The organism is Desulfuromonas versatilis, from assembly GCF_019704135.1.
Lineage (GTDB): Bacteria > Desulfobacterota > Desulfuromonadia > Desulfuromonadales > NIT-T3 > Desulfuromonas_A > Desulfuromonas_A versatilis.
Window position 1 is genome coordinate 684,441 of record NZ_AP024355.1, and the last position, 114,046, is coordinate 798,486.

The 114,046-nt window shown below is 64.1% G+C and carries 94 protein-coding genes, 1 tRNA gene and 2 pseudogenes (2 of these 97 only partly in view); 35 read left to right on the plus strand and 62 right to left on the minus strand.

The genetic code is table 11. The annotated features are described in order from the left end of the window. From DESUT3_RS03015 to DESUT3_RS03040, 6 genes are all read right to left on the minus strand, one after another. A protein-coding gene (locus tag DESUT3_RS03015) for a (Fe-S)-binding protein (protein WP_225911605.1) crosses the window boundary here: on the minus strand, positions 1–467 show its beginning. 844 nt of this gene lie to the left of the window's left edge; the window shows 467 of its 1,311 coding nt (coding positions 1–467); the start codon lies at positions 465–467; its stop codon lies beyond the left edge, outside the window. Further along, entirely contained in the window at positions 454–1,887 is a 1,434-nt protein-coding gene (locus DESUT3_RS03020; RefSeq protein WP_221250995.1) for an FAD-binding oxidoreductase, read from the minus strand. The genes DESUT3_RS03015 and DESUT3_RS03020 overlap by 14 nt, the downstream gene beginning before the upstream one ends. A 166-nt stretch (positions 1,888–2,053) precedes the next feature. Continuing rightward, the gene (locus DESUT3_RS03025) at positions 2,054–2,563 is read right to left on the minus strand and encodes a universal stress protein (RefSeq protein WP_221250996.1); all 510 of its coding nucleotides are present in this window, start codon (positions 2,561–2,563) and stop codon (positions 2,054–2,056) included. Positions 2,564–2,610: 47 nt separating this feature from the next. Further along, the gene (locus tag DESUT3_RS03030) at positions 2,611–3,951 is read right to left on the minus strand and encodes a TRAP transporter large permease (protein WP_221250997.1); all 1,341 of its coding nucleotides are present in this window, start codon (positions 3,949–3,951) and stop codon (positions 2,611–2,613) included. Positions 3,952–3,990: 39 nt separating this feature from the next. Beyond that, entirely contained in the window at positions 3,991–4,482 is a 492-nt protein-coding gene (locus DESUT3_RS03035) for a TRAP transporter small permease subunit (protein WP_221250998.1), read from the minus strand. Between the two features lie 92 nt (positions 4,483–4,574). Continuing rightward, entirely contained in the window at positions 4,575–5,732 is a 1,158-nt protein-coding gene (locus tag DESUT3_RS03040) for a TRAP transporter substrate-binding protein (protein WP_221250999.1), read from the minus strand. Between the two features lie 435 nt (positions 5,733–6,167). On the opposite strand from DESUT3_RS03040, the gene DESUT3_RS03045 reads away from it, so the two are divergent. Then, a complete protein-coding gene (locus tag DESUT3_RS03045) occupies positions 6,168–6,731 on the plus strand; it encodes a LutC/YkgG family protein (RefSeq protein ID WP_221251000.1) in 564 nt (187 codons plus the stop codon). 70 nt (positions 6,732–6,801) lie between these two features. Further along, the gene (gene ldhH, locus DESUT3_RS03050) at positions 6,802–8,952 is read left to right on the plus strand and encodes an L-lactate dehydrogenase (quinone) large subunit LdhH (RefSeq protein WP_221251001.1); all 2,151 of its coding nucleotides are present in this window, start codon (positions 6,802–6,804) and stop codon (positions 8,950–8,952) included. 227 nt (positions 8,953–9,179) lie between these two features. Here ldhH and DESUT3_RS03055 read toward each other — a convergent pair whose 3' ends face one another. From DESUT3_RS03055 to plsY, 3 genes are all read right to left on the minus strand, one after another. Next, a complete protein-coding gene (locus tag DESUT3_RS03055; RefSeq protein ID WP_221251002.1) occupies positions 9,180–11,120 on the minus strand; it encodes a response regulator in 1,941 nt (646 codons plus the stop codon). 41 nt (positions 11,121–11,161) lie between these two features. Beyond that, positions 11,162–12,163: an endolytic transglycosylase MltG gene (gene mltG, locus DESUT3_RS03060; RefSeq protein WP_221251003.1), complete on the minus strand. Its 1,002-nt coding sequence runs from the start codon at positions 12,161–12,163 to the stop codon at positions 11,162–11,164. A 96-nt stretch (positions 12,164–12,259) separates the two neighbouring features. Then, a complete protein-coding gene (gene plsY, locus DESUT3_RS03065; RefSeq protein ID WP_221251004.1) occupies positions 12,260–12,850 on the minus strand; it encodes a glycerol-3-phosphate 1-O-acyltransferase PlsY in 591 nt (196 codons plus the stop codon). A 411-nt stretch (positions 12,851–13,261) separates the two neighbouring features. Here plsY and DESUT3_RS03070 point away from each other — a divergent pair, with 411 nt between their 5' ends. The 3 genes from DESUT3_RS03070 (at position 13,262) to rbr (ending at position 16,838) form a co-directional block, all read left to right on the plus strand. Next, positions 13,262–13,699 carry a Fur family transcriptional regulator gene (locus DESUT3_RS03070; RefSeq protein WP_221251005.1) on the plus strand — a complete coding sequence of 146 codons (438 nt, stop codon included), beginning with the start codon at positions 13,262–13,264 and terminating at the stop codon, positions 13,697–13,699. 256 nt (positions 13,700–13,955) lie between these two features. Next, positions 13,956–16,151, plus strand: a complete 2,196-nt coding sequence (katG, locus tag DESUT3_RS03075; RefSeq protein ID WP_221251006.1) for a catalase/peroxidase HPI — start codon at positions 13,956–13,958, stop codon at positions 16,149–16,151. Between the two features lie 111 nt (positions 16,152–16,262). Next, the gene (gene rbr, locus DESUT3_RS03080) at positions 16,263–16,838 is read left to right on the plus strand and encodes a rubrerythrin (RefSeq protein ID WP_221251007.1); all 576 of its coding nucleotides are present in this window, start codon (positions 16,263–16,265) and stop codon (positions 16,836–16,838) included. A 142-nt stretch (positions 16,839–16,980) separates the two neighbouring features. On the opposite strand, the gene DESUT3_RS03085 is transcribed toward rbr, so the two are convergent. Then, positions 16,981–17,634, minus strand: a complete 654-nt coding sequence (locus tag DESUT3_RS03085; RefSeq protein WP_221251008.1) for a heterodisulfide reductase-related iron-sulfur binding cluster — start codon at positions 17,632–17,634, stop codon at positions 16,981–16,983. Positions 17,635–18,121: 487 nt separating this feature from the next. On the opposite strand from DESUT3_RS03085, the gene DESUT3_RS03090 reads away from it, so the two are divergent. After that, the gene (locus DESUT3_RS03090; protein WP_221251009.1) at positions 18,122–19,462 is read left to right on the plus strand and encodes a Na+/H+ antiporter NhaC family protein; all 1,341 of its coding nucleotides are present in this window, start codon (positions 18,122–18,124) and stop codon (positions 19,460–19,462) included. 104 nt (positions 19,463–19,566) lie between these two features. On the opposite strand, the gene DESUT3_RS03095 is transcribed toward DESUT3_RS03090, so the two are convergent. Further along, entirely contained in the window at positions 19,567–20,334 is a 768-nt protein-coding gene (locus DESUT3_RS03095) for an endonuclease/exonuclease/phosphatase family protein (protein ID WP_221251010.1), read from the minus strand. 133 nt (positions 20,335–20,467) lie between these two features. Further along, on the minus strand, positions 20,468–21,841 hold the full coding sequence (locus DESUT3_RS03100; protein ID WP_221251011.1) for a tetrathionate reductase family octaheme c-type cytochrome: 1,374 nt from the start codon (positions 21,839–21,841) through the stop codon (positions 20,468–20,470). A 424-nt stretch (positions 21,842–22,265) separates the two neighbouring features. Between DESUT3_RS03100 and DESUT3_RS03105 the strand changes: the two genes are divergently transcribed. The 4 genes from DESUT3_RS03105 (at position 22,266) to DESUT3_RS21090 (ending at position 25,194) form a co-directional block, all read left to right on the plus strand. After that, on the plus strand, positions 22,266–23,651 hold the full coding sequence (locus tag DESUT3_RS03105) for a hypothetical protein (protein ID WP_221251012.1): 1,386 nt from the start codon (positions 22,266–22,268) through the stop codon (positions 23,649–23,651). Positions 23,652–23,789: 138 nt separating this feature from the next. Continuing rightward, positions 23,790–24,407, plus strand: a complete 618-nt coding sequence (locus tag DESUT3_RS03110) for a LysE family translocator (protein WP_225911679.1) — start codon at positions 23,790–23,792, stop codon at positions 24,405–24,407. A 333-nt stretch (positions 24,408–24,740) separates the two neighbouring features. Next, positions 24,741–24,944 (plus strand): cold-shock protein, encoded by a 204-nt coding sequence (locus tag DESUT3_RS03115; protein ID WP_221251014.1) that lies wholly within the window; start codon positions 24,741–24,743, stop codon positions 24,942–24,944. Between the two features lie 124 nt (positions 24,945–25,068). Next, complete coding sequence (locus DESUT3_RS21090; RefSeq protein ID WP_264082185.1) at positions 25,069–25,194, plus strand: hypothetical protein; 126 nt, start codon at positions 25,069–25,071, stop codon at positions 25,192–25,194. Between the two features lie 160 nt (positions 25,195–25,354). Here DESUT3_RS21090 and DESUT3_RS03120 read toward each other — a convergent pair whose 3' ends face one another. From DESUT3_RS03120 to DESUT3_RS03155, 8 genes are all read right to left on the minus strand, one after another. Next, a complete protein-coding gene (locus tag DESUT3_RS03120; RefSeq protein ID WP_318835976.1) occupies positions 25,355–26,116 on the minus strand; it encodes an amino acid ABC transporter ATP-binding protein in 762 nt (253 codons plus the stop codon). A gap of 20 nt (positions 26,117–26,136) precedes the next feature. Continuing rightward, positions 26,137–26,793 carry an amino acid ABC transporter permease gene (locus DESUT3_RS03125; protein WP_221251015.1) on the minus strand — a complete coding sequence of 219 codons (657 nt, stop codon included), beginning with the start codon at positions 26,791–26,793 and terminating at the stop codon, positions 26,137–26,139. Between the two features lie 83 nt (positions 26,794–26,876). Beyond that, entirely contained in the window at positions 26,877–27,644 is a 768-nt protein-coding gene (locus DESUT3_RS03130; protein ID WP_221251016.1) for an ABC transporter substrate-binding protein, read from the minus strand. Positions 27,645–27,841: 197 nt separating this feature from the next. Beyond that, the gene (locus DESUT3_RS03135) at positions 27,842–29,044 is read right to left on the minus strand and encodes an acetyl-CoA C-acetyltransferase (protein WP_221251017.1); all 1,203 of its coding nucleotides are present in this window, start codon (positions 29,042–29,044) and stop codon (positions 27,842–27,844) included. A 31-nt stretch (positions 29,045–29,075) separates the two neighbouring features. Continuing rightward, the gene (locus tag DESUT3_RS03140; RefSeq protein WP_221251018.1) at positions 29,076–30,344 is read right to left on the minus strand and encodes an ArgE/DapE family deacylase; all 1,269 of its coding nucleotides are present in this window, start codon (positions 30,342–30,344) and stop codon (positions 29,076–29,078) included. 26 nt (positions 30,345–30,370) lie between these two features. Beyond that, entirely contained in the window at positions 30,371–31,021 is a 651-nt protein-coding gene (locus tag DESUT3_RS03145; protein WP_221251019.1) for a 3-oxoacid CoA-transferase subunit B, read from the minus strand. Further along, positions 31,011–31,706, minus strand: a complete 696-nt coding sequence (locus DESUT3_RS03150; protein ID WP_221251020.1) for a CoA transferase subunit A — start codon at positions 31,704–31,706, stop codon at positions 31,011–31,013. Before DESUT3_RS03150 ends, DESUT3_RS03145 begins: the two co-directional genes overlap by 11 nt. Before the next feature lie 30 nt (positions 31,707–31,736). Then, entirely contained in the window at positions 31,737–33,095 is a 1,359-nt protein-coding gene (locus DESUT3_RS03155) for an aminotransferase family protein (protein ID WP_221251021.1), read from the minus strand. A 334-nt stretch (positions 33,096–33,429) separates the two neighbouring features. Between DESUT3_RS03155 and DESUT3_RS03160 the strand changes: the two genes are divergently transcribed. Then, positions 33,430–34,206: an IclR family transcriptional regulator gene (locus DESUT3_RS03160; RefSeq protein WP_221251022.1), complete on the plus strand. Its 777-nt coding sequence runs from the start codon at positions 33,430–33,432 to the stop codon at positions 34,204–34,206. A 215-nt stretch (positions 34,207–34,421) separates the two neighbouring features. Here the strand turns inward: DESUT3_RS03160 and DESUT3_RS03165 are convergent, their stop codons facing one another. The 7 genes from DESUT3_RS03165 to DESUT3_RS03195 form a co-directional block, all read right to left on the minus strand. Next, complete coding sequence (locus DESUT3_RS03165; protein WP_221251023.1) at positions 34,422–35,459, minus strand: zinc metalloprotease HtpX; 1,038 nt, start codon at positions 35,457–35,459, stop codon at positions 34,422–34,424. Between the two features lie 629 nt (positions 35,460–36,088). After that, positions 36,089–36,165 (minus strand) — tRNA-Pro (locus DESUT3_RS03170). Between the two features lie 165 nt (positions 36,166–36,330). Next, positions 36,331–37,005 (minus strand): ABC transporter ATP-binding protein, encoded by a 675-nt coding sequence (locus DESUT3_RS03175; protein WP_221251024.1) that lies wholly within the window; start codon positions 37,003–37,005, stop codon positions 36,331–36,333. After that, positions 36,998–38,161 carry an ABC transporter permease gene (locus DESUT3_RS03180; RefSeq protein ID WP_221251025.1) on the minus strand — a complete coding sequence of 388 codons (1,164 nt, stop codon included), beginning with the start codon at positions 38,159–38,161 and terminating at the stop codon, positions 36,998–37,000. The genes DESUT3_RS03175 and DESUT3_RS03180 overlap by 8 nt, the downstream gene beginning before the upstream one ends. A 3-nt stretch (positions 38,162–38,164) precedes the next feature. Then, the gene (locus DESUT3_RS03185) at positions 38,165–38,551 is read right to left on the minus strand and encodes a hypothetical protein (RefSeq protein ID WP_221251026.1); all 387 of its coding nucleotides are present in this window, start codon (positions 38,549–38,551) and stop codon (positions 38,165–38,167) included. 131 nt (positions 38,552–38,682) lie between these two features. Next, positions 38,683–38,988, minus strand: coding sequence for a hypothetical protein (locus DESUT3_RS03190; protein WP_221251027.1), 306 nt, complete (start codon positions 38,986–38,988; stop codon positions 38,683–38,685). 122 nt (positions 38,989–39,110) lie between these two features. After that, positions 39,111–41,057 carry a RecQ family ATP-dependent DNA helicase gene (locus DESUT3_RS03195; RefSeq protein WP_221251028.1) on the minus strand — a complete coding sequence of 649 codons (1,947 nt, stop codon included), beginning with the start codon at positions 41,055–41,057 and terminating at the stop codon, positions 39,111–39,113. Positions 41,058–41,359: 302 nt separating this feature from the next. Here DESUT3_RS03195 and DESUT3_RS03200 point away from each other — a divergent pair, with 302 nt between their 5' ends. Genes DESUT3_RS03200 through DESUT3_RS03210 form a run of 3 tightly spaced genes read left to right on the plus strand, consistent with a single transcriptional unit; the run spans position 41,360 to position 46,120 of the window. After that, positions 41,360–42,649, plus strand: a complete 1,290-nt coding sequence (locus DESUT3_RS03200; protein ID WP_221251029.1) for a hypothetical protein — start codon at positions 41,360–41,362, stop codon at positions 42,647–42,649. Then, positions 42,646–43,323 carry a hypothetical protein gene (locus DESUT3_RS03205; RefSeq protein ID WP_221251030.1) on the plus strand — a complete coding sequence of 226 codons (678 nt, stop codon included), beginning with the start codon at positions 42,646–42,648 and terminating at the stop codon, positions 43,321–43,323. Before DESUT3_RS03200 ends, DESUT3_RS03205 begins: the two co-directional genes overlap by 4 nt. Then, positions 43,316–46,120 carry an ATP-binding protein gene (locus tag DESUT3_RS03210; RefSeq protein ID WP_221251031.1) on the plus strand — a complete coding sequence of 935 codons (2,805 nt, stop codon included), beginning with the start codon at positions 43,316–43,318 and terminating at the stop codon, positions 46,118–46,120. The genes DESUT3_RS03205 and DESUT3_RS03210 overlap by 8 nt, the downstream gene beginning before the upstream one ends. Before the next feature lie 138 nt (positions 46,121–46,258). Here the strand turns inward: DESUT3_RS03210 and DESUT3_RS03215 are convergent, their stop codons facing one another. Beyond that, positions 46,259–47,278, minus strand: a complete 1,020-nt coding sequence (locus DESUT3_RS03215; protein ID WP_221251032.1) for an acyltransferase family protein — start codon at positions 47,276–47,278, stop codon at positions 46,259–46,261. Positions 47,279–47,692: 414 nt separating this feature from the next. Between DESUT3_RS03215 and gdhA the strand changes: the two genes are divergently transcribed. Beyond that, positions 47,693–49,042: an NADP-specific glutamate dehydrogenase gene (gdhA, locus tag DESUT3_RS03220; protein ID WP_221251033.1), complete on the plus strand. Its 1,350-nt coding sequence runs from the start codon at positions 47,693–47,695 to the stop codon at positions 49,040–49,042. Positions 49,043–49,119: 77 nt separating this feature from the next. Here gdhA and DESUT3_RS03225 read toward each other — a convergent pair whose 3' ends face one another. After that, entirely contained in the window at positions 49,120–51,711 is a 2,592-nt protein-coding gene (locus DESUT3_RS03225) for a PEP/pyruvate-binding domain-containing protein (RefSeq protein ID WP_221251034.1), read from the minus strand. A 293-nt stretch (positions 51,712–52,004) separates the two neighbouring features. Here DESUT3_RS03225 and DESUT3_RS03230 point away from each other — a divergent pair, with 293 nt between their 5' ends. After that, positions 52,005–52,241, plus strand: a complete 237-nt coding sequence (locus tag DESUT3_RS03230) for a thioredoxin domain-containing protein (RefSeq protein ID WP_221251035.1) — start codon at positions 52,005–52,007, stop codon at positions 52,239–52,241. A gap of 12 nt (positions 52,242–52,253) precedes the next feature. Continuing rightward, positions 52,254–52,643 (plus strand): annotated as a pseudogene (locus DESUT3_RS03235) (redoxin domain-containing protein); the annotation flags it as partial. A 104-nt stretch (positions 52,644–52,747) separates the two neighbouring features. Here DESUT3_RS03235 and lspA read toward each other — a convergent pair. The 4 genes from lspA to nhaA form a co-directional block, all read right to left on the minus strand. Further along, entirely contained in the window at positions 52,748–53,236 is a 489-nt protein-coding gene (lspA, locus tag DESUT3_RS03240; protein WP_221251037.1) for a signal peptidase II, read from the minus strand. Positions 53,237–53,331: 95 nt separating this feature from the next. Then, positions 53,332–56,109, minus strand: coding sequence for an isoleucine--tRNA ligase (gene ileS / locus DESUT3_RS03245; protein WP_221251038.1), 2,778 nt, complete (start codon positions 56,107–56,109; stop codon positions 53,332–53,334). A 192-nt stretch (positions 56,110–56,301) separates the two neighbouring features. Then, positions 56,302–56,481: a ribbon-helix-helix protein, CopG family gene (locus DESUT3_RS03250; RefSeq protein WP_221251039.1), complete on the minus strand. Its 180-nt coding sequence runs from the start codon at positions 56,479–56,481 to the stop codon at positions 56,302–56,304. A 299-nt stretch (positions 56,482–56,780) separates the two neighbouring features. Then, positions 56,781–58,106, minus strand: coding sequence for a Na+/H+ antiporter NhaA (nhaA, locus tag DESUT3_RS03255; protein WP_221251040.1), 1,326 nt, complete (start codon positions 58,104–58,106; stop codon positions 56,781–56,783). A gap of 221 nt (positions 58,107–58,327) precedes the next feature. Here nhaA and DESUT3_RS03260 point away from each other — a divergent pair, with 221 nt between their 5' ends. From DESUT3_RS03260 to DESUT3_RS03300, 8 genes and pseudogenes are all read left to right on the plus strand, one after another. Then, positions 58,328–58,789, plus strand: a complete 462-nt coding sequence (locus DESUT3_RS03260; RefSeq protein WP_221251041.1) for a Na+/H+ antiporter subunit E — start codon at positions 58,328–58,330, stop codon at positions 58,787–58,789. Between the two features lie 25 nt (positions 58,790–58,814). Beyond that, complete coding sequence (locus tag DESUT3_RS03265; protein WP_221251042.1) at positions 58,815–59,105, plus strand: monovalent cation/H+ antiporter complex subunit F; 291 nt, start codon at positions 58,815–58,817, stop codon at positions 59,103–59,105. Continuing rightward, positions 59,092–59,394 (plus strand): monovalent cation/H(+) antiporter subunit G, encoded by a 303-nt coding sequence (mnhG, locus tag DESUT3_RS03270; protein ID WP_404827024.1) that lies wholly within the window; start codon positions 59,092–59,094, stop codon positions 59,392–59,394. Before DESUT3_RS03265 ends, mnhG begins: the two co-directional genes overlap by 14 nt. After that, a pseudogene (locus DESUT3_RS03280) lies at positions 59,391–60,384 on the plus strand (hydrogenase subunit MbhD domain-containing protein). The gene mnhG and the pseudogene DESUT3_RS03280 overlap by 4 nt, the downstream one beginning before the upstream one ends. Further along, a complete protein-coding gene (locus DESUT3_RS03285) occupies positions 60,381–60,701 on the plus strand; it encodes an NADH-quinone oxidoreductase subunit K (RefSeq protein WP_221251046.1) in 321 nt (106 codons plus the stop codon). The pseudogene DESUT3_RS03280 and the gene DESUT3_RS03285 overlap by 4 nt, the downstream one beginning before the upstream one ends. Continuing rightward, positions 60,698–62,176: a complex I subunit 5 family protein gene (locus DESUT3_RS03290; protein ID WP_221251047.1), complete on the plus strand. Its 1,479-nt coding sequence runs from the start codon at positions 60,698–60,700 to the stop codon at positions 62,174–62,176. Before DESUT3_RS03285 ends, DESUT3_RS03290 begins: the two co-directional genes overlap by 4 nt. Beyond that, the gene (locus tag DESUT3_RS03295) at positions 62,173–63,669 is read left to right on the plus strand and encodes a complex I subunit 5 family protein (protein WP_221251048.1); all 1,497 of its coding nucleotides are present in this window, start codon (positions 62,173–62,175) and stop codon (positions 63,667–63,669) included. Before DESUT3_RS03290 ends, DESUT3_RS03295 begins: the two co-directional genes overlap by 4 nt. After that, positions 63,666–65,435 (plus strand): proton-conducting transporter transmembrane domain-containing protein, encoded by a 1,770-nt coding sequence (locus DESUT3_RS03300; protein ID WP_221251049.1) that lies wholly within the window; start codon positions 63,666–63,668, stop codon positions 65,433–65,435. The genes DESUT3_RS03295 and DESUT3_RS03300 overlap by 4 nt, the downstream gene beginning before the upstream one ends. Positions 65,436–65,481: 46 nt before the next feature. Here DESUT3_RS03300 and DESUT3_RS03305 read toward each other — a convergent pair whose 3' ends face one another. The 3 genes from DESUT3_RS03305 to DESUT3_RS03315 all read right to left on the minus strand — a co-directional run bounded on the left by DESUT3_RS03305 (position 65,482) and on the right by DESUT3_RS03315 (position 70,911). Further along, positions 65,482–67,152 (minus strand): cation:proton antiporter, encoded by a 1,671-nt coding sequence (locus DESUT3_RS03305; protein WP_221251050.1) that lies wholly within the window; start codon positions 67,150–67,152, stop codon positions 65,482–65,484. A 29-nt stretch (positions 67,153–67,181) separates the two neighbouring features. Then, complete coding sequence (locus DESUT3_RS03310; RefSeq protein ID WP_221251051.1) at positions 67,182–68,087, minus strand: universal stress protein; 906 nt, start codon at positions 68,085–68,087, stop codon at positions 67,182–67,184. A 97-nt stretch (positions 68,088–68,184) separates the two neighbouring features. Further along, complete coding sequence (locus DESUT3_RS03315; RefSeq protein WP_221251052.1) at positions 68,185–70,911, minus strand: cation-transporting P-type ATPase; 2,727 nt, start codon at positions 70,909–70,911, stop codon at positions 68,185–68,187. 114 nt (positions 70,912–71,025) lie between these two features. On the opposite strand from DESUT3_RS03315, the gene DESUT3_RS03320 reads away from it, so the two are divergent. Then, on the plus strand, positions 71,026–72,204 hold the full coding sequence (locus DESUT3_RS03320; RefSeq protein ID WP_221251053.1) for an acyl-CoA dehydrogenase family protein: 1,179 nt from the start codon (positions 71,026–71,028) through the stop codon (positions 72,202–72,204). Positions 72,205–72,388: 184 nt separating this feature from the next. Next, on the plus strand, positions 72,389–73,558 hold the full coding sequence (locus tag DESUT3_RS03325; RefSeq protein ID WP_221251054.1) for a porin family protein: 1,170 nt from the start codon (positions 72,389–72,391) through the stop codon (positions 73,556–73,558). Positions 73,559–73,630: 72 nt separating this feature from the next. Here the strand turns inward: DESUT3_RS03325 and DESUT3_RS03330 are convergent, their stop codons facing one another. Beyond that, the gene (locus DESUT3_RS03330) at positions 73,631–74,356 is read right to left on the minus strand and encodes an endonuclease III domain-containing protein (RefSeq protein ID WP_221251055.1); all 726 of its coding nucleotides are present in this window, start codon (positions 74,354–74,356) and stop codon (positions 73,631–73,633) included. 125 nt (positions 74,357–74,481) lie between these two features. Next, a complete protein-coding gene (locus tag DESUT3_RS03335; protein ID WP_221251056.1) occupies positions 74,482–75,567 on the minus strand; it encodes a glycosyltransferase family protein in 1,086 nt (361 codons plus the stop codon). A 148-nt stretch (positions 75,568–75,715) separates the two neighbouring features. Between DESUT3_RS03335 and DESUT3_RS03340 the strand changes: the two genes are divergently transcribed. The 3 genes from DESUT3_RS03340 to DESUT3_RS03350 all read left to right on the plus strand — a co-directional run bounded on the left by DESUT3_RS03340 (position 75,716) and on the right by DESUT3_RS03350 (position 78,561). Then, positions 75,716–76,015, plus strand: a complete 300-nt coding sequence (locus DESUT3_RS03340; protein ID WP_221251057.1) for a DUF2325 domain-containing protein — start codon at positions 75,716–75,718, stop codon at positions 76,013–76,015. A gap of 284 nt (positions 76,016–76,299) precedes the next feature. After that, the gene (hcp, locus tag DESUT3_RS03345) at positions 76,300–77,934 is read left to right on the plus strand and encodes a hydroxylamine reductase (protein ID WP_221252449.1); all 1,635 of its coding nucleotides are present in this window, start codon (positions 76,300–76,302) and stop codon (positions 77,932–77,934) included. A 174-nt stretch (positions 77,935–78,108) separates the two neighbouring features. Beyond that, positions 78,109–78,561, plus strand: a complete 453-nt coding sequence (locus DESUT3_RS03350) for a VOC family protein (protein WP_221251058.1) — start codon at positions 78,109–78,111, stop codon at positions 78,559–78,561. 160 nt (positions 78,562–78,721) lie between these two features. Here the strand turns inward: DESUT3_RS03350 and DESUT3_RS03355 are convergent, their stop codons facing one another. From DESUT3_RS03355 to DESUT3_RS03440, 18 genes are all read right to left on the minus strand, one after another. After that, positions 78,722–80,209, minus strand: a complete 1,488-nt coding sequence (locus tag DESUT3_RS03355) for a PAS domain-containing sensor histidine kinase (protein ID WP_221251059.1) — start codon at positions 80,207–80,209, stop codon at positions 78,722–78,724. Between the two features lie 80 nt (positions 80,210–80,289). Beyond that, the gene (locus DESUT3_RS03360) at positions 80,290–81,036 is read right to left on the minus strand and encodes a ComF family protein (RefSeq protein WP_221251060.1); all 747 of its coding nucleotides are present in this window, start codon (positions 81,034–81,036) and stop codon (positions 80,290–80,292) included. Between the two features lie 205 nt (positions 81,037–81,241). Next, positions 81,242–82,789: a 2,3-bisphosphoglycerate-independent phosphoglycerate mutase gene (gene gpmI / locus DESUT3_RS03365; protein WP_221251061.1), complete on the minus strand. Its 1,548-nt coding sequence runs from the start codon at positions 82,787–82,789 to the stop codon at positions 81,242–81,244. Beyond that, complete coding sequence (locus DESUT3_RS03370) at positions 82,786–84,159, minus strand: lipopolysaccharide assembly protein LapA domain-containing protein (RefSeq protein WP_221251062.1); 1,374 nt, start codon at positions 84,157–84,159, stop codon at positions 82,786–82,788. The genes gpmI and DESUT3_RS03370 overlap by 4 nt, the downstream gene beginning before the upstream one ends. A 127-nt stretch (positions 84,160–84,286) precedes the next feature. After that, entirely contained in the window at positions 84,287–84,640 is a 354-nt protein-coding gene (locus DESUT3_RS03375) for a TraR/DksA family transcriptional regulator (protein ID WP_225911606.1), read from the minus strand. A 35-nt stretch (positions 84,641–84,675) separates the two neighbouring features. Continuing rightward, positions 84,676–85,152, minus strand: coding sequence for a 23S rRNA (pseudouridine(1915)-N(3))-methyltransferase RlmH (locus DESUT3_RS03380; RefSeq protein ID WP_221251063.1), 477 nt, complete (start codon positions 85,150–85,152; stop codon positions 84,676–84,678). Then, entirely contained in the window at positions 85,149–85,529 is a 381-nt protein-coding gene (gene rsfS, locus DESUT3_RS03385; RefSeq protein WP_221251064.1) for a ribosome silencing factor, read from the minus strand. The genes DESUT3_RS03380 and rsfS overlap by 4 nt, the downstream gene beginning before the upstream one ends. A 7-nt stretch (positions 85,530–85,536) precedes the next feature. Next, entirely contained in the window at positions 85,537–86,190 is a 654-nt protein-coding gene (gene nadD / locus DESUT3_RS03390; RefSeq protein ID WP_221251065.1) for a nicotinate-nucleotide adenylyltransferase, read from the minus strand. A gap of 72 nt (positions 86,191–86,262) precedes the next feature. Continuing rightward, positions 86,263–87,519: a glutamate-5-semialdehyde dehydrogenase gene (locus DESUT3_RS03395; RefSeq protein ID WP_221251066.1), complete on the minus strand. Its 1,257-nt coding sequence runs from the start codon at positions 87,517–87,519 to the stop codon at positions 86,263–86,265. Between the two features lie 69 nt (positions 87,520–87,588). Then, positions 87,589–88,710 (minus strand): glutamate 5-kinase, encoded by a 1,122-nt coding sequence (proB, locus tag DESUT3_RS03400; protein WP_221251067.1) that lies wholly within the window; start codon positions 88,708–88,710, stop codon positions 87,589–87,591. A gap of 74 nt (positions 88,711–88,784) precedes the next feature. Further along, entirely contained in the window at positions 88,785–89,837 is a 1,053-nt protein-coding gene (gene obgE / locus DESUT3_RS03405) for a GTPase ObgE (RefSeq protein ID WP_221251068.1), read from the minus strand. A 154-nt stretch (positions 89,838–89,991) separates the two neighbouring features. Then, on the minus strand, positions 89,992–90,246 hold the full coding sequence (gene rpmA, locus DESUT3_RS03410; RefSeq protein ID WP_221251069.1) for a 50S ribosomal protein L27: 255 nt from the start codon (positions 90,244–90,246) through the stop codon (positions 89,992–89,994). A gap of 11 nt (positions 90,247–90,257) precedes the next feature. Then, positions 90,258–90,566: a 50S ribosomal protein L21 gene (gene rplU / locus DESUT3_RS03415; RefSeq protein ID WP_221251070.1), complete on the minus strand. Its 309-nt coding sequence runs from the start codon at positions 90,564–90,566 to the stop codon at positions 90,258–90,260. 119 nt (positions 90,567–90,685) lie between these two features. Further along, positions 90,686–92,470, minus strand: a complete 1,785-nt coding sequence (locus DESUT3_RS03420; RefSeq protein ID WP_221251071.1) for a thrombospondin type 3 repeat-containing protein — start codon at positions 92,468–92,470, stop codon at positions 90,686–90,688. Positions 92,471–92,549: 79 nt separating this feature from the next. After that, positions 92,550–93,977 carry a multicopper oxidase domain-containing protein gene (locus DESUT3_RS03425; protein WP_221251072.1) on the minus strand — a complete coding sequence of 476 codons (1,428 nt, stop codon included), beginning with the start codon at positions 93,975–93,977 and terminating at the stop codon, positions 92,550–92,552. Between the two features lie 37 nt (positions 93,978–94,014). Further along, the gene (locus DESUT3_RS03430; RefSeq protein ID WP_221251073.1) at positions 94,015–95,598 is read right to left on the minus strand and encodes a multicopper oxidase domain-containing protein; all 1,584 of its coding nucleotides are present in this window, start codon (positions 95,596–95,598) and stop codon (positions 94,015–94,017) included. A gap of 376 nt (positions 95,599–95,974) precedes the next feature. Beyond that, positions 95,975–97,486 (minus strand): Rne/Rng family ribonuclease, encoded by a 1,512-nt coding sequence (locus tag DESUT3_RS03435; RefSeq protein WP_221251074.1) that lies wholly within the window; start codon positions 97,484–97,486, stop codon positions 95,975–95,977. A gap of 60 nt (positions 97,487–97,546) precedes the next feature. After that, positions 97,547–100,042: a TIGR03960 family B12-binding radical SAM protein gene (locus DESUT3_RS03440; protein WP_221251075.1), complete on the minus strand. Its 2,496-nt coding sequence runs from the start codon at positions 100,040–100,042 to the stop codon at positions 97,547–97,549. Between the two features lie 220 nt (positions 100,043–100,262). On the opposite strand from DESUT3_RS03440, the gene DESUT3_RS03445 reads away from it, so the two are divergent. Together DESUT3_RS03445 and DESUT3_RS03450 are read left to right on the plus strand one after the other, a co-directional pair. Continuing rightward, complete coding sequence (locus tag DESUT3_RS03445; RefSeq protein ID WP_221251076.1) at positions 100,263–100,985, plus strand: PHP domain-containing protein; 723 nt, start codon at positions 100,263–100,265, stop codon at positions 100,983–100,985. A gap of 226 nt (positions 100,986–101,211) precedes the next feature. Continuing rightward, the gene (locus tag DESUT3_RS03450) at positions 101,212–101,835 is read left to right on the plus strand and encodes a carbonic anhydrase (protein ID WP_221251077.1); all 624 of its coding nucleotides are present in this window, start codon (positions 101,212–101,214) and stop codon (positions 101,833–101,835) included. Positions 101,836–101,985: 150 nt separating this feature from the next. On the opposite strand, the gene DESUT3_RS03455 is transcribed toward DESUT3_RS03450, so the two are convergent. From DESUT3_RS03455 to DESUT3_RS03470, 4 genes are all read right to left on the minus strand, one after another. Continuing rightward, on the minus strand, positions 101,986–105,366 hold the full coding sequence (locus tag DESUT3_RS03455) for an acyl-[ACP]--phospholipid O-acyltransferase (protein ID WP_221251078.1): 3,381 nt from the start codon (positions 105,364–105,366) through the stop codon (positions 101,986–101,988). Positions 105,367–105,643: 277 nt separating this feature from the next. Then, positions 105,644–106,777, minus strand: a complete 1,134-nt coding sequence (locus DESUT3_RS03460) for an amidohydrolase family protein (RefSeq protein ID WP_221251079.1) — start codon at positions 106,775–106,777, stop codon at positions 105,644–105,646. Between the two features lie 179 nt (positions 106,778–106,956). Beyond that, a complete protein-coding gene (gene rrtA / locus DESUT3_RS03465; protein WP_221251080.1) occupies positions 106,957–107,547 on the minus strand; it encodes a rhombosortase in 591 nt (196 codons plus the stop codon). 355 nt (positions 107,548–107,902) lie between these two features. Then, positions 107,903–109,963, minus strand: a complete 2,061-nt coding sequence (locus tag DESUT3_RS03470; RefSeq protein WP_221251081.1) for a VIT domain-containing protein — start codon at positions 109,961–109,963, stop codon at positions 107,903–107,905. A gap of 179 nt (positions 109,964–110,142) precedes the next feature. Here DESUT3_RS03470 and DESUT3_RS03475 point away from each other — a divergent pair, with 179 nt between their 5' ends. After that, a complete protein-coding gene (locus tag DESUT3_RS03475) occupies positions 110,143–111,624 on the plus strand; it encodes a sigma 54-interacting transcriptional regulator (protein ID WP_221251082.1) in 1,482 nt (493 codons plus the stop codon). Positions 111,625–111,630: 6 nt separating this feature from the next. Here the strand turns inward: DESUT3_RS03475 and DESUT3_RS03480 are convergent, their stop codons facing one another. Continuing rightward, positions 111,631–112,059 (minus strand): macro domain-containing protein, encoded by a 429-nt coding sequence (locus DESUT3_RS03480; RefSeq protein ID WP_221251083.1) that lies wholly within the window; start codon positions 112,057–112,059, stop codon positions 111,631–111,633. Positions 112,060–112,161: 102 nt separating this feature from the next. Then, on the minus strand, positions 112,162–112,467 hold the full coding sequence (locus DESUT3_RS03485; RefSeq protein ID WP_221251084.1) for a J domain-containing protein: 306 nt from the start codon (positions 112,465–112,467) through the stop codon (positions 112,162–112,164). A 275-nt stretch (positions 112,468–112,742) separates the two neighbouring features. Between DESUT3_RS03485 and DESUT3_RS03490 the strand changes: the two genes are divergently transcribed. Then, on the plus strand, positions 112,743–112,919 hold the full coding sequence (locus tag DESUT3_RS03490; RefSeq protein ID WP_221251085.1) for a hypothetical protein: 177 nt from the start codon (positions 112,743–112,745) through the stop codon (positions 112,917–112,919). 185 nt (positions 112,920–113,104) lie between these two features. Further along, positions 113,105–114,046, plus strand: the 5' portion of a protein-coding gene (locus DESUT3_RS03495; protein WP_221252451.1) for a branched-chain amino acid aminotransferase. It continues 123 nt past the right edge of the window; 942 of the gene's 1,065 nt are visible here — the first part of the coding sequence; its start codon is at positions 113,105–113,107; the stop codon falls past the right edge of the window.

Here is a 114,046-nt window from a genome sequence, read left to right on the forward strand (position 1 = left end):
TTGCTGTGGCGCACCAGCCACTGGATGCCGAGCCGCTGGTAGAGGCGGGTCGGGAGCATGGAGGTCTCGAGCTTCTCCGGCGAGGGGAGCATCTTCTGCAGGATGAACTCGCGGAAGGCCTTGCCGGCGGTGCCCAGCGGGTAGAAGGCGTGGGACTGGCTGCGGCAGATCTCCATCACCTCGCCGGCGCGCACCCCGGAAGGGCAGGCGGTGGTGCAGGCGCGGCAGTCGAGGCAGAAGAAGGATTCTTCCTTGACCGCCTGGGTGAATTCGAGTTTCTGCTCGGCCACCGCCCGGGCCAGGGCGACCCGGCCACGGGGGCTGGAGCGCTCGCGCCCGGTCAGGGCGTAGGTCGGGCAGGTCGGCAGGCAGAAGCCGCAGCGCATGCACTGCAGCACGTCGTCGTAGTGGGGTGCGTCCTGGGGCTTGAAATTGCCCTTGAGATCTTTATCGTCAGTGCGAGACACGGAAACCCTCCTCCACGTGGGGCTTGCTGCAGGGGTCGCCCTCGTCGAAGATCTTGCCGGGGTTGAGCAGCCCCTTGGGGTCGAAGGACTGCTTGATGCGCTTCATGACCGCCACGCCGCCGGGGCCGATCTGCCGGGCCAGGTACTCCTTCTTGGCCAGGCCGATGCCATGTTCGCCGGAGACGGTGCCGCCCCAGGCGAGAACTTTTTCGTAGAGCTCGTTGTAGAAGGCGTGGGCCCGCTGCATCTCGTCCGCGTTGCGCTCGTCGCAGAGCACCGTGGGGTGCAGGTTGCCGTCGCCGGCGTGGCCGAAGGTGCCGACCTTGAGCTGGTACTTCTCGGTCAGCCGCTCGATCTCGTCGAAGGTGTCGGCGAGCCGCGAGCGAGGCACCGTGGCGTCTTCGAGCAGGGTGGTGGGCGAGACCCGGGCCAACGCCGAGAGGGCGGTGCGCCGGGCGGCGGCGAGGCTGGCGGCCTCTTCGGCGGTCTTGGCCACGTGGACTTCGGCGGCGTTGACCTCGCGCAGGATCTTCTCCACCGCTTCGGCCTCCTCGGCGACCATCGCCGGGTGACCGTCGACCTCGATCAGCAGCAGCGCCGCCATCTGCCGGGGCAGGCCGATCTTGACGTAATCCTCGACGCAGTTGATGGTCGCCTTGTCCATGATCTCCATGGTCGAAGGGATGATCTTGGCGGCGATGATCTTCGAGACCGCCTCGCCGGCGGTGCGCATGTCGTTGAAGTAGGCGAGGAAGGTGCGCTTGTCCTTCGGCGGCGGGATCAGCTTGACGGTGATCTCGGTGATGATGCCGAGGGTTCCCTCGCTGCCGCAGAGCAGGTCCTTGAAGTTGTAGCCGGCCACGTCCTTGACGCTCTTGCCGCCGGTGGTGAGGATGCTGCCGTCGGGCAGCACGCACTTGAGGGCCATGACGTAGTCGCGGGTGACGCCGTACTTGAGGCCGCGCAGGCCGCCGGCGTTCTCCATGACGTTGCCGCCCAGGGTCGAGATCTTTTGCGAACCGGGGTCGGGCGGGTAGAACAGTCCCTTGGCGGCCACCGCGTTGAACAGGTCGAGGGTGACCACCCCGGCCTCGACGGTGGCGGTGAGGTTCTCTTCGTCGATCTCGAGGATGCGGTTCATGCGGGTCAGGCAGATCACCATCCCCCCCTGGACCGGCACGCTGCCGCCGGAGAGGCCGGTCCCCGAGCCCCGGGGAACGATGGGCAGACCCTCGCGCTGGGCGATCTCCATGGCGGCCAGCACCTGCTCGGTGCTGGTCGGGTAGACCACCACCTCGGGCAGATGGTGCACGCCTGGGGTCGAATCGTAGCCGAGGACCAGCAGGTCTTCCTTCTCGTACAGCACGTTCTGAGCGCCGAGCTTTTCCTTCAGATGTTCTATCGCGGTTGTTGAAATCATCGAAACCTCGCTTGGATTAAAATCTCACTATGCCGGTTATCTTTGCGGTCGCCAGGTGTTTACGGGCGGTCGCGGGGATGTCGGTTCGTTCCGGGCAGGCGATGGCTGGAGGTGGGAAGCCCGGCGGCAGGAGCGGCCTTGGGGGCCGCTCCTGCGTCGAGGGTACCTAGAAACCTTCTTCGTGAAAGCCTTCGGGGATGCGTACCAGCAGCACGGGGGTGGTGGAGCTGTGGATGACCTTCTGGGCCGTGTTGCCGAGCAGCGCCTCGCCGAGGCGGGTGTGGCGGTGGGTGCCCATGACGATCAAATCGGCCTTGAGCCGCTTGGCCTCTTCGAGGATAACCAGGGGCGGGTGCCCTTCGTCGACCAGGATGTCGGTAACCCGGCTGCGTCCCTCGGGGTCGTTGCACAGCTCTTTCTCGCAGAGCAGTTCGAGGCGCTTGACGATATCCCCTTTAACTCTTTCCTGAGCCTGCTTGTGCATCTGTTCCGACTTCTCGTGAGTGATGTGCAGCTCGACCAGGCTCTGGCCGAAGGGGCTCAGCGGCTCCATGGCATGCACGATGGCGATTTTGGCCTGGTGGGCCTGCGCCAGGCTCAGGGCATAGCGAAACACGTGGGGAGCACCCTCGCCGAGGCCGGTGGTATACAGGATGGTGTTGATTTTAGGTAGCATCGCTTTTCTCCGCCCGAGTTAACAGGGTTGCTTGTTCCCGCGTCCGTTCAGCCGCCGAAGAAGACCGACGGCAACCAGGTGATCAGCTCCGGGAAGACGATCATCAGCACCAGGCCGACGACCTGGATCCCGACAAAGGGCAGAATCCCCTTGTAGATGTCGCCCATGGTGTATTCCGGCGGCGCCACCCCTTTGAAGTAGAACAGGGCGTAACCAAAGGGGGGCGTCAGGAACGAGGTCTGCAGGTTGATACAGACCAGCATGGCGAACCACAGCGGGTTGAAGTCGAGGTCCATGGCGATGGGGGTGAAGATCGGCACCACCACCAGCAGGATGGCGGCCCAGTCGATGAACATCCCCAGGAAAAAGACCACCGCCATCATGATCGCCAGCACCACGTAGGGGCTCACGTCCATGCCGAGCAGGGCGTCGGAGACCACGTCGCCGCCCCCCATGCTCAAGAATACCACGCTGAACAGTTTGCCGCCCACGAACAGGGCCATGATCATCGCGGTGGTGCGGGCGGTGGAAACGGAGGCCTGCTTGATGACCTCCCAGTTGAGCTTGCGGTTGAACAGGGCCAGGATCATGGCGCCGACGCCGCCCAGGGCGGCCGCCTCGGTGGGGGTGGCGACCCCGGCGAGGATGGTCCCCATGACGATCAGGATCAAGCTGAAGGGGGGCACGAAGCTCTTCATGGTCATGGAGATCTTCTGCGCCGCGGTGGCGGTGCGCTCCTCCGGGGGGATCGGCGGGCCCAGGTCGGGGTTGATGGCGCAGCGTACCCCGACGTAGAGCAGGTAGAGCAGCGAGAGGATCAGGCCGGGGAGGATCGCAGCGGCGAACAGGTTGCCGACCGAGGTCTCCTTGAGGCCGGTCAGGCCGCCGTAGACGACCAGCATGATGGAGGGCGGAATCAAAATCCCCAGGGTCCCCGAGGAGCAGATGATGCCGGCCGACATGCCGCGGTCGTAGCCGCGGCGCAGCAGTGCGGGGCCGGCCATCAGGCCCATGGCGACCACCGAGGCGCCGATGATGCCGGTGGTAGCGGCGAAGACCGTCGAAACCACGATGACCGCTAGACCCAGACCGCCGCGCAGGCCGCCGAGCACGATGTAGAGCGCGTCGAACAGCCCCTCGGAAACCTTGGAACGGTCGAGGATCTGGGCCATGAAGATGAACAGCGGCACTGCCACAAGCGTATAGTTGAGAAAAATCCCCCAGGCGTTGTTGACGAACAGGTCGAGCAGCGCGGGGACGTTGAATCCATTGTCAATCAAGCCGTACAGGGTGGCCACGCTGGCCAGGGTCACTGCCAGGGGGTGGCCCAGGGCAATGGCGCCCACGAGGGTGGCGAACATGAGAATTGTCAGTATTTCAGGGCTCATTGGCTAAAGTCTCCAGGGTCGGACAGGGTCTGATCTTGTTTAGCTGCGCAGGCTGCGGAAGTCGTGAATCAGTTTGGCCACACCCTGGAGGAAGAACAGGACGAAGCCGATGGCCATGATGGTCTTGTACGGATAGATCGCGGGAGCCCAGGAGCTCGAGGCCAGTTCCGACGCCTGCCAGGAGGTGGCGGCGTAAATCACCGCCCAGACGGCGAGCAGACCGATGGTCGGGATGAACAGAACCAGGTTGGCGATGATGCGCAGGATGGTCCGGGGCCTGGCCGGCAGCCTGGCCTCGAAGATGTCGATGGAGACATGGCCGTCGTACTTGTGCGCATAGCCCAGGGTCAGCATGTAGTGCATGCCGTAGATGAAGGTGGTCATTTCGAAAGCCCAGGCGGTCGGCGCGTTGAAGCCGTAGCGCATCATGACCTCGAAACCCACTACCCCGACCATGGGCAGGATGAGAAAGGCGGAGATGAAACCGATTTTCTCGTTCAGGGCGTCCAGCGCCCGCTCGATGATGAGCATGGGGTACCTCTCGATTCGGTGTGACGTGCGGTGTCCCGGAGATCCGGGGAAACAGGCGGCGGGGGCCGTTGGGGCCCCCGCCGGCTTATGATTTACTGCATGCGCTTGCCGTTGATGAAGTCGTCGATCGGCCAGGGGGTCAGGCCGCCGCGGATTTCACGCCACTCGGCGAAATCCTTCTTGAACTGCTCCTGGGAGTCGAGGGTCTTCTTCACGTCGGGGTGCTTGGACTTGAGGTCCTCGAGGTACTCCTTGGTGCGCTTGGCGAAGGAGGTGATGGCATCGTCGTCCATGCGCACGAACTCGACCTTCTCCTTGAACAGCTTGATCGCCTCGATGTTCAGGTTCTCCTGCCAGGCGCTGGACCAGAGCTGGGTCTCCTTGGCGGCGATGTCGATGATCCACTTCAGGTCGGCCGGCAGCTCGTTGTAAGCGTCCTTGTTGATGAAGATGGCGCACTGCACCGAAGGCTGGTGCACGCCGGGCTCGATGACGTATTTGGTGATCTCGTCAAAACCCATGGGGTAGTTCATGGCCGGGGAGCTGAACTCGGCCGCGTCGATGACGCCGCGCTCCAGGGCCAGGTAGACCTCGCCGCCGGGCAGCGGGGTGACGCTGGCGCCGAGGCTGTTCATGATGTCCATGTACCAGCCCGGGGTACGCACGCGCATCCCTTTGAAGTCGGCCATGGTGGTGGCCTTTTTGTTGGAGAAGAAGCCCATCTCCTGGCCGCCGTTGCCGCCGGGGAGGGCGTAGAGGTTGTAACGCCCGTAGAGTTCCTGCATCTGCTCGAGGCCGCCGCGCTCATAGAGCCAGATGTTGTAGCCCTCGGTGTCGAGGCCGAAGGGGACCGAAGCAAAGGAAACGAAGTTTTCGTTCTTGCCCTTCCAGTAGCCGGGCCAGTCGTGGCCGATCTGCGCCGAACCCTTGCTTACCGCGTCGAAGCTCTCCATGGCTCCGACCAGTTCGCCGGCAGAGAAGAGTTTGATTTCAAGGCGGCCGCCCGAGGCGAGCTCCACCGAGTCCGCAAAGTGCTGGGCCATGTCGTAGAACAGCAGCCCCTTGGACCAGGGCATGACCATCTTCCAGCGGAATTTCTTGTCCGAGGTCTTGATGGTCCGCAGTTCTTTCTGGACCGCCTCATGGCGTTTGTCGGCGCCGAACTTCTCGCGCTTGGCGGCGAAGGCGTTGGGCGCGAGCAGCAGCGAAACCGCGACCAGCAGGCCGACCAGGGATCTGAACCTTTTCATCAGACTTCCTCCTATGCGATGGGTTAACAGATTGAGCCGGCGACATTGCCGGCCTCATGGCGTTTTACCCCTGCCAACAAGTCTATGGTCGGCAGGCTGGAATTCAAGCTCGTTAGGTAGAATAAAAGGGCACTTGCGGCCGCAGATCGGCATTTTTCTGGTCTGCATATTTAATGGTAATACCATTGCACTTTAGGTGGAGGCATGGGGAAAGTCAAGGGAAAAAACAAATATCGTTTGAATTTGATCGGTCGCAGTTTTCAGGATGTTGCGGTGCGTACTGGTAATTCACGGTTTTGATGGTATTACGATATTTATTTCCAGCTTTGAAAGGGGCCGGATGGGGCGGATTTAGCCTTGACAGGTTCACGGAGTGTCTTTTAGGATGCCTCTTGAGCTAGACTGGTAAGACCATTTAACGCCGAGGTGTTCATCATGTCAGGAAACGAGTTGATCGAAGGATTCATGGAGGCGGCCCGGCGCGTCGGCGCGGCTGTGGAACGTTGTCCGGACCTGGCTGCCGCGGTCGATTACGTCCGCAGAAACGCCGGGGGGACTCTGCTCCTGCCGACTTTCGCCAGCGGCGAGCGACTCGGGATCGCCGAGCGCTTGCGTGAGGCCGGAGTGGAAGTGCTGGATGCCGATTTCCGCCAGCATGCGCCGAAGGCGGCAGCCGGGCTGACCGGCGCCAACTTCGCCATCGCCGACACCGGCAGCGTGGTCCTGGAGAGCACCCCCGAGCCGATCCGTCTCGCCACCACGCTGCCCGAACGGCATTTTGTTCTGGTCGATGCCGGCAAGGTGGTGGCCAACGGCCTGGAGGCGGCGCCGATCCTGCGCCAGTTTCACCAGAGCCAGCCACGCAACTACCTCGCCTACATCACCGGCCCAAGCCGCACCGCCGACATCGAGCGGGTTCTGACCATCGGCGTGCACGGCCCGAAGGAACTGCATGTCCTGGTTCTCGAGGGGATTTCGGACGATTACTTGGAGATGTAAGCCTTTATCCGACCGATCAGTCTGATCTGACCGATCCGTCAGATTCGTTCGCGATAGCGAGAGGAATACCATGAACAAAGAACGTACCCGCCAATACAAACAGCGCATCGACGCGGCACTGGCCCAGCCCAAGTTGTCCGAGGCCCTGCACAAGTTCGGCGACGCTTACCTGATCTCCAGGCAGAACGCCTTTGCCGGCCTCGATTTCGAGGCGCTGCGCGGCGAGATCGCCGAGATGAAGGACCAGGTCCGGGAAAACCGTCAGGAGCTGCTCGAACAGTTCACCCGCAACGCCGAGGCCGCCGGAGCCAAGGTCTTTTTCGCCAGGACCGCCGAGGAGGCCAACGCCTACATCGCCGAGCTGGCCCGCGAGAAAGGGGTGACGGCGGTGGCCAAGAGCAAGAGCATGGCCAGCGAGGAGACCCATCTCAACCATGCCCTTGAACATGTCGGCGCCAAGGCCGTCGAGACCGACCTGGGCGAGTGGATCATCCAACTCGCCGGCCAGCGCCCCAGCCACATGGTCATGCCGGCGATCCACATGTTCAAGGAAGAGGTCGCCGAGCTGTTCGGCAAGGTCACCGGCAAGCAGGAGCCGGCGGAGATCGCCCACCTGGTCCAGGTGGCCCGCGAGCAGCTGCGCCAGGCCTATTTCGATGCCGGGATGGGAATTACCGGGGCCAACATCGCGGTCGCCGAGACCGGCGGCATCGCCCTGGTGACCAACGAGGGCAACGCCCGGCTGGCCAGCACCCTGCCGAAGATCCACGTCGCCCTGGTGGGGATCGAGAAGCTGGTGCCGACCCTGGAGGACGCCGCCAAGGTGGTGCGCATCCTGCCCAAGAACGCCACCGGGCAGCTGCTCACCTCCTACGTCACCTGGATCCGCGGCGCCGTCCCCTGCGGCGAGGAGCAGAAGGAGCTGCACATCGTGCTGCTCGACAACGGCCGCAGCGCCCTGGCCGAGTCGCCCCACTGCAAGGACGCCATGCGCTGCGTGCGCTGCGGCGCCTGCGCCAACGTCTGCCCGGTCTACCAGACCGTCGGCGGGCATGTCTTCGGCCACATCTACATCGGCGCCATCGGCATCATCCTGACCGCCTTCTTCCACGGCCTGGACAAGGCCGCCGAGATCGTGCGCGCCTGCATCGGTTGCCGCGCCTGCGTGGCGATCTGCCCGAGCAAGATCGACCTCGAGGGGATCATCCTGCACCTGCGCTCGGTGGTCGGCGACGAGGAAGGGATCGGCACCGCCAAGTCCATCGTCTTCAAAAAGGTCATGCGCAACCGCAAGCTGTTCCACTCGCTGGTGCGCGCCGGCAGCCTGCTGCAGAAGCCGGTCAGCAAAGGCGAGCGCACCATCCGCCACCTGCCGGCCTACTTCTCCTCCTTCACCGAGTGGCGCACCCTGCCGACCATCGCCGAAAAGCCGCTGCGCGACCAGTTCGACAGCGTGGCGAAAAAGCTCGACAAGCCCCGCTACCGGGTGGCCATGTTCGGCGGCTGCGCCAACGACTTCATCTATCCGGAGATGGGCGTTTCGCTCATCAAGGTGCTCAACCACCTCGGCGTCGAGGTCTACTACCCCCAGGAGCAGAACTGCTGCGGTATCCCCGCCCTCTACTCGGGCGACCGGGAGACCGCCGTGGAACTGGCCGAGCAGAACGTCAAGGCGATGCTCGCGGAAAACCCCGACTACATCGTCACCACCTGCCCGACCTGCACCATGGCCCTGAAGCGCGACTTCGTGGAGCACCTGCAGGACAACCCGGTCTGGGCGCAGAAGGCCGAGGAACTCTCCGCGAAGACCATGGACGTCTCGGCGTTCATCGTCAACGTGCTGGGCGAGGCCGCGGCCTTCCAGGGCAAGGCGGCGGCGGAGAAGGTCACCTACCACGACTCCTGCCACCTGCGCCGCGGCGCCGGGGTCTGGCAGGAACCGCGAGAGCTGCTCACCACCTCGGGCAAGGAGCTGGTGGAGATGGCCCATGCCGACCGCTGTTGCGGCTTCGGCGGTTCCTACTCCTTCACCAGCCACCCCAACATCTCCAAGCAGATCACCCGCGACAAGGTGGAGGACATCGAGAAGACCGGCGCCGCCACCGTCGCCATGGACTGCCCCGGGTGCCTGATCATGCTGCGCGGCGCCCTCGAGAAGCGGGGCCTGCCGGTGCGCGCCGCCCACACCGTGGAGCTGCTCGCCGAGGCCCTCGAAAAGTAAATCTCTCCAACCCCTCAAGGGGTTTTCTCTCTCGCCCCGGCCTTTGGCCGGGGCATTTTTTTGTTTTTTCGGATTAATTATCGATCTTCGGTGGATGGTTCCTCCCCCTTCAAGGGGGAGGTCTGGAGGGGGATGGGGTTGATTTGCGACCTGCCCCTGCAGGGCCCATCCCCACCCCGGCCCTCCCCTTGAAGGGGAGGGAGATGGCGTAGTCGTCCTGGAATGCTTCAGCTGAAGATGCGCCGGAACAGCCCCTTTTTTTGTTGTTCGCGCTTCTCCTGCAGCAGCCGCAGCCCCTTGCGGGCCATGCTGAGGCGGGCGTCGAGCTTGAGAGCCTTACTGAACTCGGCCTCGGCGAGGTTGTCCTGGCCGGCCTCGAGCAGCATCCAGCCCTTGAAGGCGAACCCCTTGCCGGTGCGTTCCAGGGTCAGGGCGCTGTTGAGCAGTTGGCGGCTCTTTTCCAGCACGGCTCGGCTGGCTGCGTTTTTCGGGTTGCGGTAAATCGCCCAGGCCAGGTGCGCCAGGTAATCCCCGTTGCCCGGGGCGATGTTGCAGGCATCCTGCAGGGCCTTCTCGGCATTGTCCCACTCCTCCATCTCGATGAACACCTTGCCCGACTGGGCCTGCACCTGGGCCTGGAAGCGCTCGTCCCCCTTCTGCCCCAGGCCGATGCGGTCACTGCCCAGCAGCTCGTCGTAGCGCTCCTTCTTGACCACGTCGGAGAGGGTGTTGTAGGCGGTGCTGACCGTGGCGAGGATGTCCTCGACCAGGCGGCCGTCGACCCCGGAGAGGCGCATCATGGTGTCGGGGCCGAACTGGCGGGTGAAGGCGAAATAGCGCTCCTTGAGCATCTCGAAGGAGAACTTCGCCTGGTTCATGCCGAAGATCTCGTAATAATTCTTCCCCTTGAGACCCTGGAATACCCGGCGGATTTCCGCGGACTCCCCCTGGTCGCCCCCGCCGGCTGGCAGGGGCGAGGCCTCGGGGACCAGCGGCGCCTCGGCGGCGGTCTCGACCAGATCGGAAAAGCTCTCCAGGGGCTCGGCCGGCGGCGTGTTGGCATCCTCCTCGATGGCGTTGAACTGGGTCCGCTGGGGGAAGTCGGGCTGCGGCTGGGCCGCGGCCGGTTGTTCGGAGAGGGCCAGCATCCCCAGGGCATGGAGGGTCTGCGCCAGGGGCAGATGGGCGGTCTTCATCTCCAGGCATTCCATCAGCTGGCGGTTGCCGTCGAAGCGTTTCAGCAGGTGTTTGTCCGGGGCGGGCAGGCTCAGAAAGTTGATGAATCGGTGGTAGTTGGCGCCGGTGGCTGCATAGCGGTTGAGGTGGTTCTGCAGCAGGGCCTGGCAGGCGGGGTGGGTGGGATGTTTCAGATACCCCTGGTAGAGCAACTGGGGGAGATTGATGGTCACCGGCTGCGCGGCCTCGAAGGCGGCGCAGGGTTTTTCCGTCGCCGTCATGGGGCCCCGGGCGAAGCCCTGGAGCAACTCGCCGGACAGATAATCGAGCTTGGCCTGCACCATTTCCGGGTAGTCGAGGCAGCCCATATGCACCACGGCCTCGCAACGGGACTGGCCCGGCCCGCTGTAGTAGGCGTACTCCGCGTCGGAGAGCAGCTGGCGACTTCGCAGGTATTGGCCGAAATCCCCGTACCGGAACCCGGGGACCAGCGCCACCGGCGCGCCGTCGAGAAAATAGACGGACCTCTCGCTTCTGCCGTCGCTGAGCTGCAGTTCCCCGGAAAAGCGGGCGAGAAAGGCCCGGACCAGGTGTCTGTCGATGGTTTCCGCGGTGGGGGCGGCGGTCTTGAGGGCCCTGTGTACCTCATCGAGCAGGGCCGCCGCGCGAAACGGTTTTTCGAGGTAGGCGCTGGCGCCGAGGGCTTTGGCCGCCCTGGCGTACTTGTCGCCCTTGTAGATGCCGGTGATGACGATGACCGGCAGGTCCTGGTGGCGCAGGTCCTGGCGGAGCTTTCTCAACAGTTCGATGCCGTGCAGCCCGGGGAGCTTGAGATCCAGGACCAGCAGGTCCGGTGGGGTTGCCAGCACGCTGTTCATGGCCTTGACGCCGTCGTCGACCCGTTCGGTGGCCAACCCCTGGCGGCGCAGCAGTGTCTCCAGTGCAACGGCGATGCTGTCGTTGTCCTCGGCGATCAGTATCCTGGGCTTCATGGGCTCACCGTAATTGGCCTTGCGGGCAGTTGAAAAGCCTCTCAGCGGCGCAGTTGATAGCGCCTTACGTTGCGGTTGTGCTCCTCCAGGGTCGCAGCAAAAACGTGGGTGCCGTCGCCGCGGGCCACAAAATACAGATGGGGTGAATCGGCCGGGAAGGCGGCCGCCCTCAGGGCGTCCTCCCCCGGGCTGGCAATGGGGGTCGGCGGCAGCCCTTTCATCCGGTAGGTGTTGTATGGCGTCGGGGTCTCGAGGTGCTTCCGGGTCAGGTTGCCGTCGAAATTCTCGATGCCGTAGATCACCGTCGGGTCGGCCTGCAGCATCATCCCCCGTTTCAGGCGGTTGTGAAACACCGCGGAGATCACCGGCATTTCCGCCAGGTTGCCGGCCTCTTTCTGGATGATCGAGGCGAGGGTCACCAGCTGCTGCAGAGTAAAGCCCCGCTTGCGGGCCGCCTCGATCAGCTCCTGTCCGGTGCGCTGCTGGAACTGGCTCACCATGAGTTCGACCAGCCGCTTCTGGGAAATGCCGGCCACCACCGTGTAGGTCTCCGGGAACAGGTAGCCTTCCAGGGTCGGCGAGGCGATGCCCAGCCCGGCGATGAACTCGGGGTCGCCGGTGAGTTTGAGAAACTCTGCGCTGGTGCCGAACCCTTCGGCTTCGAGGCGCTGGGCGATCTCCCGCAGGGCCATCCCTTCGATGATGGTGATCTGCCGGCGGATCACGTCGCCGGCGATCAGCCGGTCGAGCACCTGGCCGGGCGTGGCCGGGGCGCTGAATGCATAGTCGCCGGCCTTGATTCTGCCGGCATCGCCCCTAAGGCGGGCCAGCAGGGTGAAGCGCTTTGCGCTGGCGATCACCCCTTCGTCTTTCAAGATTCCTGCCACTTTGGCAAATGAGGTGCCCGAGGCGATGGTGACGGTCCGGGCCTGGGGTGGTGCGATGGGCTGAAACAGGAAGGATCCGAACCAAACCGCCGGAATGATTAGGATAAACGAAGTGGCCGCGAGAACGGCCCGGGTAATGGTATGGCGACGGGTCATGGCAGGCCGGGCCGCGGAAAGGCAGGGTTCAAGTCAAAAAGCCGGACTATGTTAGAAAGATTCGATGAGAGATGTCAAGCGTGAGTTGGTCCGGGATCAGGCCTTGAAACGGCTTTCCGTGCCGTTTTTGAGACGCTCGATGTTGGCGCGGTGGCGGAAAATGACCAGGGCGCTGATCGCCATTGTGGCCAGAAAAAGAGGCAAGGAGCGGTTCACGGCGAGCACCAGGAAGGGGATGGCCCCGGCTGCGCAGATGGATGCCAGCGAGACGTAGCGCCACTGCCAGAGGATGGCTGCGAACAGGGCGAAGGCCCCCAGAACCGCCAGGGGCGAGAGGACCAGGTAGATCCCCAGGGCGGTCGCCACCCCCTTGCCGCCCTTGAAGCCGAGGTAGACCGGGTAGCAGTGGCCGAGAAAGGCGGCCAGGGCGACCAGGCCGAGTTGCAGGTCGGGGTAGCGCAGCACGGCCGCGGCGTAGAGAACGGGAATCACGCCCTTGAGGGCGTCGCCTACCAGGGTGAGAATCCCCAGCCGACGACCGGCGACCCGGTAGACGTTGGTCGCCCCGATATTGCCGCTGCCCGACTGGCGTACGTCGCCGACCCCGGCCAGGCGGGTGAGCAGGACCCCGGTGGGAATGGCGCCGATGAGGTAGGCGGCGATAAGGGCAGTGGCGAGTCCGAGCATGAATTCCCCCAAAAGCAGCAAAGCGGCCGCAGCCGCTTCGATTCCCCTGAAAATACAAACACCTTTCTAGCATGGCTGCTGCAGGAAAGCAAGATTTTTCCCCCTTGAGCGGACCCCGGCGTCGGGGGCAGGGGGTTTCGCTGAGCGGATCGTTGAAACAAAGGGCGAAGCCGCGCTTGACTGGGTGGATTTGTCTGGTATTTTCCTCAATAAGAATGATTACGATTGTCTTTCGACTCGAATTCGTGATTCCGGGACGGGAAAACCTGTAAGTGCCTGGCCAGAAAAAGTGATCCAAAAGATTCTTGGGCGACCCTATGGGTCGCCGATGAATTTTTGATGACTCAGGAAGGTCGATGAATCGCACTTATCGCCCAGTCGGAACTCACGAGCCAGGTGCAAATGCCGACCATGGATCAACCCAGGCTTGAAAATCTGCTCACAAGCTTTACCGAAGCCTGTCGCCAGGCCGGCCTTAAGCTGACGCATCAACGCCTGGAAATTTTCCGCGAGCTGGCGGTTGCGGTGGATCACCCCACCGCGGAAACCCTGCACCAGAGGCTGTTGCAGCGCATCTCCACGCTCTCGCTGGACACCGTTTACCGGACCCTGGCCACCTTTTGCGAATACAACCTGGTGCAGAAGGTCGAGACGGTGGAGAGCCAGGCCCGTTTCGAAGTGGTCCACAGCCGGCACCACCACCTGATCTGCAAACACTGCCGGGAAATCATCGATTTCGACTGGCCGTTCTTCGACACGGCCGGCCTGCCCGAGGCGATCCGCGGCTGGGGCAAGGTCGACAGTCGCCACGTGGTGGTCTACGGGGTCTGCGACAAGTGCCTGAAATAGAAACGGACCGGGTGGGGTTTTTTTTTTCAGCCGGACGTCACGAATAGTTCCTAGGTAGGATAGTTAATTAATCGTTCGACCCAGATCCCCGGCATCCCTCCCCGCCCCCCGCTGCCAGCCGGAGCCGGCCGCGAGGCAGGGAGCATAAATGTCGCGAACCGCAGGTCGCGGCGCAAACAGAAACCAAGCCATCGGTGTGAGGCCAGCCCCCTGGCAGCACGGTGCAAATGTTCATCCGACGAAAGGAGACAACTTCATGAGTGACGCTAACAAGTGCCCGGTAACAGGCAGCTCAGGCAAACAGACAGCTGGCGGTGGCAGATCCAACCGAGACTGGTGGCCGAACCAGTTGAACCTCCAGATTCTGCACCAGCACTCCTCACGCTCCAACCCGATGGGCGAGTCGTTCAACTATGCAGAGGAGTTCAAGAAACTCGACCTGAAGGCGCTGAAGCAGGACCTCTATGTGCTGATGACCGACTCGCAGGACTGGTGGCCCGCCGACTACGGCCACTACGGGGGCCTCTTCATCCGCATGGCCTGGCACAGCGCCGGCTCCTACCGCACCGCCGACGGCCGCGGCGGGGCCGCCACGGGAGCGCAGCGCTTCGCGCCCCTCAACAGCTGGCCGGACAACGCCAACCTCGACAAGGCGCGGCGGCTGCTGTGGCCGATCAAAAAGAAATACGGCCGGAAAATCTCCTGGGCCGACCTGATGATCCTCGCCGGCAACTGCGCCCTGGAGTCGATGGGCTTCAAAACCTTCGGCTTCGGCGGCGGCCGCGAAGACGTCTGGGAGGCGCCGGAGGACATCTACTGGGGATCCGAGACCGAGTGGCTCGGCGACCAGCGCTACAGCGGCAATCGGCAGCTCGATAGGCCCCTCGCCGCCGTGCAGATGGGCCTGATCTACGTCAACCCGGAAGGGCCCAACGGCAACCCGGATCCCGTCGCCTCGGGGCGCGACGTGCGCGAGACCTTCGGGCGAATGGCGATGAACGACGAGGAGACCGTCGCCCTGGTCGCGGGTGGCCACACCTTCGGCAAATGCCACGGTGCCGGCGATGCGGCCCTGGTCGGCCCCGAGCCCGAGGCCGCCCCCATCGAAGAGCAGGGGCTCGGCTGGAAGAGCGGCTTCGGCAGCGGCAAGGCCGGGGATGCGATCACCAGCGGCATCGAGGGGGCCTGGAAGCCGAACCCGACCCAGTTCGACATGGGCTACCTGAAGGTGCTGTTCAAATACGAGTGGGAAAAGGTCAAGAGCCCCGCCGGGGCCTATCAGTGGCTGGCCAAGGACGTGGAGGAAGAGGATCTGGTGGTCGACGCCTTTGATCCGAGCAAAAAGCACCGGCCGATGATGACCACCGCCGACCTCTCGCTGCGCTTCGACCCGATCTACGAGCCGATCGCGCGGCGCTACCTGGCCAACCCCGAGCTATTCGCCGACGCCTTCGCCCGCGCCTGGTTCAAGCTGACTCACCGCGACATGGGCCCGCGCGCCCGCTACCTCGGCCCCGAGGTCCCTGCCGAAGAGCTCATCTGGCAGGACCCGGTCCCCGCGGTCACCCATAAGCTGATCGACGCAAAGGACATCGCCGCCCTCAAGGCCAAGCTCCTCGCTTCGGGCCTCTCCGTCTCCCAGCTGGTCTCGACGGCCTGGGCCTCGGCCGCCAGCTTCCGCGGCTCGGACAAGCGCGGCGGTGCCAACGGGGCGCGCATCCGTCTCGCCCCGCAGAAGGACTGGGCAGTGAACCAGCCGGCCCAACTGCAGACGGTGCTGCAGGCCCTGGAAAAAATCCAGCGGGAGTTCAACGGCGCCCAGACCGGCGGCAAGGCGGTTTCGCTGGCCGACCTGATCGTGCTCGGCGGCTGCGCGGCTGTGGAGCAGGCGGCGAAGAAAGCCGGCCACAATGTGACCGTCCCCTTCACCCCCGGGCGCGCCGATGCCTCCCAGGAGCAGACCGACGTGGAGGCGTTCGCCCCCCTCCAGCCGGAGGCCGACGGGTTCCGCAACTACCTCAAAAAGCAGTACGCCGTAGCGGCGGAGCATCTGCTGGTGGACCGGGCACAGCTGCTCACCCTGACCGCTCCCGAAATGACGGTGCTGGTCGGCGGCCTGCGGGTCCTGGGGGCCAACGTCGGAGGGGCCCCCCACGGCGTCTTCACCAAGCGGCCGGAGACCCTCAGCAACGACTTCTTCGTCAATCTGCTCGACATGGGCACCGCCTGGACCCCGGCCGCGGGGGGCGACGGGGTGTTCGAGGGGCGGGATCGCAAAACCGGCGCCGTCAAGTGGACCGGTACCCGCGTCGACCTCGCCTTCGGTTCGAACTCCCAGCTCCGCGCCCTCGCCGAAGTCTATGGCTGCGCGGACTCCCAGGAGAAGTTTTTGCACGACTTTGTCGCGGCCTGGGACAAGGTCATGAACCTCGACCGTTTCGACCTCGCCTGATTTTCTCTGCCGGGGCGGGCAAGCCCCGCCCCGGCGTTTCCCGTCAACCCCTGGGGGCGGGCGCCATGGCGCCGGCCCTCATCACCATCATTCGCAAGGAGAAGGACTGCAATGCCCAGCATCAAAGGAACCGAGACCGAAAAGAACCTGCTGAAATCGTTCGCCGGCGAAAGTCAGGCCCGCACCCGCTACACCTATTTCGCCGCCGTCGCGAAAAAGGAAGGCTACGTGCAGATCTCCGATATCTTCGAGGAGACTGCCAACCAGGAGAAGGAGCACGCCAAGCGTTTCTTCAAGTTCCTCGAGGGGGGAGATCTGGAAATTACCGCCTGCTTCCCGGCGGGCAGGATGGGTACCACGGCCGAGAATCTGCTGGCCGCGGCGATGGGCGAGAACGAGGAGCACAGCGAACTGTATCCGGCTTTCGCTGCCAAGGCCCGCGAAGAAGGGTTCGGTGAGATCGCCCAGGTCTGGACGGCGATCTCGGTGGCGGAAAAGCAGCACGAGAAACGCTATCGCGACCTGTTGGCCAATCTCGAAAATGGGCAGGTATTCACCCGCGAGGAAATTGTGACCTGGCGCTGCCGCAACTGCGGCTACCTGCACATCGGCCAGCAAGCCCCGGAGAAGTGTCTCGCCTGCATCCATCCCAAGGCCCATTTCGAGCTGCTCGGCGAGAACTGGTAGGCTGCCGGCGAAGCCGGACTTCAGGGCCTTTTATCCCCGAAAATGCACAGGGCGCCGGATCGGTTGAAGCGATCCGGCGCCCTTGTCGTTGCAGGGGGGGAAGCGGAAGCCCGGGCAGAACTTTCTGGCGGCCGTCGGGCCCTCAGTGGGCCTCGATGAAAGCCTCCAGCTCGGCGTGCCACTGGTCCGGCTCGAAGGTGCCGGGGTGGGTCGTTTCGCCGAACAGCAGGTCGACCAGGTAGCGGGGCTGTTTGCCGCCGATGTGCATCGCCTTGATGCAGGAGACGCAGTAGACGACCACCTCGTCCACGGGCATTTCCGCGGCCCGCCGGCGCATCTGCTCCTTGACCTGCTCCACCGGCAGGGTGCCGTAGTAACTGTCGCCGCAGCAGGTCGAGCGGGTCCCGCTGCGCTCCGGCTCGACCAGTTCGATGTTCATCCTCTGCAGCAGAGTGCGGATGGCCCGATGCACTCGCTGCTGGTCGCGGGTGGGGCAGGCGTCGAGGATGGCCATCCGGCGCTGCCGGTAGTCGGGGAAGGGGAAGCTTTCGCTCGCCGCCAGCAGTTCCCAGAAGGAGACCGTGGAAATCCCCTCGTAAAGCTGCCGGTAGCGCCGGTCGCAACCGGCGCAGGTGTTGATGATCCGGGTCCCTGCCGGCAGCCCCGGCTGGTGCCGGCAGCAGGTCCGGTGCTCCTGGAGTTCGGGAAAGTCCTGTTTCAGCAACTCGAGCATCCGTCGTGCCAGTTCCGGCTTGTAGATCAGCAGGGCACAGCCGGGGGCGAAAGCCATATCCATGAAAAGGCTCCTTGAAAGGGGAAGACCGCTCCGGTGGTTTAGGGGACATCTGCACGTCATGTCGGCTCGGGCGGAAGGTATCACTCCCTAATCGGTGCGCCAACCCGATTCTTGCGGAGGTAAGTTTTTTTCGAATTCGTATTTCGTGCAGGGTAATCCTTCTACCCCCCCCGTTGGGAGGAGTGCCAGGGGGAGGGGAACTGCCGGGCCCACCGGGGCCTGGCGCAGTCAGGTGAACATCCGAGCGGCTTTTTCTCTTCGCTCTGCAATGGAGTTCGATTGTCGGCCGGCTTGATTTCGCCGGTTGCGGCCCTTCTGGCGCGGTTTGAAAAAATGCTAGGATGAAAAGGCCCCGCTTGCTGGCCTAAGATATGGATCATTGGCCTTTTTTTTCTTGTCCAGGTTTCCATGTTGGGCTAGTATTCGCCCCTTTTCCGGTAGCCAAGTAAAGAACCCGGATAACGCAACAAGAAAGGCACCTTCGCCCATGAGAAATAATCCCGGGTCCATGGACCAATCGCTGCCCAGCGCCCTGGCGCTGCTTCCGTTGCTTCTCTTTCTCGCCATTTTCCTCGGCAGCGGTATCTACTACCACCTGCAGGGGACCGAATTTGCCTTTTACCAGATTCAGGCCCCAGTGGCCGCCCTGCCTGCCCTGGTGCTGGCCTTTGCGCTTTCCCGCCGCTCGCTGCACGACAGTGTCGAAACCTTTCTGCGCGGAGCCGGCCATGAAACCATCATGGCCATGTGCATGATCTACCTGCTGGCGGGCGCTTTCAGCGCGGTAGCCGGCGCTACCGGAGGAGTCGAGGCCACCGTCGCCCTGGCGCTGCGGGTGATCCCCGAGAGCCTGCTGCTGCCCGGCCTGTTTCTGGTCGGCGCGTTCATCTCCACCGCCATGGGCACCTCCATGGGGACCATCGCTGCGCTGGCACCCATTGCCCTGGGAGTCGCGGAAACCGCGGGACTTTCCCTGCCCCTGGCGGCGGGGACCGTGCTCGGCGGCGCCATGTTCGGGGACAATCTTTCCATAATCTCCGACACCACCATCGCCGCCACGCGCTCCCAAGGCTGCCGCATGCGCGACAAGTTCGCCGTCAACTTTTTCATCGCACTGCCCGCCGCGGTGGTTGTGCTGCTCACCCTCTGGCTTTTCTCCGGGGGCTCGGAGATCCCGGAGATGGAGACCCTGCAGCCCCTCAAGGTGCTCCCCTATGTCGTTATTTTGATCATGGCCCTCGCCGGCTTTAACGTCTTTGCGGTGCTGCCGGCCGGTATCCTGCTCGCCGGTCTGATCGGCATGCTGACCGTCGACGGCTACGGCATCACCAGCCTGGCCGGGGATATCTGGACCGGTTTCACCAAAATGCAGGAGATCTTCATCCTCTCCCTCATGATCGGCGGTCTCGGTGCCCTGATGAAGGAGCAGGGCGGGCTCGCTTTCCTGGTCCATAAGGTCGAGGCTGTTATCCGCCGCTGCTCCCGCGGGGGCGACAACCGGGCCATCGCGGAAGGGGGGATCGCCGGAGTCGTTGCCCTGACCAATCTCTGCACCGCCAACAACACCGTGGCGATCATCGTCAGCGGCGACGTGGCCCGCGACCTCGCCAGGCGCAATGGGGTTTCCCCGCGCCACGCCGCCAGCACCCTCGACATCTTTGCCTGCGTCATCCAGGGGGTGATCCCCTACGGTGCCCAGATCCTGCTGGTTTCTTCGGTCATGGAGCTCAGCCCCCTGCAGGTCATGGGCAAGGTCTATTACTGTTTCCTGCTCGCCCTGGCCGGGGTGGTTGCGATCATGGTCAGGGCAGCCCGCGCCCGCGCCTGAGGCGGTCGCTGGACGCTTTCGGCGAGCAGTTGCCGGGGAGCCGATGGCGCGTTACGATTTCGTGCGGGTGGAATAAGTGGAGCGGCGGGTCCGGCTTCTCCCTGTCAGGCGGCGGAACCCCTTTTCCTTCCGAAGCGTGGCCACCTGCGTTTTTCCCTGCCGACCTCGACGTCCAGGTCGACCACCAGGGGCAGGTGGTCCGAGTAGAGTACCTGCGGTACCTGGATGTCGCGGACGCTGATCCCCCTGCTGTAGAGGACGAAATCCAGGTGCCGCTGGGGCCTGTGGCTCGGAAAGGTCGGCAGCCGCCGATGGTTGGCGTTCTGCAGGCCGCTGGCGGCGAGAAACAGCTCGATCTCCTCCTCGCCCCAGAGCGCGTTGAAGTCCCCGGCCACCAGGTGGGGCTTCCTGGTCTTCTTCACCAGGTTGTACAGGGCGCCGAGCTGCTGGTGGCGCACTCGGGAGCCGAGCGCCAGATGCACCAGGAAGACCACCACGTGGTCGAGTTCGAGCTCGAGAACCAGCCGTTTCATCCCCTGCTCGAAGAAATGGAAGGTCGTCCCGCGGATCTTGTCCCGGGCCAGAAACGCGTTGCCCTGTTTGCTCAGCACCGGGATGTTGCGCCACAACGAGGCCTCGCCGTACTTGACCGAATGGGCATGGTAGTGCCCCAGCTCTTGCGCGATCAACTCAGCCTGGTTTTTCCCGCCGCTCCGGTACGATCCCTGGTCCACCTCGATCAGCCCCACCAGGTCGGGTTCCTGTTCGCGCAGAAACGAGGTGATCCGCCCCAGGTTCTTGCGCGAGGGGCGGAAATAGTCGTGCGCCCTGCGCCCCGTTGCGTAGCGGATGTTGTAGAGGATAAATCGCATCGTAGCTCCTGAAATGCAATTAAAGCCTTGTATCGGCCATGACGCAAGGGGGGCCTGGTCCCCGGCGGGCGCCGGCAACGAAAAAGCCCCCGGGATGTCCCGGAGGCTTTTCGGCAGTAACTGCCAAGTTGGGTCAATGGCTGCGGGCCCAGTCCGGGTTGCTCATGGGGTCTCCGGGGTAGCCGAGTTTTTGCCAGTCCAGGCGGCCGTTGTCACCATGGCAGTCCAGGCAGCCCAACGCCTGCTGCTTGGGGACCACCATGTGGTTGATGCGCCAGTGCATCTCCGTCTCGACGAACCCGTACTCGCCGCTGTAAGGCAGCCCGGCAGCCTTGCTGCCGAGGCGGGCCGCCTTGTCCCAATCGAAATCGACCCAGTAGCCGCCGTCGTTGGCTACCTTGGCGGTGATCAGGTTCTTGAAGCGGGTGTCGTAGATCTGCTTGCCGCGCATGACCTTGAAGGGGTGGATCCGGGCCTCCTGGTCGCCCCGGTCTCCCAGGGGATAGGCCAGCCGCACCACCTGCTCCGGGTCGATCTGCTCGCCCCTCTGGTAGCCCTCGGCGGTACCATTATACCAGTGGTATTCGGGAACCACGTTCTTGGCGTACTTCATCTCGCCCTTCTTCTTCACGTAGGTATGATGCCCGTACTCGTCCTTTTCGTCGAACTGGCGCTCTTCGCCGGCCTTGGACCAGTCCCACCAGATCTTGGTGGCCAGGTTGGTGGCAAAGGTCGGAATGTGGCAGGTCTGGCAGGCGACGCTATCGAGATGGGCGTTGATGCGACTCTGGGAGTGGATCTCGCCCTCGTGGCAACCGGTGCAGGCGATGTGCAGGCGGCCTCCCGGTGAAACACCGAGGGAGTTGCCGGAAATCTGGTGATTATTCGTGGCGTGGCAATCGACGCAGGCGAAATCGTTGCCCTCGACGTTCATGTGGACGTCGGTGTTGCGGTCCGGATAGGCCATGGAGGAGTCGAGATCGCCGTGCTTGACGGCGTCGCCGCCGCCGCCGTAAAAGTGGCACTGGCCGCAGTTGTCGCGGTTGGGCCTGCCGACATTGGCCGCCACGTACAGCAGGTCCACCTTCTCGATCGGGTAGCCGGCCAGGTTGGTCCCCTTGACGTAGGTGCCCGTGGTGTCGTGGCAGACCAGGCAATCGACGTTCTCGGGGTTCTTGAAGTCGTAGCTGTCGACATCGGTCAGGCCGTAGCCGGCGTGGCACTTGGCGCAGAACTGCTCGTTGCCGGCCACCGAGGTGCAATAGTTGTTGAGGGCGTTCTTTTTGCCGCGCTCTACCTGCTTGCCGTCGACCTCCTGCACAAGGCCCCAGTTCCAGTGCGAGGTCTTCATGAAATCCCTGGCTTCCGACTCGTGGCACTGGAGGCATTGGCGGGTGACCTCCTGGGGCTCGGCAATCGGTCCCTTGATCCGGTCCTGGTGGCTGGCGGCCAGCGCCGGCCCGGCTATCAGGACTGCCAACAGCGAAACAATCTGCAGATACTTCATCTCCCTGGTCCTTTCTTTCATCTTAGGTTGCTGCCCGGAAGGGCAGCGGTGGCAGTTGGTGAAACATGATTTAACAATTTAAATATTCGGAATTCTACATATATAAAAATTTTCCGTCAAGGTAAAAACTTCTTATTAGGATATGTGGCTGGCCCCCGCGGGCTGCGGCGTCACCCTGCCGCCTGCCGCAACGGCACTTTAGGCGGCCTTTGCGGCAAGGGAATTAAAACCTAGCCATGAGCGGGTTGGTGCGTGGCGCCGAATCGACTGGCTGCGGAAACCGGGAAATCGAAAGTCCGGGTGAAGGGATGGAAGTAAATCGATGGTTGTGAATTTTCCTCCTTGATAGGTCGAACAATGTGAGTAGTATTTAATAATGTTCCCATCCAGGGGTTAGAGATGACCATACGCAAGGAGGAGACTGATGATGACATTCAGGGGAGGGCTGGCTGGTTTGCTGATCGTGGGTATAAGCGCAGCTCTGCTGCAGGCGGGCTGCGGGGGTGGAGGCGGCAGTGACGGCCCCGTCGGCGACCCGGGGGCCGATCCGCCGCCGGCCGAGGTGACCGAGGCGGGCAGGGTCGTGCAGGGACCGGTGGCCGGGGCCCTGGTGTTTGCGGACCTCAACGGCAACCTGGTTGCCGATGGCGATGAGCCGTCGGCCGAAACCGACGCTGACGGCGGTTTTGAACTTACGGTCCGGAACCAGTCCCGGCGGTTGGTCAGCCGGGGCGGGTACGACACCCTGAGGGGCAGGGCGGCCTACGAGGTGCTGGCCCCCGGAGGGGCGGCCAATATCACCCCCCTGACCACTCTGGTGGCCCTGGCCGATCACCCCGATGAGCTGAAGGCGCGCCTCGCCCTCCTGTTGCCCGGGGAAGACTACGATACCGACCTTTCGCAGCCGCAGGGAGCCTCCCGGGAGCTGTTCAAGCTCGCCAAGGGGGCCGAGTTGCTGATCGAACTGTTCGACGGGCTGGGGATCGTGCAGGATGCCCAGCATCGCCTGCTGTTTCGCCTGCTCGGCGGGCAGGTTGCGGGGCTCGACCCCGTGTTTCTGAATTTTGACCCGGCCCTGGTCGATGCCCTGGGTGAGGCTGCCGCCCTGGGTTGCCGGCAGGTCGCCGGGGTCGGCTTCACCTGTGAAGACCCTGCCGGCATGAAAACTGCCGTGGTGCAGGCGGCCCAGGCGCTGCTGGAGCGGATCGCCGCTCTCCCCTCGCCGGTCAGCGAGGAGGCGGTGGAGACGGCGCTGGTTGGGCTGGCCAGGGATCCGGCGCCTCTGCTGAACTGTGTACGCACCGGTTTCGTGGAATTGCAGCAGGTGCTGGTCGACGGCCAGGAGATTTCCAGCGGCGCTGCCGTCCCGGCCGATTTTGCGTCCATGGAAATCCTCTTCCGGGGGCATAACGACTTCGGCGTAGAGAAGTCTTACCCCGGCGCCACCGTGACCCTGATCATCGATGCCCGGCAGAGCAGACGCCAAGCGCTCATCGAGGCCAAGGGCGTCAAGTTGACCCTGAGCCCCGACGGGACGCCCAACATGGTGCTGGATGCCGGGGGCCAGGTCACCCTCAAGGGTCGCACCGCCGAGGGCATCACCATCAGCGGCGGCGGCGTGGCGGTACCGGGGACGCTGCTGCTGCAGGATGGCCGGATGCTGCTCGACCGGGAGCAGCTGGAAAAGGCCGTGAAGGCCAGGTTCGGAATCCTCCCCTCCAACCTGCTGGTCCCCGGTGAGTACGTGGTGCAGATGCGGGTCAAAGGGCTGCCGCTGGCCGACTGGGCCTTTACGATCAGGGTGATTTGAGCTTGGGGCTTGACCTGCGGCGGCCGGGCGGGTACCGTGCTCCATCCATAAAAGTACAGCCCCGGCCAGGGTCCATCGACGCTGCCGGGGGTGGATCATGGCCCGAGCAACCCTTTGCGGAGTCCTGTCGTGGAACTGATGGCCATCCTGCTGGCCGTTGCCGGCCTCTGGGCGGTGGCGGTGGTTACCCCCGGCCCCAACGCCCTGGTCGTGGCGCGCATCGCCATGGCCGAAACCTTCGCCGGCGCCTGGTTCGCCACCCTGGGGATCTGCAGCGGCACAATCTGCTGGGGGGCGGCCGGTTTTTTCGGCATCAGCCTGCTGTTCACCTGCGCTCCCTGGCTGTATCTGGGGCTGAAGGTCTGCGGCGGCGCCTATCTGGTTTTTCTCGGCATCAGATCCCTGGCCGCAGCCCGCCGCGGCTGCGCCCAACTGGATGGAGAGAGCCTCCGCCGGCGGACCGCCCCCGGCGACGCCTGGAGGCTCGGCCTGGTCACCAACCTCACCAACCCCAAGACGGCCGCCTTCGTCGGCAGCCTGTTCGCCGCCTCGCTGCCGCCCGACCCTCCGCTCTGGGTCGGCCTGCTCTGCATAGGCCTGATGGCGGCGATCTCCCTGGCCTGGTATTCTCTGCTCGCCTGGCTGCTCTCGGGCCGCCGCTGCGCTACCGCCTATGCCCGCGGCCGGCACTGGATCGAACGCTGCGCGGGGCTCATCTTCATCGCCTTCGGCCTGCGCCTGGCGAGCGGCCGCTGAAGCGGGTTACGCAACAGACCCACTTCCCGGCCGGGAGGCGGGGCTGATTTTTTTTGCAGGTGGATCTGATTTGCAGGTTTACCCCTGGGGGTCTGGTGAAAGACGCTGAATTCAATTTTCTTTTTTTCAGGTTTTAAGCACTTGCTTTTTAAAACGCACCCATGCTAGGATCATTTCACTTGAGTAAGTTTGTGCAGGTTTTCGCAACCTACCATTTTGGCAAAGTGTCAAAATGGACCTAAACACGCAGACCCACTTGGGCTGTGTGTTTTTCTTTTTTGGGGTTGAAATTTGCACAACAAAAAGGCCCCATGGGGGGCGATGGAGAAAAAGATGGCAGAAGGTACCGTAAAGTGGTTTAACGACGCAAAGGGTTTTGGTTTCATCGAGCAGGACAATGGGCCCGACGTTTTCGTTCATTTTTCCCAGATTCAGGGCGACGGCTTTAAATCTCTCGCCGAGGGCGACCGGGTGTCTTTTGATGTCACCCAGGGCCAGAAGGGCCCCCAGTCGTCCAATGTTCGCCGACTGAAGTAAGCTTTACCCCAGCCAATCCAAAGAGCCTCACGGATTTTCGTGGGGCTTTTTTTCTATCTGCAGTTTGCGGAAATACGCTCTCAGCCCGAGAGCTGGTGGAAAAAACACCTGAAAGGACAACCTTATGGCGAAAAAGCCAAACTACAGCTGGGAAAAGCGCCAGAAGGAACTTGCCAAAAAAGCTAAAAAGGAAGAGAAAATTAAACGCAAAGAGGCCGAGAAGGTCCAGGGCAGCTCCGAAGAGGAATAGCTACCCGGCCCCGCGGACGCTGGGAGGTGGGCCAGTTGTTTTTTCGATGAAAAAACATGGGCTGGGGCGGGAGTGTTTGAGCCTTGGGCCCCCTGCCCCTCATGTTAGTGCGCTAGAAATACTCCTCTTCGGAACCCCCTTTTTTTTTCAGGGGCCAATCTTACTTGAGGACATCGGCGAGAAACCGCTGGGTACGCTCCTCGCGGGGGTTGCGGAAAATCTCTTTCGGCGGCCCCTGCTCCATGATGTGGCCGTCGGCCATGAATACCACCCGGTTGGCCACCCGCTCGGCAAACCCCATCTCGTGGGTCACCACGATCATGGTCATCCCCTCGGCGGCCAGACCCTCCATGACCCGCAGCACCTCCCCCACCAGCTCGGGATCTAGGGCGCTGGTCACCTCGTCGAAAAGCATCACCGAGGGCTTCATCGCCAGCGCCCGGGCGATGGCCACCCGCTGCTGCTGCCCGCCGGATAGCTGCGCCGGGTAGCTGTCGCGCTTCTCCTTCAGTCCCACCTTGTCGAGCAGTTCCAAAGCCTCCACGGTAACCTCTTCGCGTCTTCTGCCCAGCACCTGGGTCGGGGCCTCGAGAATGTTCTCCAGCACCGTTTTGTGCGGGAAGAGGTTGAAGTGCTGAAAAACCATCCCCATGTGGGTCCGGACGCGGTTGAGGTGCTTCTGAAAGGCTCGCGGTGAGAGATCGGTGCGATTGACCCGTTCGCCGTCCACGATGACTTCCCCCCCCGTTGGGCTTTCCAGGTTATTGACGCAGCGCAGCAGGGTGCTCTTGCCCGACCCGCTCGGGCCGATCAGCACCAGGACCTCGCTGCGCGCCACGTCGAGATCGATCCCCTTGAGCACCTGGTTATCCCCGAAGCTCTTGCTCAGGTTGCGCAGGCGGATCATCGGTTCCTTGGTCATCTGCCTCTCCCCCGTATCACTCATGCATGCCCCCAGGTGGTGCGCCGCTCGACCTGACGCAACGCCAGGGAGGCGCAGGTGGTCAGAACTGCGTAAAGGAAAGCCGCCATCAGATACATCTCGAAGGGTTTGAAGGTGGAGCTGATCAGCCGCTGGGCGGTCAGGGTGAGTTCGACCAGGGTGATGGTGGAGACCAGCGACGTGTCCTTGATGAGGATGACGAAATTGTTCCCCAGCGGCGGAATGATCAGCCGCAGCGCCTGCGGCAGGATGATACGGCGCATGGTCAGGGCCTCGCTCATGCCAAGCGAGCGCGCGGCCTCACGCTGCCCTTTGGGCACGGCGAGAATCCCGCCGCGGATCGTCTCGGCATTGTAGGCACCGGTGTTCAGGGCCAGGCCCAGAACCCCGGCCCAGAAGGGACTGAGATCGACCATGAACTGGGGCAGGCCGAAGTAGATGATGAACAGCTGCACCAGCAAGGGGGTCGAACGGATGACCCAGACATAGAAGCGGCCCGGCCAGTGCAGCAGAGGGTTGGCGGAGAGGATGCACAGGGCGGCCACCAGGCCGAATATCAACCCGAGAACGAGGGAGATCACTGAAATCTCGAGGGTCAGCATCGCCCCTTTTACAAGGAAAGGGAAATAGTGGCTAATGACATCCCAGTCGAGCATCTTGAAGTACCCCCTGCGGTTGATTCATGCTTGCGATGACAATCGAGTCAGCCATGGCCGCCTTGGCTTCCGGCCGCGGCGAATCAGCGTGCGTCGATCTTCAGCCACTTCATGCTGATGTCATGGTAGGAGCCGTCGTTCTGCATGGAGGCGAGGGCCTCGTTGATGGCGCTGCGCAGGCCGGGATTGTCCTTGGCGAGCGCGATGCCCATCTTCTCTTCGTACAGCAGGGGACCGGCCAGTTTAATCGGGGCGTTTTTCTCGTCGATCGCCATGGCGCCGACGATGCGGTCGGTGATGAAGCCGTCAATGCGGCCGTTGGCTACTTCAAGGATCATGTCGGGGACACCTTTGTAGGTACGCACATCCACACCGGGCAGATTGGTCCGCACCCACTCTTCAAAAGTGGTACCCAGGGTCACGCCGACTTTTTTCCCGTTGAGCTGCTGCGCCGAATCCACCTCGGATTTTTTGGGCACGAACAGCTGGGCGCCGGAGCGATAGTAGGGGTCGGAAAAATCGATGGCCTTCAGGCGTTCCTCGGTGATCGCCATGCTGCCGCAGATCAGATCGTACTTGGCGGCCAGCAGACCGGCGATGATGCCGTCCCAGGCTGTGGTCAGAGGGGCGGGTTTAACGCCGATGCGGCGGGCGATCTCGCTGCAGAGCTCCACGTCGAAGCCTGCCAGCTCGTTGTTCTCATTGACGAAATTGAAAGGGGGGTATTGCCCGCTCATGGAAAAGCTGATTTCACCCGCCTTGCGGATCTGGTCAAGCTCATCGGCGGCACAGGGGGTGGCGATCATGAAAAACACGGCAACAAACAGGGTGGACACCGCAGCTCTGTACATACCTCGCTCCTTGGCAAAAGGTCACCCCGATCCGGGGTGAGGCGATTTAAAAACCGGGTCCATCGCAAAGCACGCTGAAACCCGATGGCGAACATTCATATTAAAGAGTTGTTTAATGATTTCCACCGGGGCTGCGGGAAAAAGACCTGTTGGCGATGCCCAACTCCCCTTGGAAAGCCTTTGCGGAAAACCCTCGATCAGTTCGTTCTTTCAATAATGGTCGCGATCCCCTGACCGCCGCCGATGCAGGCCGCGGCGCAGCCGAGGCGGGCCCCGTTGCGCTGGAGGGTGCGGGCCAGGGTGCCCACCAGGCGAATGCCGGTGGCCCCGAGGGGGTGGCCGATGGCGATAGCACCACCGTTGACGTTGACCCGCTCGGGGTCAATTTTCAGCTGCCGGATGGCGTTGAGCACGACGATGCTGAAGGCCTCGTTGATCTCCCAGTAATCGATGTCGGCGGCTTCCAGGCCGGCCTTCTTCAGCGCCATACGCACCGCAGGGATGGGGCCTGCTCCCATCAGGGTGGGGTCGACGCCAGCAAAGCCGATGGCGCGGATGGTGGCGAGAGGCTCGAGCTGCCTGCTCTCAGCGCGCGCCCGGGACATCAGCAGCAGGGCGCCGGCCCCGGCGTTCAGGGGCGAGGCATTGCCGGCGGTGATCAGGCCGTCGGGGCGAAAGACCGGGGCCAGTTTGGCCAGATCTTCCGGCTGGGCGTTCTCGCGAACCCCCTGGTCCCGGCAGACGGTCATCACCTCTCCGCTCGCCTGTCGGGCCTCGATCGGCAGAATCTCGTCGGCCAGAAACCCCTCCTGCTGTGCCTTTGCCGCCCGCTGGTGAGAACGGACGGCCCACCGGTCGAGAGCTTCACGACCGAAGCCGCTTTCGCTGCAGAGCTTTTCGGCGGTGAAGCCCATGTGCATGGTGGTTGACATGTCCCAATGGCCGAAGCGCTCCTCCCGGTACAGGCGTGGATTGACGGAAATCGTCCCTTGGTCGAACAGGGTCGGTCCGACGGGGACCCGCCCCATGTGTTCCATGCCGGCGGCCAAAACCAGGTCGGCATAGCCGGCGGCAATCTCCAGAAACCCGGTATGGATCGCCGCCATGCTGGAGCCGCACTGCTGATCGATGAACTTGGCCGGCACCTTGGCCGGCAGATTGGCGAGGAAAACTGGGGTGCGGCCGCCGAAGGTCCACTGCTCGCTCACTCCGAGCGCCGAACCGACGAGAAAGTCGTCCACCTCGCTCCCCTCGATCCCGTGTCGTTGCAGCAACTGCGGAACCACCTCGGCCAGCAGGTCATCGGCACGTAGCGCATGGAACCAGTCCTTGCCCGGGTCTCCGGGCTTGACCTTGGAGCAGGCGGTTCGCAGATACCCGGCAATTACCACATCCTGCATGAGTTATTTCTCCCTCGGTTTCCGTTCCGGTTCATTCCGCCAGGTGGCACCAACGGGCGAGAAACAGCGCATAGGCCCTGGCCACCTGCAGAATGCTGTCGATATTGACCCGCTCGTTGGCGCCATGGATGTTCTCCGCCACCGGTCCGTAGCAGGTCCCCACCCCTTTGCCGAAAAAGTGAAACGCCCGCAGGTCGGTGGTGCAGGTCGAAATGTAGGTCTCGGCATCCTGGCCGATCAGGGAGCGGTGACAGCCATTGAGGGTCGCCAACGCCGGCAGTTCCCGGCTGAGCGTATGCCCCTCGGAGCGGAAGCCGTAGAATTCCACCACGGGCGGATTGTCCGCCAGCCAGGGGTCGCTATGCGCCGCCTCGGCCACCGCGGCCCGGATGCGCTCGCAGACCTCCGGGTAGGGGGTGCCGGGAAAAAAGGAGAGCCGGCCGTGGAATTCGGCGGCGGCCGGGACGGTGGAGGGCCAGTCGCCCCCGTTGAAGATGCCGATGTTCAGGTTGAGCGGATGCTGGATGGCGCGGTAGGCGGCGGGGCGCTCCTCCGCGTTCATCGCCTCCTCCAGGCGGCGCAGGGAGGCAATGATGGGATAGCTCTTTTCAATGGCGTTGGCCCCCGCCGCGGTGGCCTGGACGTGGCAGGAGACCCCGCGCATGCGGACCTTGAACCAGAGTACTCCGACCTGGGCGGTGTAGAGGGTCGGCCCGAAGGGTTCGGGGATGAGGACCGCATCGGCGTCGTAGCCCGCTTCCCGGCAGGCCAGCGCCCCGTTGCCGCAGCACTCCTCCTCGATGACCGCCTCCAGGGTCACCGGCGCGCGCAGGCCGAAACCGGCTCTTTCCACGGCGTGCAGGGCGTAGCTCATGGCTGCCACCCCGCCCTTCATGTCTCCGGCTCCGCGCCCGTACAGCCAGCCGTCACGAATGACGGGCGTAAAGGGGTCGGTCTCCCAGAAGTCCACCGGCGCCGGGCTCACCACGTCCAGATGTCCGTTGAACAGGGCGCTGCGCCCACCCTGGCCATCCGCCGGCCGCGCCGCGACCAGATTGTAGCGTCCCTGGTAGCTCCAGGGGACCGGGGCGAAACCGGGATGCTCGGCGAGAACCGCCGGATCGATGGGCACCCGCTCCGGCGGCAGGCCGAGCCGGACCAGCTCATCTTCCATGACCCGCAGGGCGGACGCCTCGTTCCCCAGGGTGCTGGGTTCGCTCACCAGTCGGGCGGAAAAATCGATGATCTCATCGGCCAGGGCGTCGACGGTCGCCAGGATGCGTTGTTCCGCGGTGGTCATTGGCGTGGCTTGGGCTCCTTCAAAGGTTAAAACCGGGGGATCTCCCCTGCTGCGAAGAGCAGGGGCGCAGCGGTCTTCTCCTGCACTTCACGAAGGCTCGACTCGTGGGCGATCTCCCGCAGCATCAGCCCCTGGGGGGTCACGTCGATCACCGCCAGTTCGGTGATGATGGTTTTCACGCAGGCCCGCGCTGTCAGCGGCAGGGTGCAATGGGCCAGGATCTTGGGCTCCCCTTCCCGGGTGGTGTGAGAGGTGGTGACAATCACCCGCTGCGCCTTCTGGGCCAGTTCCATTCCGCCGCCGATGCCGGGCGCCATCTTCCCCGGGATGATCCAGTTGGCCAGATCGCCATTGGCCGAAACCTCCAGAGCGCCGAGAAAGCTGGTGGTGACCCGCCCCCCGCGGATCAAGGCGAAGGAGAGGGCGCTGTCGAAAAAGGAGGCTCCGGGGGTGAGGGTGACGTAGTTGGCGCCGGCATCGATCAGGTTGCGGTCCTCGGTCCCCCTGGGGCAGCGGGGGCCGATGCCGAGGATGCCGTTTTCCGACTGCACGAAGACCTCGACGCCGCCCGCAAGGTAGTCGAGGATCATGTTCGGGATGCCGATGCCGAGATTGATCACCTGACCCGAATGAATCTCCCGGGCCGCGCGTGCGGCTATCTTTTTTCTATAGGGCATGGTGTGGCAACACTCCATAGTCCGGGGTGAGTTCGTCAAGGGCCAGAATATGATCGACAAAGGCTCCCGGCAGATGGATCCGGTCCGGATCGAGGGTGCCGGTTTCCACCACCTTTTCGGCTTCCACGATAACCGTGGCGGCGGCGGTGGCCATCAGGGGACAGAAGTTTCGCGCGCTCTTGGCAAAAACCAGATTGCCGGCCCGATCGGCAACCGCCGCGTGAATCAGGGTGACGTCGGCGCGCAGAGCCTTCTCCAGAATCGCTTCGCGCCCGTCCAGGTTCACCACCTGGCGACTTTCGCGCAGAATGGTATCGACGCCGATATCGGTCAGAAAGCCGAGCAGGCCGGCTCCCCCGGCCCGGATCTTCTCGGCCAGAATCCCCTGCGGGTAGAGCAGGACCTCGATTTCCCGCCGGTTCATCATCGCCACTGCCGTCGAATTGAGCCCGATATGGGAGGCGATCAGGGTTTGCACCTGGCCGGCCTCGAGCAGTTTGGAGATCCCCATTCCCGGCTCGTTGGCGTCATTTTTGACCAGCGTGAGGTTTTTTGTCCCCTGGCGAAGCAGCAGCTCGATGAGGGTAAAGGGGGTGCCGGGTGCGCCGAATCCGCCGACCATGATGGTTTGGCCGTCGAGTACCCGCCTGAGTGCTTGATCTCCTGCGATGGTTTTGTCAATCATTTTCCCTGGTCCGTTCCGGGCTCGTTTTGCTCATGACCCAAGTGTCGTCGCCGGCAGTTTGGCCTCGGTGCGTTCCAGCGCGCGCTCGAGCAGGGCCAGCAGTTCCTTGATCTCTTTTCTGGTGGAAATCAATGGCGGCGCCACCAGCACGTGATCCCCTTTGAGGCCATTGATCGGTCGCCGCGGGTAGATGATCAGTCCTTCGTCGTAGGCCTCATCGGTCAGCAGAAAGTGAATATTTTGCTCGGCGGGAAACGGTTCGCGGGTTTTGCGCTCCTGAACCAGCTCGATGGCCGTGAGCAGACCCTGGCCGCGCACCTGCCCGATGAATTGAAACCGTTTTTTCAGGCGCTCCAGCCCCGCTTTCAGAAGTTTGCCCATCGCCGCCGCGTTTTCGCTCAACCGGTTTTCGGTGATCACATTGAGCACCTCGAGGCCGACGGCACAGCCCATCGGATTTCCCGCCAGGGTATGCCCGTGGGAAAAGCCGCCGTTGTCCATCATCTCGTCCACGTATTCGGTTCGGGCGGCGATGGCCCCCAGGGGGTAGTATCCCGCCGTGATGCCCTTGGACATCACGACAATATCGGCGTCCACATCCCAGTGCTCGTAGGCAAAGAGTTTTCCGGTGCGCCCGAAACCCGTCATCACCTCGTCGAGGATGAGAAAGATGCCGTATTTCTTGCAGATATGCTCGATCACCCCGAAATAATCCCGGGGCGGGACCACCGCCCCCGTGCTGGCGCCGCCGATTGGCTCGGCGATAAAGCCGGCGATGCTTTCCGGGCCCTGCTCGACGATGGCTCTTTCGAGCGCCCAGGCGCATTCCAGGTTGCACTTGGTTTTTTTGTGATATTGGCATCGGTAGCAATAGGGCGCCGGGATTTTGGGATAAGCCTTCATCATCGGCCGGAAGGGGATTTCGAGAGGGGAATAGGAGGTCAACGCCAGGGCCCCCAGAGTCGAACCATGATAGGAGGGGGTCCGGCTGATGAACTGGTGCCGGGACTTCTGCCCCCGGTTGAAGAAATACTGACGACACAGCTTTATTGCCGACTCCACCGCTTCCGAACCGCTGGAGACGAAAAAGACGCGCTGCAGGTGGGGCGCCAGATACGTTACCAGCTCAGCGGCGTAGCGATGGGCCGGCTCGTTTTCAAACTGCGTCCGGTAGGCGAAGACCGCTTTGCGGGCCTGCTCGGCGAGGCGGTTGGCCACCCGGTTGTTGCCGTGGCCGATATTGCAGTTGACCGCCCCGGAACTGCCGTCGAGATATTTTTTCCCGGTATGATCCCAGATGTAGACGCCCTGGGCCCTTTCGATGAAGGGCATTTGCTTGCGCGACTGGTAGAACAGATAGTCGGTGCTGAAGCTATCGAGGTTCTCCATTGGCAATGCATTTTCTGTCATTTTTTCTGCCCGCGATTGGATTCTCGGATCTGGTCTCCGAGATTTTTGTTGTGTTTTTTTATGGGCGGCCTATATTACGATAATCGTAAATGATTTACGTTTTTATAGGATATGCCCCATCCCTCAGACTGTCAACCAAATTGGCGAAGCCTTACTAAGTTATATTTATGGTAAAAAGAGAAGGTCTTTCCACCTCTTTGATGAATTTTCCCGGCAGCCCACGGGGCTGCTGCAAGGCACAGGACAATAATTAAATGGACGGGGGCCGATGTGGTTTGGTCTCTTGCAAAACCAACAAAAAGGAATTTTCTCCATGGCGAAACGACCGATGGACTATTTTGCGAAGACCCTGGAAAAAGGCATGAGGATTCTAAACCTTTTTGATGAAAAGAATTCAGCTTGGAGCCTGACGGCAGTGGCTGAAAAAATAGGGATGAATCTTACTTCTACGTATAGGTTGGTTAACACATTTATTGAATTGGGATATTTGAATAAAGATTCAAATTCGAAAATATTACGGCTTGGGCCAATGGCGGTTGCTATGGGAAATCGTATTATTCGTGGATTCGACATGCATAGATTGATAGACCCGTTGGTGAATGAAATACAATGTCAATATAATGTCAGTATTGACATTTCGCTATTTCAGTCACATTTTCTGGTTCAGGTGTATAACCGTGAAACACCAAACACATTGGTATATAACCAGGATGTGGTAAGTGATTTTTTATACTGCACAGCATCGGGTAAGGCTGTAATGGCAAGTTTGCCGGATGACGAACTTGAGGAATTGGTCCGCCGACAATCTTTCGAGGCGAGGACTGAAAAAACGATTTCGGGCAAGGAGGAATTATACGAGGACCTGGCTTCGGCCAGGAAAAGAGGCTATGCGACAAACAACGAGGAGTACATCAAGGGCCTGATTGCCATTGCGGCCCCCGTACTTAACCAGAGCACCAAGCGACCGATCGGCGCGGCCTGCTTCACCTCAACGACTCTGGACCAGTCTCTGGCGGAATTTGAAGATAAATATTCAACTGTTTTGCGGGAATTTGCCAATAGGCTCACCGGGGTGATCCCGAATTCGTGATTATCTAAACCCGATTCGCCCTTGAAGGGGGGCAACTGTCAAAGCCGCCAAGGTGTTCCGCTTCCCTGCACCCCGTCTTTGGAGTTCCCCTTTTGGGTGCGTCTTACGCAGCAGCCCCACTTCCCGGCCGGGAAGTGGGGCTGTTTAGTTTTTGTGATGGCGAAAGGTGCCGGGAGTAGCGGTTGGCTCATCAGCCCGGTTGCCTTGTGGCGCATCTACAGGGCTGCCTGGACCCCCTCCAGTGCCTGAATGCGTCTTTCCAGGGATGGGTGAGTTGAAAAAATATCCAGCATGGCCTCGGGTGAACAGATTTTGAAGGCGGCGTACTCGGCCTGGGCCTTGGGGAAGACGATGGGCGCCTGTTCCAGGGATTTGAGAGCGTGAACCATCGAATCCTTGTCCAACAGTTCAGATGCAAGTCGATCCGCCTCGAATTCGCGCTTGCGCGAAAAGGCCTTGACCACCAGGTTGCCCAGAAACATGAAGATGGTAACCACAACGAATTTGATGGCGGAAATGATCAGGAACGTGATCCAGTCCACATCATCGCTGAAAAAGGACAGCCATTTAAACGCTGTCAGGGGGATGGAAACCAACAGAACCAGGGCGTTGACCACCCCTTGAACGATCGACATGGTCAGCATGTCGCCATTAGCTATATGGGCAATCTCGTGGGCTGCCACTGCAGCAATCCCTTTTTCATCCATCTGGGCCAGAAGCGAAGAGCTGAATGCCACCAGGGAGTCGTCCCTCGAGCGTCCGGTCGCAAAGGCATTGAGGTCATCCGCGGCATAAATTCCTACCTCAGGCATCTGGTCGAGGCCTGCCCTCTTGCTCAGCTGGGCGACCAGGTTGTAAAGACTTTCTTCGGACGGGCTCTTGAAGGCTCCTTCTTGAATAATGACTAGTTTATGGGCTTTTTTTGCCAATGGTTTTGAAAAGTAGAGCGAAATGAACGGGACCAGGCAACCGACCGCCAAAAAGAAGGCGTAACCTCCCAACGAAACATCACCCTGAGTGATGACTGCCAGGGAAATGATCACCGCTTCATTGGCCAGGGCAAACCATTTCAAGGTTTTGGCGGTATTGCCGACAATTCCCAGAGACCCCTTGTCGCTAACCTGTTTGGTGTATTCGGAGAAGTTCTTTTCATCATATTGTTGTTGAGCCGAGGCCGGACAACCGCAGTGAGGACATTCACTTGCCTTGCTCGAAATTTCTCCCTCGCATTCTGCGCACATTACGATGGCCATAAAATCCTCCTGTTTTGAAAAAATAGAGCAAGACAGGGAAAGTCCGAGGCTATCCCGGAAAATCCCCCTGTAAAACCCAAGTAGTCAAAAATACAGCCGGTACATTTGGCGACTGCATCAAATGGGCCAAGCATTAGAAATATTTTTAAGCCACAAATTAATGAATTCGTCACCATTGAGGCGGTTTCGTATACAGCTTATTGGCATGGCGCCTGGCTTTTTGACGTAGGAGGGGATGGGGGGAAATTGGGACTAGCGAAGATTACTGGCGTTGCAGAGATAGTTATTGCCTGACACATTCACCCTCCCCGGAGCGTCGCCGGGGTCCCAATTGCCGTAGGGATTTCGTCCACGGACCGGAGCCCACAACGAAAAAGCCCCACCTTCCGTCCGGAGGGTGGGGCTATCTTCTTGATTTCTATCGGAAAAAAGTGGTGGGGCGAGAGGATTTGCCCACTACGGCCTGGACTTCCTGTCCATGCCTGCGTCGGCTCCCCTGCGCTCGCTGCCGCAGCCATCCTTGGCTGCTTTTCCGACATCAAGTCGGCGCTCGCTTCGCTTCAAATCCTCTCCTGGTTCAATAAATCAAAAAGGCACCTCCCCTTGTGGGGAAGTGCCTTTTATGATTATGGTCGGGGCGAGAGGATTTGAACCTCCGACCCCCTGCTCCCGAAGCAGGTGCGCTACCAGGCTGCGCTACGCCCCGACATCTTCTTAGTCTGTGAACAACAGGGGGAGTTTTTATCACTATCGCGGCAAAAAGGCAAGAGGTTTTGCCGGGCCTGGTTAAAAAAGCCCGAGACCGCGGTGAATTGCGGAGGATTGCAGCCGGCGCCCGTTGAACGGGCACCGGCTGCATTGGTGGCTCGGTTCAGGCGCGGATCTGGCCGTCCTGCACCTGGATGACCGCCTGCGCGCGGCGGGCGATGTCGGGGTTGTGGGTGACCACGATCACGGTTTTGCCCTGGCTGTGGAGGTCGAGCAGGATCTGCATGATCTCCTCCTCGGCGGCCGAGTCGAGGTTGCCGGTCGGCTCGTCCATCATCAGGATTTCCGGGTCGTTGGCCAGGGCGCGGGCGATGGCCACCCGCTGCTGCTGGCCCCCGGAGAGCTCGCCGGGGCGCGAGCCAGCCTTTTCCGCCAGCCCGACCAGGGCGAGCAGTTCGCGGGCCCGTTCGGCCTGGCGGCTGGGCGGGGCGCCGGAGAGCATCATCGCGGTCTCCACGTTCTCGGCGGCGCTCAGGCCGCGCAGCAGGTTGAAGAACTGGAAGACGAAGCCGATCTTGCGGCCGCGGAACCTGGCCAGGCCCGCCGAGTCGAGCTTGCCCAGATCGGTGCCGTCGAGGTGGACCGTGCCGCTTGAGGGGCGGTCGAGGGCGCCGAGCAGGTGCATCAGGGTGCTTTTGCCGTGCCCTGAGGGGCCGACGATGGCGGTGAAGGAGCCGCGGGGGATCTCCAGGTCTACCCCGCGCAGGGCGTGGGTGGCGGCGGCGCCGCGGCCGTAGCTCTTGGTCAGTTTTTCGGTGCGGATGATCGAATTACTCATAGCTGATGGCCTCCACCGGTGAGAGTTGCGCCGCCCGCCAGGCCGGGTAGAGCCCGGCGACGATGGCCACGACGGCCGAGAAGGCGATGGAGCCGAGGACGATACTCGGGCTCACCAGGCCGCTGCTCCCCGAGCCCTTGACGAAGGCGGTGAAGTGGTTGGAGCTGATCTGCGGCGCGGCCAGCACCGAGAAGAGCAGTCCGCCCACCACCCCGGCCACCCCGCCGAGCAGGCCGTAGAGCCCCGACTCGAGCAGGAAGATGGAGAAGATGGTGCGGCGCCTCGCCCCCAGGGCCTGGAGGATGCCGATCTCGCGCTTGCGCTCGTAGGTGGCGGTCATCATGGTGTTGATGATGCCGAAGGCCGCCGCCAGCACCGCCACCGCGGCGATCAGCTGCAGGGTGACGTTGACCGTGCCGACGATGGAGAGCACCGACTTGAGCATCTGCTTGTCGGTGATCACCCCGAGGCTGGTGGCCTCGTTGATCTGCTGGGCGTAGAGCTCGAGGCGGTCGAGGTCGGCGACCCGCACCGCCACGTAGGAGACGGTCCCCTTGGTGGCGTAGAGGCGCTGCGCCAGCGGCAGGGGCAGAAACAGGGTGACGTCGTCCTTGCCGCCGGTCTCCTTGAGCACGCCGCGCACGGTCTGCTCTTCGCCGCGCACCCGCACCTGCGAGCCGGGCTGGAGCTTGAACTGTTCGGCGGCCACCGCGCCGACCACCAGCCCGTCCTGGTCGCCATCGGCGAAGTAGCTCCCCTGGCCGATCTCCCAGCGCTTGAAGGCGAGGGTCTCGGCGGGCAGAATTCCCATGACCGACACCGGGCGGTTGTCGAGGGCGGTGCGCTCGCTCAGAAAGGGGATGGCGGTGACCCCCTCGATGGCGCGGATCTGTTCCACCTCTTCGCCGGTGATGGTGTTGGGCAGCTGCTCCCCGGTGAGGATGGAGACCTGCTCATAGGCGCAGGAGCCCTTGGGGGTGACCACCAGGTTGGCGCCGAGGGCGGCCGACTCCCGCTGGATTTCGCTTTTCAGGCTGCCGCCCAGGGAGAGGAAGGTGACGAAGGAGGCGATGCCGATGCCGATGCCAAGCAGGGTGAAGACGAAGCGCCCCCGCCGGCTGGAGATGTTGCGCATGACGAGTTTGGAGAGGGTCATCGATTACCCTCCCAGGTTGTGGTTGCGCAGCACCTTGATGGTCTCGGCGGAAAACACGTAGCCGCCGGCGGCCTGGACGAAGGAGCCGGAAATCCGCACCTCGTCGCCGAGCTTCGGCAGCAGGCCCGCGGTGCGCACCGGGATCAGCAGCTTGTTGCAGTTGGGGGTGGTGCACTGCAGCTCCTTGATGTCCATTACCCCGAACAGGCTCGGGTCCTGGGGGGCGAAGCCGGCGGTGATGCCGGTCACCGTGATGGTCCCGGCAAAGGCGCCGGGATCCCCGGCGACATCGTTGACGTTGAGGGCGGTAGCTTCGCCGGGGCCTTTGAGGGCGAAGCCGATGGCGACACACAGAAGCAGAATTACCCCTACCAGAATGGGCTTTTTCATAGTGAACTCCCTTGCGGTTGGACAGGTGAAATTATCTCCTCACCGCGCGCTGAGCCAGGGCCGTAGGCATACGCCGCCCTGACTGGCTCTGCGGGCAAGAATCGCTGGATCCTGAGAATGTGAGGTGGAACTCAGATGGGTTCTGGTGGGTATTCGATGGCAGGGGAGAACTCGGCGCCGGCTAAAAACCGCGGCGCGGCGCTGAACGAGGGGACTTCGTCAAAGCTGGACGAAATCTGCAGCGCCGGGGGCTGGTCGAAGGGGAGGCAGCCAAAGCAGCTGCAGTCGGCGGCCGAACAAGGGGCTGGCTGGCTGCTCTCCTCCTCACCAGCCCGGTCGCAGCAGGCGTCGACGACCGGTTCGCTCAGCAACGCCGAGGCGGTGGTGGCGAGTCCGGTCAGGACTGTGAAGGTGCACAGCAGGATGAGGAGGGCCAAGGCCCTTGGCCAAATTGAAAGCATAGTATTAAAAATACGGGAAGCCGCCTAGTCGTGTCAAGGGGGACTGGGCGGGGACGCTGTTGGTGGCAGGCCGGTTGCCCGCTCTTGGGCCGCCACCCTCAAGGACGGACCTCGGCTCCAGCCTGGCACTGCTCGATCAGGCCCAGGACCTGCTGGAACGGGAACACCCCCAGGGCGCCGAAATCGGGGTGACGGCTGAGGCGGGCGCGGCTGGCGGCGGGGCTGGTGAGGCCGCAGAGAAACCGGGCCAGCTGGCGCGGGTGGGCCAGCGCTGCCTGGTTTTCGGCGCGCACCCGCCGAGCGATTGCGGCCTCGCTCGGCCCCGGTTCGAGGGGCGCGGTGCGCGGCAAGTCTCGCTTCTGCCCCCCGCGGCAGCGGCTGCAGTCGCCACAGTCGTCCTCCACCGCTTCGCCGAAATAACGCAGCAGCGTTCCGCTCAGGCAGCCGCGCTGCTCGGCGTAGGCGAGCACTCCGCGCAGTCGCTCGATGTCCTTGGTCTCCCGGCGGGCGAAGGTTTCCTGCAGTCCGGCGATCAAGCTGGCCGGGTCGGCCCCCGCTTCCCGTAGGCGGTAGCCGTGGCGCAGGCCTGTGGCCTGCACCGTCAGGTCCCCCCGCTCTTCGAGAAAGCCGATAGCGGCGGTCACCCGCTGGCGGCTCTGGCCCAGGGCGGCGGCGCTTTCGGCCGGGTTGAGCTGATGCCAGACGCGCCCCTTGCGGGCGGTGGCGAACAGCTCCTGCAGAAAGGCGCTGCGCTGCGGGTCGAAGTCGGCGCAGATCTGCTCCGCCGGGCGTTTGAACTGGACCTTGTAGCTGTCGTAGAAGGGGCCGGTGGCCTGGAGTATCCCCTTGAGCTCCAGGTAGGTAAAGACCGTGGCGATCACCAGGGGGCGGATGTCGAAAAGACCGGCCAGCTCGATATGCGAGACATCGAAGCTCGCCCCCTGGTCGAGCAGGTGCCGCACCAGCCTTTCGAGGGCTTCGGGGGTGGGGGTGTCGCCGTAACTGAAATTGGCCAGCACCGTCAGGTCGTCGGCGCAGGCCAGGATCTCGCAGTGGGCGTCGCCCCCGTCGCGGCCGGCGCGCCCGATCTCCTGCATGTAGTTCTCCAGCGTTTTTGGCAAGTTGTAGTGGTAGATGGCGCGAATGTCGGCCTTGTCGATCCCCATGCCGAAGGCGATGGTGGCGACCACCACGCCGGCGGCGCCGGCCATGAAGGCCTCCTGCACGGCGCTGCGCTCATCGTTCTGCATCCCGGCATGGTAGGCCCGAACCGGTATCCCCTGGGCATCCAGAAATGCAGCAACCTGTTCGGCGGTTTTCTGCAGGGTGACATAGACGATGGTCGGCCCGGCCGGCCGTTCGCGCAGCCGCTGCAATAGCAGCTCGCGGCGCTGCGGGGCCGGGCAGGGGGTGACGGCGAGGTGCAGGTTGGGTCGGTGGAAGCTGGCGCGGACCTGATCGGCCTCGGCGATACCGAAGGCGCGGCGGATATCGGCGGCGACCTCCGGGGTGGCCGTGGCGGTCAGGGCCAGCACCCGGCCGACCCGCAGCTGCTCGGCGAGCCGGGCGATCTTCAGGTACTCGGGGCGGAAATTGTGCCCCCATTCCGAGATACAATGGGCCTCGTCGATGGCCAGCAGATCAATGGGGCGGCCGCGCAGCCGCCCCAGAAACCGCTCGTTGGCCAGCCGTTCAGGCGCGATGTAGAGCAGTTTCAGGCTGCCGTCGGCCAGTTGCCGGTAGATGGCCTGGGCTTCGGCCGGGCCGATGCTGGAGTCGAGGCGGGCGGCCGGGAGGCCGCGCTGGCGCAGGGCGTCGACCTGGTCCTTCATCAGGGCGATCAGCGGCGAGATGACCAGGGTCAGCCCGTCGAGCAGCAGGGCGGGAAGCTGGTAGCAGAGGCTCTTGCCGCCGCCGGTGGGGAAGATCGCCAGCGCCGAGCGTCCGGCGAGCAGGCCGTTGATGACCGCCTCCTGCCCGGGGCGGAAGGCGGAAAAGTCGAAGTTCTCCTGCAGGCAGCGGTGGATGGCTGAATCAGGGGGCATCGGCACTCCCTCATGCATATCGATGGGTGTAGGGGGCCCCTTTTTAGGGTGTCCGGGGTTCATTGCGAGAAAGCAAGTTTCGCAAAATCGACCCAGGAGGGCAAGGGGCAATCCGTATTTTCTTGGGTTTTTCCAATCAAGGCTCTTGATTAGTATTTCCCGGGAGTTGCCTGGGGTTGCAAAAGAGTAATGACGAAATTGGCGGCATGGTGTAATTTAACCCCTCTTGGTAGCAGAGCCTGCAGCCCTTGCCGGGCGGCAGACCGACACGTTGGTTTTTTCTGAAAAGTATCTTTATTTCAATGGATAACGATTCCACCGAAACCCTGCTGAAGGATTTCTTCCGCCCTGGCGCGCTCATCGAAGACCTGCCGGCGCTGTTCCCGTTGCTGCGCGCCCGCGACGCCCTCTCGGCGTTCATCGCCCTGTTCCGCGGCGGCGACGAGGAGGTGCTGATCCGCCTGCTGGTGCTGCGCGAGATCGGCCACCGCGGCGAAAAACCGACCTGGAGCCCCCAGGAGCTGCGCAGCCACTTCGCCTACCTCGACGAGGTCAAGCTGCAGACCGTGCTGCACCGCCTGCGCGACAAGGACCTGCTGGTCTGGGACGCCGAGGCCTCCCACTACCAGATCAGCCCCCACGGGCGCATGGCCCTGTCGGCCCTGGCGATCCTGCTCAAGTTCGACGTCGACGAAGGGGGCGAGATCGGCTATATCACCTCGCAGTTGGCCGCCAGCCAGGCCCTCGGCCGGGTCGCCGACGAAGACCTGCAGCACCTGCTCTCGCGGCTTAACGAGTTGGAGGACGAGTTCAGCCGCGCGGTCCTCTCCGGCTCGGAACACCGCATCCGCGGCGCCGAGAAAAAGCTCAACTCGGTCCTGGCCTGGGTCGGGAAGGGGACCGAGATCCTGCGGGTGATCGCCGCCGACCCCGACCTCGACCCCGCCACCCACCGGGTGGCGCAGAAGATCGGCCAGGTGCAGAGCCGCATGCTGCGCATGAGCTCGGTCTTCCAGCGCACCCTCAACCAGCTCGAAAGCCAGAAGGTCCACCTCGGCCAGAGCGGCCTTTCCTCTTCGGACATCAACCGCTGGCTGCGCCTGCAGAACGTGGAGTCGCTCTGCGGCCTGCTCGGCGAGAGCCTCGCCGCCGCGCCGCGCAGCGGCTTTCTGCTCGGGGATATCGCCATGGACGTGGCCGAGTTCGAGCTGGTCGACCGGATCCGCGCCGCGGCCGCCGACGCCACCCTGCCACCGGCCCAGGAGGCCCCGGCCGCCGCGGCCATGCCCGTCGAGGAGATCGACCTGGTGGCCCTCGGCGCCTTCGTCCGCGACCTGACCAGCATCGCCGCCGCGGCGCCCCTCGATGAGGCGGTGCCGGCGGAGGATTTCGCCACCACCTCCTACCGGATGTCGCTGGTGGCGCTGCTCGGCGACCCCGAGTCCGAGGCCCTGGAGGGGGGCGTGGTCGACCTGGCCCGGCTGCCGCTGGCCCTGCGCCTGACCGGTGAGGAGGTCATGGTCGGCCGCTGCGAGGTCGAGCGGATGAGCGCCGGGCGCCTGGAACGCACCGATGAAAGTACGGAGGAATGATGGATAAGGAAGTACGCACCCTGGTGGCCCGCCTGCTGGCCCACCAGCACCTGCCGCGCCAGGACCGGCTGGTGAAAAAGGCGCTCACCGACGAGCTGTTCCGCAGCGAGCTCGAAGGGCGCCTGCAGGCCTGCGGCCTGCGCCTGCTCGACAACCCCTACGCCGAGCACGTCACCCTGGCCCTGGCCCGGGACATGGAGCAGCCGGTGATGGGCGAGCAGGAGAGCTGGGTCTCCAACACGATGAATCTGGACCGCAGCGCCCTGGCGCTGCTGGTGGTGCTCTGGGCCCTGATCATCCTGCCCAAGCGCCAGCGCCAGATCGAGCGCAAGGAGCTCGACGACCCCTCGCAGACCGAGATGTTCGCCGAAGAGAAGCGCCTGCCCACCGGGCGCAGCGTCTCGGCGCCGGTCAGCCGCAAGGCGCTGATCGCCGACTTCGGCGAGCGGCTCGGGCGGGCGACCAAGATCAAGATGAACCTCGGAACCCTGGCCCGCTACGGCTTCATCATCCAGCGCCAGGAGGAGATCTACGAGGGGCCCCTGCTCGATCTGCTCTTCGACTACAATCAGCTGGCCGGCCGGGTGCTCGACGGCGCGCTCAGCGATCTGCTCGGCAAGCACCTCGGCGAGGTTCTGGCCGCCCGCGAGGCGGAGGAGGAAGAGGATGTTTAGGTTCCAGAAGCTCGAGGTGGTGCACTGGGATTTCTGGGAACGCTTCTCGCTGCCGCTCGACGCCGACGTCATCACCATCGTCGGCCCCAACGGTTCGGGCAAGACCACCCTGCTCGACGCCCTGCGCACCCTGCTGTGTATCGACTGCTCCTCGGGGCGCGACTACAAGCGCTACCTGCGGCGCAACGAGCGCCCCTTCGCCTGGCTGCGCGCGGTGGTCGACAACCAGCGCCAGGACAGCGGCTACCGCCCCTTCTTCCCGCTGCTCAGCGAGACGGTGACCCTGGCCTGCCAGATCCGCAAGAAGGGCGGCGATTGGCAGCGCCAGTACGTGATCGCCGAGGGGGACACCCCCATCGAGGCGCTGGAGGAGCAGGGGAGCTGGCTGGGGGTGCGCGACTACCGCCAGCGCCTGCAGAACGCCGGGCTGACCCAGGCGATCCGCCACGTGCTGGCCCTGGAGCAGGGGGATACGGACAAGCTCTGCGAGTACAGCCCGCGCCAGCTGCTCGAGCTGGTGTTCAGCGTGTTCGGCGACCAGGAGGTGCTGGAGAACTACCAGCAGGCCAAGAACGAGCAGTTGGAGATCGCCCGCGAGTTGGAGAAGCTCGAGGAGGAGCTGACCCGGCTCGGCGCCCGCCAGCGCGAGGCCGAAGGGAACGTCAACTCCTTCCGCCAGTGGAAGCGCTTCAACGACGAGCTGCTGCGCCTGGGCAGCGAAACCCTGCCGCGCTGCCAGCTTGCCGACCTGCGCGAGCGGATCCGCACCGGCGAGGCGCAGATGCGCTCGCGGCGCCAGGAGGTCAACGAGCGCCAGCGGCGCCACTGGCAGCTGCTCGAGGAGAGCCGCCAGCTGAACAAGGTGCGCGAGGAAGCCGCCGCCGCGGAAAAAGAGGCCCGGCAGGCGGAGCAGGAGGCGGAGAAGGCCTTCATCGACGGGCGCGACAAGGCCCGCGACGCCGAGAAAGTGCTCGAGCAGAAGGCGCGCCTCGAGGAGCTTTGCCGCCAGCAGGAGGCGGGCGTCGACCTCGCCGCCCTGGCCGCCGAGCAGCGCGAGAAGCTCGGCCGCCGTGCCGAGAACGACCGCGAACTGGAGCAGGTGAAAAAAACCGCCCGCGACCTCAAGGCCCAACTCGCCGCCCTCAAGGCCGGCGAGAAACCCGAGCCGGGTTTCGTGCGCGAGTTCCGCCGCGCCCTGGGCGAGGCGGGCGTCCGCCACAATCTGCTCACCGAAATCGTCGAGGTCGCCGACCCGGGGTGGCAGGCGGCCGTTGAGGGGGTGCTGGCTCCATCGGCGCACATCGTGCTGCTCGAGCGCCCCGGCGACCGGCAGAAGGCCTGGGAGCTGGGCGAGAAGCTGCGCTACAAGCACTTCGTGGTGGCCGAGCGTCAGGCGCTGCCACAAGCGGCCAAGGGCTCGCTGCTCGAGGTGGTCAAGTTCACCGCCGATCCGCCGGGGTGGCTGGCCGAGCTGCTGAACCGCATTCAGCGGGTCGAGAGCGTCGCCGAGGGGAGCGCCTCGGGGGGCGATTCGTGGATCACCCGCCAGGGGTATCACCGCGAGCGCCGCGGCGGGCGCTACATCGGCGTCGAGGGGCGCTACCAGTTCGGCGAGGCCGCCCGGCGCAGCATGCTCGAGGAGAGCGAGCAGGAGCTTGGCCGGCTGGCCGAGCGCGAGCAGCAGCTGCAGGCGGACAGCGCCGGGCTCTCCCGGCGCCTCGAAGAGATCTCGGCCCTGCTCAGCGGCATGGACGCCGCCCGCCAACTCGCCGAGCGGGGGGCCGAGTTCGCCCGCGCCGAGGAGCAGTTCGCCGCGCTCTCGGCCCAGGCCCAGGAGGCCGGCGTCGCCCTGGCCGAGGCCAAGGGTAAAGCCGCCCAGGCGGTGGAGGCCCGCCACCAGCTGGAGAAGAAGCAGTCGGGCAACGCCGGCGAGATTCGCGTGCTGGAGCGCGACCTGGAAAAGCTCAGCGGCGAGTTCCGCCAGCTGCGCCGCCAGCAGGTCGAGCGCATCCTCCAGTACCGCGAAAAACGCCGCCCCATGCCCCAGCGCTGGTATTCCCGCGAGGCCATGGAAGAACTGCGCCTCGAGTACGACTCGGCCGAGGCGGTGCGCCGTGAAATGAAGCGTTTGCAGGACCACCTCGACGAGGGTGAGTGGGTCACCGACGAGCAGGTGGTGGTGATCCTCGAGAAGCTCAAGGGGGACTACGCGCAGATGGACGAGATCATCCGCGCCCGGCGCATCCACCACCACCGCCACCTGCAGGCCACCGAAGAGGCGCGGGAGAGCTACATCAACGTGCTCAAGGCCACGGTGCGCCGCTACTCGCGCAACGTGCGCGATCTCGGTGAGTTGGCCGGCATCGGCGTCGAGCTCGAGCCGCCGCACCTGGTCAACGAGGATGTCGCCCTGGCCCAGGCCGGGCTGCAGGTCAGCTTCAACTTCGACCAGAAGGGGCTGATCGGCCTCAACGACGGCGAGGCCTCCGGCGGGCAGCAGGTCATGAAGTCGCTGATTCTGCTCATCGGCCTGCTGATGGACGAGGCCCGTTCGGGCGGCTTCGTCTTTATCGACGAGCCCTTCGCCCACCTCGACGTGTTCAACATCGACAAGGTCGGCGCCTTTCTCGAGGCGACCCGCTCCCAGTACGTGCTGACCACGCCCAACACCCACAACGTCAACGTCTTCAAGACCTCGGATCTGACCCTGGTCACCCAGAAGATCCGCCGCCCCGAAAAGTGGGCGCCGCCGGTAGCCTTCGTGCGCCGCGAGCGCCGGGCGGAGAATGCGGCCTGAGCCTCACCCGCCCAGGCCCGATCCCTTCGATTGTCGCCGGAAATTGGAAAACCCCGCTGCAGACCGCAGCGGGGTTTTCTGTTATGGCTACGAATTCCGGAACTTCCCTCCGATCTCGGAGAGAAGGGGGAGTGGAGCCTAGGCCCCGATGATCCGCCGGCTGTAGCGGGGGACCAGGCGACGAATGGCCACCGCCAGGAGGATCGAACCGAGGGTCACCGCCAAAACGGTCAGCGGGAAGTTGAACTTGGGCCAAGGCTGCTGGCTCGCCTGGCGGGTCAGGATCAGGTCGATGATAAAGGGGTGGATGAAGAAAATGGGGAAGCTGGCCTTGGCCAGGAAGCCCAGGGGCTTGATGGTGCGGCCCTCGAAGCGCTTGAGAAAAACCAGGAAAAACAGGCAAAGCAGGATCTTCTGGAACAGGATGATGTCGATGCCGCCCCAGGCGAAGGGGGCCTTGTGGAAGTTGCCGTAGCTGGTGTGCAGCGCCGCCTGCAGGCAGGCCAGGGCGACGGCCCCTAACAGCAGCAGAAATTCCCGCCCCGCGAACAGCCGGTAGACCCGGGCCCGGTTGATGGAACACCAGATCCCCAGCAGGTAGGCCGGGGTGAAATAGAGCACCGACTGCAGGGTGTTGACGTCGTCGAGGGGCCGGTGCAGCAGCGCCGAGACGGCGAGGAACAGCAGGATGATCGGCAGCTGCCGGCGGCAGCGGATGAAGCGCAGGTGCAGCGGGCTGAGCAGGAAGGTGAGGATGATGAAGGGGATGTACCAGTAGGCGAAGATCACCCGCCCGGTGGCCAGGTAGAATATCACCGCCTGCCAGTCCTGGTCGACGTAGCCGTGATGGTACCCCGAGCCCCGCGAATAGACCACGTAAAAGATGTAGGGGGTGGAGAGGATCAGGTAGGGCAGGAGCACGTCCTTGAACTTCTTGCCAAGGAAGCGGCGGAGGTCGAAATCGGTGGCGAACAGGTGGTGGAAGAGAAACCCCGAGATGAACACGAACAGCGCGGTGCTGCCGGTGATGAGGTTGGCGCAGGCTCGTTCGCCGAAGGAGTCGATGTCCCAACCGGCGATTGCGTAGCAGTGGCCGGCAACGATCAGCACGATCGCGATGCCGCGAAAATAATTGAGGGAATTCAGAAAGGTCGACATGTTTCCAGGCCCCCCGCGACGCGCGGCAATAGAGATCGGTGCGACGGAATTTTCCGCCAATATTCGCTCATCTGCGCTGCTGCGGTCAATATCGATTTGCGGAGTGTTCTTTACTCGGGTTCCGGTGAATTGTCAATGAGAATCCGCAATGGCCCTGTGTACACACTTGTCTTTTTGGTGAGTAAAAGAACAACCAAATCAGCTTGCAGAAATTAGCTTAAAACAATATTTTTTCGTAAGCTATGAATAAAAAATATGCACAAAAATCAGCTGTTATAAGAAAATGTTTAAAAAATGATCACTGTGGCATGATTTGTGGATGTATCGGTCGCAGTTAATGGCATTTAGGAAGTTTGAGAATAGTGTGGTGGTTAAAAATTAGACATTCATTGGCATGCAAACAGGAGGCACGGCATGGCACCGAAAATCGATGAGAAGGTCGAACCCATTTTTCAGGAAGTTCTGGCCCGCAACCCCGGGGAGACGGAGTTTCACCAGGCGGTCCGCGAGGTGCTCGAGTCCCTCGGTCCGGTGCTGGTGAAGCACCCCGAGTTCTGCCATCACAAGATCATCGAGCGCATCTGCGAGCCGGAGCGGCAGATCATCTTCCGGGTGCCCTGGCAGGACGACCAGGGCAACGTGCAGATCAACCGCGGCTTCCGCGTCGAGTTCAACAGCGCCCTGGGCCCCTACAAGGGGGGGCTGCGCTTTCACCCCTCGGTCTACCTGGGGATCATCAAGTTTCTCGGCTTCGAGCAGATCTTCAAGAACGCCCTGACCGGCCTGCCCATCGGCGGCGGCAAGGGCGGCTCGGACTTCGACCCCAAGGGGCGCTCGGACGACGAGATCATGCGCTTCTGCCAGAGCTTCATGACCGAGCTGTACCGCCACCTGGGCGAGTACACCGATGTGCCCGCCGGCGACATCGGCGTCGGCGGCCGGGAGATCGGCTACATGTTCGGCCAGTACAAGCGCATCACCAACCGCTACGAGTCCGGGGTGCTGACCGGCAAGGGGCTCTCCTGGGGCGGTTCTCTGGTGCGCCCCGAGGCCACGGGCTATGGGGCCACCTTCTTCGTTGACGAGATGCTCAAGGTGCGCGGCGACTCCTTTGGCGGCAAGACCTGCACCGTCTCAGGCAGCGGCAACGTGGCCATCTACACCATCGAGAAGATCCATCAGCTCGGCGGCAAGGTCATCGCCTGCTCCGACTCCAACGGCTACATCGTCCACGAGCGGGGGATCGATCTGCAGCTGGTGCAGCAGCTCAAGGAGATCGAGCGCCGTCGCATCAAGGACTACCTCAACTATCACAAGGATGCCCGGTTCGTCGAAGGGGGCAATATCTGGGATGTACCCTGCCAGGTGGCGATGCCCTCGGCCACCCAGAACGAGATCAACGGCAAGGACGCCGCCAAGCTGGTGAAAAACGGCTGCATCGCCGTCGGCGAAGGGGCCAACATGCCCACCACTCCGGAGGGGGTCAAGGTGTTTCTCGAGTCGGGGATCGCCTACGGCCCTGGCAAGGCGGCCAACGCTGGCGGGGTGGCGACCAGCGCGCTGGAAATGCAGCAGAACGCCAGCCGCGATTCCTGGACCTTCGAGTACACCGAGCAGCGCCTGCAGCAGATCATGCAGAACATCCACCAGCTCTGTTACGAAACCGCCGAGGAGTACGGCACCCCGGGCAACTACGTCAACGGAGCCAACATCGCCGGCTTCATCAAGGTGGCCCATGCCATGGTGGCGCTGGGGTTGATCTAACCCTCTCTCCAACTCCAACAGCCAACAGAAAAGGCCCGGGTTTCGCCCGGGCCTTTTCCGTTGGCTGCGGCGATCTGCTACCTTTCGAGGAAGCAGACCAGTTGCTGGGAGACCACGTCCGCCATCAACCGCAGCCCCTCCTTCGGCGCCCGGTAGACCTTGACCACGTGCTTGAGACGACTGCTGGCCGGCATCAGCCCTTCCAGGGCGTTGGGCTGGGCCCTGCGCCAGGCGTCGTTGAGGAAGCATTTGTTGTTTTCGGGGAACAGGGCCAGGTAGAAGATGTCGGTCTCCACAAGGTCCTGGAAGAAGTGGGAGCCGTAGGAGAGCTCGGGCATAAGGTTCCCGCTGGAAAAGGCGACTTCGGCCAGCGCAGTGAAGTTGTTGATCTCCGAAAAGGAGATCGGCACCCCCAGCGATGGCGTGGAGGTGCCCCAGCGTCCCGGCCCGAGCAGCAGGGTGGGGTTGTCTTTGCGGTCGGCCAGGCGCTTGTTGAGGCGGCCGATAAGGCGGGCGATCTCGTACTTGTCCGACATGTGCAGCTGGACGTATTCCTCGGGCTCGACCCAGACCAGCCAGCGCAGCGGCTGGGAGATGTTGCCGCCCATGAAGTTCCCCTCGCTGCGGAAGAAGATCCTCTCCGGTTCGATTTTCTCGGGGATCTCTACCTGAACCTGCTCTCCCTTGGTCTGCAGCGGGCGGCACTGCACCACGTCGATGCGGGCCGTGCCCTGCGGAGTGAAATTGACCGTGAATTCGACATCCACCGGGTAGCGGTAGGTCCTTTCCAGGGTTTTCAGCAGCCGCTGCATCAGTGAGGCGAAGGGGGTGTCGGCGAGCAGGCGCTCGAAGGTCAGCAGCCAGACCTGCTCCCCCTTGCGGCCGCGATTCTCCAGCAGGCGCATGGTCTCCAGGTCTTTCACTCCGTAAAGCTGCCAGGGCAAATCCACCCCCTGCCGGGACAGGTCGAGCAGTGAGACCGTATGCAGGCGGTTGTCGACCACGTCGAGCAGATCGACGCTGCGCTGGGAGAACCTGCGGGTATCCGCCTGGTCCTTGTGGGGGCGCTTCAGGGGGGCATCGAGGGCGATCAGCCGCGGGTAGTCCCCCTCGACCCGGTCGACCGCCCGGGTGCCCAGCCCCAGCACCAGGCGCAGCATTCCGGCCTGGGGGTCCATCCCCCTGTCCCAGACAAAGGTATTGTAGGAAACGCCGACCCCGGCCAGTTCGGGAAAGAAGTAATGACCCCGGTAGGCGCCGGAGACCCGCTGGATGAGCAGCGCCATCTGCTCGTCCTGCTGGTCGAGCCCCCGCTGTTGCCGGTAGGTGAGGGCGTCTTCGCTCATGGTGCTGGCGAAGATCTTGCGCACCGCCTCCTCAAACTGGGCCAGGCGTTCTTCGGGGGTGCCCTGGTTGACGCAGAAGAAGCTGTCGTACTTGCCGGCGAAGGCGTTGCCGAAGCTGTCCTCGAGCAGCGAACTGGAGCGGACGATAATCGGATACTGCCCGTAGTATTCGAGCAGCTTGTGGAAGCCTTCGCGGATCGTTGCCGGGAAGCTCCCCTCGAGCATTTTCCCCCGCAGTTCGGCGGCGGCGCTGAAGTAGGTCTCTTTCTTCTTCTGGCGCATGAACAGCGGCCACCAGCCGTTGTGCACGATGTAGGAGTAGTAGACGTTGGAGCCGACGAAAAAGGAGTCGTGGGCCTCCAGGTGGTCCTCCCAGTGGTAGTCGGGGGCGCGCAGCAGGATCTGCCGGGCCAGCAGCATCCCCACCGCCTTGCCGCCAATAAAGCCGGTGCCGATCACCCGCGTCTTGATGTCGAGCAGATCCTGCAGGCAGAAGCACTCGGCGGCCAGCTCGAGGATACGGGCTTCGCGGCCGATCATGTGCCGGCAGATGTGGCTGACCATGTTTTGCTGCTCGGTTTGGGCGGCGGGGTCGCCGGCCAGTTCCTGAGCCTGAAGAAACAGCCGGTGCCAGTGGTCGAGGTGGCGCTGGGCGTTTTCCGTGTCGCGCCGGGCGATGCTGCTGAACAGGTCGGTGGCCTCGAAGCTGGCGGTCAGGGGCAGGAACTGCTCGCCCTCCTTGCGGTGCGGCAGGAACATGGTCGGTGAGCGGCGCTGCCAGACCTTGAGCGGGTGGATGTGGAAGCTCTGCTCGTGGTTGTAGACGTCGATCAGCACCTGGGTGGTGTCGCGGATGCGCTCGATGGTCTGGAACGAGTGGCGGCTGCGGATCAGGGCGAAATAGGCCACCGTGTCCAGCTCGAACAGGTAGGGGCAGGTGACGCGGAAGAAGTTGCCGACCATGTAGTCGGTGGCCCAGGCCGAAAGCAGGTCGGAGAGGCAGTCGAAAACGTAGAAGGCGCCGTGGCCTTCCTCGCTGAGGATGCTGTGGATGCGCGCCGCGAAGGATTCGAAGCCGCGGCGCGGGTCGAGCTGGTGCACGACGATGCTCGGCGAGGCTCCCAGCAGCGGCTCGTGGTCGCCGAAACGCATGTAGATGACCCGCTTGCCTTCGCGCAGGGCAGCATCGACGAAGGGGCCGACGAAGTAGCGGTAGTCGGCCATGGAGTCGACCTTCCACACCACGTTGTCGCCGATGCGCAGACCGTCGAGGATCTTGTCCAGGCCGGCATAGCCGGTAGTGACGCGGATTGCGGAATCCATGCGGGGAGCTCCTTGGCAGGGCCAGTGCCCTGGAGGGCTGGCGCATTGTTGGTTGGTGAAAATGCCTTATTTTATAGCATGGATGTCTGCAGTCTGCCAGCGGATTCTAATATTTGCCGTTGCGGTGAGGGGGTGGTGGCTAGTGTTGTATAAAAAATAGGCAGATTTCGGCCGTCCGGGAAATCAGGCAACTCCAGGGGGGGGGGCTGGTCATTCCGGGGTCTTGATAATTCGATTTATGGTGATAGGAGTACAGGCAGGGAAAGTGCTCTTCAGTATATTTGAGGTGAAAAATGCGCGCAATCTTCGTTTGGGGTCTGGGAGTTGCTCTGCTGGTTCTCGGGATGGGTCAGGTCGCCGCTCGCGCGGAGACCGGCGGGGTGAAATCCCCCGCGGAGATCTGTCCGCTGACCATCGGCAGCATGGTCCCGCCAGTCACGCTGAAAAACCTCGACGGCCAGCCCTTCGACCTGGCCTCGGCGGTACGCGAGAAACCGACTATTCTGATTTTTTATCGCGGCGGCTGGTGACCGTACTGCAATCTCCAGTTGGGAGAACTCGTCCGCATCGAACCGCAGCTGCTCGAGCTCGGCTACCAGATTCTCGCCGTCAGCGCCGACAAGCCAGAGTTTCTCAAGCAGAGCCAGCAGAAGCACAAGCCCAATTACCGCCTGCTCTCCGACAGCGACATGCAGGCGGCCCAGGCCTTCGGCATCGCCTTCCAGGTCGATACCGCGACCTATCGGAAATATCAGGAATTTGGCGTCGATCTCGAAGAGGCTTCCGGCCGGACGCACCACCTGCTGCCGGTGCCGACCGCCTTTGTCGTCGGCAGCGACGGCACCATCAGGTTCAGCTACGCCAACCCGGATTACAAGACCCGGGTCGATTCCGAGGTGCTGCTGGCGGCGGCGCGGGCTGCGCTGAAGTAGTAATGGCGAGTAGGGCTGTTGCGAAAAAAGGCCGCAACCCTTGCAAGGGTTGCGGCCTTTTGACCATTTGCTCCTCCCCCTCCAAGGGGGGCTCTAAAAAAACCTCAATCCTTCAGCTTGCGCCGGCGCTCCTCACGCCACAGGTCGAGCAGCATCAATCCCACCCCCACGCAGATGGCCGAATCGGCCACGTTGAAGGCGGGCCAGTGGTACTGGCGCCAGTAGACGTCGAGAAAATCGATGACTTCGCCGAGGCGGATGCGGTCGATGAGGTTGCCTACCGCTCCCGAGAACACCAGGGCCAGGGCGACGTGCAGCAGGCGCTGCTCCTCGCGGAGTTTCCCCAGGTACCAGAGGATGCCCAGGGCGGCGATCACCGCGACGCTGATGAAGAAGGGGATGCGCACGGAGCTGTCGGCGAGCATGCCGAAGGCCGCGCCCTTGTTGCGTACATAGGTGATGGCGAAAAAGCCGTCGATCACCGGCAGCGACTCGTAGAGAGCGAAGCGGCTGTCGATGAACAGCTTGGTGGCCTGGTCGAGGACCAGGACCACGGCGGAGATTATCAGCAGCAGGCGAAAGCGAACGGGCACAGGGGCTCCAGTGAGGAGTTGGGGGGTGAGGAGTGAGGAGTAAGGGCCTAGGGTGTTGCCCCTCACGCCTTACCCCTCGCCCTTCACGGTTTTTATCAGGAAAGCGCTTCCTCGCAGCGGTGGCACACGGTGGGGTGGGCATCGCTCCGGCCGACCGTCGGCAGGTAGTTCCAGCAGCGCTCGCACTTCTCGCCGGGCGCCTTTTCCACCTTGACCTTGAGTCCCGCCACCTCCTCGCCGGCCACGGCGTCGCTCAACCCCTCGGCCAGTTCGGCCTGGGAGACGATGCACAGGGTGGCCAGCTCCTCCCGATAGGCTTCGAGCAACTCGCGGACAGGGCCGGCCGGGGCCTCGATCAACACCCGGGCGTCGAGGGAGTGGCCGATCAGCTTTTCGTTGCGGGCCAGCTCCAGGGCCTTGGAAACGTCGGAGCGCACCTCAAGCAGGCGCTCATAGCGCTCCTCGAGTTGGGGGTCGACCAGGCTCGCCTCGAAGCGGGGGAAGCCGGCCAGGTGCACGCTCTCCTGGCGCTCGCCGGGCAGGTACTGCCAGATCTCGTCGGCGGTGAAGGAGAGCACCGGGGCGATCAGCCGGGTCAGGGCGTCGAGGATGCGGTACATGGCGGTCTGCGCACTGCGCCGCGCCAGGCTCTTTTTCGGCGCGGTGTAGAGACGGTCCTTGAGCACGTCGAGGTAGAAGGCGCTCATGTCGACGCTGCAGAAGTTGTGCACCGCGTGGTAGAGGATGTGGAATTCGTAGTCGTCGTAGGACTTCTCGACGCGCTTGACCAGCCCCTCGAGCCTCGAGAGGGCCCAGCGGTCGATCTCGAGCAGGTCGCCGTCGGGGACGCTGTCGGCCAGCGGGTCGAAGCCGTGCAGGTTGCCCAGGATGTAGCGGGCGGTGTTGCGGATGCGCCGGTAGGCGTCGGAGAGCCGCTGCAGGATCTCCTGGCTGATGCGGATGTCGTCGCGGTAGTCCTGGGCGGCGACCCACAGGCGCAGGATCTCGGCGCCGAATTTCTTGATGACCTCCTCGGGGGCGATGACGTTGCCCATCGACTTGGACATCTTCTTGCCGTTGCCGTCGACCACGAAGCCGTGGGTCAGCACCGCCTTGTAGGGGGCGGTGTCACGGGTGCCCACCGAGGCGAGCAGGCTCGAGTGGAACCAGCCGCGGTGCTGGTCCGAGCCTTCGAGGTAAAGGTCGGCGGGGGATTTGAGGTAGTCGCGCCGCTCAAGCACCGCGGCGTGGGAAACCCCCGAGTCGAACCAGACGTCGAGGATGTCCATCTCCTGGGTGAAGCCGTCGTGCTGGCACTTGGGGCAGACCGTCCCCTCGGGGAGCAGCTCCTTGGCGCTCTTCTGGTACCAGAGATCGCTGCCGCCCTCTTCGAAGAGATTGGCCACGTGATGCATGGTCTTGCCGTCGGCCAGCGACTCGCCGCACTTCTCGCAGTAGAAGACGGTAATCGGCACCCCCCAGCTGCGCTGGCGGCTGATGCACCAGTCGGGGCGGTTCTCGATCATGCCGTAGATGCGTTCGCGGCCCCAGCGGGGTATCCACTGCACCTCGCCGATGTGCTTGAGCGACTTCTGCCGCAGCTCGTTGGCGTCCATGGAGATGAACCACTGCTCGGTGGCGCGGAAGATGATCGGTTTCTTGCAGCGCCAGCAGTGGGGGTAGCTGTGAGAGAGCTTGGCCTGCTTGAGCAGGGCGCCAGCTTCCTCTAGCTTGGCGATCACCTCGGGGTTGACCTCGGGGACCTTCTTGCCGCCGAAGAATTCGAGATCCTCCAGGTAGCGGCCGTAGTTGTCCACCGGGTTGTAGATCTCCAGGCCGTACTGCAGGCCGACCATGTAGTCGTCCTGGCCGTGACCGGGGGCGGTGTGAACGCAGCCGGTGCCGGCCTCGAGGGTGACGTGGTCGCCGAGGATGATCAGCGAGTCGCGCTCGTAGAAGGGGTGGCGGGCGCTGCGTTTCTCGAACAGCGAGGCGGCGAAGGTCGCCGCCACCCGGTAGGATTCGCTGCCCAGCGTCTTCATCACCGGCTCGACCAGTCCCTCGGCCATCACCAGCAGCTCGCCGTCCACCTCCACCGCCACGTAGGGGAGCTCGGGGTTGAGGCAAATGCCGAGGTTGGCGGGGATGGTCCAGGGGGTGGTGGTCCAGATGACGAAGCTGAGCTTTTTGCCCTGCAGCGGCGCCAGCTGTTCGGGCAGCTCGCCGAGGTAGGGGAACTTGACGTAGATCGAGGGCGAGCTGTGGTCGGCGTATTCGACCTCGGCCTCGGCCAGGGCGGTGACGCAGGACGAGCACCAGTGGACCGGTTTCTTCCCCTTGAACAGGCCGCCGCGCTCGGCGAAGCGGGCCAGTTCCCGGGCGGTGGCCGCCTCGTAATGGGTGCTCATGGTCAGGTAGGGGTTGTCCCACTCGCCGAGCACGCCGAGGCGCTGGAACTCGGCGCTCTGGATGCCGACCCACTCGCTGGCGTATTCGCGGCACAGCTTGCGGAACTCGGCCTTGGAGAGTTCGCGTTTCTTGTTGCCGAGCTTCTTGTCGACCATCAGCTCGATGGGCAGGCCGTGGCAGTCCCAGCCCGGCACGTAGGGGGCGTAGTGCCCCTGCATGCGCCGACTCTTGATGACGATGTCCTTGAGAATCTTGTTCAGGGCGTGGCCGATATGGGTGTGACCGTTGGCGTAGGGGGGGCCGTCGTGCAGGGTGAAGTTGGGGCGGTCTTTTTTGGCCTGCTCAAGTTTGCCGTACAGGTCCATTTCCTGCCACTTCTTGAGGATCTCCGGCTCGCGCTGGGGCAGGTTGCCGCGCATGGGGAAATCGGTCACAGGCAGGTTGAGCGTGTCTTTATAGTCCATATCGGTCCTCCCGGATCGGCAAAAAATCAAGTCATGTAACTTATCAAAAGCGCTGGATAAGTCAAGGGAAAAGGGGGGGCCGGGAGGTCGGGGAGGTGGCTGGCCGGGGGTGTGGGGGGAGGCGAGCGGCGGGCGGGCGGGTGAGGTGCCCGGCCCGCCCGCCGCCGTCGCTGGCAGGTGGTTTGTGCGGGATCAGGCGTTGACGGCCTGGGAGGAGACAGTCCCGCTATCGAGCATGGTGAGGCTCTGGCGCAGCAGGTTGGAGATGCTGGTGTTGGCCTCCTTGGCCAGTTCCTGGAGCAGCTGCATTTCCTGGTCGTCGATGCGGCAGGAGATGATGAACTTCTTCGGATTCTCGACGGTCTTGCCCATGGTGATACTCCTTTTTTTCTCTGTGTCTCGTTGGTTATGGTTTCGGTACCCAGATGGCACAATGTGTCAAAACGTTGCGTATACACCTTTGCAAGGGGTTTGCCATTTTGACTTTAAAGGCATTAAAAAATGTGTTTTTTAGTAAAAGCAGTATGTTGCAGGGTTGGCCGTATTGCTGTGCCGATTTGTTGGTGTAAACGCTATGGGTCAAAAGGATGCATGAAGGGTCGGGGTGAGACAGGAGTGCTCAGCGGGTGTGCCGAAGGTGGCCCAGGTTGGCGACGGCGCTGGGAGAAGGCTCAGGGGAGTTTCTTCCGGCGTGGCCAGGCCGCGCGGTAGAGCAGCCCGTAGCCGACCAGACCGGCCAGCAGCGAGGCGGCGAAGATGCCGACCTTGGCATCGGTGATCAGGTCCGCCTGGTGGAACGCCAGGTTGGTGATGAACAGGCTCATGGTAAAGCCGATGCCGCCGAGCAGGCCGATTCCCAGCATCTGCAGCCAGGAAGCGCTGTTGGGCAGCTCGGCCAGGTTTAGACGCACCGCGAGCCAGGAGAACAGCACGATACCCAGGGGCTTGCCCACCAGCAGGCCGAGGGCCACCCCCAGAGTGACGGGTTGGGAGAGCGAGGCTGCCAGTCCGGCCGGATCGAGGGAGACCCCGGCATTGGCCAGGGCGAAGATGGGCATGACGCCGAAGATGACCCAGGCGTTCATCTCGTGCTCCATGCGCTGCAGCGGGCTCATGGCGTCATGGCAGATGTGTTCCAGGGCCAGCAGGGTGCCGAGCTTCTCCTCTTTCTGAAAGGGGCCGGGGTGTTCTTCGATGCTGCGCAGGCGGGTGATGAGCTGGGCTGCCCGGGAGAGAAACTCCTTTTCCCGGTGCCGGGGGTGGACCGGGATAGTGGCGCCGATCAGCACCCCGGCGATGGAAGCGTGAATCCCCGATTTGAGCATGGCGACCCACATGGCGAAGCCGACCAGGGCGTAGTAGTTGGGGCTCTGAATCCCCATGCGGTTGCCGGCCAGCAGCACCAGGAACAGAAAACCGGCGAGGGCCAGGGCCCCTTCGGAGATGTCGCCGGTATAAAACAGGGCGATTACCAGCACCGCGCCCAAGTCGTCGACGATGGCCAGGGCGGTGAGGAAAATCGCCAGGCTGCGGGGGATGCGGCTGCCGAGCAGGGCGATGATCCCCAGGGCGAAAGCGATGTCCGTGGCCATGGGGATCCCCCAGCCGTGGGACTCTGGCCCCTGGAGATTGAGCAGGTGGTAGAGCAGGGCCGGCACCAGCATGCCCCCCAGGGCCGCGGAGATGGGCAGGGCCGCCTTGCGCGCCGAGGCAAGTTCGCCGGCGAGAAACTCGCGTTTGATCTCCAGGCCGACGACGAAGAAAAAGACCGCCATCAGGCCGTCGTTGATCCAGTGGTGGAGGGTTTGGGTCAAGCCGAAACCGGCCGCCCCGAGGGTCAGTTCGATTTCCCAGAAATGGTGGTAGAAATCGCGGGCCGGGCTGTTGGCCAGCAGCAGCGCGAGCAGGGTCGCGCCCATCAGCACGATGCCGCCGGAGGCCTGGCGTTTGAAAAAATCCTCGAAGGGCTGCATCAGAACGGAAAGTTTGAAGAGCATGATTGGCTCGTTTTCTTGGGCCGCAGCGGCGGGCTGTAAAGCAGTGGGAGCGTTCTCCTTTTTTATATAGGCTACCACTTTTAAATTACAACTTATCCGGTATTTTTTTTATTAGCCCTCTCGAGCGGGCGGAGATCCCGGAGTGATTTAAAAAGCATAGCCCTGACCCGCCTGGGCGCTGGGCGTGCCCTGTCTCAACCCTTATGGCCAGAAAAATCTGTTTGAAAACGACTCTGTTCGCGGCGCTTTGGATAGTGTTGACGGGGAATTCTCCCGATTCCTGGACGGTCGGGGCCGTCACCGTGCTGGCCGCCGTTACGGCCAGTCTCGCCCTCGACCCGCGCAAAACCCGCCCCTGGCGCCCTTGGGCCCTGTGTCATTTTGTCGGGTTTTTTCTGTGGAACTCCCTGCGGGGCGGTCTGGATGTGGCCCGGCGGGCCGTCCATCCGGCGCTCCCCCTCGACCCGGTGCTGGTCGAGCACCCTTTGCTGCTCCCTGAGGGGAGCGGGCGGGTGTTTCTGGTCGGAACGGTGAACCTGCTGCCGGGAACCCTGAGCGCGGAAATCAGCGGGGACGTGGTGGTGATTCACATGCTCGACGGCTCCCTGCCGGCCATCCGCGAGCTCCAGAAGCTGGAGCAGCGGGTGGCCGCACTGTTCGGCATCGGCCTGGACCGAATTTGACAAGAGCACCTGTTGGAGAGCGACGATGGCTGTTCTGGCGGCTGCCCTGGGCCTTTTTCTGCTGGTGAATATCGTCGTGGGGCTGATCCGCGTCCTGCGCGGCCCCACCGAGGCCGACCGGATGCTGGCCGCCCAGTTGTTCGGCTCCACCGGGGTGGCGCTGCTGATGCTGCTGGCCGCGGCGCTGCAGCGCCCCGCCCTGCTGGATGTGGCGCTGGTCTTCGCCCTGCTCTCGGCCATCGCCGCGATCGCCTTCGTGCGCCGCTACTGGACCCGCCGCGAAATGACCGCTGGAGGAGACGATGGTGGTGCTTGAGTATCTGGGCTGGGGGCTGGTGCTGGCCGGGATGCCCTTTTTTGCCGCCGGGACGGTGGGGCTGCTGCGGTTTCCCGATTTTTTCTGCCGCCTGCACGCCCTGACCAAGGCCGATAACCTGGGGCTGGGGCTGGTGTCCCTGGGGCTGGGACTGCAATCGGGCTCCTGGTTGGTCGCGTTCAAGCTGCTGCTGATCTGGCTGCTGGTGCTGGTGAGCAGCGCCGCGGTGTCCCACCTGATGGCGCGCACGGCCCTGCGCAACGGCGTGCGCCCCTGGAGGCGGCCATGAGCGCTCTGCTCTGGTGTTTCGACCTGCTGCTGGCGGGGGTTTTGCTGGGGCTCGCCTGGCGCCTGCTCGCTACCGCCGACCTGTTCCAGGCGGTGGTGCTGTTCATCGCCTTCGGCCTGCTGATGGCCCTGGCCTGGGTGCGCCTGGAGGCTGCGGATGTCGCCCTGGCCGAGGCGGCGGTGGGCTCGGGCATCACCGGCGCGCTGCTGCTTTCGGCCCTGGGGCGCATGGGCGGCGGGCGCCGGAAAAAACAGAAGGATCCAGGAGGCGGCGGTGGGTTGGGCCAGCGATGATTTCGGCGGGCGGATTGTGCTTCCCCTGCTGGTTGCCGCCGTGGGCCTGGCGGTGGGGTGGGCGGTATGGGAGCTGCCGGCGCAGAGCGCTGGACTGCGCGAGCTGGTCTTGGCCCACCTGGAGCAAAGCGGGGTGAAGAGCCCGGTGACCGCCGTGCTGCTCAATTTCCGCGGCTACGACACCCTGCTCGAGGTTGCCGTGCTGCTGCTTGCCGTGCTGGGCAGCTGGGCGCTGGGCCGGGAGACCCTCGGCCTCGACCACCACAGCGCCGGGCCGGTGCTGCGGGCCCTGCTCCACGAACTGCTGCCGGTGATGGTGCTTGTGGCCGGCTACCTGCTCTGGCTCGGCGGGCACGCGCCCGGCGGCGCCTTCCAGGCCGCGGCGGTGCTGGCCGCGGGGGGAATCCTGCTGGTGCTGGCCGGCCGCCAGATTCCCGGGCCTTTGATCGGTTGGCCCTGGTGCGGCCTGCTCTGCCTGGGCTTTCTGGTGTTCATGGCCGTGGCCCTGGGGAGTATGGCCTCTGGGGGGCATTTCCTACAGTACCCGGCCGGCTGGGCCAAGCCCCTGATCCTGCTGATCGAGGCGACCCTCACCCTGTCCATCGCAGCCATCCTGCTGGCGCTGTTCTCCGGCGGCCGGCCCGCGGCCGAGGCCCCGGAACAAAGCGAAAATTCCTCATCCCGGGAGGATCGGTGAGTACCGCAACCTTCTATGCCCTGGTCGGCACGGGGCTGATCGCTCTGGGTCTGCACGCCCTGTTCCGGCACGCCCACCTGCTGCGCAAGATCCTCGCCCTGAACGTGCTCGGCTCGGGGATATTCATGATTTTCATTGCCCTGGCTTACCGCGGCGGGGAAGGGGGGCCCGATCCGGTACCCCATGCCATGGTGCTGACCGGCATCGTGGTGGCGGTCAGCGCCACCGGTCTGGCCCTGGCGCTGGCGGCTCGATTCCAGGCCGAAACCGGCCGGACATCCCTGGAAGAGGATGCCCGGCAGGGAGAGAACTCGTGACGCCGGCGGCCGGCGCACCCTTTCCCTGGGCGGTGATGCTGATCGCGGCTCCGCTGCTGACCGGCACCCTGGCCTTCTGCTGGCGTCGAGCCGGACCCGCCCTGGGCGGCGGCACGGCCCTGCTGATCCCTGCCCTGGCGGCCGGCCTGCTGCACCAGGTGCTTGCCGCTGGCCCCCAGCGCTACGCCCTGGGGGGCTGGACAGGGGAGCTGGGCCCCAATCTTTATGCGGATGGTTTGAGCGTGCTGATGCTGGCCATGACGGCCCTGGTGGGCGCGCTGGTCACCTTTTCCGCCCGGGGGTATTACCGTCAAGGCGAGTCCGGCACCCTGTTCTGGCCCCTGTGGTTGCTGCTCTGGGCGGCGCTCAACGCCCTGTTCCTGGCGGCCGACGCCTTCAATCTCTATGTGACCCTTGAGCTGCTGGCGCTCTCGGCGGTCCCCCTGGCGGCCCTGCCCGGCGGGCCGGCCCTGGGCGCCGCCCTGCGCTACCTCTTGACCAGCCTGCTCGGTTCGCTCTGCTATCTGCTCGGGGTGGGCCTGCTTTATGCGGCCTTTGCCACGGTGGATCTCGAACTGCTTGGCCGGGCCATGGTGCCAATCCCGGCGGCCAAGGTCGCTTTGGCCCTGATGACCGTTGGCCTGCTGCTCAAGACCGCCCTGTTTCCCCTGCATTTCTGGCTGCCACCGGCCCATGCCAACGCCCCGGCGCCGGTCAGCGCCGCCCTCTCGGCGCTGGTGGTCAAGGCCTCCTTCTACCTGCTGGTGCGCCTGTGGTTCCAGGTGTTTCCAGGGGTAGCGATCCCCGCTCTGGCCAATCTGTTGGGGGCCCTGGGGGCGGCGGCGGTGCTCTGGGGTTCGCTGCAGGCCTGCCGGCAGGAGCGGCTCAAGCTGCTGGTGGCCTATTCCACCGTGGCCCAGCTCGGGTATCTGTTTCTGCTCTTTCCCCTTGCCCAGGGGCCGACGGCCTACACCGCCTGGAGCGGGGCGATGCTTTTCGCCGTCTCCCACGCCTTCGGTAAGTCGGCCATGTTCCTCACCGCCGGCAGCGTCATGCACGCGGCGGGACACGACCGTCTGGCCGGCCTGGCGGGGCTGGGGCGGCAACTGACCATGCCCCTGGTGGTCTTCGCCCTGGCCGCCGTGGGGATCATCGGCCTGCCGCCCAGCGGCGGCTTCATGGCCAAGTGGCTGCTGCTCAATGCCGCGCTGGTGCAGGGGCAGTGGTGGTGGGTGGTGGTCATGGCTGCCGGCAGCCTGCTGGCCGCCACCTACGTTATCCGGGTGCTGGTGCTGGCCTTTCGCGATGAACCCAACCCCACCGTCTGCCACCCCGTCCCCGCCACCATGCAGTGGAGTGCGCTGACCCTCGCTCTGCTGGCCTTCGGGCTGGGGCTGCTGGCCGGCTACCCGGTGGGGCTGCTCGAAATCGGCGCTCCGGTGGGTGGCGCGGTTCTGAACTGGGGGCATCCATGACCTGGGAAACCTGGTTGCCGCTGTTGATTCTCTGCAGCTCTCTGGTCCCCGGCCTGATCATCTTCGGCCTCGGGGAAGAGCGTTACCGCCTGCGCACCAGCCTCAACATGCTGGGTGCGACCCTCAAGCTGGTACTGACCGGAGTGCTGGTCTGGAGGGTGTACCAGGGAGCGATCTATAAGGTCAGCTTCTCGATTTTGCCGGGACTGGAGCTGGTGCTGCACGCCGATGCCCTTTCGGTGCTTTTCGTCTCACTCTCTACCGTGCTCTGGTTCGTCACCACCCTCTATGCGGTGGGTTATCTCGAAGGCTCGCCCTTCCGCAGCCGGTTTTTCGGCTTTTTCAGCCTCTGCGTGAGCTCCACCATCGGCATCGCCCTGGCCGGCAACTTGATCACCTTCCTGATCTTCTACGAGATGCTCACCCTGGCTACCTATCCCCTGGTAGTCCACCGGGGAACCTCGGCGGCCGTGCGGGGTGGCCGGATTTATCTGCTCTATACCCTGGCCGGAGGTACGGTGCTGCTGATGGCGGTGGCCTGGCTGATGTCTCTGGTCGGACCGCTGGCTTTTGTCGCTACGGGTAGCCTTGATGCCTATGGAGCGACCCACGGCACCGAACTGCGGATCATCTTTTTCATGCTGATCGCCGGCCTGGGGGTCAAGGCGGCCCTGGTGCCGCTGCACGGCTGGCTGCCCAACGCCATGGTGGCTCCGGCCCCGGTCAGTGCTCTGCTCCACGCGGTCGCGGTAGTCAAGGCCGGGGCCTTCGGCATCGTCCGGGTGGTCTACGACCTGTACGGCATCGAGTTCGCCCGCGACCTGGGGCTTCTCTCGCCGCTGCTGGTCATGGCTTCGTTCACCATCGTCTACGGTTCTCTGCGGGCCCTCTATCAGGATGACCTGAAACGCCGGTTGGCCTTCTCCACGGTCAGCCAGGTTTCCTACATTGCCCTGGGGGTGGCGACCTTCGGACCGCTGGCCAGTATCGGCGGCATCGTGCACCTGGTGCACCAGGGACTGATGAAGATCACCCTGTTTTTCTGTGCCGGCAACCTGGCCGAAACCCTGGGCATCCACAAGGTCAGCGAGATGGACGGGGTGGGGCGGCGGATGCCCTGGACCATGGCGGCTTTTACCGTGGGAGCGCTGGGGATGATCGGCGTGCCGCCGGTTGCCGGGTTCTTCAGCAAATGGTACCTGGGATTGGGCGGACTGCTGGCCGGCGAGCCCTGGGTGATCCCGGTGCTGGTGGCCAGCACCCTGCTCAACGCCGCCTATTTCCTGCCGATTCTTTACGCTGCCTGGTTCAAACCCCAGCAGGGGGCCTGGCCGGAGGAGCACCCCCGGGGCCGGCTGGAGACCGGCTGGATGCTGCTGTTGCCGCCACTGGTCACGGCTGCGCTCGCGCTGCTCGCGGGACTGTTTGCCAACACCCCCTTCAGCGCCCTGGAATGGGCGAAGCTGATTGCCGCCCGGGAATATCTGTTATGAATGAGGCGACGGTGGGCCTGTACTCTCTGCAAGGGATGCTGCTGCTGGCCACCCCGCTGGCCCCGCTGCTGGCGGCTGCGGCCCTGCTGCGCCCTCTTTCCGAAAAAACGCTGCGCCTGCTTGCGGCCCTGAGCTCCCTGCCGGCGCTGGGGTGTGCTCTGGTCGGCGGGGTCGGCGACCTCCACCTCGACTGGCTGCTGCTCGGCAGCCGGTTGGGGCTCGATCCCACCGGACGGCTGTTTCTCCTCTTCACGGCGCTGGTCTGGCTGGCCTCGGGACTCTATGCAGGTATCTGGTTCAGGGGCCGTGCCTCGTTCCGCAACTTTCTGGGGTTTTTCCTCCCCGCCATGGCCGGCAATTTCGGCGCCGTGCTGGCCCATGACATGGTGGACTTTTTTACCTTTTATGCCCTGATGAGTTTTGCCGCCTATGGCCTGGTGGTGCATGATGGCTCGGGACCGGCCCGCCGGGCCGGACGGGTCTATATCGTCCTGGTGGTGCTCGGCGAGGTGCTGCTGTTCTCGGCCCTGCTGCTGCTCGCCGAGGGGGTCGGCAGCCCCGAGTTCTCGCGGGTGGTCGAGGTGGTGGAGCGCTCGCCGGAGCGCGACCTGATCCTGCTGCTGCTGGTCGCGGGTTTCGGCCTCAAGGCGGGGCTGGTGCCGCTGCACGTGGCGCTGCCTCTGACCTATGCGGCGGCACCCCTGCCGGCCGGCGCGGCGCTCAGCGTCATGACCAAGGTGGGGCTGCTGGGGCTGCTGCGGTTCCTCCCCCTGGGGGGGAGCACCCTGCCCGGTTGGGCGGGGACCCTGACCCTGGCCGGGCTGGTGATGGCCCTCTACGGGGTGGCGGCAGGGCTTGCCCAGCGGCAGGCCCGGGCTCTTCTCGCCTATTCCAGCATCAGCCAGCTCGGCTACCTGTTCATCGGCATCGGCATCGGCCTCTCCACGCCGGGGGCCTGGCCCGGACTGGGCGCCGCGCTTGCCCTCTATGCCCTGCACCACGGCCTGGCCAAGGGGGCACTGTTCCTGGGGGTCGGGATGGCCCCGGTCCTGGCCCTGGGCGGATTCCGCCGGGTCCTGCTGCTGGCCGGTCTGCTGCTGCCGGCCCTGGCCCTGTGCGGCGCCCCGCTGACCAGCGGCGCGCTGGTCAAGGCGTCCCTGAAGGGGTTCGCGGATCTGGCCGCGGAGCCCTGGCCGGGAGTGCTGGAGATAATGTTTCCGGTGGCGGCCGTGGGAACCACTGCGCTCATGGCGCGCTTCCTTTTCCTGCTCTGGCCGGGGCGGGCGGAGGTGCGGGAGAAACAGGAGGGGCTTGGGCCGATCTGGGCCGCTCTGCTCATCCTGGTGGGGATTGCCGCCTGGCTGGTCCCCGGCCAGGAGCAGGCCCTGGCCAAGGCGTTCTCCCTCGGCGGCCTGTGGGGAGCCCTGTGGCCGGTGGGGCTGGGCGCGCTGCTGGCCTGGATGGTAGGGCGATGGGCCAGGACCGGCAGGTTGCCCCTGCGCTGGGATCTGCCCCCGGGAGACGTACTGGTCATCTACGAAGGGCTGGCGGGGTGGCTGACTTGGATTTGGGCCAGGTTGGTAGCGCAACTCGAAAGAATGCAAATGGCTCTGCAGGGCGAGTCTGTCCGTTGCTTCCCGCAGAAACTGAGCAGCATACTCCCATCGGCGACATCCGAAGGGCGGCTGCGAAACCTGGCGGTGGCCGGAGCCTTGCTGCTGGTTCTGTTCCTTGCCAATCTCCTGTTCTTGATCTTCCGGGACTGACCTGAAGCTGGTCCGGAGCCCGCCGGCTGGCTTCCGCCCCCGTCGACTAACTGTTTGGCTCCTGCCATCGCGAGGTCTCTTCCCCCGTAAGCAGGTCCACGGCCTCCCGGGCGGCATCGCGAAACGGGAGCAGGACCAGATCGGCGCCGGCCTGCTGCAACCGCTCCGCCTCCCCCGACGCATGGGCGGTGAGGGCGACCCGACCGGTATACCCGTGCTGACGCAGGGCCTGCAGCAGCGCCTGGTTCACCCCCCGCCCGGCAATTGAGCAGACCACCCAGCGGGCTGCTGGCAAAGGGAGGCTGGAGGGGAATTCGGGATCCTCGGCGTCGCCGTAGCGTGTGGCCAGCCCTTTCCGGCCCCAGTCCTTGACCGTCTCCGGGTCGAAGTCCACCCCGAGAACCTGAACCCCGCGCTCGCTCAGGTCCCCGGCCATGCTGCTGCCGTAGCGTCCCAGGCCGAACAGGATGAGTTCAACGGGTTTCCCGGGGCCGGCTGATTCCCCGAGTTCCCGTTCCCGGTGGGGCGGGAGGCGTTCGAAAAATTTCAACCAGTTTTCCAACTTGCCGTACAGCCAGTGGGAATAGAGGATCATGTAGGTGGACAAGCCGATGGTGATCAGCCCCACCAGGGTCACCAGACCGAGGATTCCCCGTTCCAGGTGACCCAGGCTGACCCCGAGGGCGGCAAGGATCAGCGAAAACTCGCTGATCTGGGCCACGGTCAGCCCGGCGAGAAACCCGGTGCGTTTGCGGTAACCCATGGCCCCCATGATGACCATGACGATCAGGGGATTGCCGACCAGCACGAACAGGGAAAGAACCAGGGCCGGACCGAACTGGTTCCCGAGCAGGTCAAGTTCGAGCATGGCGCCCAGGTCAATGAAGAAAAACAGCAGCAGAAAATCGCGCAGGGTGACCAGGCGGGCGCCGACCGACTCGCGAAACGGGGTGGAGGCGAGAGAGACCCCGGCGAGAAAAGCGCCGACCTCCTTGCTGAAACCGAGGTCGTCTCCCAGCGCGGCGAGAGCCACCGCCCAGGCGATGGCAAACAGGATCAACAACTCCTGGGTGCGCGCTACCTGGGGGAGCAGGCGCGGGAAGACCCAGTGCGCGATGGCGCCGATCAGGGCCAGAAACAGAGCGCCTTTAAGCATGACCAGCATCAGTTCAAGGCCTGGGCGGCCGGTTCTGGCTCCGGCGCCGAAGGCGGTGAGGGCGATCATCACCAACACCACCACCAGATCCTGCACGATCAGAAAACCCACCGCGATGCGCCCGTGCAGGGAGTCTATCTCTTTCTTGTCCGAAAGCAGCTTGACGATGATGATGGTGCTCGAGAAGGTCAAGGCCACGGCCACGTAAATGGCGGCAACCGGGGAAAGGCCGAGGGCCAGGGCGATGAAAAAGCCCACCACCGAGGTGAACAGCACCTGGCCAAGGCCCGTGGCGAGCGCCACCGGGCCCATGGTGCGGATCAGGTGCAGGTCGAGCTTGAGGCCGACCACGAACAGCAGCAGGGCGATCCCCAGCTTGGCGAGCAGGTCGACCTGGTCGGCGGCACTGACCCAGCCCAGCCCCGCCGGGCCGACCAGGATGCCGACGGCGATGAAGGAGACGATCAGCGGCTGACGCAGGCGGATGCCTAGCGTCGCCACGGCCGCCGCCACCGCCAGCAGCGCGGCGATTTCATAAAATGTCTGGGCGAACACCGGCATGGGGTAGCCCCTTACTTAATTTAATTTGGTCAGGGCAGCTGGAATCGGAAATTCGAGGGTTTAACCGCCAGCACGTCGCATTCGGCATGGCGCATCACGTGTTCGGCCACGCTCCCCAGCAGCAGATAGGGCAGCCCGGAAAGCCCCTCGGTGCCCACGGCCACCAGATCCACTCCCAGTTCCGCAGCCTGGGCGGGGATCAGGGAGGGGGGATGGCCCTGGCGCAGGTGCCGCTTGAGCCGCCGGGTCCCCAGGTTCACGTCATGGAGATACTCCTTCATCTGGGTTTCGGCCTTTTCCAGGAGCTGCCGGTGGTACCTCTGGAGCCCCTCATCGCCGATGGTTGCCAGGGACAATCTTCCGGCTCCCCACAACCGGTAGACGTGCAGCAGGTCGAAGCTGGCGTCGGGAGCCAGGTCGAGGGCGGTAAAAAATGCCCGACGCGAAGCCTCGGAAAAATCGGTTGGGGCCAGCACCCTCCGGTAGGGGGTCTCCGCCGGCGTTTTCACTACCAGTACCGGGCGGTCGCCCTTTCTGGCGACTTTCTCCGCCGTGGTGCCCAGGAACAGGTCGCGCATCGACCGGCGACCGTGGGCACCCACCACGATCAGGTCGGCACCGATCTTCCGGGCCCGCCGGATAATCCCGACGAACCCCCTGCCGGCTTCGACCCGCAGGTCCAGGCGAAGCCCATCTCCTGCGGTGCGATCGGCCTGTTCCTGCAACATTTCCCTGGCCTCGTCCGTCAAGAGGCGCAGCAGGGGTTCCGGCGGCAGCTGCAGTGAATCAGGGGCTTCCCACGGCCAGTCTTCCAGAACATGCAGCAGTTCCAGCTTGGCCCCGCTCTGCTTCGCCAGCAGAGCCGCACGCCTGATGGCCGAGTCCGCGTTCACCGAGAGGTCGCTTGCGACAAGGATGGTTTTCAGTTTGGTCATGATTTGCACTCCTGTCGGTCTACCTTGAGCCGGCCCTGGCGGCCTGCTGATGCCCCGCCTGGATTTTGCCGGCCGGCTGGATGCCGGAGACCAGCCATCATGGCGGAATCCGATGCTGCCGGCGCTCGAACCAGCGCAGCAGCCACTTTTCGGCCTCGACCACGAACAGTACTGAAGATCCCACCAGCACGATGCGAACCCAGTCGCCGAAGCCGATGGCGGCGGTGGCGAAGAGATGCTGCAGGGGCGGCGCGTAGGTGAACAGCAGCTGGAACACCAGCACCAGGCCGATTGCCCCCAGTACGTAGCGGCTGCCGAAAAGTCCCTGGCGGTTGAGTACCGAAGCCTTCAGGTAGCGGCTGTTGAGCAGGTAGAAAATCTCGAACATGACCAGGCCGTTGACCGCCACGGTCCGCGAGGTTTCGATGGAGACCTCGTGCAGGCGCTCCCAGAGAAACAGGCCGAAGGTGCCGATCACCAGTACCAGCGAAACGAACAAGGTGCGCCAGATCAGGAACGGCGAGAGGATCGGCTCTTTGGGGTCGCGGGGGGGGCGCGCCATGACGTCCTCCTCGGGCGGCTCGAAGGCCAGCGAGAGGGCCAGGGTCACGGCGGTGATCATGTTCACCCAGAGGATCTGCACCGGGGTGATGGGGAGCATCCGCCCGGAGAGGATGGCGGCGATGATTACCCCTGCCTCGCCGCCGTTGGTGGGGAGGATGAAAATGATGGCTTTGCGGATGTTGTCGTACACGGTGCGGCCGAGCTTGACCGCCTGGGCGATGGTGGCGAAGTTGTCATCGGCCAGCACAATCTCGGCGGCCTCCTTGGCCACTTCGGTCCCCTTGACCCCCATGGCTACCCCGACCTCGGCGCGCTTCAGGGCTGGCGCGTCGTTGACCCCGTCACCGGTCATCGCCACCACCTGCCCGTCGGCCTGCAGCGCCTGCACCAGGCGCAGCTTGTGCTCGGGGCTGACCCGGGCGAAGACATCCACCTGCTGGGTGACCCGTCTCAGCTTCTCGTCGCTCATCCCTTCCAGTTCCCGGCCGTTGACCACCGAGCGGCCGTCGCCGATTCCCATCTGGGCGGCGATGGCCCGGGCGGTCAGGGCGTGGTCGCCGGTGATCATCTTCACCCGGATTCCCGCCGACTGGCAGCTTTTCACCGCATCGATGGCCTCGGCGCGCGGCGGGTCGATGAGCCCGGTCAGTCCCAGCAGGGTCAGGCCCCCCTCGACATCGGAAAAACGCAGCTCCCGCTGGTCAGGCCCGGCCGGTTTGAAGGCGAAGGCGATGAGGCGCTGGCCGCGGCCCGCCAGCTCGTCGATGCGGCGCTGCCAGAAGGGCAAATCGATGGGGACATCTTCGCCGGCCCGCCGCTGGCGATGGCACATCTCCAGCACCCGCTCCGGCGCCCCTTTGACGTAGATAAAGCCGTGGCCGGTGTGATCGTGGTGCAAGGTGGCCATGAAGCGGTGTTCGGACTCGAAAGGGATGACGTCGGTGCGGGGGAAAAGCTCCGCTTCCCGCGCCGGGTCGAAACCGGTCTTCATGGCCAGGGTCAGCAGGGCCCCCTCGGTGGGGTCGCCGGCCAGCTGCCACTGCCCCTGCCGCAGTTCGAGGGCGGCGTCGTTGCACAGCAGCCCGGCCCGGGCCAGTTCCACCAACCCCGGCAGCTGCTCCGGCGCCAGCTCGCTCCCCTGGCAGACGAAGCCCCCCCGGGGGGCGTAGCCGACCCCGCCGACCTTCACCAGGTACTCGGCCACCGCTACTTCCTGCACGGTCATCTCGTTGCGGGTCAGGGTGCCGGTCTTGTCCGAGCAGATCACCGTCACCGAGCCGAGGGTTTCCACGGCGGGCAGGCGGCGCACGATGGCGCTGCGCCTGGCCATGATCTGCACGCCGAGGGCCAACGTGATGGTGATGATCGCCGGCAGCCCCTCGGGAATGGCGGCCACCGCCAACCCGACGCAGGCCAGGAACATGTCGCCGAAGGAGTAGTCCCTGGCCAGCATGCCGAAGGCGAAAGTAAGCAGCGCCACAGCACCGATAGCAGCGGTGAGCCAGCGGCCGAATTCGGCGATCTGCTGCAGCAGGCGGGTGGTGAGGGGCTGCACCCGGGAAAGTAGGGCGCTGATCTGGCCGATTTCCGTCGTATCGCCGGTGGCGACCACCACGCCGCTCCCCTGGCCGTAGGTGACCAGGGTCCCCGAAAAGCCCAGGCAGCTGCGGTCCCCCAGGGGGGCGGCCGCGGTTACCGGTTCGGTCCTTTTTTCCACCGGCACCGATTCGCCGGTCAGCGCCGCCTCCTCGATGCGCAGTTCCTTGACCTTGAAAAGGCGCAGGTCGGCTGGGACCTTGTCCCCCGACTGCAGGAACACCACGTCCCCCGGCACCAGGTTTTCAGCCTGGATCTGCTGCCGGTGTCCGTCGCGGAGAACCGTAGCCTGTTGGGAGAGCATGGTGCGGATCGCCTCCATGGCCCTCTCCGCCTTCCCTTCCTGGATGTAGCCGATCAGGGCGTTGGCCAGCACCACCCCGAAGATGACCCAGGAATCGACCCAGTGGCCCAGGGCCGCGGTGACCAGCGCGGCGAACAGCAGCACGTAGATCAGCACGTTGTGAAACTGGACCAGAAAGCGCACCCAGGCGCTGCGCTGTTTGGGCGGCCGCAGGCGGTTGGGTCCGTAGCGGGCGAGCCGGCGCTCGGCCTCGGCCTGGGTGAGCCCCCCGGGGGAGCTTTCCAGGTGGCTGAAGGTTTTCTCCGTCGCCCACTCGTGCCAGGCACTGCCGGCTTCGGGGATCGGGGGCTGGCGGTTCATCGAAGGTGGCCTTTCGCAAGAATTCTTGTAATTTAGCAGGTATTCTTAGAAAATATTAGCTTGTGGAGACCGGTTTTCAATCTGGAGGCACCCATTCCCGCAGCGGAGGTCTTTATGCCCGTTTTTACTGAATTGACGGACTACATGAACTTTCAGGACTATCTTTCCGAAGAGGAGAAGCTGGTGCGGCAGACCGCCCGCCAGTTCGTCAATGAGCAGGTGCTGCCGATCATCGAGAAGCATGCCCAGGAGATGAGCTTCCCCCGCCAGTTGATCAAACCGATGGGAGAGCTCGGCTTTCTCGGCGCCAGCCTGCCGGAGAAGTACGGCTGCGCCGGCCTGGACGCCCTGGCCTACGGGCTGCTGATGTACGAGCTTGAGCGGGGCGATTCGGGGATCCGCAGCTTCGCCTCGGTGCAGGGGGCGCTGGTCATGTGGCCGATCTACAGCTACGGCAGCGAGGCGCAGAAGGAGCATTGGCTGCCGCGGCTGGCTCGGGGCGAGGCCATCGGCTGCTTCGGCCTGACCGAGCCCGATTTCGGCTCCAACCCCGGCGGCATGCGTACCCGCGCGGTGCGCGAGGGCCAGGGGAAATGGCGCCTGAACGGCACCAAGATGTGGATCACCAACGGCTCCATCGCCGATGTGGCGCTGGTCTGGGCCAAGACCGACGAGGGGGTGCGCGGCTTTCTGGTGGAAAAGGGGACCCCCGGTTTCTCGGCGCCGGAGATGAAGGGGAAGTGGTCGCTGCGCGCCTCGGTGACCAGCGAGCTGGTGCTGGAGGATGTGCTCCTCGACGAGGAGGAGAGCCTGCTGCCGGGCGTCACCGGGCTGAAAGGGCCGCTGAGCTGCCTCAACCAGGCCCGCTACGGCATCGCCTGGGGGGCGCTGGGGGCGGCCGACGCCTGCTACGAGTGCGCCCTCGACTACGCCAAGACCCGCATCCAGTTCGACAAGCCCATTGCCAGCTTCCAGCTGCAGCAGCAGAAGCTCGCCCGGATGGTCACCGAACTGACCAAGGGGCAGCTGCTCGCCCTGCAGCTGGCCCGGCTCAAGGATAAGAAAAAGGTCACCCCGGCGCAGATCTCCATGGCCAAGATGAACAACGTCCACGTCGCCCTCGAGATCTGCCGCAGCGCGCGCACCATCCTGGCCGCCAACGGCATCCTCGGAGAGTACCCGGTCATGCGCCACATGGCCAACCTCGAGTCGGTCTACACCTACGAGGGGACCCACGACATCCACACCCTGATCATCGGTCAGGAGGTGACGGGGATCGCCGCCTTCAGCTGAACCGGAGATGTAAAATAGTGTAAAGGATGAGTGTAATGATTTTTTACGGATCGCCTTCCATGGCTTGAGGATAGTCCCCCTCCCATGCGGGGTTTAAGCCGCGGCACGGTCTTTGAAATCAACCTCCCCGAGGCGGGTATTTTTAATGCCACATTGCAACCGTTTCCGGAGGTCAGGGGTGACCATGAGGCGAGCGCATATTCTTTGGGCGGGACTGTTGTTGTATGGATTGGGCTGGGGCGCCAACCCTGCGGACGCGGCCAACTATCCCCGCTCGGCGACCCTGTCGCCGTTTGTCGGCTACCAGGTGTTCGAGGGGAATCAAAACCTCGAAGATGACTTGCTGAAGGGGTTGTCGCTCGGCTGCAATTTCAATGAGCGCTGGAGCGCCGAGGTGACCGTCGGTCATGTGGACAGTGAGGCCCGCGGCGTCACGCGGCGGGACGCGGATCGCGACGTCTGGAATTTTTTCCTGAGCGGGATTTACCACTTCCGCCCGGACCAGCGCTTCGTCCCCTACCTGCTGGTCGGCGCCGGCGGGTATATCGTGGAGGGGGAAACCGGCGGAAGCGGCGGGGATGATGAGGATGAGGACCTGCTGGCCACCTACGGTCTCGGAGTGAAGATCGGCTTGTCGGAATTCGTGGGGTTGCGTGGCGAGGTGCGGCATGTCATTGATTTCAACATCAACGATGAGCGCCGCCGCCACGATCTGTTTCACGGTTTCGCGGCGACCCTCGGCTTGCATTTCCAACTGGTTCCCGATGACGTGCAGGCGGATTCCGCCAGGCAGCCGGCGGCCGAGTCCACTACCGGGCCGGCGATATTTTCCCGCCTGCGCAGCCGCTCGAGAGAAGAGCCGCCACTGGTCATCCCCGATGAGGCCGGAGAATCGGCTCTGGCCCGGGTGGCGGTGCCTCTGCGTCTGGAGTCTAACCCCCTGCCCCCCACGAGCCAGGCGGGACTGGCCATGGAGCCTGGCCTTAATCCCGGCGCCGGTCCGCTTTCCCTGACCTATGCATTGGACCCCAAGGGTGAGGGGAGCGGCCTTTCGCCCCAGGCGCAGATGGAGATTGGCAAGGCTCTCAGGCCCGCCGGCCACCGGCAGGTGGTTGTGGAGGTCCATTCCAGCCAGGGCAAGACTCCCCTGGACTGCTTCAAGACCGCCCAGGAGAGGGCCGATAAAATAAGGCTGTTCCTGGTGGAATCCTTCGAGCTCGAGCCGACGGTCATCGAGGCCCGCGGCTACGCCGGAATGGGTCATGGTTCGCCGGACAGCCCCCAGACCACCCTGGTGCTGAAATTGTTCCCGCGGGTGCCAGGCGCGGCCTCGGCGCCGGAGAAGCCGATCTGACGGCCTCATGGGGCCTGAGCGCAGCCGCTGCCCGTCCCTTGCAGAAGGCACAGGCCCTGGCAAAGGGATCGTTCAGGGTGAATGGGCTTCGGCCAGCGATTGTTGCCCGAAGGGGCAGACTTCCAGCAGCGGGCAGGGACGGCAGCGGGGGGCTCGTTTCCGGCAGAGGGTTTTGCACTGCTCGACGATCAGCGCATGGTATTCGTTGAACAGGTCGGAGTCATGGGGGAGGCGGGTCATGAACCGGGAGCGGATCGCCTCGTAGCTCTCCGCTCCGCTGAGAACGCCGAGGCGTTCGAACAGGCGCCGGGTGTAGGCGTCGACCACGAAGGAGGGGTGGCTGCCGGCGTAGAGCAGAATCGAATCGGCGGTTTCGGGGCCGATCCCCTTGAGGGAGAGCAACTCGCGGCGGGCGGTCTCCAGGGGCTGGGCAAGCAGCCGCTCAAGCGAGCCCCGGTGGTACTCGAACAGGTGCTCCAGCGCCAGCTGCAGGCGCTCGGCCTTCTGGCGGAAGAACCCGGCGGGGCGGATCAGCTCCTCCAGCTGGGCCCGCGCAAAGCCGCGAAGCTCGGCGGGTCCCAGGGCTCCGGCCTGCTTGAGGTTGGCGATGGCCTTCTCCACGTTGGTCCAGGCGGTGTTCTGGGTGAGAACCGCCCCCACCAGCACCTCGAAAGGGGTCTCCGCCGGCCACCAGTGCAAGGGGCCGAAGTGGGCAGCGAGCCGCTCGAAGACCTCGCGAAAAATATCCGGCGATTCAGAAAATTCAGGCGTTTTTTTCACCACAACCTGCTGGCTCATTTATAATTTCGCCTCACGCCTCACGCCTCACGCCTCACGCCTCACGCCTCACGCCTCACGCCTCACGCCTCACGCCTCACGCCTCACGCCTCACGCCTCACGCCTCACGCCTCACGCCTCACGCCTCACGCCTCATCCACCAGTTGCGCCAAGCGGTCGGCCGCCACCAGGTGGCCGTCGCTGCGCAAGGTTTCCGCGGGCCAGGGCTGGCGCATCAGCTCTTCGAGAGCCTCTCCCCAGAGCCCCGCACGCAGCGCCTGGTTGTCGATGAAGCGGCAGCGGGCGTAACGGCGCATGCCCGCCACCAGCAGGGCCTGTTCCCGAAAATCCCCCCGCGAGGTGTACAGCACCGCCGTGTCGTTGGCGATCGCCTCGGAGACGATGCCGTAGCCCGGCTTGGTGATGACCGCGTCGGCGGCCCGCACCAGGTCGGGGTAGGGAAACATGCCGGCGGGGAGCGACCGCAGGTTGTCCGCTTTCCAGTTCTTCTCCCCCTCGGTGACGAAGACCCAGTTTTTCAGCCGGGCAAGGGGCCTGAAATCATACCCCTGCAGGCCGAAGCCGCCGAAGGACACCAGGCCGAAACGGCAGCCCTCGGGGATGTCGATGGCCATGCGGACCTCCCGAGGCTCGCGGGTTCCCCGGCGGGCCACCAGGGGCAGATCCTCCAGAGTGTCGATAGCCGGAATATCCCCGTGGAAGGGGAGCCGCAGCAGGCGGGAAGCCTTGCCGTAGTCCGCCTCCAGCGCTTCCAGCACATCCTGGTAGTCGGGGAACTTTTCCGCGAGCCCCTGGTAGATCCAATCCCAGGTGAAGTTGGAAATGCCGACGCCGGGAATGCCCGCCATGGCTGCCGCGGCGAAGGCCGTTGCCGGGATATCCGCGGCCACCAGGGAGACGCCCCCCTGGCGAAGGTCCTTCGCCTCCTCGCAGACCAGTGTCTCCCTGCACCTCAGAAACTCCCGGTAGCGCTGCAGGGTCTGCTCTTCCTGCATGACCAGGCTGTCGCGCTGCAGCACCCCCAGGTCCATGGTCCGGCGCCGCACCGGGACCGAGCTGTCCAGAAAACCCTTGAAAAACCAGTCGTGGGCGTCGGAAACGACCTCGACGGCCAGCTGCGGGTGGCGTTGCCGCAGGGTGTTGATGATATGGCAGGAGCGGCTGGCATGGCCCAGGCCGTGGCCGCTGATGTAGTAGCACAGTTTTTTCATGGAAGTATTAATAGCATGGCCGCAGGAGGCGAACAAGAGCCTCGAATGCTTGGGAAAGGGCGATTTCGATTGACATACTCCGGGGGATGGGCTAGTTGTATTGAAAATCATTTTCAAATAAGCGGCCAATGACGGCAAGGGGGCGGATATGAGTATCGTCGTGGTCGGCGGGATGGACCGGTTGGAGCGCCATTACCGCCGTGAAGCAGAAAAATTGGGACATCAGCTCCAGGTCTTCAATTCAGCCTCGGCCCGGATGAGCGCCCGGATCCAGGGATCGGACGCCCTGGTGCTGTTCACCAACAAGATCTCCCACAAGGCTCGCAATGAAGCGGTAGCCACCGCGCGCAAATCGGGCATCCCGGTCTACATGTACCACTCCTGCGGACTCTGCACCCTGCGCGACTGCCTGCAATGCCTGGGCTGCGGGGAACACTCCCCGGGATGAGGCGCCGAACGCAGGCGGTTTAAGCGCCGCGCTGATCATCCAGAGTTCGCAGCCCGCCTTCAACTCCTTTTAGACCCGCCCAAGCCTGTAAGTTTCCCAGGCTCCTGCCCCAGGCCTTTGCAGGCTCTCCGTATTCCGCCGGGAACTCTTCAAACGCTCTGGACATCCAGGATTCTTCTGCTACCCTTTCTAATTCCAGGGTTTTTCGCCCTTTGCCGGACTCTCGGGTGGGTTGCGGGGTTCGGTTTCCAACACTAACCAACGGAGGTAAGGGTATGGAAGAGATGTTCTGTTTTCAGTGCGAACAGGCGGCCGGCGGTACCGGCTGCACCAAGATCGGCGTCTGCGGCAAGCAGCCCGACGTCGCCGCGCTGCAGGACCTGATCGTGTTCGGCCTCAAGGGGGTGGCCTTCTGGGCCCACAAGGCCCGTGAAAAAGGGGCCATCGACCGCGATATCGACGTGCACATGATCGAGGCGCTGTTCACCACCGTGACCAACGTCGACTTCGATCCGGCCAGTTGCGCCAAGGTGGCGCAGAAGACCGTGCAGATGCGTGACAAGGCCAGGGCCCTGTTCGAAAAGGCCAACGGCGGCCCCTTCAAGGGCGATGTCCCCGCAGCGGCCGGCGACTGGAAGCTTCCCGCCGGCCAGGCGGAGATGGTCGCGCTGGGGCGCAAGCACGGCGTCAAAGCCTTCCACAGCGACCCCGACGTCAACTCGGTGCAGAACATCCTGCTCTACGGCTGCAAGGGGATGGCCGCCTACGCGGACCATGCCCACATCCTCGGCAAGGACGACCCCAAGATCTACGGCTTCATCCACAAGGCCCTGGCCTCCATGCTCGACGCCAAGCTCGGGTTGATGGATTTCGTCGGCTTGTGCATGGAGTGCGGCAAGACCAACATCGACTGCATGGGGCTGCTCAACAAGGCCCACATCGAAAAATACCAGGCCCCCACACCGACCCCGGTGTCGATCGGCGCCAAGGCCGGCAAGGCGATCCTGGTTTCGGGCCATGACCTGAAGATGCTCGAAGAGCTGCTCAAGCAGACCGAGGGCAAGGGGGTCAACGTCTATACTCACGTCGAGATGCTCCCCGCTCACGGCTACCCCGGGCTCAAGAAGTACAAGCACCTGGTGGGCAACTTTGGCAGCGCCTGGCAGAACCAGCACAAGGAGTTCGCCGATTTCCCCGGCGCCATCATCTTCAACACCAACTGCATCCAGCGCCCCGGCGACCAGTACAAGGACCGCCTGTTCACCTGGGGGCGGGTGCAGTGGCCGGGCGTGAAGCATATTGACGGCTGGGACTTCTCCGAGGTCATCGCCGCAGCGCAGAAAGCCGAGGGGTTCAAGGAGATGCCGGCCAAGAACATCCTCACCGGCTGCGGCCACGACGCGGTGCTGGGGCTGGCCGACAAGGTTATCGCCGCCGTCAAGTCCGGGGCGATCAAACGTTTCTTCGTCATCGGCGGTTGCGACGGCGCCAAGCCGGGGCGCAACTACTACACCCAGTTCGCCGAGAAACTGCCCAAGGACACGGTCATCCTGACCCTGGCCTGCGGCAAGTACCGCTTCAACAAACTCGATCTCGGCGATATCGGCGGCATTCCGCGTCTGCTCGACGTCGGTCAGTGCAACGACGCCTACTCGGCGGTGCAGATCGCCCTGGCCCTGGCGGGGGCCTTCAACTGCGGGGTCAACGACCTGCCGCTCTCCATCGTCCTTTCCTGGTACGAGCAGAAGGCGGTGGTGGTGCTGCTCTCGTTGCTCTCGCTCGATATCAAGAACATGAAGCTCGGTCCCACACTGCCGGCTTTCGTCACCCCCAACGTGCTTAATTTCCTGGTCGAGAACTTCAACATCGGCCCCATCGGCAGCGTGGAAGAGGACATGAAGCAGATGCTTGGCGCATAATCAAAAGAAGGGAAACCTTCTGAACAAAGGGCGCGGGGGGAATTCCCCTCGCGCCTGTTTTATTCGAAGGGAAAAGAAGATAAACCACGAAGGACACGAAGGGAAAAACGGATTGTTGGTCTTCTTCGTGTCCTTCGTGCTCTTCGTGGTGAAAACCATTTTGGGGGAGTCATTATGGCTGTAAATAAAAAAGCCCGGATGGTGGGCATCAATCACGTCGCCCTCGAGGTGGACGACATCGACGCGGCGCTCGAGTTTTACGGAAAGATTTTCGATTTCACCCTGCGCGGGCGCCACGACCGGATGGCCTTTATCGACCTGGGCGACCAGTTCATCAACCTCTCGGAGAAGCGCAGCCAGGTGCCCGACACCCTGCGGCATTTCGGGTTGGTGGTGGATGACCGCGAAAAGGTCCGCAGTGCCGTGGCGGCGCTCGGGGCGAAGATCCTGCCGGGCCGGGGCCTGGACTTCCTCGACCCCTGGGGGAACCACGTGCAGGTGGTGCAGTACCGGGATATCCAGTTCAGCAAGACCGCCGAGGTGCTGAGGGCGATGGGGCTGGCGGGGCTGGAAAAAACCGAAGCGGCGCTGGAAGAGTTGCGGGAAAAAGGGATGGCGCCGGACTAAGTGCCCCGTGCGGTTAATCCTGCCTTCTAATTCCGGCCCTTTTCGGCGCTGCCTGCGTTGCGCCACCTTGACTTAGCGCACGGCTAGGCCTGCGTTGGCGACGCCTTGGCAGCACCAAAAATGTCTCAGAAATATTTGCCACGACTAACCGCACGGGACACTAACCGGCCGGCGACTCGGCGAGCTCGGCCGGGAATTCCACCCAGAAGGTACAGCCCCCTCCTGGGGTCTCGTCCACCCAGATGCGCCCCTGGTAGAGGCGGACGATCTTGCGCACCGTGGCCAGGCCGATTCCGGTGCCCTTGGTACCTGAGGCGCTGGCGCCGCGTTTGAACAGGTCGAAGATGGTGCCTCTTTCCGCCTCGGGGATTCCAGGCCCGTGGTCCAGGACGTAGAGCAGCAGCCGGCCGCCGATCAGGCGGCTGCCGATTTCGATCGGTTTCCCCGGTCCGGCGGCATAGCGCAGGGCATTGCCGAGCAGATTGCCGTAAAGCTGGCTGAGAAAGGTGCGGGGAATGCGCAAGTGCGGCAGGCTGCCGATTCTGATCTCCGCCTGACGTTCGCCGATCTGGTCCTGCAGCTCCTCGATGGTATTGCGCAACACCCTGGCCAGTTCCACCGGTCGCTCCACCGGCTCGGGCATGCCGACCCGCGCCAGTTCCAGCAGGTCTTCGAGCAGGGCGAGCATGCGGTGCCCCTGTCCCTCAATTTCTTGGAGCATTTCCCGGGCGTGATCGTCCATGCAGTGGGCGTATTCAGTCTGCAACATTTCGGCGTAGGCAATGATCGGGGTCAGCGGCGTACGCAGGTCGTGAGAGACGGTATAGACGAAGGCGTCCAGCTCCCGGTTCGCCTCGAGGAGATTTTCCTCGGCCTCTTTGCGCGCAGTGATATCCCGGTAGACGGCGAGCTTCTGGATCTTTCCGTTGGGGGCCTCCAGAGGGGTGTCAATGATTTCGTAGGTGCAGCGGTTGAATGGAGTCGTTCGTTCGGACCGCACGGTCTGCCCTTCGAGCACCGCCGCCATCGGACATTCGCCACAGGGCGCGTCCAGGTTGTAAAAAGCCTTGTGGCAGGCCTTCCCGTGATGGTCGCCGAAGGTCTTGACCATTGCCCGGTTCATGAACTGGATGCGGTGATCCGCCGAGGCGATGTAGGCAAAATCGCTCATGGCATCCAGCACGTTGCGCAGCTGGGTCCGCTCCTTCTCCAACTCCCCGGTGCGGCGCTGCACCGCGTGCTCCAGATCATAGGTCTGCTTGCGCAGCTTTTTCTCCAGTTTCTTGTAGGCGGTTACGTCGATGAAGGATTCTACTCCGCCTATGATCTGCCCCCCTTCGTCCCGAAGATAATCCATGTTCTTCAGAATGGTGATGCGGCCCCCGGTGGCTCGCTGTAATGAACAGGTTACGCCGAGCACCGGTTTGGGGACCTTTTTTGAAAAAAGCCCACAGAATTCCCCACAGGGAACCCCGTCCAAAAACGAACAATGCTGACCGATTACCTGGTCGGCACGGTAGCCGGTGATGCGCTCGGCCTCGCGGTTCCAGTAGAAGATGCGCTGGTCGCGGTCGACCAGGAACAGCCCGCTGGGAATGTTGGCGAGAATGTGCTGCAGCAGTTTTTCGTGTTTCAGATCCGGCCCCATGTATTTCCCCGTTCGAAGGGTCTCTTTTGGCAAAAACAATATACATTAGCACGGAGTTATTTACCATTATACCGGCAAATCTACGGACGGGGAGTGCGCGCAAGCACAGTCACCGCCACGGCGGAAGCTCCGCCGGTCAGTAGGACCCGGCTGCATTCACGGGCGGTGGCGCCGGTGGTCATCACGTCGTCCACCAGAATGACTCGCTCCCCAGCGAGGGGGCCAAGCAGGCGGAAGGCCCCTTGCAGATTGCGTTGTCGGATGTCGGCCTTAAGCGCCTGCTGGGGCGGGGTATCCCGGGTGCGTACCAGGGACCGGCAGGCCACCGGCACGCCCCAGCGGCGCCCCAGGACTCTGGCGATCAGCAGCGACTGGTTGTAGCTGCGCCGGCGCAAACGGTCCCGGTGGAGGGGAACCGGCAGCAGCAGGTCAGGCTCGAACTCCCGCACCTGGTCGGTAAACCGATCGGCCAGCAGCGAGGCGAGCGGCCGGTCCAGGCCGATGGCGCCGGAGAATTTCAAGCGCTGCACCGCGCTCTGCAGGGTGCCCATGTACAGCCCCAAGGCTGCGACCCAGGCAAAAGGCGGGGGCCGCCGCAGGCAGGGTTCGCAGAGGTGGTCGGTACCCTCTTCGGCCGGGTAGGGGAGGGCGCAGCGGGGGCAGCAGGGGGACTCCAGGGGACGGATGCCGGCCAGGCAGGCGGGGCAGAGTGGCGGCTGGTCAGGTCCCTGGGGGAGGTTGGCGCCGCACAGGGGGCAGGCGGGGGGAAGCAGCAGGTCGAGCAGGGCTTGGAGTTGGGGGAGAAGGCGGGAGCGGAGAAGAGGCAAGGGGGGCTCCTTGGATGGAAATTCTCTCTAGGTATCCTTTTGGCTTGGCCCCAAAGAAGGCCGCCAGGGCTCCTTGCCCGCCATAGCCCTTCAAGCAATGGCGGGTCCACTTCACTCCGCCTGCGTCACACGGGAGGTAATTCGGAGCGGGCAAAGCGGTCAAACAAAGAAGCCTGGGAGGCGTGAGCTTCCCAGGCTTCTTTGTTCAGGTATGCAGCAGGCTGCGGCCGGTCATTTCGGGGGGGATCTCCAGGCCCATCAACTCGAGGATGGTCGGGGCGATGTCGGCGAGGATGCCCGGGCGCAGGGGCTGGTTCTTCCTTTCGGGGTCGACCAGGATCAGCGGCACCAGGTTGGAGGTGTGGGCGGTGTGCGGTTGGCCCTTTTCGTCAACCATCTGCTCGCAGTTGCCGTGGTCGGCGGTGATCAGCAGCGAGCCGTCGGCGGCCAGCACCGCATCGACCACCCGGCCGATGCAGGCGTCCACCGTCTCCATGGCCTGCACCGCCGCCGGCAGGATCCCGGTGTGGCCGACCATGTCGGGGTTGGCGTAGTTGAGCACGATCAGGTCGTAGGCCCCCGAGGCGACCCGGGCGACCACCTCGTCGGTGACCGCCGGCGCGCTCATGGCCGGTTTCAGGTCATAGGTGGCCACGTCCTTGGGCGAAGGGATCAGCACCCGGTCTTCGCCCTCGGAGGGAACCTCGCTGCCGCCGTTGAAGAAGAAGGTGACGTGGGCGTACTTCTCGGTTTCGGCGATGCGCAGCTGGGTCCTGCCCGCCCGGGCGACCAGTTCGCCGAGCAGGTTGGGGCAGGTCTCGGCGGGAAAGGCGACCGGCAGGCCGAAAGTCTCGTCGTACTCGGTCATGCAGACATAGGCGGCAAGCTCGGGGAGCTTGCCGCGCTTGAATCCCTGGAACTCCTGGTCGGTGAAGGCTCGGGTGATCTCCCGGGCCCGATCGGAGCGGAAGTTGAAAAAAATGATCGCGTCACCGTCGTCGACGGTGCCTGCCGGGCGGCCCGCGCTGCAGATCACCCGCGGTTCGACGAATTCGTCGGTCTGGCCTGCGGCATAGGCGCCGCGAATCGCCTCGGCGCTGGTGGCGACGGCGACCCCCTGCCCCTCGCTCAGCGCGCGGTAGGCCCGTTCCACCCGCTCCCAGCGGTTGTCGCGGTCCATGGCATAGTAGCGGCCGGTGACCGTGGCGATGCGGCCCAGGCCGGTTTTATTCAGCTTGTCTTCGAGTTGGGCGAGGTAGTCGATGGCGCTCTGCGGTGGCGTGTCGCGCCCGTCCAGGAACGGGTGGATGCAGACATCGCTGATGCCGGCCCGTTTGGCAAGCTCGACCAGGGCGTAAAGATGGGTGTTGTGCGAATGAACCCCGCCGTCGGAAAGCAGCCCCAGCAGGTGCAGTTTGCCCCCGGTCTTTTTCAGGCTCTCGAGTGCCTGGGCGAACACCTGGTTGCTGAAAAAGTCGCCGTCGGCGATGCTTTGGCTGATGCGGGTCAGATCCTGGTAGACAATGCGCCCGGCGCCCAGATTCAGGTGCCCGACCTCCGAGTTGCCCATCTGCCCATCGGGCAGCCCGACGTCGAGCCCCGAGGCACCGATGCGGGTGTTCGGGTATTCCTCCAGCAGGGCCTTGAGGCGGGGGGTGCTGGCCTGGCAGACCGCGTTGTTGTCGCAGGTCTCGCGGATCCCCCAGCCGTCGAGGATGACCAGGGCAATGGGACGTCGGGCAGACTTGGTCATTCGGCTCTTTCTCCGTGGTGGATCTCCCTGGCCTCGGCCGCCTTCGCCGTGGCCTGCTGGATGATCTGCCGTCCCTCCAGGGAGAAACTGCCCCAGGAGCCGCAGGCCCCGCAACGGCTCTGCCATTCGGCCGCAGTCGCGCCGCAGGACTCGCAGGCATAGCCGAGGTGCAGGCGCTTGTCGACGCCGAGGGCTTTTTTGTATTCCTGCATGGCGTCTTCGGGGCGGTTGCGGCGGCGGTGGGCCTCGGCGAGCAACAGGTGCAGTTTGGGTGATTGGACCCCGGCATTCTCCACGGCGGAGAGCTGTTCGAGGGCTTCGTCAACCATTTCCAGGCGCAGGCAGAGCTTGCCGTAGAAGAGGCGGAACATCAGGTCATCCCCCCGGTCGGCGAGCATTCCGCGGTAAATGGCCAGCAGCGAGGAGGGGTCCTCGGCATCCAGGAAGAGGTCCTCGAGCCGGGAGAGGAACACCGCCTTGCCGGTGGCCCGGTATCCCTGTTGCCAGGCCTTGGAAGCCTCCTCGCGGCGGCCGGCGACCTTGTAGGCGTCGCCAAGGGTAACCCGGGCCGGGACGAACTGGGGATCCTGGCGGATGATGTCGTTGAGTTCCTTCAGCTCGGCCTTGCACTGATCGGGGGCGCATTCCGCGATGGTCTTGCGCACCACCTCGTAACGGAGCGAGACCAGGCGTTTCTGCTCCTCGCCGTTGCCCTGGCTGGCCTTGGCCAGCTTTTTCTGCAGGTCGAGCGCTTCGCTCCACTGGTCAAGGCGAATCCGCAGATCCCGCAGGCCAGCCAGTGCTTTGCGGTTGGCAGGTTCGCCGGCAAGAATCTGTTCGAAGGTTTTGACGGCTTCCTGGGGCTGGCCGGTGGCTTCGTAGGCGGTGGCCAGTTTGAAGAGAACTTCGAGGTTGGCGGGCTCCATGTCCCTGGCCTTGAGCAGCTGTTTCAGCCCCTGCTGGGCATCGCCGGCCTGGGCATGGACATCGGCCAGGGCGATGTGGGCATCGATCCGCTTCGGATCGCGATCCAGGGCTTTCTGCAGCAACGACTGCGCTTTGCGGGTATCCCCCGAAACCAGCCGGGACATCCCCTCCTGGTAGGCGTTGGTGATTTCTCTGGCCTTTTTGTCCCGGCGGGTGCTTTTCCAGTGCCGCACCTGGGAGGCGAAGACGGTGAAGACCGTGACCACGAAGCCGAGAGCCAGGCCGACCAGGATGCAGGCCACCACCATGACGGCGACGGAGCTGGTCAGGGAAAAATCATTGTAGAAGAAGATGGTGACTTCCTGGGGGTTGAGACCAAGAAAGTAGATGAACGCGGCAAGAAAAACAATAACGACTAATAACATGGCCAGGATTATCATCATGATCTCCTCCTGCGGGCTGACGCCCGGATATTATCCCTCCGAAAAGCTGTCGCTCTCCTTGCCCCTGGGCCGACCGAACCCGGTTTATCCTCCGGCGGGGAGAAGCCGTTGCATTTCAGGCAACCGATCACTCACCGAATTTTTCGACTTCGGTCTTGCAATCGATGCAGTAGCGCGAAAAAGGGCGCACTTCCATGCGCTTGGGGGCGATCTCCTCCTCGCAGCGCAGACAGATGCCGTATTCGCCGTGCTCGATCCGCTCGAGGGCGGCGTCGATGTCCTTGATTTTCTGACGCTGGGTTTCACTCAGGTTCAGCAGCACGTCGCGGTTGTAGGTGTTGGAGGACATGTCGCCGATGTCGGGAACGTCGCCCTGGGCAAGTTCGCGTGCGGCAGCGGAGCAGTCCTGGACTTCCTTCATGACTTCGCGTCGCATTTTCAGCAACCGTTCGCGGGCCTGTTCCATTTCTGATTTTTCCATCGTTAACTATACCACTCCTTTGGATTCGGTCATCCTCAGCGATTGTGATAGGGTTCGTTGCGCAAGATGGTCAAACCCCGGTAAATTTGCTCAAAAAGAAAAAGCCTGGCCATCTGGTGGGTGAAGGTCATGGCCGAAAGGGACAGCACCAGATCCCCCCGCTGTTTGACGCGCTCCCCGAGCCCGTAGGCGCCACCGATGACCGCGACCAGTTCAGGGGTGCCCTGCACCATATGACGGCCGAGCAACTCGGAGAAGCCCTCGCTGCTCAGGGAACGACCGTTTTCATCGAGGACCAGGACGAAGGCCCCGTCCGGGATCCTCGCCAGGATCCGCTCGGCCTCCAGGTCGCGAATCCGGCGCGGATCGGGTTTTTTGCCGCCTTGCTTTTCCTCTTTCAGTTCGATGATTTCCAGGGGGAGGTAGCGTTGAATCCGGCCGGCATATTCCTCGGCGCCTTCCCGCAGAAAGGCTTCGGAGAGCTTGCCGACGCAGACCAGGCGCAGTTTCAACTGGCCCCGGCCTTTTTCTCCCAATGGAACTTTTCGGGGATGGAGACCTCGGGAGCCTCGCTCCAGAGCCCGTCGAGATCGTAAAAATGGCGGACCGGCTCCTGGAAGATGTGGACCATGACGTCGCCGTAATCCAGCAGAACCCAGCGCCCCTCGTTTTCCCCCTCAACGGCCAGGGGCTGGACTTCGTGGTCTTTTTTCAATCCGAGACGCACCGATTCGGCCACCGCCTGAACGTGGCGGTCCGAGCTGCCGGTGGCGATGAGCAGGAAGTCGGTCAGGGTGGAAATGCCGGCTACTTTGAGCAGCCTGACGTCGAGTGCTTTTTTTTCAAGGGCGTAAGCTGCACAGAGAATCGCCCGATCCTGGGACTGCAAAATGTTCTTACCTTTCCATGTCGCGATAGAGGCCGTGGTTGGCGATGTACCGGTCAACCGCCTCGGGGACCAGGTATCTGACGGAACGATTTCGGGAAACCAGGGTCCGGATGTGGGTGGAGGAGATGTCCAGAAAGGTTTCCTCTAGGAAAATCACCGACCTGCCGCTGCGATGCGTCAGCGCTTGGGCCGAGCAATCATAACAGAACTCATCCTGAATGGCAACGGGAAGCAGCTCCCGGGGATCCCCCCTGTGGACCCCGGGGCGAGCGGCCACCACAAGGTTGGTCAGCTCGAAGAGTCGGCGGTATTCCTTCCAGGAGGCCAGGTCCCGAAAGGAATCCATGCCGATGATGAAATGGAGCTCGTCACCTGGCCTTTGCCGGCGCAGAATTTCCAGGGTGTGCACCGAGTAGCTCTTGCCGCCGCGTCGCGCCTCGAGATCCGAGGCCTCGAAGTGCGGGTTGTCGGCGATGGCCGCCTGGACCATGGCGAGCCGCTGGGCGAAGGGGACGTTGCCGGCTGTCGACTTGTGCGGCGGCGTTGCGGCGGGGATGAACAGGATCCGCTCCAGTCCACAGGCTTCACGCACCTCTTCGGCGATGCGCAGGTGCGCGAGGTGGATGGGATTGAAGGTGCCGCCGAGGATGCCGAGTTTCATAAGCAGTGAGGAGTGAGGAGTGAGGAGTGAGGAGTTAAAGGCTTTTTCGCCTCACCCCTCACGCCCTACGCCTCAGGATCTTATTTGCCCATCCCCCAGAACCACGAACTTGCGGGTGGTCAGATCCTCCAGCCCCATGGGACCGAAGGAGTGGAGCTTGGTGGTGGAGATACCGATTTCGGCGCCGAGGCCGAGCTGGTTGCCGTCGGAGAAGCGCGAGGAGGCGTTGACCATGACCACGCTCGAGTTGACCTCGCGCAGAAAGCGCTGCGAGTTCCCGTAATCGCGGGTGACGATGGTTTCGGTGTGCAGCGAGCCGTAGCGCTGGATGTGCTCAATGGCCTCGTCGATGTCGTCGACGACCTTCACCGCCAGGATCAGCTCGAGAAACTCGGTCCCCCAGTCGTTTTCGGTGGCGGCCTTGACTTCGGGAGCGAACTCCCTGGTTACCGGGCAGCCGCGCACTTCGACCCGCTTGGCGCGCAGGGTGGCGACGATGCGCGGCACGAAGGTCTCGGCGATGTCCTTGTGGATCAGCAGCGTCTCCATGGCGTTGCAGACCCCGGGGCGCTGAACCTTGGCGTTGACGCAGATCTTCTCGGCCATGTCGTAGTCGGCGCTGGCGTCGACGAAGGTGTGGCAGACCCCCTTGTAGTGCTTGATGACCGGGATGCGCGAATGCTCGCTGACGAAGCGGATCAGCCCCTCGCCGCCGCGGGGAATGATCAGGTCGATCTGCTCCTCGAGCTTGAGCAGTTCGAGCACGGCGCTGCGCTCGGTGGTGGTGACCACCTGCAGGGCGGCCGCGGGCAGGCCCATGGCCGCCATCTCGGCCTTGAGCAGGTCGCCGATGGCGCGGTTGGAGTGGAAGGCCTCGGAGCCGCCACGCAGGATCACCGCGTTGCCGCTTTTCAGGCACAGCCCGGCGGCATCGGCGGTGACGTTGGGGCGCGACTCGTAGATGATGCCGATCACCCCGAGGGGGATGCGCATGCGGCCGACCTGGATGCCGTTGGGGCGGCGCCACATGCCGGTGATTTCGCCTACCGGGTCGGGCAGGTCGGCGACCTCGCGCAGCCCGTCGGCCATCGCCTTGATACGACCCTCGTCCAGGGCCAGCCGATCGACCATGGCCGGGGCCAGGCCCTTGTCGCGGGCCGCGCCAAGGTCGAGCTCGTTGGCGGCGAGCAGATCGTTGGCCCCTTTCTCCAGGGCATCGGCCATGCGCCGCAGCATCTCGTCCTTGACCGCGGAGGACAGGTTGGCCATGGCACGCCCGGCCTTGCGGGCATCCTGGGCCAGCTTCAGCATCTCTTCGCGAATTGTCATGATCTTTGTCCTTTGGGAGGAACTCCGGCCGATCGGACTGATCGGTCGGAGCAGCATTGCATGATCTGATTACTTATTTAACACAAGATTGTCCCGGTGGACTACCTCGTCGCCGTACTTGTAGCCGAGAATGGCGGCGATCTCCGAGGTTTTCTTGCCGAGGATGGGGAGCAGTTCGGGGAGCGAGTAGTTGATCACCCCCTTGGCGAACTCGACCCCGTCGAGGTCGCAAAGGCGCACCGCGTCGCCCCGCTCAAAACCGCCCTCGACCCCCTTGATGCCCGAGGGGAGCAGGCTTTTGCCATTCTCCATCAGGGCGCGCCGGGCCCCTTCGTCGACAAACAGCTTGCCCCGGGGCTTTTTGGTAAAAGCGATCCAGTGCTTCTTGGCCGCCATCCGGTCGCGGGCCGGGAGGAAGTAGGTGCCGAGTTCCTCGCCGTCGAACAGCCGCGGGAGAATTCCCGGGATCCGGCCGTTGACGATGATGGTGCCGGCGCCGTAGAGGGCCGCGCGCTTGGCCGCCCGGACCTTGGTGAACATCCCGCCGGTCCCCACCAGGCTGCCGGCGCCGCCGGCCATCGCCTCGATCTCCTCGGTCACCCGCTCGACTTCGGAGATGCGCCGGGCGTCCGGGTGCTTGCGGGGGTCCTTGTCGTAGAGCCCGTCGACGTCGGAGAGGATGGTCAGCAGGCTCGACTCGGTGAGATTGGTCACCATGGCCGAGAGGTTGTCGTTGTCGCCGAAGCGGATCTCGTCCACCACCACCGTGTCGTTCTCGTTGATGATCGGCACGATGTCGTACTCGAGCAGGGTCATCAGGGTATTGCGGGCATTGAGGTAGCGGCGGCGGTTGGCCAGGTCGTCCCGGGTCAGAAGAACCTGGGCCACCTTGGTCCCCTGGCTGTTGAAGGCTTCCTTGTAGGCGCGCATCAGCCGGCTCTGGCCGATCGCGGCCGCGGCCTGCTTGAGGGGGATGGACTGGGGCCGGCCGGTGATGCCCAGGTCGCCCCGGCCGGCGGCCACCGCCCCGGAGGAGACCAGCACGACCTCCAGACCCCTGGCGCGCAGGGCGCAGACATCCCGGCTGATGGAGGCGATCTGTCCCTCCTCCAGCCCCTTCTGGTCGGAGATGACCCCGCTGCCGATCTTTATGACTACGCGTTTGACGTGGCCGAGCAAGTTCTTTCGCATGGCTTGCCGTATGATGGAAGGTACCGGATTTTAACGGGAAATAGGCGGTATCTTAACTGCGCACAGCGCTGCTGTCAAGGTGTGTCCGGGTCCAGGGGATCGAAAGTGGTCTTGGGTGGGGCGGCCCGCAACCTGTTCAGCTGGCCGCCGATCGCCTCCACGAGCTCCCGGAGGCCCTCGCCGGTAACCGCCGAAATGGCGAATACCCGGTAGCCCTGCTGCTCGAACCAGGGGCGGGTCTGCTCGGCCAACTGCCGGGCTTCGGGGATGTCCATTTTGGTCATGACCACGAATTGGGTCTTTTCCAGCATTTCGGGGTTGTGGTGTTCCAACTCCCGGTTGATCACCTCGAACTGCTCGATGGGCTCCTGCTGCTGCATGCCCGAGGCGTCGACCAGGTGCAGGAACAGGTCGGTGCGCTCGACATGGCGCAGAAACCGGGTGCCGAGCCCGTGCCCTTCGCTGGCCCCCTCGATGAGCCCGGGAATATCGGCCATGACGAAGGTCTTGTGGCCGCCATAGCGCACCACCCCGAGATTGGGGACCAGGGTGGTGAAGGGGTAGTCGGCGATCTTCGGACGCGCGGCGGAAACCGAGGAAATCAGCGTCGATTTACCGGCGTTGGGCATGCCCACCAGGCCGACGTCGGCAAGCAGCTTAAGTTCCAGGCGCAGCCAGCGCTCTTCGCCGGGAGTGCCGGGCTGGACGTGGCGAGGGGCGCGATTGGTGGAGGTGGCGAAGCGGGCGTTGCCGCGCCCGCCCATGCCCCCCTTGAGCAGCAGCAGCTCCTGGCCGGGCTCGACCAGGTCGGCGAGCAGCTCGCCGGTCTCCTCGTCGTAGACCAGGGTACCCGGAGGGACCGTGATATACAGCGGGGCGCCGCTCTTGCCGTGCATGTTCTTGCCCATGCCGTGCCCGCCGCGCTCGGCCTTGTAGTGGACCCGGTAGCGGAAGTCGAGCAGGGTGGAAAGGCCCGAGTCGACCCGCAGCCAGACGTCGCCGCCGTGGCCGCCGTCGCCGCCGTCGGGGCCGCCCAGGGGGATGAACTTCTCGCGGCGGAAGGAGAGGCAGCCGCGCCCGCCGTCGCCGGCCTTGGCGTGGATTTTTACTTCATCGACGAAATTCATTGCTCGAAAGAATCCAGAATCCAGAATCCAGGAGCCCGAAGAAAGCCGGATGCTGACTTCTGACTCCCTGGATTCTTCTTTTTACCATAAAAAAGCCCGAAGTTCCTGCAGAACTCCGGGCTTTTTGCCTTGTCGATAGCTGGCGCGAAGCGAATCAGTCGGCGTAGACGCTGACCTTTTTCTTGTCGCGACCCTTGCGCTCGAAGGTGACGACGCCGTCGACCAGAGCGTACAGGGTGTAATCCTTGCCGCAGCCGACGTTGCTGCCGGGGTGAATGGTGGTACCCCGCTGACGGACCAGGATCGAACCGGCGGTGACTTTCTGCCCGCCGAAACGCTTGACGCCAAGGCGCTTGCCAACGCTGTCGCGACCGTTTCGGGTGCTACCGACGCCTTTTTTGTGTGCCATGGTAAGCCTCCTTAAGCCTCAATGCCCTGAATTTTCAGGCGGGTGATGGGCTGACGGTGTCCGTACATCTTGCGATAGCCTTTGCGCCGCTTGGAGTGGAACACCAGGATCTTGGTATCCTTGGCCTGCTCCACGATCTGCGCCTTGACTTTCGCGCCTGGCAATAGAGGTGTTCCGATCTTAACCTCTTCTCCGCCGACCATAAGGACCTCGTTCAGCTCGATGGAATCGCCCACCGCGCCTTCGATCTTCTCGATTTTCAAAAAATCGCCTTCGGAAACTTTGTACTGCTTCCCTCCGGTCTTGATCACCGCGTACATGTAACTCACCTCGCTCTCGTTTCGGTTTTTTCTGAATCCAGTAACGGGGCACTATAACTGCGGCTCCGGGGCCTGTCAAGGATAAAGTTGCCCCGGCTTCCGTGCCGGGTGGGGCAACCTCAGGGGCTGCTCGTCAGGGCTTCGGCGATGGCCTGGATTTCCGCGGCGCTCAGCCTGATATGCTGCATGGTCGGGTTGTTGGCCAGTTGGAAGGCGATCTGCGGCGCGCTCCGGTTGGTTATGTCGGGGCCGACATTGCCTTGGCCGAGGCCGTTGCCGACATGGCAGACGCCGCAGTTGGCCTGGAAGAGCGCGGCGCCGTCGAGGGCGATGGCGCAGGCCCCCTGGGGGACGTCGCTGAGCGCGGCGCCAAGCCGGGTGGCCGGGGCATCGTTGCCGGTTTCGAACAGTTGGAAGCTGCCTTCGGCAGCGCCGTTGTTCACCACGAAGCTCGAGTTGGCGGCGGCGTTGGCGTTGTCGATCAACTCCAGGCAGGCGGTTGCCGTGGCGCCGCCGGCGATGGCGGCGCGCAGATCGCTCGCGGCGGCGCTGGTGGACAGGTCGTTGTTGGCGACGAAGCCCTTGAATGCCGAGCTGCCCTGGGCCTCGAGGTCGACGGCCTCGCCGGCACTGCCGGAGATGACATTTCCGGAGAGCACGGCCGTGACCAGCGCCGCTCCGCGGCTGGTGATGTTGATCCCCTCGTTGCCGTCGGCGCCGGCACCGGCATCGGTAAGGGTGTTGGTCAGGATATTCACCGCCAGTGCCGCGCCGGCGCCCTCCAGGTCGATGTTGATCCCGTCCTGGCCGGGATTGCCGATCGTGTTGCGGCTGAGGCTCAGGGTGGCCGCAACGGGCGTCGCGGGAGCCGGGTCGCCCGCCTGGTCCTCGTTGTTGGCCAGCTTGACCCCGTCGCGGGGAGAGCCGGTGATGGTGTTGCCGGCCACCCGGTTGCTGCCGGTGAGGTTGAGCAGGCGAATCCCTTCACGGCCGGTGAGCGGAGCGAAGGTGATGCTGTTGTCGTGCAGATGAAAACCGCCGCCGCCCAGGGCGAGAATCCCCTCGTTGAAGGTCGCCTGGATGCTGAAGCCGGCCACCTCGTTGCCAGTGGCGAGCAGGATCACCGGGGTGTTGCCGGGCAGGCCCAGGGCGGCGTTGGAGATGAGCGCGTTGGGGAAGGGGTCGACAATCGGCACGCCGTTGATTTTCAGCCCCACCCCTTCGCCGAGCAGTTTCTGGTCCTCCTGCAGGGCGATGCCCTGGTCCTGGCCGGCGGCGGTGCCGTTGCCGGCGAAGACGAAGATGGTGTCGCCGGCGTCCGAGGCCGCCTGGGCCTGGGCCAGGCTCAGGAACGGATTCTGGTCGCTCCCCTGATCGGCCCCCGGGTGGTTGTTGCGCACGAACCAGATGCGTTCGGCCAGGTTGATGGTGACCTGGGTCGGCAGGGAACCGGCCACCGTGTACCTGAAACTGTCGGCGAGGTTCTGCGCACCCGTGGGGGGATCGTAAACGAAGGCCCCGGTGGCGGTGTTGACCGCAAGGCTTCCGCCGAAGGCCGATGTACTGTCGGCCGCGGCAATGACCGAGCCGGGCGGATCATTGGCCAGCAGGCCATTGGCGGCGCTTACCGAGAGCCGGGTGTTGCCCATCCAATTGAACACATCGGCCTGGGGGGTGGGGTCGCACAGGTCGCCGATGCCGTCGCCGTCAATGTCGGCCTGGTCGGGGTTGGCGCTGTTCGGGCAATTGTCCGAGGCGTCAACGATGCCGTCGCCGTCGCTGTCGGTGGCGGTATTCCCGGGGGGCGGGGTGGCCCCGCTGTTGCTGCTGCCGCCTCCGCCGCAGCCCGCCAGGGCAAGCGCGAGGATTGCCAGGAGTGCCGCGAGTTTGACCGTTGAGAGCATCTATTTTCCCCCTTGCAGAAAAAAAATCGGCCCAGGGAGGCTGTTTCAGCCATCCTGGGCCGCGAAGATAAATGGAATATCAGCTGATAACGATGGGGATCCGTGCCGTCACCAGCAGTGGTTCGGGATCCAGGACCTTCTGCCCGTTGGTGTCGAAGAATTTCACCTCGGCGAAGGCGTTGACCGGGTTGGAGGAGCGGATCAGGGCGTCGAAGCGCCGGGCGGTGCTCATCCGGTAGGCAGTGCCGGCCTTAAGCTCGAAGGCGTGGTTGTAGCGCCCGTAGGGGGGGACCCCCAGGGCCCGGCCGTCGAAGGCGATAATGGTCACGTCCACCGGAAAGGTCACCTCGATGGTGTTGTAGGCGGCGTTGAGCACCCGCACCAGCACCACCTGATCGACCTCGGCGTTGACATCCACCTGCATGCCGGCTACGCCACTGTTCAGGGCGGCGGGGACGATGTTGCCCGAGGTGATGGTGCCGGTTTCGCCTCGGTGGGCCGGCACGGGCACGCCGGTGACGAACCAGTAGTCGGCGTTGTAGTCATGGAAGAAGCCGCGGGGGAACTGGTCGTCGAACCCCGGCCGCTGCACATCGGTCCCCGGGGCCGGCGTCACCGCCTCCCCTGAGAGTTGGCCGTCCTGGGTCAGGGCCCCGCCGGGATAAAATGCCTTGCCGTTGGAGGCCAGATCGCTCCAGACCGAGTCGCGGTCGTCGAGAACCCAGAGGGCTTCCACGTCGTATTCCACGGTGAAGGCATGGGGATCCGGGTCTTCCAAGGCGCCGTCAAACGGCCCGGCCACCCCCCAGACGGGGTCTCCGCCGACGAACTTGTCGCTGAATTGGGAGAAATCCTCCAGGTTGGCCGCGGTGCGGCGCGGATAGCCTCCGGCGAAATTGGGCAGGTTCGGATCCTGCTGGTCGAAGGCGTCGGGCGGCTCGACCAGGAACATCCCGTAGAGGCCGAACTCGAAGTGCTGCACCGTGTTGCGATGGCAGTGATAGAAGTAAGTGCCGATGAAATTCGGCTGCAGCTGGTAGGTATAGTGGCCGATCTCCACCGAGCAATGTCCCACCCCGTCGTTCATCGGGGTCGGCTCCAGGCCATGCCAGTGAATGGTGTGCGGCTTGGGCCCGTGCCCCTGGGCAAGGCAGTGGAAGATGACCCCCCGCGGCACACGGATGGTCGGTGCGGGCCAGATTCCGTCGTTGAGGGGGCTTTGCAGGCCATTGTCACGAAAAGCGAAGAAAACAAGTTCCTTCTGGTTGTCCCAGGTCGGCATAACCACCTTGTTCATCAGGTCGCGCTCGACCGTGCCGGGGACGTTCATCCGAAAATCGTCCGGCAGCTGGGCCTGCATGAAGGCCGGCACCGGGTTGTTGGGAGTCAGGAGCTCCGGGGTCGGCGGGTTGCTTTCCGCGGGCGGGTCCCACATCTTGGTCCAGGCGCCCTGCATCCCGGCGAGACGTTTACGGGGTATTCTGAAAGCCGGATTGGATCTTGACATACGCTATCTCCTCTGCGCGTGACGGGGGGCTCTTTACTCAGGATCCGGATTCGGAGCCGTCGGGCCATCCCCCGCTCGGCTTGCCGGTCACACCGATCTGGCGCCCGTGCATCAGCATCATCTCGAATTCTTCCTCCATGGGAAAGTTCATCTGCCCCGGAGTGTTGCGGTCGCCGAGGAAATAGATGCCGGCGATCATGCCGGAGTTATAGTTTCCTCCCTGGGCGACCTGCGACATTTCGGTGTGGTCGTGCATCGGGTAGCACAGGGGCGACTGGCGCACGGCGAGGTCGACCAACTGGTTGGGGTTTTCAAAGCTCTGCGCCGTTGTCCCCTGTGGAGGGAAAAACAGGTTCAGTTCCTGGGTGGGGGGCCAGGTGGTTGCCCCGCCGGGAACCGTCCGTCCGGCATCCTGCCGACCGATCCCGCGCAGGTTGGGAATATCCGGCGGCCGCATGAAGGGGATCGTGTAGTCGACCTGGTCCATCGGGTAGACGTTGTAGACATCGACCCACAGGGGATTTTCCGACGGTTCATTGTTGACTGCGGTCACGTAAAAATGGTTGGCGTGCAGGTGCAGCGAATGGACCTGCAGGCCGGCATTGAGAATGCGGATCACGCAGGGTTCGCCGACCCGGTGAAAGGGGGTGATCGCCGGGTTGTGGTGGGCGAAGAACCCCGACTGTCCGTTGATGGTGAAGAAGTGGGGCTTGCGATTGAATTCCGAAGTCTTCTCGGGGAACTCCGCACTGACGTCCGAGCGTGGGTCGTTGCTGGTGTTGCGGAACGGATCGGTCAGGAAATGCCTCACAAAATCCTCGGCCGGATAGGGCACTCCGGGGTTGTTCTCGTGATGCAGGCCGACCTCGTTGAACAGCACCGGGCTGACCTCGTGGCAAAGCCAGACGTACTGGCGGTAAGGGTCGGCCAAGGAGTTTGCCCGGGCGTCGCCCTCCTCCCAGGACAGGCCGGGCCACCAAGGCGCGGAGCCGAAGTCGTCGAACAGCTGCTGCACGCCGTTCGTGGGGTTCTTGTAGGGGGTCCACTTGTCGCCCGAGGCCTCCTTGGGCATAACCACGAAGGCGCCGTGCAGCCCCATGACCCTGTTGACCGGGGCGTTGAGGTTGTCGTGGTAGAGAAAGACGCCGGGGTCCTTGGCCTCGAATTCGCCGGAAAAGGTCTCGCCCGGCGCAATCGGCCCCGAATCGAGCAGGCCGGGAATGACGAAGGAGTGGTCGACGTCCAGAGTGTTGGTCACGTTGATGGCGATCCGGTCCCCTTCGAAGGCGAAGATCTGCGGTCCCGGGCAGTCAGAGGGAAAGCGGTCCTCCTTGTAGACCCAGAAATAGCACTCGGCCGCGCCGGCGCCGGGACTGTTCGGTTCGTGGGTGACCATCTCCTTGACGGCGTCGGTGATGGTGAAGTTGAGGGTCTCCACGATCTCGCCGGGCGGAGGGGTGCCATTGCCGCCAGTGTCGCCACCTCCCCCAGTGCCAGTGCCCCCGCCGGTGCCCGTTGCTCCGCTGCCGCCGCTGCCGCCCCCACCGCCGCATCCTACGACAATGGTGGCCAGGCCATAGCTGGCAAATCGGATGAAATCTCGCCTTCTCATGTTTTTCATGCCTCGCTCCTTCCCTCGGGAGAGGTGGATTTCCTGATATCGGTCACGCCGGTACAGTCTGCGCCGTCAGTGGCTGCTGGGGTGTTTGCGGTGTGAATGCAACTGGAATATGCGACAGGGTCACGGCGGGAGTGGGACATTGGCCGGCTGTCGGGTCGCGGCAGGTGCAGGGTGCAGGAAGACCGGGACTGCCGTTCGCAGATTAAGTATTCCGGTTTTCACCCTTGAAGTATATTGGGGTTATCCCTACTTTTCGGGTAGGGATGCCCCCCATTTTGCATGGGATTCCATTAAAATGCGTTTGGGGAGAGTGAGCCCGGCCTGCCGCCGGGGCGCGGCGGCAGGCCGGGTGAAGGGGCCGGATACGGGGGGGCTTTCAGCCCACCACGATCTCGAACTGCTCCTGGTGGAAGTTGGGGCGGGTGGCGATGGTGATCTGCTTCTCGTAGCGGGCTTCGATCTCCTCGATGCCGTGGCGCTCCTCGTCGTAGAGCAGCGCGGCGACATCGGGATGCACCAGCAGGGTCAGCCGGTAGCCCGGCATGTCGCGGATCTCGCGGCGCAACTCGCGGAAGATCTCGTAGACCATGGTGGTGCGGCTCTTGATGTAGCCTTTGCCCTCGCAGTAGGGGCACCCCTCGCAGAGGGTGCGGCCGATGCTCTCGCGCACCCGCTTGCGGGTCATCTCCACCAGGCCGAGCTCGGAGATCTTGAGGATGTTGGTCTTGGCCTTGTCGTTCTTCAGGGTCTCCTCGAGGGCCGAGTGGACCTTGTCCCGGTGGGCCTCCTTCTCCATGTCGATGAAGTCGATGATGATCAGCCCGCCGATGTTGCGCAGGCGCAGCTGGAAGGCGATCTCCTTGACCGCCTCGAGGTTGGTCTTGAGGATGGTGTCCTCGAGGTTGTGCTTGCCGACGTAGCGGCCGGTATTGACGTCGATGGCGGTGAGCGCCTCGGTCTGCTCGATGATGATGTAGCCGCCACTCTTGAGCCAGACCTTGCGCCCCAGGGCCCGGGCGATCTCCACCTCCAGGCCGAAGGCGTCGAAGATCGGCTCGTCGTCCTGGTAGAGCTCGATGGAGTACTTGAGCTTGGGCATGAAGGTGCCGATGAAGCGCACGATCTTGTCGTGCTCCTCCTGGCTGTCGACGACGATCCGGTCAACGTCTTCGGTGAGGATGTCGCGCAGCACCTTGCTGGTGACGTCCAGGTCCGAATGGATCAGGCAGGTGGCGCGCTTGTTCTCCTTGCGCCGGGTGATGTCCTGCCAGAGCCCGACCAGAAAGTCCATGTCCGACTTGAGGTCTTCCTCGGTCTTTCCCTCGGCGGCGGTGCGCACGATGAAGCCGGTGCCGCGGGGCTTCATCTGCTCCACGGCCTCGCGCAGGCGGTTTTTCTCCTCCTCGTTCTCGATGCGCCGCGAGATGCCGACATGGTCGACGGTCGGCATGAACACCAGGTGGCGTCCGGGCAGCGAGACGTGCGAGGTGATGCGTGCCCCCTTGGTGCCGATCGGTTCCTTGGCGATCTGCACCAGGATCTCCTGGCCCTCTTGCAGCAGGTCCTCGATGGGGGGCATGGGCGGGTGTTCGTCCCCGGCCTCCTCGCTGGGGGCGGGCCGGTGGGGGCTGCCCTCGATGAACTGCTCGACCGCCTCCATTTCGTCAAGCACGTCGGCCACGTAGAGAAAGGCGGCCTTCTCCAGGCCGATATCGACGAACGCCGCCTGCATGCCGGGCAGGACGCGGATCACCTTGCCCAGGTAGATGTTTCCCACGATGCCGCGTTCCCGGTTGCGCTCGATGTAGAGTTCGGCGATGTGCCCGTTTTCCAGCAGCGCCACCCGGGTTTCGTGGGAGGTCTTGTTGATGACCAGTTCCTTGGCCATGTCGCCTCCAGTTCGATTCTAAAAGGTTTAAAGCGTTAAATATGTAAAAGCGTAAATAGTCTATTCGAGGACCGTCGCGACCTTGCGGATGCGCAGGTGGCGCGCCTCTTCCTGGGTGCATCCCAACAGGTGCGCGGCGAGCAGGGTCGGGCTCCCCTTGGTCATTTTCAGCAGCAGGGCGCCGTCGACCAGCTCCAGATCCAGCACCCCCGGGCGCAAATCGACGCTCACCTGCCGGTGGCCCTTGTCGCGCAGGGCAGGTACGGCTTCGGCGCTCAGGAACTCCACAAGCCGGCCGGCCAGGTCGGCGGGCGCGGCGGGAGGCAGCTTTACCTGGTAAATGACCTCCCTAATGCTACCAGAGGGGGAGGGGCTTTTCCAGGGGAGGCCGGCTCCCTCAAGGATGCGGAACCCCTCTGGGAGCTGGGCATTGAGGGCGGTCACCACCTGCTCGGCGCTTAACGCGCGGAACAGCTCGATGTCGATGATCTCCGCATCACTCTCCACCCCGGTGGGCAGCGCGTCGGGGAAGGAGATGCGCGGCTGGGGATGGAAGCCGCCGGAAAAGCGCACCGGCAGTTGGGCCCGGCGGGCCGCCCGGTGGAACACGGTCATGAACTCCAGGTGGCCGACAAAACGCGCCTTGCCATCCTTGCGCAGGCGCAGACGGACCTTGTAGCGGTCCTCCTCGCCCGGCGGCGCCTCGGCTGGGCGCTCAGGCAGGGGGACTTCGCCATGCTGCACCTGGCGCATGCGCAGCTCTTCGAAGTCGCAGACCCCGCAGGCGCTGCAGGCTCCGTCCCGGCAGTCGGGGGTCGGGGCGCAGGCGAGGGCTTTGCGCCGCTCGCTCTCGAGGTAGCTTTTCGGCAGCCCGCAGTCGATGTGGTCCCAGGGGAGCACTTCGTCGCGCCCCCGCTCGCGCAGGTACCAGGCCGGATCGATGCCGCAGTCGGCGAAGGCCTGCTGCCAGAGGTCGAAGCGGAAATGGTCGCGCCAGCCGTCGAAGCGGCAGCCCAGGTCCACGGCCCGCTCGATGGCGGCGCCCAGTCGCCGGTCGCCGCGGGCAAAGACCCCTTCCATGAAGGATAGCTGGGCCTCGTGCCACTTGAGGCGGACCTTTTTCTTCTGCAGTCCCTCGCGCAGCAGCTTCTGGCGGCGCAGGGTCTCCTCGACGCCGATCTGCGGCTCCCACTGGAAGGGAGTGTGGGGCTTGGGGACGAAGGTCGAGACCGAAGCGTTGACGTCGGCGCCCCCTTCGGTGCCTCTGCCGCTGCGCTTGGCCTTGGCCGCGAGTTCGATGATCCCCTGCAGGTCTTCGTCGGTTTCCGTGGGCAGGCCCATCATGAAGTAGAGCTTGACCAGCCGCCAGCCCAGGGCGAAGGCGCTGCGGGTGGTCTCGAGCAGGTCCTCCTCGGTGATCCCCTTGTTGATCACCTGGCGCATCCGTTCGGTGCCGGCCTCGGGGGCCAGCGTAAAGCCGGTTTTGCGCACCTTCTTGATCTCCTCCATCAGTTCGGCGGTCAGCGAGCCGACCCGCAGGCTGGGGAAGGAGACCGCCACCTTCTGCTCGGCGTAGCGGTCCATCAGCCCCTTGAGCAGGGGCTCGATGCAGCTGTAGTCGCCGGTGGAGAGCGAGAGCAGGGAAACCTCCTCGTAGCCCGAGTTGGCCAGCGACTGCTCGATGATTTCGGCGATGCGTGCGGGGCTGCGCTCGCGCACCGGGCGGTAGATGTAGCCAGCCTGGCAGAAGCGGCAGCCGCGGGTGCAGCCGCGGGCGATCTCCACCGCCACCCGGTTGTGGATGGTGTTCATGAAGGGGAGAATCGGCGAGGTCGGGTAGGGAGCCGTCTCCAGGTCCGCCAGAAAGCGCCGGCGCACCCGCTCATAGCCCTGCTGCAGGGGGCGGATGGCGGCCAGGGCGCCGTCCGCGCGGTAGTCGACGTCGAACAGGGCGGGGACGTAGACCCCCTCGATGGCGGCCAGGCGCCGCAGCAGCTGGTCGCGGCTCTCCCCGGCGGCGCGGGAGACGCGCAGCGCCTCGCAGAGATCGACCACCGCCTCCTCGCCGTCGCCGATCACCGCGCAGTCGATGAAGTCGGCAAGCGGTTCGGGGTTGAAGGCGCAGGGGCCGCCGACCACGATCAGCGGCGCCTGGTCGTCCCGCTGGACGCGGCGGCGGGGGATGCCGGCCAGATCCAGCATGTTGAGCAGGTTGCTGTAGGAGAGCTCGTACTGCAGGGTGAAGCCGACGATATCGAATGCCCCCAGCGGCCGCTCCGACTCCAGGGAGCAGAGGGCCGTGGAGGTGTCGCGCAGATGCGCTTCGAGGTCGGGCCAGGGGGCGTAGGCCCGCTCGGCGGCGGCCCAGTCCAGGCCGTTGAGGATATGATAGAGGATGGGAAAGCCGAGGTGGCTCATCCCCACTTCGTAAACGTCGGGGAAAGCGAGGGCGAAAGTCACTTCGACTTTGCCGAGGTCTTTTTTAATGCTTCCCGGCTCGCCGCCGAGGTACCTGGAAGGGCGGCTTATGCTGGGCAGAACGTCGTCAAGATTCATGCTCGGTCATTCGCGCGGATCCGCCAGGGCGGTCCGCATTAGGGAGATGTTTTTCTTTTGTCCGCAAACCAATTACACTAACACGGGGCTGGAAGTCGGCACAACCCGAATTTGCCTCCCGCCCAGGCCGGGGCCCTGTTGAGGGCGTCTGCTGTATTTTGCGGGTCGGCTGTGTTATTTTCGGCTGGCGGTTTTACTTTTTCCTGGAGAGAAGATTCCCATGACCTATCCCGGCCTGCCGGAAGCCGACCTGCACGTGCATACCCTGGCCTCGGGCCACGCCTACAGCACCATCGGCGAGATTGCCGCCGAAGCGGCCCGCAAGGGGCTCAAGGGCATCGGCATGACCGACCACGGGCCGGCGCTGCCCGGCGGGCCCCACCCCTATCACTTCGCCGCCCTGCGCTTCGTGCCGACGCATCTTTTCGGGGTGCGGATTTTCCGGGGCGTAGAGGCGAACATCATCGGCGAGGGGGTGCTCGACCTCGAAGAGGAGCTGCTGGAAAAGCTCGATCTGGTCATGGCCGGTTTTCACGAAGGGTGCGGCTTCGACGACCTGGGGCGCGAGGCCAATACCCGAGCGGTGCTGGCGCTGATGGCGCAGCCGCGGGTCAAGGTCATCGTGCACCCGGGCAATCCCAATTTTCCTCTCGATTACGAAGCCGTCGCCCGTCGCGGCTTGGAAACCGGCACCGCCCTGGAGATCAACAACTCGTCCTTTTCCGTCAGCCGCAAGGGAAGTATGGAGAACTGCCGGCGGATCATCGAGCTCTGCGCCCGCCTCGGGACGCCGATCTCCCTGGCCAGCGACGCCCACATCGCCCAGAGGGTGGGAGAGTTCGCCGATGCGCTGCAGGAGCTTGCCAACGCCGGGGTAAAATGGGAGCAGGTGGTCAATCGCACCCTGGTCTCCACTCTGGCCTTCCTCGGGCTGCCGGAGTGAGCCTGCTTGTCGCCAGGCCCGACCAGGTGCGACGTTCAAGGGGCGGGTTGGCGGATCGATTCGGCTTGACAAGGGTGGCATCCTGCGGCTACTTTCCATTTTTATTGAAAATGAAAAGAGGTTTTGGTCGCCTTCGGCCGAGAACCCAAGGCGTTGATCGGGTGGCTGGTTTCAGTCTGGCTTGGGTCGTTTTTTACTCAGGGTAAAATTTGAGGAGCGGATCGAAATGGAAAAGCTGTTTACCGGGATCATGCAGTTCCGCCGCGAGGATTTCGAGAGCCACCGGGAGCTGTTCCAGGAGTTGGGCCGGCAGCAGAAGCCCCATACCCTGTTCATCGGCTGCTCCGACTCGCGGGTGGTGCCCAACCTGATCACCCGGACCCATCCCGGCGAGTTGTTCATCGTCCGCAACGTGGCCAATATCGTCCCGCCCTACCGCAAGACCGAGGAGTACGTGGCCACCACCTCGGCCATCGAGTATGCCGTGCAGGCCCTCGAAGTCGATTCCATCGTGGTCTGCGGCCATTCCAACTGCGGAGGTTGCGCCGCGCTGAACAAGTCGCCGGAGGAGCTCTCCCACCTGCCCCATGTGCGCAAGTGGCTGGAAGTATCCAAGGAGGTGCCGGGCCGGGTCGACCGGCTGATGACCGGCGACAGCCCGGAGGAGCGTGAATGGCTCACCGAGCAGATCAATGTGCTGGTGCAGATGAAAAACCTCCTTACCTATCCTTACATTCGTGAAAAATACGACGCCGGCAAACTCAACATCTACGGCTGGCATTACCTGATCGAAACCGGCGAGATCTTCAACTTCAACGACGAGAAGGGGGTTTTCGAGCCGGTCGCCTGACCGGCCGGACCCGGCTTCCGTGGATTTGAAAGATCTTTTTCCACCACGAAGGACACGAAGGGCACGAAGAAAAACCAGAATAATACAAAGCCTTTAACTTCGTGTCCTTCGTGGTGGATCCGCCTTCTCCCCCGCTGATTTGCACGGATTTCAGCCCACTGCCTTTTCCACCATTCCCTCCATCGCGATCTGTTTCAATCGGCCCAGGTCGAGCTTGCCGCTGCCCAGAAGGGGCAACTCGGCAACTTCGATGTAGGCACCTCGTCCCGGCCTCCAGAGATTGGGCAGGGCGCTCCCCTCCATGATTTTCCTCAACTTCTCGACCCCGCCTGCCCCAGGGGTGTGAATCACAACCAGTTTTTCCCCGCGCTGATTGTCGGGAACCGCGGTGACCGCCACGGCCGGTTCGGCGGTGTTCAATCCCCCCTGCAGGGCTTCCTCCACGGCAAGGTGAGGCACCATCTCGCCGCCAATCTTGCTGAAGCGTGCCAAGCGGTCGGTGATGTGCAGAAACCCCTCGGCATCCAGGTGGCCGATGTCGCCGGTGACGTACCAGCCCTCACGCAGGGCTTCGGCGGTTTTCTCAGGCCGCCCCAGGTAGCCGCGCATGACGTTGGCGCCGCGGACCAGGATCAGGCCGTTTTCGCCAGGCGGCAGCGCTCGGCCGGTTTCCGGGTCGACGGTGCGCACCGCCACGCCGGGCAGGGGACGGCCGACGCTGCCGGGTTTGCCTCCGTTCTGGGCGACTCCGCCGATGCAGACGTCGGGCAGGTTGACCGCGGTAACCGGGGCGAGCTCCGTGGCTCCGTAGCCTTCGAGGGGGCGAATGCCGAACTTGCGTTCGAAGGAATCGGCGAGCTTGGCCTTGAGCTTTTCCGCGCCGGTGATCACCAGGCGCAGCGAGGCGAAGTCCTCCCGGGAAGCCTTGCGCAGGTAGGCGCCGAGGAAGGTCGGGGTGGCCATCAGTAGGGTGGAGCGGTGTTCGCGTACCGCCGCGGCGATGCTCGCCCCCTCCAGGGGATTGCTGTGGTAGACAGCTGAGAAGCCGCACAGCAGCGGCAGCCAGAGGGTGCCGGTGAAGCCGAAAGAGTGGAAGAGGGGGAGCGCCGCGCAGATGTTGTCGGAGCTCTCCGGACTCAGCAGCAGGCGCAGGGACTCGATGTTGGCGAGGAGGTTGCGGTGGCTGAGCATCACCCCCTTGGGGTCGCCGGTGCTCCCCGAAGAGAAGATGACCGTCGCCAGTTCGTCCCGGCGGGGCGAGCCGATGATCTGGCTTTGCGGGGCGCAGCGGGCGGCCAGCAGGGCGCGGAATTTCCGGGCGGGGCTGAGCCGCGCCGCCAGGTCTTCGATGAACAGGGCCCGCTCGCCCACCGGCAGTTGGGGAAAGCGCTCCATGACCGCCCGTGAGGTGATGACTGTGCGTAGCTCGCACTGCTCCATGGCCGAGCGGAACGCCTCCACCGAGGCGGTGTAATTGAGGTTGACCGGCACCTGACCGCGCAGGGTAACCGCCAGGTTGGCCAGGGCGCCGCCGGCCGAAGGGGGCAGGAGAATGCCGATCATCGGTTGGTTGGCGCCGGCACGTTCGAGTTCCCGTCCCAGGGCGATGGCCCCCGCCAGGGCGCGCCCGTAGCTGAGCTGCTTGCCGCTGGTGTCGGCCAGGGCCTTGCGGCTCCAGTGGCGTCGGGCGCTGCGGATGAAGGCCGCGCCCAGGGATGGGGCGCTCGGGAGCTGCTCCAGCCAGGCGCAGGAGAGTTCCACCACCGCCTGGCGCACTGCCGCAGCCTGGGAGCCCGGGGGGAGGGGCGAACCGAAATGGATGGCGACGGGGCCCGGGCGCAGGGAGCATTTGCGGTGACGGGCGTAGCTGAACAGGCTTCCCCAGAGGCCGCCGATGTGGATCGGGATGATCGGGTGGCCGCTGCCGCGCACGATGCGCTCCAGGCCCGGCTTGAAGGGGCCGAGCTGGCCGGTGCGGGTCAGGGCCCCCTCGGCGAAGATGCAGACCAGGTAGCCATCGTCGAGGGCGGAGCGGGCCTGGCGCAGGGAAGTCGCGATCTGCCGGGGGGCATCCTTGGAGGAGACGGGGATCACGCCCATCAGGCGGAACAACGGTCCCAGCAGACGCCAGTGGTAGATTTCCCGCTCCATCATGAAGCGGATGCGGCGCTGGGTGGTGGCCGAAAGCAGCAGGGCATCGATCCAGGAGACATGGTTGGCGACCAGCAGGGCGCCCCCTTCGCTGGGAACGTTTTCCGCCCCGTGGCTTTTGACCCGGTAGGCCAGGCGCATGATCAGCAGGTTGACGAAGCGCAGGAAGAAGTCGGGCAAGGCAGCGAAGGCGGCCAGGGTAAGGGCGGCAGTCAGCAGGCCGATGGCCGCAAAGCCCCGGCTTGCCGACCAGCCGAGGACCTCGGCGAACAGGTAGACGGCGCCGGAGGCGGCCAGCACGCCGAACCAGCCCAGCACGTTGCTTGCCGCCAGGATGCGGCCGAGTTCGGCCCGGGGGCTGCGCCACTGGATGAAGGCGTGCAGGGGGACGATGAACAGCCCCGCTCCCAGGCCGGCGAGAAGGATCGCCGGGACCGCGGAACCCAGGCTGGCGCTGCCGGCGAGCGCCCAGGCGGCCAGGGTCAAGCCCAAAGCGCCCACCGGGACGACGCCGAACTCGATGTTGCGGCCCGAGAGGCGCCCGGCCAGAAAGGCCCCGCTGCCGATGCCCAGGGCGGCGGCTAGAAACAGGGCGCCGCCCTGCTGCTGACTGAGGCCCAGGGTGTCGATGCCAAAGGGGATCAGGTTGAGCTGGAAAAAGGCGCCGATGAACATGAACCAGGCGCTGCCGGCCACCGCCAGCAGCAGGTAGCCGTCGCCGCGCAGGCGCTTGATTACCGCCAGGGACTCGGTGATGGGGCGCAGGGAGCCGCCTTCCGCGCTGCCGGCGGGCCGGGTTCGCCGGATCGGCAGGCTGCAGGCCAGGCCGGCGGCCGCAATCGCCAGGCAGGAGGCAGCCGCCAGGGGGTAGCTACCGCCGGTCAGCAGCGGCAGCGCCGAGGCCAGGCCGGTGCCGAGGATGACCGCCAGCCAGGTCAGCGATTCCAGTTGCCCGTTGGCCCGGCTCAGGCTCTCGCGGCTGACCAGTTCCGGCACGATGCCGTACTTGGCCGGGCTGAACAGGGCGCTCTGGGCCGCCATCAGGAAGAGGGCGGCATACAGCCCGAGGGGGGATTGCAGGATGAACGCCAGGGCGCCGCAGGCCATGACCGCGACTTCGCCGGCCTTGGCGGCGACGATGATGCTGCGCTTGCCGAGGCGATCGGCCAGCCGCCCTGCCAGCGGCGACAGCGCCAGGAAGGGGACCACGAAGACCGCCCCGGCGATGGCGGTCACCCGGCTGGCGGCCTCGGCGCCGAAATGGTCGATCAGGAAAAAGACGATGAACAGTTTGAAGATGTTGTCGTTGAGCACCCCCAGGAACTGGGTGGCGTTGAGCCAGGCAAAGCTGGAACGGATTTTTTCTTTGTGGTCAAGCATCGGGCGGCCCTCCGTTGGGTTGTGGTGATTCGATGGCTTTTGCTTGAGCAGAGGGCGTGCCAGGGGTGGATTGTGGTTGTAAGTGCTTGAAGTGTAATTGTTTCCTTGCTGCTGGTTGTCGATATGGAAAGGGCTGGTTGGTTCTCTGTGTGCATTGAATGCCTGTCGCTTGTTCTTTTTTTGCCTGTTCGGCTTGGGCGAGAATATCGCCTTCAGGCGGGAAGGCCCCGGCCGCGTCGGATTCGACCGATCAGTCCGATCCGCCCGATCCGACGGATCAGAAGCGGCCGGGGCCTGCGTGCCATGGTTCCCCAGTTCGGTGAATTTTCAGCAACGAGGCAGGCCGGGTGAAGATCCCCGGCCCGAAGCCAAGCGCCTGCTTGAGCGCCACATCCCGGTCCCAGGGATTTTCGATGCCGGAGATGCCGCGCATCTGCCCCCATCCCAACCGAAACGGGAAATACCAGGGGGATACCAGCTTCACTCCCAGCAGCCCGGTTTCGATCAGCGGGAAGTCGGTGCCGTAGAGCAGCCGGTCGTGGATTTCGGGATGCTCGAGCACCTTGGGCAGGTACCAGAGCTTGTTGAGCTGGGTCAGGCTGGAGATGTCGGCGTAGAGGCTGGGGTACTTGGGAAACAGCCTCAGCAGCCGGTCGAAGTCGGTCTCGCCGTCGGTTCTGCCCGTGGTGGCGACATGGGCGGCGATCACCGTGACGCCCAGCTCCAGGGGCTGGCGCAGCAGTTGCGGGTCGCCGAGGCGGTGATCGGCCCGGGAGAAGGAGCGCTCGGCGCCGGTGTGCACCAGCAGGGGCAGGTCCAACTCCTTGAGCTTGAGGTAAAAGGGGGCGAGCCTGGGGTCGGAGGGGTCGATGCGCTGGATCGCCGGCAGCCACTTGACCAGTACCGCCCCGTCGGCCTTGGCCTGCTCGAGCCGCGCCAGGGCGTCGCGGCGGTAGGGGTTGACGCTGGCGCCGAAGTGCAGGTTGGCGTAGCGGGCCGTCTCCCGGGCGACGAACTCGTTGGGGATGTAGACCTCGGTGCGCTCCAGGTCGAGTTCGCCCGCCTCGTTGACCACCCCGTCCAGAGCGAGGATGACCGCGCCGTCCACTTCCCGGGAGGCTTCAAGGGCGCCGGAGACTTTTTCGAAGGTGATGCGGTCGCCCTCGCGCTCCAGTTCCTCCCGGGTGACGCCGAAGGCCTTGAGGTAGATGGCGTAGCGCCAGTTGTCGCGCAGGCCGGGAGAAACGTAGCAGCCGCTGCCCCCGGCGCCGATGCCGGCGATGTGGGCGTGCATGTCGATCACCGGCAGGGGGCGGGTCTCCTTGCCGAGCTCCTCCGCTTTCGCCGGCCTGGCGATGGCGGCGCCGAGGGTGAGAAGGCAGAGCAGAAACAGCGACAGCAGATAGCTCATGGTTCGGGTCTCCTGATTGTATTCTAAAAAAAGCGGTTCATTACCGCAAAGACGCAAAGTTGGCAAAGCGATCACAGAGTCATTCCACCATTCAGTGCTCACCCGCCGGGTGAGCAGAGTATATATTCAACTGGTTGATATCCTTTGCGTTCTTGGCGCCTCTGCGGTGCAAATTCCGGTTATGCGTTCATTGTATCGGATCGGAGGCCCTTCAGGGCCGCCGGCAAGCCATGGCCGACCAGTCCCCCCAGCAGCCCCCCGGCGTGGGTCGCGACCAGCGGAGTCCCCACCGTCCCGAAGTGCAGGCCGGCGAAGAGCACTTCACCGGTGATCATCTCCAGGAGGCACTTCGCGGTCAGCCCGACCAGCAGCAGGGCCCCGCCGCGATGCAGCGTGGACCTGCGCGGCTGGCCGGCCAGCAGCTCCAGCGCGGTGATGCCCAGCAGGCCATGGGCGATGCCGCTGAGGCCGCACAGGCCGATGCGGTAAATCTCGGTTGATACCGCCAGGGGCAGCAGCAGGCTCCCCAGGCCGGTTGCCGCCAGGTAGAACAGGCGCCTGGCGCCGCGGGGCTGATCCAGACCGCGGTAAAGCAGCAGGAAGGCGCTGCCGTCGAGAAGCAGGTGGTAGAGGCTGACATGGACCAAGGGCCAGCTGAACAGCCGCCACCACTGGCCGTCTGCGACAGCTTCTGGAAGAAAGATGAGGTCGATTGCCGGGGCGCCTTTCAGAAGGCCTAAATTGCATAGTGCCAGGATGAAGATGAGCACCCAGGCTTCCATCCTCCGGGAAATGGCAGTTGGCCCTGCTTTTGCCTTGCCCCCACCCCCTTCGACCCCGCCGGAGCGCAGTGGACGTTTTGCGAAACAGACGGGCAAATGTCTGAGCGAAGCGAGTTTTTGCCCATCCGCAAAATGTCTGCGGAGCGGAGGGGACCCGCCGCAGGCGGGCGGGGACGACGGGGAGCCCTTTCTCTGCTTACTCTCTTTGGGCGAGCAAAGAGAGTAAGGCGTCGCCCGGGGGCGCAACCCCGGGGTTTTAAGGTTTTTCGGTCCGTGAGCTTCCATGGGGCCATCCCTTTCAGGAGAAGGCGAGGCGGGTTCGCTCCGCCTCGCCCACAAAAGGCTATTTCAAATTTCTCTTTCGTCTGTTCAACCAGGCAAGTACGCCGATGAACAGCGGCCCGACCGGTCCGGACCCGATCCCGGGGGAGGGCAGACCCTTGAACATCCCGCCGCTGCCCGAGGAACGATCCACCTGGTAATTTTTCACCGGGGCATTTTCCCGTTGCTGCTGGGCGGCCCGCTCGCGCTGCACGCGGTCGGCGTTGCGCTTGGCAATCCCTTCGTTTTCCAGCACCACGTCCTGCACCACCAGCATCGAGGTGTAGTCGGTGACCAGCGAATACTCGGTGCCCAGTTCGACGATCTGCCTGCGCAGCGGTTCGGTTTCGCCGGTTTCGCGGATCTGCTCCATGGCGCCTTCGATCTTGGAGAGGGCCCAGAGCCGCTCGATCTCGGGGTTGTCCCGGTCGATCTCGGGGAGCAGGGCGGTGGTGGACCAGGTTCTCTCCTGCCCGGAGATCTTCGCCTGCAGTTCGATCCCCACCTCGCCGCTGCCGCTGTAGCGGCCGAACATGACCAGCTGCTGGCCCAGGTAGAGGTTGCCGATGGTCGCCTGGGTCAGGTCGCGGACCTTTTCGCCCTTGAATTTGAGATCCACATCGTGCAGGGCCTGGTGCAGCACCTTGGCTTTGGCCTGGATCAGTCGGCCGGTGATGTCGTCGCTGTCCGAGAGGTTCATGGCAAAGCCTCCCGAATCCCTGGCCAGCCGGTCGAGCAGGGGCTGGTTGGCGCCGTTGCCGATGACGAAGGTGAACAGGCGCAGGTCGTAGGTCTTGAGCAGCTTGAGGAATTCGCGGTGCTCGGTGTGACCGATGTTGGCGACCCCGTCGGTGACGAGGATGACCCCCGAGGTGCGGTCGTCGTCGAGGCCGTGGTAGGCCCGTTCCAGGCCGGCGAACAGGTTGGTGCCTCCGTTCGCCTGCAGGCTCTTGACCGCGGCGATCCACTGCTGCACCTGGTCCGGGGTGGCCTGGACATAGCCGGGGGTGAGCTCCAGGGCGCGGTCGTTGAAGGTGACGATGCGGAAGCGGTCGTTGGGGCTCATCTTGCCGAGTACGCGGGCGACGCCGTCGGCCAGGGTGGCGATCTTGTGGCCGCCCATGCTCCCCGAGACGTCGAGCACGAAGATCCAGTCGCTCCCCTCGCTGATGCGCTGCAGGTCGGCGGCCGGGGTGACCACCAGCATGAAGGTGCCGTCCTGTTGCGGGTCGTCACGGTAGGGGATCAGCTCCACCCGGGCCGGGGCGCTGTCGTCGAGGCGGTAGTAGAAGGCTAGGTCGCGGGAGAGGTCGCCGCCGGCTTCCTTGTTCAGGGTCACCTCGTAGATGTCCCCCGCGGAGCCGTCCGCGCCCATCCCCGAGGTCTGCTGGATCAAGGCCTCGTTCTGATAGCCGGCCAGGCGCACGTCTTTGACCGGGAAGGCCGATTTGAGGGTGAGGTGGAAGGAGAAGGGGCCGTCAACCCGATCGTCCTCCGACCAGAAGGCGATGCGCTCCTCGTCCACGTTCCCCTCGGCCAGCGGGTAGAGATAGCGGCCGACATTCAGGTCGATCTCCAATGGCTGGTAATAGACCAGCCGCACCCTGGCCTCGCCGCCCGCGGGCACCCGGCCGATGCGCACATCGAAGCTCTTGAAATCGTCCTTTTCCGCCAGGGCGGTGTCGTTGCCCTGGGCCTGCTGCTCCTGGTAGATCTTTTTCGCCCGCTCTTTCTCCACGACCTCGCCGAGCCACTCCTGGCCGTTGACCCACAGCGAGAGCTCCGAGAGGCTCGCCTGCTTGGGCAGCGGAAAGGTGTAGAGTGCCTCGAGGTCGCGGTCGGCGCTGTTGGCGAAGGTCTGGTCGACCTCGGTGCGAGCGTAGCCGTTGTTGATGACCACGTCGACCCGGTGGCTGCTGATGCTCAGGCTGGCGGCATCGCCGCCGCCGAGGGGTTTGAGCAAGCCTGCGGCCTGGGCGGGGATGGTGCTGACGCAGAGCAGAATGGTGAAGAGAGCGGCGGCGACGGAAATCCATAATCGCCGGTGCCAGGTTGTTCGGGATTGGGCGGATGTGAGTGTCATGGCTGGTCCTCCTTGTCTGTGATGGTTTTGCTCACAGGTAAGGCAGGGGCTGTGCCATGCTGGTTCTATCCGTTTAACTGGTTGAATTTGTTGGATTGCCTGGGATGGCGTGGAGCGGGGGTGGGGCGGGCGAGGTTTGTCGGTTGACAGTCAGTGCAGGGTGCATGTACATTTCGTGCATGGCCAGAAAAGACCAGTTGAGCGCCGCCGAGCGCGAATTCTTCGGCCGGGTCGCCCGGGCCGCCTTCAGCAATCCCTTCGGGGCCGAACGGTTGCAGCTCGACCGGGAGATCGCCGGGGTCGGCGGCCGCCTGGCCCAGCCCGAGCTGATCCGGCGCACCATGGCCCGGATCCGCGAGGCCGTAGGCGCCCTCGAGGAGCAGGGGCGGGCCGACCTGCGCCGCTTTTCCGGCGATGACCGGGAGCTGCTGCGCTCGGCACTGCTGTTCGAGGCCTTTCACCGCCATGCCGCCGAGTTCGACCAGTTGATCCGGCAGCAGGTTGCCGACGGCGAGGAGCCCTGCGCCGTCCCCTTCGCCAAAGAGGTGCTGGCGCTGCTGGCCCGTCGGGGGCTTTCGGCCGAGGAGGCGCGCCGCACCTTCGCCTTCTTCTTTCAGATGCGGAGGGCCTTTTACTTCATCGCCCACGGCCTGGTGGGGACCAGCCCCTGCATGGGCGAATTCCGCCGGCACCTGTGGAACAACGTCTTCACCCACGACATCCGCTGGTACGAGCGCCATCTCTGGAATCGGATGGAGGACTTCTCCACCCTGCTGCTCGGCGAAACCGGCACCGGCAAGGGGGCGGCGGCCGCCGCCATCGGCCGCTCGGGGTTCATCCCCTTCGATGAAGCGCGCGGCCGCTTCGCCGAAAGCTTCACCCGCAACTTCGTCAGCATCAACCTCTCCCAGTATCCCGAGGCGCTCATCGAATCGGAGCTTTTCGGCCACAAGAAAGGCGCCTTCACCGGCGCCATCGACCACCATCGGGGCATCTTCGCCCGCTGCTCCGCCCACGGGGCGATCTTTCTAGACGAGATCGGCGACGTCAGCGTGCCGGTGCAGATCAAGCTGCTGCAGATCCTCCAGGAGCGGACCTTCTCGCCGGTGGGCAGCCATGAAAAACAGCGCTTTTCCGGGCGGGTGATCGCCGCCACCAACCGTCCCCTGGAAAAGCTGCGCGAGCAGGGGGAGTTTCGCGACGACTTCTTCTACCGCCTCAGCTCGGACGTCATCGCCGTCCCCAGCCTGCTCCAGCGCCTGCAGGAGGACCCGCGCGAACTGGAGGTGCTGCTCGAGCTGGTGGTGGAGCGCACCATCGGCGAGGGGTCGGCGGAGCTGGTGAGCCTGGTCAAGGAGTCGCTGGCCGCCGAGCCGGGGCCCGGTTACGGTTGGCCGGGCAACGTGCGGGAGCTGGAGCAGGCGGTGCGGCGCATCCTGCTGACCCGCAGCTACCGCGGGGAGCTGCCCGTGGCGCCGGGCGATCTGCGCGGCCGGCTGCTGGCGGCGGTGGACGGCGGCACGCTGGATGCCCAGGGGCTGCTGGCCGGGTATTGCGCCCTGCTCTATCGCCGGCTGGGGACCTACGAGCAGGTGGCGAAGGTTACGGGGCTGGATCGGCGCACGGTGAAGAAATACGTGCTGGCGGGGGATGCGGGGTAGGCGGGATCAGGGGGCGGAGATGACCAGGAAGCGGTCGTCGAAGTGCTTTTCCAGCAGCGGTCTGACCTGGGCCCAGTCCAGTCCGCCCCCACCGCAGCCGGGGCGGGGCACGACGATCTCCCGCCAGCCCTTGGCGTCGGCCAGCTCCCGCAGTTCCCGGGCCGAGCGCTCGATCAGGCGCAGGTCGGGATTTTCCAGCCAGTGGTGCTCCACCGGGAAGTTGACGATGCCCTCGCCCAGGTCGTACACGTGATTGCCCGTCTCCCCGATCCGCCGGCCCAGGCGCAGCGGCAGGTCGGGAAACCGCTCCCGAGCCTGCCGGGCGCAGCCGCGCGGCATGGGGCACTCCCCCTTGCGGTTGACGTGGCCGTTGGTGGTGACCGTCACCACCGCCTCCCCCAGGTAGTCCCACAAATCTCCGGTAGTTTCCCGCATTTGTCCATTGATTCCAGGTTTCACAACCCATCCAGTTTTTCACGGCCCACGGTCCACGGCCCACGGTCCACGGCCCACGGCCCACGGCCCACGGCCCACGGTTTACTCCTTCTCCGGCCCCCTGCCGCCCCACAGCGGATCGTAACCGAACTGGGCCCGCAGGCGCTCGACGGGGTATTGTTCATAGAATTCCTCCCGGGAGAAGCAGTACCGGTACTGCCCGCAGTATTTCCGCAGGGTGCGGTAGGCGGCGGTGATTGCCCGGATCCTTTCCGAGTCCTCACCGGTTTCCCTGTCGGGGTGGTGGCGCTTCACCAGCTCCCGGTAGCGGTCCTTGATCTCCTCCAGGCTGGCCCGCTCGGAAAGGTTGAAAATGATTAGCGCCTGCCTCAGTTCCTCGAAATCCATGCTGGCTCCACCTGAGAGAATGCTCTTGCCTTACCAGGGCCGTTGCGTATTTTTATCACGTTTAGGCCATGCCAACAATAAAACGCCGCGATGGAGGGCCAAAGTTGCGGGGATTCTGGGCTCGCGGGGCGTTGTCACGCGTATACGCCGGGAAGGTTCATAACGCCGTTATCACGATAATGGTAAAAATTACCTTGACTATCATGGCGGTGCTGTTAGGATCTTGTCCGTGGCCCGCTGACCCGGGCTGCCAACCACCTGCTCAGGAGGGCGCCATGGAAGATCTCTGGAAACTGCGCGACATGAACTACCGGCTCAAGGATCTGGCCAACCGTGCTGAATATGACCGGCTGGTGAAGCGTTTCCATCAGGACGAAGAACGCGACAATATGAAGAATCTGCTCTACGGTCCCTGCAGTATCAAAAAAAGCGGGCCCGAGCCTCCCAAATAACCGGGTGCGGGGAGCGTTTCTCCTCTTCCGCGCCTGACGATTGAAAATGGCCCGACCATGGTTCCTGCCCATGGCCGGGCCGTGCTGTTTACGGGGCTTGGAATCCCCTTGCCTGTCCGTTTCTTCTGTGCTACAAATTCGGTTCAATGCTTAAAAAGTCCGTAATTGCCGGAGGTTGAATGTCCATGGAGATCCAGGTCCTGCCCCTCGCCGCAAAAAAGCCCGGAATCGTTGACGAATCGAAGCTCGCCTTCGGCACCCAGTTCACCGACCGGATGTTCCTCATGGAGTTTGAGGCCGGCCGCGGCTGGCACTCGGCACGGATCCTCCCCTACGGCCCGTTCACCCTCGACCCGGCCTGCGCCGTGCTGCACTACGCCCAGGAGATCTTCGAAGGGCTCAAGGCCTTCCGGCGCCCCGACGGTTCGGTGGCCCTGTTCCGCCCCATGGACAACGTCAGGCGCTTCAACCGCAGCGCCAGTCGCATGTGCATGCCCGAGGTGGACGAGGAGTTTTTCCTGGGGGCGCTCAAGCAGTTGGTCAAGCTCGAGGCCGATTGGGTTCCTCGCAGCGAAGGGACCAGCTTGTATGTCCGGCCGACGATGATCGCCACCGACCCCTTTCTCGGGGTGCGGCCCTCCAAGACCTACTACTGCTATATCATCCTTTCCCCCGTCGGCGCCTACTACAAGGGGGGCTTCAGCCCGGTCAAGATCTGGATCGCCGACGAGTTCGTGCGCTCGGCGCCCGGCGGGACCGGCGAGGCCAAGACCGGCGGCAACTATGCCGCCAGCCTGCGCGCCTCCATGGAGGCCACCGAGAAGGGCTTCGACCAGGTTCTCTGGCTCGACGCGGTGCATCGCAAGTACGTCGAGGAGGTCGGCAGCATGAACATCTGCTTCCTCTACGACGGCAAGATCGTGACCTCGCCCCTCAAGGGGACCATCCTCGACGGCATCACCCGCCGCTCGATCCTGGACCTGGCGCGCGATTTGGGCTACCAGATCGAGGAGCGGGCCCTGTCGGTGGACGAGATCATCGACGGTGCCCAGAGCGGCCGGCTCAAGGAGGCCTTTGGCACCGGTACCGCGGTGGTCGTTTCGGCGGTGGGCCAGTTCACCTACCGG

Bases quoted from the DNA above. Each gene is read 5' to 3' on its own strand.
- DESUT3_RS03020 (WP_221250995.1), bottom strand. From the start codon at position 1,887: ATGATTTCAACAACCGCGATAGAACATCTGAAGGAAAAGCTCGGCGCT.
- DESUT3_RS03025 (WP_221250996.1), bottom strand. From the start codon at position 2,563: ATGCTACCTAAAATCAACACCATCCTGTATACCACCGGCCTCGGCGAG.
- DESUT3_RS03030 (WP_221250997.1), bottom strand. From the start codon at position 3,951: ATGAGCCCTGAAATACTGACAATTCTCATGTTCGCCACCCTCGTGGGC.
- DESUT3_RS03035 (WP_221250998.1), bottom strand. From the start codon at position 4,482: ATGCTCATCATCGAGCGGGCGCTGGACGCCCTGAACGAGAAAATCGGT.
- DESUT3_RS03040 (WP_221250999.1), bottom strand. From the start codon at position 5,732: ATGAAAAGGTTCAGATCCCTGGTCGGCCTGCTGGTCGCGGTTTCGCTG.
- DESUT3_RS03045 (WP_221251000.1), top strand. From the start codon at position 6,168: ATGTCAGGAAACGAGTTGATCGAAGGATTCATGGAGGCGGCCCGGCGC.
- ldhH (WP_221251001.1), top strand. From the start codon at position 6,802: ATGAACAAAGAACGTACCCGCCAATACAAACAGCGCATCGACGCGGCA.
- DESUT3_RS03055 (WP_221251002.1), bottom strand. From the start codon at position 11,120: ATGAAGCCCAGGATACTGATCGCCGAGGACAACGACAGCATCGCCGTT.
- mltG (WP_221251003.1), bottom strand. From the start codon at position 12,163: ATGACCCGTCGCCATACCATTACCCGGGCCGTTCTCGCGGCCACTTCG.
- plsY (WP_221251004.1), bottom strand. From the start codon at position 12,850: ATGCTCGGACTCGCCACTGCCCTTATCGCCGCCTACCTCATCGGCGCC.
- DESUT3_RS03070 (WP_221251005.1), top strand. From the start codon at position 13,262: ATGGATCAACCCAGGCTTGAAAATCTGCTCACAAGCTTTACCGAAGCC.
- katG (WP_221251006.1), top strand. From the start codon at position 13,956: ATGAGTGACGCTAACAAGTGCCCGGTAACAGGCAGCTCAGGCAAACAG.
- rbr (WP_221251007.1), top strand. From the start codon at position 16,263: ATGCCCAGCATCAAAGGAACCGAGACCGAAAAGAACCTGCTGAAATCG.
- DESUT3_RS03085 (WP_221251008.1), bottom strand. From the start codon at position 17,634: ATGGATATGGCTTTCGCCCCCGGCTGTGCCCTGCTGATCTACAAGCCG.
- DESUT3_RS03090 (WP_221251009.1), top strand. From the start codon at position 18,122: ATGAGAAATAATCCCGGGTCCATGGACCAATCGCTGCCCAGCGCCCTG.
- DESUT3_RS03095 (WP_221251010.1), bottom strand. From the start codon at position 20,334: ATGCGATTTATCCTCTACAACATCCGCTACGCAACGGGGCGCAGGGCG.
- DESUT3_RS03100 (WP_221251011.1), bottom strand. From the start codon at position 21,841: ATGAAGTATCTGCAGATTGTTTCGCTGTTGGCAGTCCTGATAGCCGGG.
- DESUT3_RS03105 (WP_221251012.1), top strand. From the start codon at position 22,266: ATGATGACATTCAGGGGAGGGCTGGCTGGTTTGCTGATCGTGGGTATA.
- DESUT3_RS03110 (WP_225911679.1), top strand. From the start codon at position 23,790: ATGGCCATCCTGCTGGCCGTTGCCGGCCTCTGGGCGGTGGCGGTGGTT.
- DESUT3_RS03115 (WP_221251014.1), top strand. From the start codon at position 24,741: ATGGCAGAAGGTACCGTAAAGTGGTTTAACGACGCAAAGGGTTTTGGT.
- DESUT3_RS21090 (WP_264082185.1), top strand. From the start codon at position 25,069: ATGGCGAAAAAGCCAAACTACAGCTGGGAAAAGCGCCAGAAGGAACTT.
- DESUT3_RS03120 (WP_318835976.1), bottom strand. From the start codon at position 26,116: ATGACCAAGGAACCGATGATCCGCCTGCGCAACCTGAGCAAGAGCTTC.
- DESUT3_RS03125 (WP_221251015.1), bottom strand. From the start codon at position 26,793: ATGCTCGACTGGGATGTCATTAGCCACTATTTCCCTTTCCTTGTAAAA.
- DESUT3_RS03130 (WP_221251016.1), bottom strand. From the start codon at position 27,644: ATGTACAGAGCTGCGGTGTCCACCCTGTTTGTTGCCGTGTTTTTCATG.
- DESUT3_RS03135 (WP_221251017.1), bottom strand. From the start codon at position 29,044: ATGCAGGATGTGGTAATTGCCGGGTATCTGCGAACCGCCTGCTCCAAG.
- DESUT3_RS03140 (WP_221251018.1), bottom strand. From the start codon at position 30,344: ATGACCACCGCGGAACAACGCATCCTGGCGACCGTCGACGCCCTGGCC.
- DESUT3_RS03145 (WP_221251019.1), bottom strand. From the start codon at position 31,021: ATGCCCTATAGAAAAAAGATAGCCGCACGCGCGGCCCGGGAGATTCAT.
- DESUT3_RS03150 (WP_221251020.1), bottom strand. From the start codon at position 31,706: ATGATTGACAAAACCATCGCAGGAGATCAAGCACTCAGGCGGGTACTC.
- DESUT3_RS03155 (WP_221251021.1), bottom strand. From the start codon at position 33,095: ATGGAGAACCTCGATAGCTTCAGCACCGACTATCTGTTCTACCAGTCG.
- DESUT3_RS03160 (WP_221251022.1), top strand. From the start codon at position 33,430: ATGGCGAAACGACCGATGGACTATTTTGCGAAGACCCTGGAAAAAGGC.
- DESUT3_RS03165 (WP_221251023.1), bottom strand. From the start codon at position 35,459: ATGGCCATCGTAATGTGCGCAGAATGCGAGGGAGAAATTTCGAGCAAG.
- DESUT3_RS03175 (WP_221251024.1), bottom strand. From the start codon at position 37,005: ATGAGTAATTCGATCATCCGCACCGAAAAACTGACCAAGAGCTACGGC.
- DESUT3_RS03180 (WP_221251025.1), bottom strand. From the start codon at position 38,161: ATGACCCTCTCCAAACTCGTCATGCGCAACATCTCCAGCCGGCGGGGG.
- DESUT3_RS03185 (WP_221251026.1), bottom strand. From the start codon at position 38,551: ATGAAAAAGCCCATTCTGGTAGGGGTAATTCTGCTTCTGTGTGTCGCC.
- DESUT3_RS03195 (WP_221251028.1), bottom strand. From the start codon at position 41,057: ATGCCCCCTGATTCAGCCATCCACCGCTGCCTGCAGGAGAACTTCGAC.
- DESUT3_RS03200 (WP_221251029.1), top strand. From the start codon at position 41,360: ATGGATAACGATTCCACCGAAACCCTGCTGAAGGATTTCTTCCGCCCT.
- DESUT3_RS03205 (WP_221251030.1), top strand. From the start codon at position 42,646: ATGATGGATAAGGAAGTACGCACCCTGGTGGCCCGCCTGCTGGCCCAC.
- DESUT3_RS03210 (WP_221251031.1), top strand. From the start codon at position 43,316: ATGTTTAGGTTCCAGAAGCTCGAGGTGGTGCACTGGGATTTCTGGGAA.
- DESUT3_RS03215 (WP_221251032.1), bottom strand. From the start codon at position 47,278: ATGTCGACCTTTCTGAATTCCCTCAATTATTTTCGCGGCATCGCGATC.
- gdhA (WP_221251033.1), top strand. From the start codon at position 47,693: ATGGCACCGAAAATCGATGAGAAGGTCGAACCCATTTTTCAGGAAGTT.
- DESUT3_RS03225 (WP_221251034.1), bottom strand. From the start codon at position 51,711: ATGGATTCCGCAATCCGCGTCACTACCGGCTATGCCGGCCTGGACAAG.
- DESUT3_RS03230 (WP_221251035.1), top strand. From the start codon at position 52,005: ATGCGCGCAATCTTCGTTTGGGGTCTGGGAGTTGCTCTGCTGGTTCTC.
- ileS (WP_221251038.1), bottom strand. From the start codon at position 56,109: ATGGACTATAAAGACACGCTCAACCTGCCTGTGACCGATTTCCCCATG.
- DESUT3_RS03250 (WP_221251039.1), bottom strand. From the start codon at position 56,481: ATGGGCAAGACCGTCGAGAATCCGAAGAAGTTCATCATCTCCTGCCGC.
- nhaA (WP_221251040.1), bottom strand. From the start codon at position 58,106: ATGCTCTTCAAACTTTCCGTTCTGATGCAGCCCTTCGAGGATTTTTTC.
- DESUT3_RS03265 (WP_221251042.1), top strand. From the start codon at position 58,815: ATGGCTGTTCTGGCGGCTGCCCTGGGCCTTTTTCTGCTGGTGAATATC.
- mnhG (WP_404827024.1), top strand. From the start codon at position 59,092: ATGGTGGTGCTTGAGTATCTGGGCTGGGGGCTGGTGCTGGCCGGGATG.
- DESUT3_RS03295 (WP_221251048.1), top strand. From the start codon at position 62,173: ATGACCTGGGAAACCTGGTTGCCGCTGTTGATTCTCTGCAGCTCTCTG.
- DESUT3_RS03300 (WP_221251049.1), top strand. From the start codon at position 63,666: ATGAATGAGGCGACGGTGGGCCTGTACTCTCTGCAAGGGATGCTGCTG.
- DESUT3_RS03305 (WP_221251050.1), bottom strand. From the start codon at position 67,152: ATGCCGGTGTTCGCCCAGACATTTTATGAAATCGCCGCGCTGCTGGCG.
- DESUT3_RS03310 (WP_221251051.1), bottom strand. From the start codon at position 68,087: ATGACCAAACTGAAAACCATCCTTGTCGCAAGCGACCTCTCGGTGAAC.
- DESUT3_RS03315 (WP_221251052.1), bottom strand. From the start codon at position 70,911: ATGAACCGCCAGCCCCCGATCCCCGAAGCCGGCAGTGCCTGGCACGAG.
- DESUT3_RS03320 (WP_221251053.1), top strand. From the start codon at position 71,026: ATGCCCGTTTTTACTGAATTGACGGACTACATGAACTTTCAGGACTAT.
- DESUT3_RS03325 (WP_221251054.1), top strand. From the start codon at position 72,389: ATGAGGCGAGCGCATATTCTTTGGGCGGGACTGTTGTTGTATGGATTG.
- DESUT3_RS03330 (WP_221251055.1), bottom strand. From the start codon at position 74,356: ATGAGCCAGCAGGTTGTGGTGAAAAAAACGCCTGAATTTTCTGAATCG.
- DESUT3_RS03335 (WP_221251056.1), bottom strand. From the start codon at position 75,567: ATGAAAAAACTGTGCTACTACATCAGCGGCCACGGCCTGGGCCATGCC.
- DESUT3_RS03340 (WP_221251057.1), top strand. From the start codon at position 75,716: ATGAGTATCGTCGTGGTCGGCGGGATGGACCGGTTGGAGCGCCATTAC.
- hcp (WP_221252449.1), top strand. From the start codon at position 76,300: ATGTTCTGTTTTCAGTGCGAACAGGCGGCCGGCGGTACCGGCTGCACC.
- DESUT3_RS03350 (WP_221251058.1), top strand. From the start codon at position 78,109: ATGGCTGTAAATAAAAAAGCCCGGATGGTGGGCATCAATCACGTCGCC.
- DESUT3_RS03355 (WP_221251059.1), bottom strand. From the start codon at position 80,209: ATGGGGCCGGATCTGAAACACGAAAAACTGCTGCAGCACATTCTCGCC.
- gpmI (WP_221251061.1), bottom strand. From the start codon at position 82,789: ATGACCAAGTCTGCCCGACGTCCCATTGCCCTGGTCATCCTCGACGGC.
- DESUT3_RS03370 (WP_221251062.1), bottom strand. From the start codon at position 84,159: ATGATGATAATCCTGGCCATGTTATTAGTCGTTATTGTTTTTCTTGCC.
- DESUT3_RS03375 (WP_225911606.1), bottom strand. From the start codon at position 84,640: ATGGAAAAATCAGAAATGGAACAGGCCCGCGAACGGTTGCTGAAAATG.
- nadD (WP_221251065.1), bottom strand. From the start codon at position 86,190: ATGAAACTCGGCATCCTCGGCGGCACCTTCAATCCCATCCACCTCGCG.
- DESUT3_RS03395 (WP_221251066.1), bottom strand. From the start codon at position 87,519: ATGACAATTCGCGAAGAGATGCTGAAGCTGGCCCAGGATGCCCGCAAG.
- proB (WP_221251067.1), bottom strand. From the start codon at position 88,710: ATGCGAAAGAACTTGCTCGGCCACGTCAAACGCGTAGTCATAAAGATC.
- obgE (WP_221251068.1), bottom strand. From the start codon at position 89,837: ATGAATTTCGTCGATGAAGTAAAAATCCACGCCAAGGCCGGCGACGGC.
- rpmA (WP_221251069.1), bottom strand. From the start codon at position 90,246: ATGGCACACAAAAAAGGCGTCGGTAGCACCCGAAACGGTCGCGACAGC.
- rplU (WP_221251070.1), bottom strand. From the start codon at position 90,566: ATGTACGCGGTGATCAAGACCGGAGGGAAGCAGTACAAAGTTTCCGAA.
- DESUT3_RS03420 (WP_221251071.1), bottom strand. From the start codon at position 92,470: ATGCTCTCAACGGTCAAACTCGCGGCACTCCTGGCAATCCTCGCGCTT.
- DESUT3_RS03425 (WP_221251072.1), bottom strand. From the start codon at position 93,977: ATGTCAAGATCCAATCCGGCTTTCAGAATACCCCGTAAACGTCTCGCC.
- DESUT3_RS03430 (WP_221251073.1), bottom strand. From the start codon at position 95,598: ATGAAAAACATGAGAAGGCGAGATTTCATCCGATTTGCCAGCTATGGC.
- DESUT3_RS03435 (WP_221251074.1), bottom strand. From the start codon at position 97,486: ATGGCCAAGGAACTGGTCATCAACAAGACCTCCCACGAAACCCGGGTG.
- DESUT3_RS03440 (WP_221251075.1), bottom strand. From the start codon at position 100,042: ATGAATCTTGACGACGTTCTGCCCAGCATAAGCCGCCCTTCCAGGTAC.
- DESUT3_RS03445 (WP_221251076.1), top strand. From the start codon at position 100,263: ATGACCTATCCCGGCCTGCCGGAAGCCGACCTGCACGTGCATACCCTG.
- DESUT3_RS03450 (WP_221251077.1), top strand. From the start codon at position 101,212: ATGGAAAAGCTGTTTACCGGGATCATGCAGTTCCGCCGCGAGGATTTC.
- DESUT3_RS03455 (WP_221251078.1), bottom strand. From the start codon at position 105,366: ATGCTTGACCACAAAGAAAAAATCCGTTCCAGCTTTGCCTGGCTCAAC.
- DESUT3_RS03460 (WP_221251079.1), bottom strand. From the start codon at position 106,777: ATGAGCTATCTGCTGTCGCTGTTTCTGCTCTGCCTTCTCACCCTCGGC.
- DESUT3_RS03470 (WP_221251081.1), bottom strand. From the start codon at position 109,963: ATGACACTCACATCCGCCCAATCCCGAACAACCTGGCACCGGCGATTA.
- DESUT3_RS03475 (WP_221251082.1), top strand. From the start codon at position 110,143: ATGGCCAGAAAAGACCAGTTGAGCGCCGCCGAGCGCGAATTCTTCGGC.
- DESUT3_RS03480 (WP_221251083.1), bottom strand. From the start codon at position 112,059: ATGCGGGAAACTACCGGAGATTTGTGGGACTACCTGGGGGAGGCGGTG.
- DESUT3_RS03485 (WP_221251084.1), bottom strand. From the start codon at position 112,467: ATGGATTTCGAGGAACTGAGGCAGGCGCTAATCATTTTCAACCTTTCC.
- DESUT3_RS03490 (WP_221251085.1), top strand. From the start codon at position 112,743: ATGGAAGATCTCTGGAAACTGCGCGACATGAACTACCGGCTCAAGGAT.